At 40.1% G+C, this 90483-nt stretch carries 78 protein-coding genes and 2 pseudogenes; 40 read left to right on the top strand and 40 right to left on the bottom strand.

Features of this window, described 5'->3' with window-relative positions; genetic code table 11:
- Nucleotides 1-163: 163 nt before the first annotated feature.
- From BIZ38_RS12710 to BIZ38_RS12700, 3 genes are all read right to left on the bottom strand, one after another.
- The gene (locus tag BIZ38_RS12710) at nucleotides 164-685 is read right to left on the bottom strand and encodes a hypothetical protein (RefSeq protein WP_187490415.1); all 522 of its coding nucleotides are present in this window, start codon (nucleotides 683-685) and stop codon (nucleotides 164-166) included.
- Between the two features lie 111 nt (nucleotides 686-796).
- On the bottom strand, nucleotides 797-1378 hold the full coding sequence (locus BIZ38_RS12705) for a hypothetical protein (RefSeq protein WP_187490414.1): 582 nt from the start codon (nucleotides 1376-1378) through the stop codon (nucleotides 797-799).
- A gap of 115 nt (nucleotides 1379-1493) precedes the next feature.
- Nucleotides 1494-2099 carry a DUF998 domain-containing protein gene (locus BIZ38_RS12700; protein WP_138617360.1) on the bottom strand — a complete coding sequence of 202 codons (606 nt, stop codon included), beginning with the start codon at nucleotides 2097-2099 and terminating at the stop codon, nucleotides 1494-1496.
- A 694-nt stretch (nucleotides 2100-2793) separates the two neighbouring features.
- Between BIZ38_RS12700 and BIZ38_RS21965 the strand changes: the two are divergent.
- From BIZ38_RS21965 to BIZ38_RS12685, 3 genes and pseudogenes are all read left to right on the top strand, one after another.
- Nucleotides 2794-3436: pseudogene (locus BIZ38_RS21965) on the top strand (tyrosine-type recombinase/integrase).
- 356 nt (nucleotides 3437-3792) lie between these two features.
- A pseudogene (locus tag BIZ38_RS21820) lies at nucleotides 3793-4030 on the top strand (type II toxin-antitoxin system RelE/ParE family toxin); the annotation flags it as partial.
- A gap of 10 nt (nucleotides 4031-4040) precedes the next feature.
- Nucleotides 4041-4370, top strand: coding sequence for a HigA family addiction module antitoxin (locus BIZ38_RS12685; protein WP_138617358.1), 330 nt, complete (start codon nucleotides 4041-4043; stop codon nucleotides 4368-4370).
- A gap of 222 nt (nucleotides 4371-4592) precedes the next feature.
- On the opposite strand, the gene BIZ38_RS12680 is transcribed toward BIZ38_RS12685, so the two are convergent.
- Together BIZ38_RS12680 and BIZ38_RS12675 are read right to left on the bottom strand one after the other, a co-directional pair.
- Entirely contained in the window at nucleotides 4593-5999 is a 1407-nt protein-coding gene (locus BIZ38_RS12680) for a YfcC family protein (RefSeq protein ID WP_166340931.1), read from the bottom strand.
- Between the two features lie 152 nt (nucleotides 6000-6151).
- Nucleotides 6152-7372, bottom strand: coding sequence for a M24 family metallopeptidase (locus BIZ38_RS12675; protein WP_187490413.1), 1221 nt, complete (start codon nucleotides 7370-7372; stop codon nucleotides 6152-6154).
- A gap of 129 nt (nucleotides 7373-7501) precedes the next feature.
- Between BIZ38_RS12675 and BIZ38_RS12670 the strand changes: the two genes are divergently transcribed.
- Nucleotides 7502-8581, top strand: a complete 1080-nt coding sequence (locus tag BIZ38_RS12670) for a M24 family metallopeptidase (protein ID WP_187490412.1) — start codon at nucleotides 7502-7504, stop codon at nucleotides 8579-8581.
- 14 nt (nucleotides 8582-8595) lie between these two features.
- Here BIZ38_RS12670 and BIZ38_RS12665 read toward each other — a convergent pair whose 3' ends face one another.
- Together BIZ38_RS12665 and BIZ38_RS12660 are read right to left on the bottom strand one after the other, a co-directional pair.
- Nucleotides 8596-9204, bottom strand: coding sequence for a flavin reductase family protein (locus BIZ38_RS12665; protein WP_187490411.1), 609 nt, complete (start codon nucleotides 9202-9204; stop codon nucleotides 8596-8598).
- 10 nt (nucleotides 9205-9214) lie between these two features.
- On the bottom strand, nucleotides 9215-9961 hold the full coding sequence (locus BIZ38_RS12660; protein ID WP_187490410.1) for an SDR family NAD(P)-dependent oxidoreductase: 747 nt from the start codon (nucleotides 9959-9961) through the stop codon (nucleotides 9215-9217).
- Between the two features lie 423 nt (nucleotides 9962-10384).
- On the opposite strand from BIZ38_RS12660, the gene ppc reads away from it, so the two are divergent.
- Nucleotides 10385-13030: a phosphoenolpyruvate carboxylase gene (ppc, locus tag BIZ38_RS12655; protein WP_187490409.1), complete on the top strand. Its 2646-nt coding sequence runs from the start codon at nucleotides 10385-10387 to the stop codon at nucleotides 13028-13030.
- Here ppc and BIZ38_RS12650 read toward each other — a convergent pair.
- A complete protein-coding gene (locus BIZ38_RS12650) occupies nucleotides 13027-15057 on the bottom strand; it encodes an ATP-binding protein (RefSeq protein WP_187490408.1) in 2031 nt (676 codons plus the stop codon). The genes ppc and BIZ38_RS12650 overlap by 4 nt on opposite strands.
- 342 nt (nucleotides 15058-15399) lie before the next feature.
- On the opposite strand from BIZ38_RS12650, the gene BIZ38_RS12645 reads away from it, so the two are divergent.
- Nucleotides 15400-15768: a hypothetical protein gene (locus BIZ38_RS12645; RefSeq protein ID WP_054552162.1), complete on the top strand. Its 369-nt coding sequence runs from the start codon at nucleotides 15400-15402 to the stop codon at nucleotides 15766-15768.
- 165 nt (nucleotides 15769-15933) lie between these two features.
- Nucleotides 15934-16866 (top strand): cytidine deaminase, encoded by a 933-nt coding sequence (gene cdd, locus BIZ38_RS12640; RefSeq protein ID WP_187490407.1) that lies wholly within the window; start codon nucleotides 15934-15936, stop codon nucleotides 16864-16866.
- Here cdd and udp read toward each other — a convergent pair.
- Entirely contained in the window at nucleotides 16863-17618 is a 756-nt protein-coding gene (gene udp, locus BIZ38_RS12635) for a uridine phosphorylase (protein WP_187490406.1), read from the bottom strand. The genes cdd and udp overlap by 4 nt on opposite strands.
- Before the next feature lie 145 nt (nucleotides 17619-17763).
- On the opposite strand from udp, the gene BIZ38_RS12630 reads away from it, so the two are divergent.
- The 4 genes from BIZ38_RS12630 to BIZ38_RS12615 all read left to right on the top strand — a co-directional run bounded on the left by BIZ38_RS12630 (nucleotide 17764) and on the right by BIZ38_RS12615 (nucleotide 22185).
- On the top strand, nucleotides 17764-18543 hold the full coding sequence (locus BIZ38_RS12630) for a DUF2189 domain-containing protein (RefSeq protein ID WP_054552165.1): 780 nt from the start codon (nucleotides 17764-17766) through the stop codon (nucleotides 18541-18543).
- Nucleotides 18544-18832: 289 nt separating this feature from the next.
- Entirely contained in the window at nucleotides 18833-19942 is a 1110-nt protein-coding gene (locus BIZ38_RS12625; RefSeq protein WP_187490405.1) for an arginase family protein, read from the top strand.
- A 125-nt stretch (nucleotides 19943-20067) separates the two neighbouring features.
- Nucleotides 20068-20760 carry a substrate-binding periplasmic protein gene (locus BIZ38_RS12620; protein WP_166340939.1) on the top strand — a complete coding sequence of 231 codons (693 nt, stop codon included), beginning with the start codon at nucleotides 20068-20070 and terminating at the stop codon, nucleotides 20758-20760.
- 138 nt (nucleotides 20761-20898) lie between these two features.
- Entirely contained in the window at nucleotides 20899-22185 is a 1287-nt protein-coding gene (locus BIZ38_RS12615; protein WP_054552168.1) for a hemolysin family protein, read from the top strand.
- Between the two features lie 15 nt (nucleotides 22186-22200).
- Here BIZ38_RS12615 and iadA read toward each other — a convergent pair whose 3' ends face one another.
- The 3 genes from iadA to BIZ38_RS12600 all read right to left on the bottom strand — a co-directional run bounded on the left by iadA (nucleotide 22201) and on the right by BIZ38_RS12600 (nucleotide 27858).
- Nucleotides 22201-23367 (bottom strand): beta-aspartyl-peptidase, encoded by a 1167-nt coding sequence (iadA, locus tag BIZ38_RS12610; protein ID WP_187490404.1) that lies wholly within the window; start codon nucleotides 23365-23367, stop codon nucleotides 22201-22203.
- A gap of 11 nt (nucleotides 23368-23378) precedes the next feature.
- Nucleotides 23379-24788 (bottom strand): putative basic amino acid antiporter YfcC, encoded by a 1410-nt coding sequence (gene yfcC, locus BIZ38_RS12605; RefSeq protein WP_187490403.1) that lies wholly within the window; start codon nucleotides 24786-24788, stop codon nucleotides 23379-23381.
- Nucleotides 24789-24930: 142 nt separating this feature from the next.
- Nucleotides 24931-27858: a TonB-dependent receptor domain-containing protein gene (locus BIZ38_RS12600; RefSeq protein WP_187490402.1), complete on the bottom strand. Its 2928-nt coding sequence runs from the start codon at nucleotides 27856-27858 to the stop codon at nucleotides 24931-24933.
- Nucleotides 27859-28201: 343 nt separating this feature from the next.
- Between BIZ38_RS12600 and BIZ38_RS12595 the strand changes: the two genes are divergently transcribed.
- From BIZ38_RS12595 to BIZ38_RS12565, 7 genes are all read left to right on the top strand, one after another.
- A complete protein-coding gene (locus tag BIZ38_RS12595) occupies nucleotides 28202-29896 on the top strand; it encodes a cyanophycinase (protein WP_187490401.1) in 1695 nt (564 codons plus the stop codon).
- A gap of 87 nt (nucleotides 29897-29983) precedes the next feature.
- Nucleotides 29984-30397, top strand: a complete 414-nt coding sequence (locus BIZ38_RS12590; protein WP_187490400.1) for a hypothetical protein — start codon at nucleotides 29984-29986, stop codon at nucleotides 30395-30397.
- Nucleotides 30398-30468: 71 nt separating this feature from the next.
- Complete coding sequence (locus BIZ38_RS12585; RefSeq protein ID WP_187490399.1) at nucleotides 30469-31557, top strand: 6-phosphofructokinase; 1089 nt, start codon at nucleotides 30469-30471, stop codon at nucleotides 31555-31557.
- A 213-nt stretch (nucleotides 31558-31770) separates the two neighbouring features.
- Entirely contained in the window at nucleotides 31771-32934 is a 1164-nt protein-coding gene (locus tag BIZ38_RS12580; RefSeq protein ID WP_138599815.1) for an efflux RND transporter periplasmic adaptor subunit, read from the top strand.
- A gap of 12 nt (nucleotides 32935-32946) precedes the next feature.
- Nucleotides 32947-36078: an efflux RND transporter permease subunit gene (locus BIZ38_RS12575; RefSeq protein ID WP_054552175.1), complete on the top strand. Its 3132-nt coding sequence runs from the start codon at nucleotides 32947-32949 to the stop codon at nucleotides 36076-36078.
- Complete coding sequence (locus tag BIZ38_RS12570) at nucleotides 36078-37481, top strand: efflux transporter outer membrane subunit (protein ID WP_166340955.1); 1404 nt, start codon at nucleotides 36078-36080, stop codon at nucleotides 37479-37481. Before BIZ38_RS12575 ends, BIZ38_RS12570 begins: the two co-directional genes overlap by 1 nt.
- Nucleotides 37482-37609: 128 nt before the next feature.
- Nucleotides 37610-38227, top strand: coding sequence for a TetR/AcrR family transcriptional regulator (locus BIZ38_RS12565; RefSeq protein ID WP_166340957.1), 618 nt, complete (start codon nucleotides 37610-37612; stop codon nucleotides 38225-38227).
- Nucleotides 38228-38353: 126 nt separating this feature from the next.
- Here BIZ38_RS12565 and BIZ38_RS12560 read toward each other — a convergent pair whose 3' ends face one another.
- The 6 genes from BIZ38_RS12560 to BIZ38_RS12535 all read right to left on the bottom strand — a co-directional run bounded on the left by BIZ38_RS12560 (nucleotide 38354) and on the right by BIZ38_RS12535 (nucleotide 43363).
- Nucleotides 38354-38863: a hypothetical protein gene (locus tag BIZ38_RS12560; RefSeq protein WP_166340959.1), complete on the bottom strand. Its 510-nt coding sequence runs from the start codon at nucleotides 38861-38863 to the stop codon at nucleotides 38354-38356.
- Nucleotides 38864-38872: 9 nt separating this feature from the next.
- A complete protein-coding gene (locus BIZ38_RS12555; RefSeq protein ID WP_187490398.1) occupies nucleotides 38873-39886 on the bottom strand; it encodes a tetratricopeptide repeat protein in 1014 nt (337 codons plus the stop codon).
- Between the two features lie 18 nt (nucleotides 39887-39904).
- A complete protein-coding gene (locus BIZ38_RS12550; RefSeq protein WP_138617319.1) occupies nucleotides 39905-40417 on the bottom strand; it encodes an Ig-like domain-containing protein in 513 nt (170 codons plus the stop codon).
- Between the two features lie 14 nt (nucleotides 40418-40431).
- Nucleotides 40432-42024 (bottom strand): DUF4331 domain-containing protein, encoded by a 1593-nt coding sequence (locus BIZ38_RS12545; protein ID WP_187490397.1) that lies wholly within the window; start codon nucleotides 42022-42024, stop codon nucleotides 40432-40434.
- A 122-nt stretch (nucleotides 42025-42146) separates the two neighbouring features.
- Nucleotides 42147-42836, bottom strand: coding sequence for an anti-sigma factor domain-containing protein (locus tag BIZ38_RS12540; protein WP_054552182.1), 690 nt, complete (start codon nucleotides 42834-42836; stop codon nucleotides 42147-42149).
- Entirely contained in the window at nucleotides 42833-43363 is a 531-nt protein-coding gene (locus BIZ38_RS12535; protein ID WP_138599809.1) for a sigma-70 family RNA polymerase sigma factor, read from the bottom strand. The genes BIZ38_RS12540 and BIZ38_RS12535 overlap by 4 nt, the downstream gene beginning before the upstream one ends.
- A gap of 335 nt (nucleotides 43364-43698) precedes the next feature.
- Here BIZ38_RS12535 and BIZ38_RS12530 point away from each other — a divergent pair, with 335 nt between their 5' ends.
- Nucleotides 43699-45321, top strand: coding sequence for a diacylglycerol kinase family protein (locus tag BIZ38_RS12530; RefSeq protein ID WP_187490396.1), 1623 nt, complete (start codon nucleotides 43699-43701; stop codon nucleotides 45319-45321).
- 4 nt (nucleotides 45322-45325) lie between these two features.
- On the opposite strand, the gene BIZ38_RS12525 is transcribed toward BIZ38_RS12530, so the two are convergent.
- Complete coding sequence (locus BIZ38_RS12525; protein ID WP_054552185.1) at nucleotides 45326-45592, bottom strand: VF530 family DNA-binding protein; 267 nt, start codon at nucleotides 45590-45592, stop codon at nucleotides 45326-45328.
- Nucleotides 45593-45648: 56 nt separating this feature from the next.
- Nucleotides 45649-45948: a DUF1496 domain-containing protein gene (locus BIZ38_RS12520; protein ID WP_054552186.1), complete on the bottom strand. Its 300-nt coding sequence runs from the start codon at nucleotides 45946-45948 to the stop codon at nucleotides 45649-45651.
- A 77-nt stretch (nucleotides 45949-46025) separates the two neighbouring features.
- Here BIZ38_RS12520 and BIZ38_RS12515 point away from each other — a divergent pair, with 77 nt between their 5' ends.
- Nucleotides 46026-46256: a TIGR02647 family protein gene (locus BIZ38_RS12515; protein WP_054552187.1), complete on the top strand. Its 231-nt coding sequence runs from the start codon at nucleotides 46026-46028 to the stop codon at nucleotides 46254-46256.
- Between the two features lie 53 nt (nucleotides 46257-46309).
- Here BIZ38_RS12515 and maiA read toward each other — a convergent pair whose 3' ends face one another.
- Nucleotides 46310-46939 (bottom strand): maleylacetoacetate isomerase, encoded by a 630-nt coding sequence (gene maiA / locus BIZ38_RS12510; RefSeq protein WP_138617312.1) that lies wholly within the window; start codon nucleotides 46937-46939, stop codon nucleotides 46310-46312.
- Nucleotides 46939-48243, bottom strand: a complete 1305-nt coding sequence (gene hmgA, locus BIZ38_RS12505; RefSeq protein WP_187490395.1) for a homogentisate 1,2-dioxygenase — start codon at nucleotides 48241-48243, stop codon at nucleotides 46939-46941. Before hmgA ends, maiA begins: the two co-directional genes overlap by 1 nt.
- A gap of 103 nt (nucleotides 48244-48346) precedes the next feature.
- Between hmgA and BIZ38_RS12500 the strand changes: the two genes are divergently transcribed.
- The 5 genes from BIZ38_RS12500 to BIZ38_RS12480 all read left to right on the top strand — a co-directional run bounded on the left by BIZ38_RS12500 (nucleotide 48347) and on the right by BIZ38_RS12480 (nucleotide 53271).
- Nucleotides 48347-48802: a MarR family winged helix-turn-helix transcriptional regulator gene (locus BIZ38_RS12500; protein WP_138617308.1), complete on the top strand. Its 456-nt coding sequence runs from the start codon at nucleotides 48347-48349 to the stop codon at nucleotides 48800-48802.
- A gap of 95 nt (nucleotides 48803-48897) precedes the next feature.
- Nucleotides 48898-49710, top strand: a complete 813-nt coding sequence (locus BIZ38_RS12495; protein WP_054552191.1) for a hypothetical protein — start codon at nucleotides 48898-48900, stop codon at nucleotides 49708-49710.
- Complete coding sequence (locus BIZ38_RS12490) at nucleotides 49710-50750, top strand: extracellular solute-binding protein (protein ID WP_138617304.1); 1041 nt, start codon at nucleotides 49710-49712, stop codon at nucleotides 50748-50750. The genes BIZ38_RS12495 and BIZ38_RS12490 overlap by 1 nt, the downstream gene beginning before the upstream one ends.
- Nucleotides 50750-52249 carry an ABC transporter permease gene (locus tag BIZ38_RS12485; protein WP_187490394.1) on the top strand — a complete coding sequence of 500 codons (1500 nt, stop codon included), beginning with the start codon at nucleotides 50750-50752 and terminating at the stop codon, nucleotides 52247-52249. The genes BIZ38_RS12490 and BIZ38_RS12485 overlap by 1 nt, the downstream gene beginning before the upstream one ends.
- Nucleotides 52250-52260: 11 nt before the next feature.
- Nucleotides 52261-53271 carry an ABC transporter ATP-binding protein gene (locus BIZ38_RS12480; RefSeq protein WP_187490393.1) on the top strand — a complete coding sequence of 337 codons (1011 nt, stop codon included), beginning with the start codon at nucleotides 52261-52263 and terminating at the stop codon, nucleotides 53269-53271.
- A 476-nt stretch (nucleotides 53272-53747) separates the two neighbouring features.
- Here BIZ38_RS12480 and BIZ38_RS12475 read toward each other — a convergent pair whose 3' ends face one another.
- Together BIZ38_RS12475 and BIZ38_RS12470 are read right to left on the bottom strand one after the other, a co-directional pair.
- On the bottom strand, nucleotides 53748-56918 hold the full coding sequence (locus tag BIZ38_RS12475) for a TonB-dependent receptor (protein ID WP_187490392.1): 3171 nt from the start codon (nucleotides 56916-56918) through the stop codon (nucleotides 53748-53750).
- Nucleotides 56919-56952: 34 nt separating this feature from the next.
- Nucleotides 56953-57816, bottom strand: coding sequence for a S1/P1 nuclease (locus BIZ38_RS12470; protein WP_187490416.1), 864 nt, complete (start codon nucleotides 57814-57816; stop codon nucleotides 56953-56955).
- Between the two features lie 218 nt (nucleotides 57817-58034).
- Between BIZ38_RS12470 and BIZ38_RS12465 the strand changes: the two genes are divergently transcribed.
- Both BIZ38_RS12465 and BIZ38_RS12460 read left to right on the top strand, forming a co-directional pair.
- Nucleotides 58035-58937: a hypothetical protein gene (locus BIZ38_RS12465; protein WP_187490391.1), complete on the top strand. Its 903-nt coding sequence runs from the start codon at nucleotides 58035-58037 to the stop codon at nucleotides 58935-58937.
- Nucleotides 58924-59871: a hypothetical protein gene (locus tag BIZ38_RS12460; protein WP_187490390.1), complete on the top strand. Its 948-nt coding sequence runs from the start codon at nucleotides 58924-58926 to the stop codon at nucleotides 59869-59871. The genes BIZ38_RS12465 and BIZ38_RS12460 overlap by 14 nt, the downstream gene beginning before the upstream one ends.
- Nucleotides 59872-59940: 69 nt before the next feature.
- Here BIZ38_RS12460 and ushA read toward each other — a convergent pair whose 3' ends face one another.
- The 3 genes from ushA to BIZ38_RS22020 all read right to left on the bottom strand — a co-directional run bounded on the left by ushA (nucleotide 59941) and on the right by BIZ38_RS22020 (nucleotide 62166).
- A complete protein-coding gene (ushA, locus tag BIZ38_RS12455; protein WP_138599801.1) occupies nucleotides 59941-61554 on the bottom strand; it encodes a bifunctional UDP-sugar hydrolase/5'-nucleotidase UshA in 1614 nt (537 codons plus the stop codon).
- A 75-nt stretch (nucleotides 61555-61629) separates the two neighbouring features.
- Nucleotides 61630-61827, bottom strand: coding sequence for a hypothetical protein (locus BIZ38_RS12450; RefSeq protein ID WP_054552199.1), 198 nt, complete (start codon nucleotides 61825-61827; stop codon nucleotides 61630-61632).
- Between the two features lie 231 nt (nucleotides 61828-62058).
- Nucleotides 62059-62166: an AgrD family cyclic lactone autoinducer peptide gene (locus BIZ38_RS22020; RefSeq protein ID WP_365995968.1), complete on the bottom strand. Its 108-nt coding sequence runs from the start codon at nucleotides 62164-62166 to the stop codon at nucleotides 62059-62061.
- On the opposite strand from BIZ38_RS22020, the gene BIZ38_RS12445 reads away from it, so the two are divergent.
- Nucleotides 62135-62812 (top strand): peptidylprolyl isomerase, encoded by a 678-nt coding sequence (locus tag BIZ38_RS12445; RefSeq protein WP_366035299.1) that lies wholly within the window; start codon nucleotides 62135-62137, stop codon nucleotides 62810-62812. The genes BIZ38_RS22020 and BIZ38_RS12445 overlap by 32 nt on opposite strands.
- Before the next feature lie 61 nt (nucleotides 62813-62873).
- On the opposite strand, the gene BIZ38_RS12440 is transcribed toward BIZ38_RS12445, so the two are convergent.
- A complete protein-coding gene (locus BIZ38_RS12440) occupies nucleotides 62874-63287 on the bottom strand; it encodes an MAPEG family protein (protein ID WP_054552201.1) in 414 nt (137 codons plus the stop codon).
- Between the two features lie 166 nt (nucleotides 63288-63453).
- On the opposite strand from BIZ38_RS12440, the gene BIZ38_RS12435 reads away from it, so the two are divergent.
- Nucleotides 63454-66339, top strand: a complete 2886-nt coding sequence (locus tag BIZ38_RS12435) for an insulinase family protein (RefSeq protein ID WP_187490389.1) — start codon at nucleotides 63454-63456, stop codon at nucleotides 66337-66339.
- A gap of 49 nt (nucleotides 66340-66388) precedes the next feature.
- Here BIZ38_RS12435 and BIZ38_RS12430 read toward each other — a convergent pair whose 3' ends face one another.
- The gene (locus tag BIZ38_RS12430; protein WP_138599797.1) at nucleotides 66389-67771 is read right to left on the bottom strand and encodes a Na+/H+ antiporter NhaC family protein; all 1383 of its coding nucleotides are present in this window, start codon (nucleotides 67769-67771) and stop codon (nucleotides 66389-66391) included.
- Between the two features lie 284 nt (nucleotides 67772-68055).
- Here BIZ38_RS12430 and BIZ38_RS12425 point away from each other — a divergent pair, with 284 nt between their 5' ends.
- Nucleotides 68056-68460: an NUDIX hydrolase gene (locus tag BIZ38_RS12425; RefSeq protein WP_187490388.1), complete on the top strand. Its 405-nt coding sequence runs from the start codon at nucleotides 68056-68058 to the stop codon at nucleotides 68458-68460.
- 3 nt (nucleotides 68461-68463) lie between these two features.
- Nucleotides 68464-68955, top strand: a complete 492-nt coding sequence (locus tag BIZ38_RS12420) for a GNAT family N-acetyltransferase (RefSeq protein WP_187490387.1) — start codon at nucleotides 68464-68466, stop codon at nucleotides 68953-68955.
- On the opposite strand, the gene BIZ38_RS12415 is transcribed toward BIZ38_RS12420, so the two are convergent.
- The 3 genes from BIZ38_RS12415 to BIZ38_RS12405 are packed head-to-tail and all read right to left on the bottom strand — an operon-like array spanning nucleotide 68938 to nucleotide 72439.
- Nucleotides 68938-69549 (bottom strand): membrane integrity-associated transporter subunit PqiC, encoded by a 612-nt coding sequence (locus BIZ38_RS12415; RefSeq protein ID WP_187490386.1) that lies wholly within the window; start codon nucleotides 69547-69549, stop codon nucleotides 68938-68940. The two genes, BIZ38_RS12420 and BIZ38_RS12415, sit on opposite strands and share 18 nt — an antisense overlap.
- Complete coding sequence (gene pqiB, locus BIZ38_RS12410; RefSeq protein ID WP_187490385.1) at nucleotides 69549-71204, bottom strand: intermembrane transport protein PqiB; 1656 nt, start codon at nucleotides 71202-71204, stop codon at nucleotides 69549-69551. Before pqiB ends, BIZ38_RS12415 begins: the two co-directional genes overlap by 1 nt.
- Nucleotides 71201-72439, bottom strand: a complete 1239-nt coding sequence (locus tag BIZ38_RS12405) for a PqiA/YebS family transporter subunit (protein ID WP_187490384.1) — start codon at nucleotides 72437-72439, stop codon at nucleotides 71201-71203. The genes pqiB and BIZ38_RS12405 overlap by 4 nt, the downstream gene beginning before the upstream one ends.
- Nucleotides 72440-72579: 140 nt before the next feature.
- Here BIZ38_RS12405 and BIZ38_RS12400 point away from each other — a divergent pair, with 140 nt between their 5' ends.
- Complete coding sequence (locus BIZ38_RS12400) at nucleotides 72580-73356, top strand: substrate-binding periplasmic protein (RefSeq protein WP_249364082.1); 777 nt, start codon at nucleotides 72580-72582, stop codon at nucleotides 73354-73356.
- Here the strand turns inward: BIZ38_RS12400 and BIZ38_RS12395 are convergent.
- Nucleotides 73345-74145, bottom strand: a complete 801-nt coding sequence (locus BIZ38_RS12395) for a thioesterase family protein (protein ID WP_187490383.1) — start codon at nucleotides 74143-74145, stop codon at nucleotides 73345-73347. The two genes, BIZ38_RS12400 and BIZ38_RS12395, sit on opposite strands and share 12 nt — an antisense overlap.
- A 239-nt stretch (nucleotides 74146-74384) precedes the next feature.
- Between BIZ38_RS12395 and dnaK the strand changes: the two genes are divergently transcribed.
- Both dnaK and dnaJ read left to right on the top strand, forming a co-directional pair.
- Nucleotides 74385-76307 carry a molecular chaperone DnaK gene (dnaK, locus tag BIZ38_RS12390; protein ID WP_138599790.1) on the top strand — a complete coding sequence of 641 codons (1923 nt, stop codon included), beginning with the start codon at nucleotides 74385-74387 and terminating at the stop codon, nucleotides 76305-76307.
- 183 nt (nucleotides 76308-76490) lie between these two features.
- Nucleotides 76491-77630, top strand: coding sequence for a molecular chaperone DnaJ (gene dnaJ / locus BIZ38_RS12385; protein ID WP_138599789.1), 1140 nt, complete (start codon nucleotides 76491-76493; stop codon nucleotides 77628-77630).
- 62 nt (nucleotides 77631-77692) lie between these two features.
- Here the strand turns inward: dnaJ and BIZ38_RS12380 are convergent, their stop codons facing one another.
- Together BIZ38_RS12380 and BIZ38_RS12375 are read right to left on the bottom strand one after the other, a co-directional pair.
- Nucleotides 77693-78823, bottom strand: a complete 1131-nt coding sequence (locus BIZ38_RS12380) for an HlyD family secretion protein (protein WP_187490382.1) — start codon at nucleotides 78821-78823, stop codon at nucleotides 77693-77695.
- A 3-nt stretch (nucleotides 78824-78826) separates the two neighbouring features.
- The gene (locus BIZ38_RS12375) at nucleotides 78827-79171 is read right to left on the bottom strand and encodes a DUF3302 domain-containing protein (protein WP_054552213.1); all 345 of its coding nucleotides are present in this window, start codon (nucleotides 79169-79171) and stop codon (nucleotides 78827-78829) included.
- Between the two features lie 457 nt (nucleotides 79172-79628).
- Here BIZ38_RS12375 and ybaK point away from each other — a divergent pair, with 457 nt between their 5' ends.
- Nucleotides 79629-80090, top strand: a complete 462-nt coding sequence (ybaK, locus tag BIZ38_RS12370) for a Cys-tRNA(Pro) deacylase (protein ID WP_187490381.1) — start codon at nucleotides 79629-79631, stop codon at nucleotides 80088-80090.
- Here the strand turns inward: ybaK and BIZ38_RS12365 are convergent.
- The 3 genes from BIZ38_RS12365 to BIZ38_RS12355 all read right to left on the bottom strand — a co-directional run bounded on the left by BIZ38_RS12365 (nucleotide 80087) and on the right by BIZ38_RS12355 (nucleotide 82242).
- On the bottom strand, nucleotides 80087-81343 hold the full coding sequence (locus BIZ38_RS12365; RefSeq protein WP_187490380.1) for a Y-family DNA polymerase: 1257 nt from the start codon (nucleotides 81341-81343) through the stop codon (nucleotides 80087-80089). The two genes, ybaK and BIZ38_RS12365, sit on opposite strands and share 4 nt — an antisense overlap.
- The gene (locus BIZ38_RS12360) at nucleotides 81331-81744 is read right to left on the bottom strand and encodes a LexA family protein (protein ID WP_054552219.1); all 414 of its coding nucleotides are present in this window, start codon (nucleotides 81742-81744) and stop codon (nucleotides 81331-81333) included. The genes BIZ38_RS12365 and BIZ38_RS12360 overlap by 13 nt, the downstream gene beginning before the upstream one ends.
- Before the next feature lie 63 nt (nucleotides 81745-81807).
- The gene (locus BIZ38_RS12355) at nucleotides 81808-82242 is read right to left on the bottom strand and encodes a MarR family winged helix-turn-helix transcriptional regulator (RefSeq protein WP_054552220.1); all 435 of its coding nucleotides are present in this window, start codon (nucleotides 82240-82242) and stop codon (nucleotides 81808-81810) included.
- Nucleotides 82243-82353: 111 nt separating this feature from the next.
- On the opposite strand from BIZ38_RS12355, the gene BIZ38_RS12350 reads away from it, so the two are divergent.
- The 5 genes from BIZ38_RS12350 to BIZ38_RS12330 all read left to right on the top strand — a co-directional run bounded on the left by BIZ38_RS12350 (nucleotide 82354) and on the right by BIZ38_RS12330 (nucleotide 87929).
- Nucleotides 82354-83127: a siderophore-interacting protein gene (locus tag BIZ38_RS12350; RefSeq protein WP_187490379.1), complete on the top strand. Its 774-nt coding sequence runs from the start codon at nucleotides 82354-82356 to the stop codon at nucleotides 83125-83127.
- Between the two features lie 67 nt (nucleotides 83128-83194).
- Complete coding sequence (locus BIZ38_RS12345; protein WP_054552222.1) at nucleotides 83195-84190, top strand: LLM class flavin-dependent oxidoreductase; 996 nt, start codon at nucleotides 83195-83197, stop codon at nucleotides 84188-84190.
- Nucleotides 84191-84365: 175 nt separating this feature from the next.
- Nucleotides 84366-85322, top strand: coding sequence for a patatin family protein (locus BIZ38_RS12340; RefSeq protein WP_138617266.1), 957 nt, complete (start codon nucleotides 84366-84368; stop codon nucleotides 85320-85322).
- A gap of 120 nt (nucleotides 85323-85442) precedes the next feature.
- Nucleotides 85443-86852 (top strand): alanine/glycine:cation symporter family protein, encoded by a 1410-nt coding sequence (locus tag BIZ38_RS12335; RefSeq protein WP_138617264.1) that lies wholly within the window; start codon nucleotides 85443-85445, stop codon nucleotides 86850-86852.
- A gap of 27 nt (nucleotides 86853-86879) precedes the next feature.
- On the top strand, nucleotides 86880-87929 hold the full coding sequence (locus BIZ38_RS12330; RefSeq protein WP_138617262.1) for a patatin-like phospholipase family protein: 1050 nt from the start codon (nucleotides 86880-86882) through the stop codon (nucleotides 87927-87929).
- A gap of 17 nt (nucleotides 87930-87946) precedes the next feature.
- On the opposite strand, the gene BIZ38_RS21960 is transcribed toward BIZ38_RS12330, so the two are convergent.
- The gene (locus BIZ38_RS21960) at nucleotides 87947-89506 is read right to left on the bottom strand and encodes a methyl-accepting chemotaxis protein (protein WP_187490378.1); all 1560 of its coding nucleotides are present in this window, start codon (nucleotides 89504-89506) and stop codon (nucleotides 87947-87949) included.
- 224 nt (nucleotides 89507-89730) lie between these two features.
- On the bottom strand, nucleotides 89731-90039 hold the full coding sequence (locus BIZ38_RS21955; RefSeq protein WP_054552227.1) for an excalibur calcium-binding domain-containing protein: 309 nt from the start codon (nucleotides 90037-90039) through the stop codon (nucleotides 89731-89733).
- Between the last annotated feature and the right edge of the window lie 444 nt (nucleotides 90040-90483).

Genomic DNA, 90483 nt, shown 5'->3' with positions numbered 1-90483 from the left:
GCTGAAGAAATTATGGCTTAAAAAGTTAGGCAAGGATCAGTGCGTTTAACTTGACTGTGGGAGTCATACCAACGCCTTACTAATGGGCGCATAAATGCTTGGCTAAAATTAGCGACGAAGGAGCGCAAGCCAAGTGTTTTGCGTCCCACACATAATTGCCTTGTTATAAGCCACCGATAACTAAATGATAGATATTTGTGACTAAGGGACTAAACCAATCAAGCCCTTTAAAACTAACTATTATCCAATAAGTTAATAGTAAAGTAACTAAAAGATACATGATTGCATAAAGTTGAGCTACTTTAAAATTACCGCCTGTTTTGAAGCCATCCTTGGGTACAAATGAAGCCGCGAATGAATATAAAAAACCGCCAGTGCACCAGAAAATAAAAAATACTATATCCAACGAAAGCTGATAGTTAATGGAATATGCCAAATAAATATACGTGTATGAAAGAAACGCTCGATATAATGCATATAAATATTGGTCAGAATACTCCCCTAAATCAATAGCATCCAAGAAATAACCACTTTCGCGTTTTTCAGGAAATAAGTAGCTTAAAAGAATAGCTAATAATATGAGTATTGGGCTGAATAATTGGGAATCAATTAACCCAATAACGAGGAAATACGCTAATAAAAGCCAAAAGTTAAAATATCGTTTCTCTAGTTTTAAAATACTCACAGGGTTCCAAAGTGACGGTGGCTATTGTGGCTTATAACGTCGCCAGCAGGGGCCGAAAAACCAGAGCGAAAGCGGCGGTTTTTTGGTCCCTCTGGCTGGCCTTGTTATAAATCACCTTGTGCCTCTATACACGACTTCTCCTTCATTTATCCCAAGATCGTTACGCATGGCATTTAGCATAGAGTCAGCTTTTTCTCTCATCTGCTCCCATGTCGCTTGCTTGCCCTCGTAAAGTAATGGAATAAAGAAATCGATCATCTCATTGTATTTATCCAGCACTTCTTGGCAGGAAACTAACGATATGTAGCCATAAGCTTTATTTCGATTTAGGGCGAAGGAATGCTCAACGTCTGCACTAATAGACTCTTGCGTTGATGTGGCAACTGCCTCTAGTTCTCTAAGAATTTCTGAAACTATATGAATCACATCCTTGTAGATAGCCAATTTATCAAAGTGACGATTCAACTCTTTTTGCTTCAAGGTATCTATTTGAGCTTTCAAGTCCTCTAGGTCTGCCTCATTCTTAGCCTTTAGTTTTTGGAGGCTCTCCTCATGCGTGGCTCTTTCATTTTGCAGCATGCGCTTTGCCCATAAGCTTCCAAGCCAATGGGAGAATGCGGCAAGCAACAATGCACCACCACCCAGTGATGCGATTATTGCAGCTGCTATTTTAAAGATTTCTTCGATGCTCATAGTGATTTATAACGCTTGCCTAACCGGCGAAAAATAGCAGGCTAAAATTAGCGACGAAGGAGCGCAAGCCTGCTGTTTTGCGTCCTTTGTGGTTAAAGCGCTTGTTAGTTTACAATTACACCAGCACTATTGAAAAGGTACTTAGCCACATTAGCTGGATACCATAAGAAATACGTTGATGTATGCCTGGGTTGCTTTGTGTTTTGACGGCTTTAGCCATAGTAAAGAGATAATAAATAGCAGCGACAACAGATATAACTGAAAATACACGAAAATATAGAGGGATAATATCAGTTGTTGGGCTTATAGCTATTAATATTGGTGCCGCAACGAGAGAAAGCAACATGATAAAACCAGCCCAAGAATGTACTTTACAATTAAAAGTAGGATTTTTAGTAAATGGATCGGCGTCCATTGGGAAGTAACCTGCGACCCATGTACCAACACCATGAGCTATAACTAACCAACCCGAAACATTCACTAAAGTTGAAACATTTGATAGTTGAGCCAGGTACCAGCCGAAAAAGCAAAATAGAAAGCCAAGAGGATAATTATTAATTAAAGGAGATAGTTTTTCAGTTGGGCTACCAGTCGCACCTAACTCACTACAAAATTGCTTAGAATGGCTGTAACCATCATAAAACCTACTTGCTACATAAACGCCAATGAAAATCCAGATTGTTGCAATTAATCCTGAATAAACCGCAATACTCTCAAACACCACCAAACTCCTTTTGTAAACTAACGCCGCAAATAAACGGCTAAAAATAGTTGGCTATAATTTGTGAGGCACGAACAAAGCCAACTGTTTTTTGTCCGCACTTTTAATTTGCTTTGTTATATGCCGCTATCTCGAGTAAAGGTGAGCTAGTGGTGTAACAAGCAAAATAGTTAAAAGTATTAGCCCAGACCACACTATGTAGCCCGTAACTTTGGATAGTGATAAAACAACCTTATCACCAGATTTGGTGAACAGAACTCTTGAAACAGCTATTAAACCAAATGAGACAAGGTAAGTAGTAAGTGTCACTGAGACACCAAGCGAAATCCCTTCTCCATTGCTCCCATAAAACTTATAGAGCATCCATAATGCACCTAAAAAGCGCTCACCTACACCATATAGCATGATAAAACTTATAAGAAGAAACACCAAAGCTGTAGAACGGCTCAAAAATGTCATAGGCATATAACATGTTTATAGCGAGCTAATCGCGCGTTTTTCTACCACAGCGTAGCTCGTTTTTCTTATTAGATTATTTCTAACAAACTTGTTAACTAATTACCAGTGTTATTAAAATTTAGGAGTTCTCGCTTTTACCTCAGGATAAAAACGAGCGATTGGGTCGTTTTCTTGACTATACGAGCAACTGATCTAAAACTGTATATATATACAGCTTCTTTTCAAAGGAATGAAAATGAAAACTCGCTCTCCTTATTTAAACTACATTGCAGACTATATGCTCACTCGTCAGTATTCATTAAGAACAATTAATGCTTATTTAGGTTGGATCGCAAAATTTATTCACTTTCACAACAAACGTCACCCAAGCTCAATGGGAGATGCAGAAGTCAAAGCGTTTTTAGACCATATTGTATTAAAACGTAATATGTCACCTAGAACACAAAGTGCAGCTTTAAATGCGCTCGTTTTTTTATATAAACATATTGTCAAAAATGAGCTTTCTTTAAACTTGAATTTTGCACGAAGTAATCGACAACCTAAGCTGCCTGTAGTGATGACGCCTGATGAAGTAAAGCAATTGATGAGTCATCTTTCCAAGCGATATTACTTAATCACGGGGTTAATGTATGGAAGTGGTTTGCGTGTGATGGAAGCGGTGCAATTGCGAGTAAAGGACATTGATTTTGATTACAAAGGTTATTACGCCTCATACCTTGCGCCATTCATTTGCAACGCACCTATTGCAAAGTGGCGCCGATATTCGCACCGTTCAAGCACAATTGGGCCATTCTGATGTCAAAACCACACAGATTTACACCCATGTTTTACAACAAGGAGCAAACGGTGTTGTAAGCCCATTAAGCAAAATTTTCTAGCTATTATTAAAGATGCGTTAACTTATCATTCAATGTATAGGGCTTGGACCGTTTCTTGATTGCTCAAAGCAGCAGTTAGAGCATTTAACCTAACTTATTTTGGGGCATAATCAAGGTATGGCTTATTTTCTGATTTTGGCACAAAACTGTCCTTCAGCACCAACCCATTTATATCCAAAAATGGTTTTCTACGAATAAGTTTATACGCGACAAAAGTGCCCAGAGTGATTTTTAAACGTATATGTTGTGCACATTATGACTGTGCGCTATTATTTCTATACTGATGCACAATAGGACAGTGCAAGGATATGGCTGTAGATTTTAAGGATGAGTGGCTCTAAGCATTCTATGAAGAGGATAAGCGTCATCGATTAATCCCTAAGGTTATCGAGAATGCTTTATATCGTAAGCTAGAAATATTAGATGCAGTAAAGGCTGAATCTGACTTAAGAGTACCACCAGATAACCGGTTTAAACATCTTGAAGGTAACTTGAAAGATTGGTGTTCAATACGTGAACAAACAGTATCGATTGATTTTTAAGTGGGTTGATGGTGTAGCAGAAAACACTTATTTAGACCCTAATAAGTATTGAGGTAAGGTTTATGCGTATTACAAAGCGTCGTCCAGTGAGTGTAGGTGAAATGCTGAAGCTAGAGTTTTTGGAGCCTATGGGCATTACATCAAAAATTTTAGCTGAAGCAATGGGTGTGCATAGAAATACAGTTAGTAATTTGATTAATGGCGGTAGCTTAACGGCGCCACTTGCAATTAAGCTAGCTGCTGCGTTAGGGAATACCCCAGAGTTTTGGCTTAATATCCAGCACTCCGTAGATTTATGGGATACGAGAAACCGTTATCAAGAAGAGGCTAAATCTGTAAAACCCTTACTTTCTGCTAAAGAAACTTCACTACGTACATCACAAACTATTTAAAGAACTCATAACGTATATTGTTAATCCACAATCTTGATCATTACGGCACATTGATTTGCTAGTGAAGCTGAGAAAGACGAGTTAAAAGCTTTCGTACAGAAGTTTTTATAATTAGCTTTTCATCTGACAATTATTTGTGGCAAGTAATGCTAAGAGCCACGCTAACACATAGGTGTTAGCGTGCATCATTAATTTAGGAGCCAATTAGCTCACTCAACTAACTTAATTTAGTATGGGCTGCACATCTAAGCCATAGCCAAACATTACAGCTAATACTAATACAACCGATGCTGCGACCATTAGTTTAATTAGTAGTGGTAAACAGAATCTAAACCAATGGCCGTAAGGCACACCTGCCATCCCTAAAATGCCCATAAGTACAGCATTGGTCGGAATGATCATATTTGAAAAGCCATCACCAAATTGATAAGCAAGTACGGCAACTTGTCTTGGTACACCGACTAAATCACCGAGTGGGGCCATGAGTGGCATGGTGACATAAGCTTGCCCTGAACCAGAAGGAATAAAGGTATTGAGTAGGGTTTGAATAACCAGCATGCCAATTGCAGATATTTCAGCAGATACATAAGAAAGCGGTAACGACATGCCATGGACAAGGCTATGCAGGATTTGGCCGTCTTCTAAAATAAGCGCAATACCACGTGCAACACCAATTAACACTGCGGTGGTAACAAGATCAGATACGCCTTCTATAAATTTGTTTGCTGCTTCATCAGCAGATAGTTTGCCTAAAATGGCTACAACCACACCCCAAGCAATAAAAACACCACCTAGCTCGTATAAGTACCAGCCCTTAGTTGCGATGCCCCATACTGCAATTGCTAGGGTAATAATAAAGCTACCTAAAACTAGTTTATGGCGCAGGGCAAGTGCTGGGTAACTTGTTGCTGTTTGATTTTCGAGTGGGCAAGGCACGCCAATCATCATTGATTTAGACGGATCGTGCGCTACCTTTTTGGTGTATTGCCAAACATGATGAAAACCAATGAGCACAAATGGAATAAATATAGCTAAACGTAACCACAGGCCAGAGTAAACAGGAATACCAGCAATTTGCTGTGCGATTAATACCGTAAATGGGTTAAATGCCGAAACACCATAACCAATACCATAACCTGCGACTATCATACCTACGGCAGTCATTGCATCTAAGCGCATTGCCTTACAAAGCGCTACAAGAATAATAACAAAAGGAATATATTCGCCGGCGGTACCAATACTGCTTGATGCTAAGGCAAAGCAAAACACCACCATAAAGATTAATCGTTGCGGTTTTTTACCGTGTCGCTCTAAAAGCCTACCAATGAGCGCATCAACAGTGCCTGTGGCACGTGCAACAGCTAATACACCGCCCACAATTAACACAAAGAAAATAACATCTTGAGCAGCAGCAAAAGCGCGAGGTATGGCTTGTAATAAATCCCATGGAGTTAAGTAATGGCGCTCAGCAACCGTTTGATAGGTGCCCGCAACAACCATTTCTCGGCCTGATTCACTTAATGTAGTAGTGAAAAAACCTTGTGGTACTAACCAAGTAGCAATAAGCGCAACAACCATCATGCCCAGCAGCAGTATCAGGGTATGTGGAACTTTAAAACGTAAACCCATTTATTCTCCGTAATTATGTTAGGTTAAATTCTTGAAATCATAACATGATAAAAGCGGATAGGTTGTCTCTAAAATGTCCACACTGTTAATGATTGTAATAATTCAGATACAAAAAAGGCCAGAAAACTGGCCTTATAAAGTTTATTTGAATTTTATTTAGCTAACCCAAATGGGTCATCAATGCTATGAGCAGGCTCGGTAAACCAACGCGGACCTTCGTCTGTCATATAAAAGTGATCTTCTAAGCGAATACCAAACTCATCAGGTACGACAATCATAGGTTCATTACTAAAACACATACCTGTTGCGAGTGGGGTAGGGTTACCACCCACGAGGTATGGCCATTCATGAATATCTAAACCAATACCATGGCCGGTTCTGTGTGGGCAGCCTGGTGTTTGATATTCTGGCCCCATGCCATTTTCGGCAAGATACTTCCTTGCAGCATCGTCTACTTTGCAACATGGCTCACCATTTTTTGCGGCAGCAAAAGCAGCAAGTTGGGCATTTTTCTCGTGTTGCCAAAACGTACGTTGGCGATCGGTTGCTTCACCAAATACATAAGTACGGGTAATGTCAGAGAGGTAATCATGTACTTTACAGCCAGTATCAATCAGTACCACATCACCTTTTTTAAGGGTTTGCGGGTTTTTAACGCCATGCGGGAAAGACGACGCAACACCAAATAACACAATACAAAAATAGTTACCCGGCGCACCGACTTTTTGGTGCGCTTTTTTAATAAAGGCTTCAACCTCAGTTGTGGTGATACCTTCATAAAGCATACTTGCCGTTGCTTTATGTACTTCTAAAGTCATGTCCATAGCACGTTGCATTAAGGCAAGTTCGCTTGCTGATTTATGCATGCGGCAGTGAGCTGTCACGCACTGTGCGTTAACAATGTTGTAATTGCCGTTAGCTTTATTAATGCCGTCGTAGATGAAAAACTGTGCGCTTTCATCAATACCAAGGGTGCCTGTTTTGCTAATGCCCATTTCTGTAAGAACATCTACACATAGTTGATAAGGCTTTTCGTGTTCTTGCCAACCACGAATTGGGCCATCAATCACCATAAAATCGTTTAAGCTGCCGATTTCAAAAAACGGCGCTATGTATTGCACATCACCTTTTGCAGGTAAAATAGCGCCAACTAAACGCTCACTTGCGTACCAACGCATCCCTGTAAAATAGGCTAGGTTAGTGCCTGCATTTAAATAAATTGCATCAATATTGTTTGCTTGCATATACGCTTGTGCTTTTGCGATACGCGCATGAAATTCGTCATTTTGAATAGGGGTTAAATCTGTTGTCATATCTGACAAAGAGTCAAGCGCCTGCTCTGGCGTTTGTGTGCCAATACCATATGTTGTCATTGTGTACTCCTTGGTTTTTTCTGCATTGTGGCTTGAGTAAACAGTTGATGCAAACTCACTGCGACTAATCGCATAATATTCGTATTTATTGACATAACTGTTAGCATGCGCAAAAAATAAGGAGCGACAATGCAAGTTAATTACTTAAAAAGACAAGCTGAATTTAAAGCCTTGCTAGAGCAACAAGGTTACAACGCCATGTTAGTACTTGGTCATGAAAATATTCGTTACTTAAGTGGTTTTAGCGGTAATGCTGCTTATGCATTAATTACTCAAGATGCGTGTGTGTTGATCACTGATTACCGATACCACCAACGTGCAGTTGCAGAAACAACAGGGTTTGAGGTTGTTTGTCGAGACAGAGACAACGAAACCCTTGGCCATTGTATAAACAGGCATCTTAATCCAAACAGCCATGTCGCATTTGATGCAAGCTATGTCACGGTAGCAATTTGGCAAGGTGTGGCAGATGAGCTAAGCGGCCACACATTAACAGCGGTAAACGGTTTAATTGAAAAACTTAGACGTGTTAAAGACAACTGGGAAGTTGCACAAATCAAAGCTGCTGCGGCCATCGCTGATGAAGCATTAGCACAAACGTTACCTTATTTTAAACCGGGTGTAACTGAGCGAGACCTTGCCTTAGAGCTTGAATTTAGAATGCAAAAGCTTGGTTCAGAAGGAATGTCGTTTGCCACCATCATGCTGTTTGCAGAGCGCTCAGCCTTGCCGCATGGTAACCCGTCAGATCAGGTTTTAAAGAAAGGTGACTTTGTAACCCTTGATTTTGGTGCAGTTGTAAATGGCTATCGCTCTGATATGACCCGTAGTTACATTATTGGAGAAGCATCAGAAAAACAAACCCGTATTTATAATACCGTACTCGATGCACAAAATGCGGCACTTGAAATGGTTAAACCGGGTATTAACTGTTTAGATTTAAATGCTATATCAAACAAGGTGATTACTGAGGCGGGCTTTGGCGAATACGCCGGTAAAGGGCTTGGCCATGGTTTAGGGCTGTTTTTACATGAAGTGCCATTCATCAACACTCTGACAGACTCCAACCTTGAAGTTGGTAATGTGATCACCATTGAGCCCGGCATTTATATACCAGGCTATGGTGGTGTGCGCTTAGAAGATGACATAGTTATCACCGAATCTGGTTTTGAGGTGTTAACCCATGCGCCTAAGCCATTTATAATTTAGTGCTAAATTAAAGGTTACTTTTTAGCATACGCTAAGCGGGCTAATCGTTCAGTTACATGGTAACTATCAAGCCCGCTCACTGCGACTGTGTCAATCGCTTCAATATCGACAAAGCCATCTTCTTGCAAGCAAGCCTCATCTAAGTAAATATCGGTTATTTCACCTATGATCAGCTCAGTGCCATTGATGGCAAGGTGATGGTGTTCTTTCAGCTCAAGCGCATATTTAAGCTTACTTTCTTTAACAAAAGGTGCTGTAAAGTCATTTAGGTATTCAGTACTGAGCCCTGTTGCATCAAATTCAGACTCGTCTTTGTCGTAGCGTGCCGATGTTTGATGTGCTTTGTTATAAATGTCTTTGTTCACGTGGTTAATCGTGTACTGCTTAGTGGCTAATAAGTTTTCTAGGGTATGGCGAGGCACTGAATGGGGCCTAATTATCATACCCACTAAAGGGGGATGTGCGCCAAGATGAAATACTGAACTGACAATCGCCAAATTGGTTTGGCCGTTGCTATCTTGAGTGCCGATTAAGTTGGCACTTTTAAACCCCGACAAACTATTAATTAAATGAGCGCGGTAGCGGTTTTCTAAATCAGCAATGGCTTGTTTTGTAAAATGCATAAATTTCCTGTTACCAGTCTATGGGTTTTCCTTGCCAGTCAAAGTAGGCAGGGTTTTGTGATTGTTGTAAATAGTCAGCATCACTTATCAATGAATACAGCTGCTCGGCTACAAACTCAGGGGTAAATAACTTTCCTTTGGGTACATTTGCCTGAAAGGGTTTTGATAAAGGCGTATCAGTGGTACCTGGGTGAAATAACACGCAGTGGCACTTTTTATAGCGTCTGCTAAGTTCAATCGCTGCAGATTTAAATAACATATTTAATGCCGCCTTCGATGCCCGATAGCTATACCAACCGCCTAACTTGTTATCACTAATGCTACCAACACGTGCACTAAGAGCACACACCACAGTTGAAGCTTGTGGCTTTAAAAGTATTGAGAATAAAGTCACACAGCGAATTGGCAGTAGAGCATTAGTTGTCATGCTATTTATAAAGTGCTGCTCAGATATTTGCTCAAGTTTACGTTCAGGCGCATTATTTGGATCATGCAATAGGCCGTTAAATATCATCAACTGGGCTAAATCATAGTGGCCACCGGCAAGTTCTTTAGCAATGCCACTTAAGTTTTGCTCTGAATAATCAGTAATAAAATGCTGGTGACTTATCTCATTGCTTGATGACTCATTGAAACTTGCCTTAAATTCATCTCGACTGATGGTGACGATATGACCCGTGTTGATTTGTTTATGAAGAGTAGTGAAATAGGCATTTGCAATTTCACTGCGTGCACCACACAAAATATAGAGTTGCATTTTTGACCTGTTATAAAAATATTTGAAAAAATTTCGCTCAAACTATCACCAACTAATAAAATGATAGTAGCTCTGTTTGTCTTGAGCTAACCCTACAAACATATAAAAAAAGGCGGGTAAAGATTTGACCATGCAAACATAAAGGATGCCTTAATTTACGGGGATTTTACCTTTTAAATTGGTAAGTCCATTTTACCAATTGAGCTAGCTTTAACGCTTTGTAGCTGACTAAGCTGCGTATTTATTACACTTTTATGTTTATAGATTGGTTATTCTTTTTTACGAGTATGTTAGAAAATTCGATCTATTAAATTAACGCTGACAATGATATTAATAAAAGGGATCAGTATTTAGCTGCGCTCGTGCTTGGCTAAATACTGTGCAGTAAGTACTTTCAACTTAGTTAAAGAAAGGAGTATGAGAATGAGTGAACAATACGCTGCACTTCGCGGTAATGTTAGTATGCTTGGACAAATGCTGGGTCAAACCATTAAAGATGCACAAGGACAAGCCATTTTAGATAAGGTAGAAGAGATTCGCGCTTTATCTAAATCGTCACGTAGTGGTAACGAAGCCGACAGACAGGCGCTTATCGAAGTACTACACGCTCTCACAGATGAAGAACTATTACCGGTTGCACGCTCATTTAATCATTTTTTGAATCTTGCTAATGTTGCTGAACAATTTCATACCGTATCGCGCTTTAATGATGTTGGTTTTTGCCAACTAAACCCTCTCACTCAAACATTAAAAGCGTTAGCAACAGCATCAAAGCAAGGTCAAGTTGATCCTAATCACTTGGCACAAACACTCTCAAAACTCCACATCAATTTAGTACTGACGGCTCACCCAACTGAGGTGACACGCCGTACAATGATTAATAAACACGTTGAATTAAGTGATTGTCTTGCCTCTTTAGAGCGTAAAGATAACCTACCTAGTGAACGTGCAGATTTATTAAATCGTATTGCCCAACTTATCAGCCAAGCGTGGCATACCGACGACATTCGTCGCTCACGCCCAACGCCAATTGACGAAGCTAAATGGGGTTTTGCGGTTATTGAAAATAGCTTATGGCATGCCGTACCACGTTTCTTACGGGAGTTTGGCGAAGACGTAAAATCAGAGCTTGATCTTGAGCTGCCTATTGATTTCAGCCCAATAGAATTTACTTCTTGGATGGGCGGTGACCGTGATGGTAACCCGTTCGTCACCGCTGAAGTCACACAGCAAGTACTTGATCATGGCCGCTGGATGGCACTCGATTTGTATTCCCGTGATATCGAAACGCTAAGCAATGAGCTATCAATGTCGGATGCAAGCGATGAGCTTATTGAGCTTGCAGGTCAAGACTTTGAACCTTACCGTGCGGTACTTAAAAAATTAAAGAATCAAATTGCTGAAACGGTGACGCATTTGGGCGCAAAAATTAAGAAAAAGCGCACAGATTCTGAAGATTTAATTACTGATATCGCGCAAATTAAACATCCAATCGAAGTGTGCTATCGCTCGCTTATTAAGACCAACATGAAAGTAGTTGCCGATGGCTTGTTGCTTGATGTACTACGCCGTATTAACAGCTTTGGTCTGCGTCTTGCTAAACTCGATGTCCGTCAGGATTCATCGCGTCATGGTGATGTTTTCTCTGAACTAACACGTTATTTAGGGTTAGGTGATTACCATCAATGGCAAGAAGAAGACAAACAAGCGTTCTTACTTGCTGAGCTAAACTCTCGACGTCCGCTTATTCCAAAGCATTGGCAACCAAGCCCAGAAGTACAAGAGGTGCTAGATACATTTGATGTAATTGCAGCGCAAGATGCTCAAACATTTGGTTTGTATATTATTTCGATGGCACGCACTGCATCTGATGTGCTGGCAGTACAGTTACTGCTTAAAGAAAGTGGTTGTAAGTTTAACTTACCGGTTGCGCCATTATTTGAAACGTTAGATGACTTAAATAATGGTAAAGAGGTTATCGAATGTTTACTTGATAACACTTGGTACCGTGGTCATATTCAAAACCAACAAAATGTCATGATTGGCTACTCAGACTCAGCAAAAGATGCAGGTATGATGGCTGCTGGTTGGGCACAATATGAAGCTATGGATAAACTTGTTCAATTAGCCGAAAATCGCGGTATTGAACTTATTTTATTCCACGGCCGTGGTGGTACGGTTGGTCGTGGTGGCGCGCCAGCTGCGCAAGCACTACGTTCACAGCCTCCAGGTTCATTAAAAGGTGGCTTGCGAGTAACAGAGCAAGGTGAAATGATCCGCTTTAAGTTTGGTTTGCCTGCTGTTGCCCTGCAAAGCTTAAATATTTATGCTGGTGCTGTACTCGAGAGTAACTTGCTACCGCCGCCAGAGCCGAAGAGCGAATGGCGTGATGTTATGGAACTGATCAGTGCTGATTCGTGTGAGCATTACCGCCAGGTTGTGCGCCATGATGAAAATTTTGTTCCTTACTTTAGAATGGCAACGCCAGAGCAAGAGCTATCTAAATTACCACTTGGTTCTCGCCCTGCGAAGCGCAACCCGAACGGTGGGGTAGAAAGTCTTCGTGCTATTCCATGGATCTTTGCATGGAGCCAAAACCGTTTAATGCTGCCAGCTTGGTTAGGTGCATTAACAGGCCTTAAAGCTGCTTTAGATAAGTATGGCATCGAGACACTTCACGAAATGAGCTTAAAATGGCCATTCTTCCGTGCTCGTTTAGAGATGCTAGAAATGGTATTTAGTAAAGCCGATTCATGGTTAAGTGCGCATTACGATGATGCATTAGTAACTGAGCAATATAAGCCATTAGGCGTAAAACTTCGTCAGGAGTTGAGTGAGGCTATTGAGCTTGTGCAATCGCTTAGCCCACAAAAGAGCCTGCTTGCAGACCAACCTTGGATCAAAGAGTCAATCGCGCTTCGCAACCCGTACACAGATCCACTTAACTTATTACAAGTTGAGTTACTGCGTCGTTCACGCGAAGCTGACGAGGGCTCTGAAGGCGATATTGATAATGCCTTGATGATCACTATGACAGGTATTGCTGCAGGTATGCGTAATACCGGTTAATAGCTAGTATCATCAACCAATCGAGCATCGATTGGTAGGCTAATAACAAATCGTGCGCCGTGTTCATAAGGCTCGGCGCATATTTCTCCTTTCAAATTAAATTTAACTGCATTAAAAACAACATTTAACCCAAGTCCTAGGTGTTTATCGCCCATATTAGTGGTATAGAAAGGAGTAAAGATATCATGCAAGATAGCTTCCTTAATACCGACCCCGTTGTCTTGATAAATAATTTCGACATGCTTAGGAAAAGCTCTAATCTCGATCTCAATTAAACCGTGTAGCTTTATTGCAAAACCATGTTCGCAGGAATTAATGATTAAGGTTTTTAATATGTCACCAATAATTGCAGGGTAAGAAGTTATTACAACATTATCACCCTGAATATCGAATTTAATACACTTTCCTAAATAACTTGAGAAAGGCAGAACTCTGCGTGATATTTCTTCTGTTAGGTTAAACTGGACTAGCGGTTTATCTAAATCAATAGACACATTGAGTGCCTTAAATTCTTCGACAATACTGGCAAGTCGAGCGATGCTAGCCTGTATTAAATCTTTTGCATCGTTTGTATCGTTTAAAAAGCTATGAAGGTGCTTGCTAGACAGCTCTTGAGATTTAAACTTTTGGCAAATAAGTGTTAGTTGATCATCAATTAAAGAGCTGGCAGTTACAATGGTGCCAATGGGCGTATTTAATTGATGCGCCATACCTGATACTAATGCGGTTAACGATGCTATTTTTTCGATTTCAATAAGTTGTGCTTGTGTGTTATGAAGTTTTGTTAATGTTTTAGATAGAACATTCTTTTGTTGCTTCGTCCTCACTGTCATCAACGTTAATACGATTAAAATTGAGCATAACGTAAAAGCAATCGCCATAAAGATCACTTTATTTGCTTTATTGTTTGAAGCCTGAACTTGATTTGATTTAGTTAAAAGTTCAATTTCTGCTTCTTTAGTCGTTATATCTAATTCTGCCAACGCTTTGGCAAGATTAGTACTGGTTTGTCTTCTCAGAATTTTTTCTTTAGTTTCATAGAGCTGTTTGTATGCATCAATTGCTGCATGGTAGTTTTTTTGTTGTAAATGCAAAGAGGCCGATAGTTCTTGTGTAGCTAGCAATAATTCATAGTCAGAGATTTTTTTATTTTTTAAATCAATTGACTGAATTTGTGCTAGAGCCTGAGCAGGTTTGCTTTGGGCTTCATATGTTTTTGCAAGTTCTAATACTACAGCAAGTTTATCGCTTTTAAGATTATCCTCATTTAGTAAATTGAGTGCTTTTTTCAATATTGTTTCTGCTTTTTTAAATTGTGCTTGAGAGTTATAAATTTTTCCCTGAGTGGTTAGGTTAACTACCTGATGCAAAACAAAGTTGTTGTCTTTTTGAAAGTCATATATGTCAGTAAGTAGCTCTAATGCTTGCTCATATTCTTTTAAACCGAGCAAAGCTATTGCCTGATGATTGGTCGTAATTGATTCATTAAAGGTGTCTTTGTTTGTTTTACTATATTGTTTAAATCTTTTAAATATGTCTGCCGCATTATTATAGAAGTGTAATTTTAAGTAGATAACAGCGATGTTGTTTTCAGTTTGCATTACAAGGTTATTATGTCTCATCTTTGCAAAAGGGAGGGCTAATTTGTATTGATTAAGTGCTTCTTGATATAACCCTAAATGAGAATAGATATTTCCCGAAATATTAAAGTAGCCATACATCAAGCTCTTATCTTTCGATTTGGCAACCATATTCTCGAACTCTACAAGCGTCGTCATCGCTTCATCTAGTTTATTATTACCAGATAAAAACCACGCTTTATAGTTGGTCATAATGATCTTCTGTTCAAGATTCAACTCAGTATTAGCTAGTATCTTACTCACTTCTTCTAAACCTAGTTGTCTTGAGTTTGCGTAAGTGTTTTTAACTTGGCTGCGGATTTTTTCAAATTCTATTGCTGTAATTGCAGTTGCTTGCAAAGGAATTGACAATAACATGCCTGCGATAATTTGAACCATGAATCTCATGATTTTTCCCTATCCTTGAAACATGTATCAACAGATAATACGTGTTTACACTACTGCTTTAAGATGATGTTCATTGTAAGTTTTCATTCATTTTAAGGGCATCTGAAAAGGCTTAAATTAAAGGCAGAATTCTCGTGCATGTTTAAAAAAAGCATTAAAGGTTAATTTAAGGTAACGCCAAAAATGTATTTTTCTAGTTATAAATTCTTATATTTAATGCTGGTCATACCTATTTAATTGCTAGCTATTGACTAGGTTAGGGTTATAAATAAAATATGCTGGCTTTCAACTCTGAGAGCTAGAGTTAACCCCTAACCACTCACGCAGTTTAAGAGTATTTTTATGTCAAACGTGTCTACTTGCATTACCTATGATGCATCTACGTCGTTAGTTATGATGACGTTAAGAGGGACGGCAAGCGCACAGGATGTGATTAACTTTTACCAAATCGCCCAACAATACTCAGTATTATATGGGTCAGATAAAATACTCGTTGACGTGTCTGAGTTGACGCACAATTTCGCACCTGCTGATTTATTCACAATTATGCCGGCAGTGGCAAACTCTTTGAAAGAAGCTGTTGTGGCAATTGTCGTAAGTTTTGATGGTTTTATGCACGACTTATTTATGCAAAAAGCAAAGCGCTATAACTTACAAGCTGAAAACTTTGAATGTTTTAACAAAGCAAAAAATTGGCTGGTTCGTCAATAATTGGTCGAGCTAGTCATCGCTATTTTGTTGTGTATATCTGGGCTTACAAATACCGCTAATTTTTAGCTTTTATTGTGCGATTTACCTTGATGTTTACCGCCAAAACCTAGCAATTCATTACGTAACCTTTTAAACTGTTTAGCCAATTAATAATTATAATTTGTTATGACAGCAACTAGGATAGATGCAAGCAAACTAGCTCAAAATTCAGAGCCGTTTAGCTTCAATGATCAACAAAAAAATTCTCTTTTTGCCCAGCTTAAACAGCAACGTGGCATCTTATCTCAAACAGATATTTCTTCTCTTTGTCAGCAGTTTCAAGTTAGCCAACTTGAGTTACTAAAAGCCTGTGTACCCGTCGCAAGTTTGTTTTCTGTGGCACCAATTTCAAAGTTTTATGTGGGCGCGATTGCAGTAGGATTAAACAAGCAAGGCGAAACAAATTTCTATTTTGGTGCGAATGTTGAGTTTTCTCATCAAGCATTAAGTTTAGTCGTTCATGCTGAGCAATCAGCGATTAATAATGCGTGGCTTAATGGTGCGCAAGCAGTGCAAAGGATCGCAATCAGTGATGCACCCTGTGGTTACTGCCGCCAATTTATGAATGAATTGAGTACCGCAGATTCATTGGAAATTTTATTACCAGAGCGTGATTTTAATTTGCATGAGTTACTCCCTTATTCATTTGGACCAAAAGATTTAGGTAATGAAGCGTGTTTATTCTCGCATAAGCAAAGTGATAAACAATTTACTGATCTTACGATTGATGACCCTAAACTTGTTGCATTGGCACTCAATGCATATGTGCCATACACAGGTAATTTTAGTGCTGTTAAATTAAGTACATTTACCGAAGGGGATTTTTACGGAAGCTATGCCGAAAATGCTGCCTATAGTCCAAGCCTTTCGCCATTACAAAGTGCATTGAGTCAGTTTTATCTTGCGGGTTTAAGCTTTGATGATAAAACAGTTAAGTCGATAACCTTGTTAGAAACACAAGGGGCAGAAAATCAATATGAGGTGGCTAAATCTGTGCTGGCAAGCTTTGCAAACCCACCAGCATTTGAGCACTATATTGCGAAATTAAGTAACGCTTAATTAAGCAATAGTTTTGCAGCTTCAATGACGACGGCGACTGATTTTTTCTCAATCTCGCCGTGGTCAACATTCGGAATCTCTTGTTTAGTACGATTTACTAAAACACCTGCAACACATGCTGCGCGTAAGCCAAGGGCAGCACACATAGTAAATAGTGTTGCTGATTCCATCTCGTAGTTCATCACACCTAGTTTTTGCCACTCTTCACAGCTGCCTTGGAATGAGCGCGGAACATAACCTGAATAAGTATCGTAACGCTCTTGACCTGGGTAGAATGTGTCACTTGATGCAGTAATACCAATGTGGAAATTAATTCCTAATTTATCACATGCATTGACCATTGCTTGTGTAGCAAAAAAGTCAGACACAGCAGGGTAGCTTAGTGGTGCAAAATGCTGGCTTGCGCCATCTAATCGAACAGATGCTTGGCTAATTAAAATGTCGCCTTCATTGATGTGCGGCTGAATAGCACCGGTCGTGCCAATTCGCAAAAAGGTATCAATACCAAGTTGGGCAAGCTCTTCAACAGCAATTGAAGTAGATGGGCCGCCAATACCGGTTGAACAAACGACAATGCTGTGGCCGTTTAGCTCACCACGGTAAACATGAAATTCACGAGTCTTCGCTAAGCATTCAGGGTTATCAAGAAGCGTAGAAATGCGTGCTGAGCGGTCAGGATCGCCAGGTACGATAGCAAGAGTTGCCCCTTTTAAGTCGTCACGTGTGATCCCTAAGTGAAATACCTTTTCCATTATTAAACCTTATTTTTGTCTAAAGCGTAATACTTTAATCATATGTGTTTAAAGTACAGGACAGATGTCCGATTAACTTAACAATGTTGCAAGAATTGCACAGTTAACCTAAACCTAAAGATGTCACCTTTAATGAGGATACATTATGCCAGCATCATCTTCTATGAACAAAAATCACGAATTTGCTCGTTGTTTAGAGAGCTCTCAAATATCTGCATCTGCACCGTTTCATTGGTTAGCACTTGCATTTAAGGACATCGCTAATGCGCCAATACTGAGCCTTGTCTACGGATTAGTATTTACCTTGATACCAGCGACAATTATGTATTTTGTATATCAGTTTGATACGCACTTAGTTATTTTGCCTGCTGTGGTTGGCTTTGCATTAATAGGCCCTGCCTTTGCTGCTGGCCTTTATGATGTAGCGTGGGAGCTTGAAAAAGGCCATAAACCTACTCTAATGCATAGCCTTAAATCTATGTTTAGAAACCCAGCAGGTGAATGGGGCTTTGCTGTGTTATTAATGGTGATTATGATTGTTTGGATGCGTTTAGCTGCGCTCATCCACGCCCTATATCCGAATGTTGTTAACCCGAGTTTTGAGCAGTTATCTGCGTTTTTAACGCTCGGTAGTATTGTCGGTGGTATCTTACTGGTCACTGTATTTGCTATCTCAGCGTTTACCCCGCAAATTATGATGGAACGCCGAGTTGATATCATGACTGCGGTAATTTCTTCAATGAATGCGGTTAAAACCAATTTTGCTGCCATGGTTGTTTGGGCTGGGATAATACTCTGTTTAGTGTTTGTTGGTTTTATTACAGGCACTGCTGGGTTTATTGTGATTATGCCTTTATTAAGCTACGCCAGTTGGCATGCATACATTGCTGTTATCAAAACCAAGAAGCCAAGAGGCTACGAATAATGAGTATTCACTTCGTTTGAATATAAATCTATAGCGGCAATCGACTCGGTTGCCGCAAAATTTGACTTTCTTTTCGCGCATGTTATACCTGCCAAAATACAGCGCTCTTATTTGACTAGAGCAGTTTAAATTCATCTGCATTAAAAATATAACCTTTCAATATCAGTGAGTTATAGATTCGGTTGAGCAAGTGATTGTTGAGTCTTAAAAATCTTAACTATACACAAAACTGATTGCGTAACTTTTTTGTTTACGCATGAATATGCAGACAATGATCAGCGGAGTAGAGATGAGTAACACACAAAAAGCATTCCACGAAAAACTAAGTCAGTGTCTTTGTCCTCCTGGCGATGGTGTATTTACAGTAAATACAGCAAAAGAGCGTAAAGATGCGCTGCGTACTAAATTATACGGTCAAACAGACAATGTTGATGTGCTTTGGAAAGAGTCACTTGAAACATTGGCAGAGTCTGAGCACAAAGCCGTTATTTTAGGTATTAGCTCTGACTGCGGCGGTGGTATATTACGTGGTGCTAACTGGGGACCTCTTTTTTTACGCTCTACCTTGATTGATCAACAACCGCAAGCACGCGCTTTTGATTTAGGTGATGTGCGTGTGATCCCACATTTACTGCATGATAAATACCTTAACGATGCGACCATCACAAACTGCCAAAAAGCGTTATATGCTGATGAAAACAGTGAATACCATGTATCACCTTTGTCTATCACTGAAGATGTCTGTGACGGCTTTTATGCGAACTACCCTGATAAGGGTATTTTTGGTATTGGTGGCGATCACTCAATTAGCTACCCGCTAACTAAAGCTTACTTAAAAGCAAAACGTGATGCTGGCAAACGCACTGCAATCATTCACTTTGATGCTCATACAGATTTATTAGTAGAGCGTCTTGGTATTGATTTATGCTTTGGTTCTTGGTGTACACATATTCTTGAGTACTTACCAGCGCCACGTAACCTAATTCAATTTGGCATCCGCTCTAGTGGTAAGCCTAAGCAACATTGGGAAGACACGTTTGGTGTTAAACAACATTGGGCACACGAAATAATCGAACGTGGCGCTAAAGCAGTTGTTGACGAAGTGATTGCACAACTTAAAGCAGATAATGTTGATGAGCTTTATGTGAGCTTTGATATTGATGCGCTTGATGAAAGCTTTGCTTCAGCGACAGGAACACCAGAAGCCGGTGGCTTAACACCTCAGCATGCATTAGACATTCTTGTTGCATTGGCTGACGAGTTCCCAATTACAGGTGCTGATATGATGGAAATCGCGCCATTCACCGACAGCTCACTAATCGGCCAAACAAGTTCTGAAACGACACTCAGAGAAGGTGCTAAAATCTCTGCATTTTTGATTGGTGCAATGAATAAGTAATTCATTTTGCAAGATTAGCGGAAACTTAGTTTCCGCTAATTGTTTATTTCTGTTTTACATTTCAAATTTCATCACCTCGCGCTATATTTGTATAAAAAATAATTATAATTTCCGGTATAGCGATTATGCATAAGCTCTTTATCTTACTTTGTTTACTAGTGTCTTTACCTGTATTCTCTGCAATTACAGTGGTCACTGAAAATTTACCGCAGTTACAGTATCAAGATGAGAATGGTGAGTTAGTGGGGACTGTAGTTGATAAAGTACTAACATCGCTCAAGCAAAGTAACATCAACTATGAAATTTCTGTGAACCCTTGGTCTGTTTCTTACAATGCGGCTCTTAGAGATGAAAATACATGTATATTCTCAATAGCTAGATTACCTGCTAGGGAGCGTGATTTTATCTGGTTGTCAAAACTTGGACGTTTCTCTGCTTCATTTTATTCGTTTAATTTTCAGCAAATTTCAATTAGTCATTTACAACAAGCTAAGCAATACCGTATTGCGGTGCTAAAAGATAATTACTCTCATATTTTCTTAAAAGAACATGGCTTTGATGAAACAAATCAGCTGATATTACTTGATAGTTTTGACAATATTTATGATGTGTTAAAAAGTCGTCGAACGAGCATAGATTTAGTCGTTTTAAGTGATCAACAATTTAATTTTGAATTACAAAAAGACTCTACACTCAACTCACTAAAACCAGTGTTTAGTATTCCTGTTGTTAATCCTGACTTATATTTTGCTTGTAATAAAAATATGAACACTGCATGGCTTGAGAAGTTAAGTAAAGCCTTTGCTGATTACGATTAAAAATAGCACTTGTTGATTGTAATAAAGCGGCTATAATCAGCTGCTTTTTGTCCATTCTCGCCAAACTCTAGCTAGCAAAACGAGCAAAAAGTTGTTTGCATTCAACACCCTGAATGCGTTTAAATGTTAGGAGTTACAATGAGTGACTTACTCATTATTATTATTTTAATTCTGATCAGTGCGTTGTTTGCTATGAGCGAAATTGCAATAGCAGCATCACGCAAGATTAAATTACGAGTAATGGTGGACGAGGGGAGTTCTAAAGCCCAAGCGGTGCTGGCGTTGCAAGAGCAACCTGGTGCTTTCTTTGCCATGATACAAATTGCCCTAAATGCAATTGCCATTTTGGGTGGTATTGTTGGTGAGCAAGCATTATCGCCTTATATCGAACAAATCTTAGGTATGATTTACCAAGGACCTTTACTAAGCCAAATCAGCTTTTTGATTTCGTTTTTGAGTATTACCTCTTTGTTTATTCTATTTGCTGACTTATTACCTAAACGGTTAGCGATGATTATGCCGGAAGCCGTTGCAGTTAATGTGGTTTCTATAATGCGCTGGGTAACTTTTGCGTTAACACCCTTTGTCGTTTTCTTTAATGGAATTACCAACCTGATTTTGCGCGCGTTTAAAGTACCCGCTGAACGAGAAGACATTGTTACGACAGAAGACATTGTGGCGATGATGGATGCAGGGGCAGAGTACGGTAGCTTACAGCAACAAGAATATGAGTTAATTGGCAATGTATTCGATTTAGAAGCGCGTTTTTTATCGAGTGTAATGACTCCTCGTGATCAAATTGTCTATTTTGATGTTAAAGCTGATGCTCAAGAAGTGGCGACCAAAATTATCGAACATCCACATAACCACTTTTTAGTCTGTGATGGTAATTTAGATAAATTAATAGGTTCAGTTGAATCAAAAGATATTTTGCGCAAAGTGCTTAAAGGGCAAAGCGCCGAAATTGATAATGAATTGATAAGCCAAGATATTTTTTATCTTCCAGAAACATTGAGTTTGTCTGAAGCTTTAAACACATTCAAAAAAGCGGCTGAACCATTTGCCGTTGTGGTTAACGAGTATGCACTCATGGTAGGTATTGTCACTGTCAAAGATTTAATGAAAGGCTTTATGGGGGATTTAATTAGCCATCAAGGCGAAGAGTTAATTATTCAACGTGATAATTCATCTTGGCTGGTCGATGGTTTAACACCTGTGGTTGAGCTTGCTAAGGTACTTGAAATTGAAGAGTTCCCTGAGCAATCTCATTACGAAACAGTCGCAGGGTTTTTGATCTACACCATGAAACGCCTGCCTAAACGCGCTGAGTTTATCAATTTTGGTGGCTATAAGTTTGAAGTTGTCGATGTTGAAGGAGTGAAAGTCGAGCAACTACTCGTTACTCGCATTTCGGATACTGTTTAGGCCGCCGATGCGGCCTTACTCAAAGGCGCCTTTCACAAGGGCGTTACCTTTGCTTACCATATGAACACCCTTTGACCAGCATTCTGTTGGCGCAAGCGTTGTTTTATTAAGTAGCACAAGATCGGCATCTGCATTTTGTTTAATGACACCTTTATTGATACCCAGTATCTGTGCAGGGTTTGATGTAATCGCCATTAAAGCGTGTTCAATCGAAACATTATATTTTTGCACTGCTTCTACAAACGAACCATGCAATGTAGACTCTTTACCGACTTCAAGGCCAAGCAGATTATAGCTTTTGTCAAAAATAGGGAGACTTGCATGGCCATCAGAGCTCATAGTGAGCTTTGTTGGGTCGACCTTATTCTCTAGGCAATAAGCGAGTGCGTGTGCGGCAGAGTATTCACCATGAGCAAGGTCATACTCGGTTGTACTTGTTGTAAAATCGATAGTGCCACCGGCTTTACAAAACTCTACCCCAGCATTAAGTAAGTCGATATTTCGATTCATGTGAGTTGGGTAAAATTGTGCCAGTGAAATATCGGTTAGCTTATCAACCTCATGTAATAACGATAAATGTGTATCAACAGGGCCAACATGAATGCTGACTGTGCCTTTTTTACCACTTAACATGCCTGCCACTTTTGCCTCTGCGGCAAGCTCTGCCAGCTGTTGTACCGTGGGTTGGCTACTACGATGATCAGATATAGCAACTTCACCCACACCAATAAACTCATCAATGTACATTAAATCGCTGGTGACTGAGCCAGTCAGTGTTTTCGCAGGTAAATGATATGAGCCCGAATGACAAAACACGTTGAGCCCAAGCTCTTTCAGCTCTTTTGCTTTAGCAATCAGGTTACTATGAGTTCGGCTACTTGAGTCAGTGCCAAGGGCTGCAATAACGGTTGTTGTGCCATGCAATGTTGCATCAGTCAGGTTCATTTCTGGTGTTCTGCTTGCAAAGCCAGCTTCGCCGCCTCCGCCAGTTATATGAACGAGTGAATCTACAAACCCTGGGGCTAAAATACAATGAGTGCCATCGACTGTGGTAATCCTCTGATAAGTATCGATGGTGATTTCAGGCTGTATATCAACTATTTTTCCGCCAGCAATAAGAACATCTTGAGTGCCTAAAGGTGAGGGGGCGAAAACGTCTGCGCCTTTTATAAGTGTTAACATAATTAAATCTTTTACTGATAGTTAATAAAGTGTGCGAGAAAAATAAAGCAGCTAGCAAGGCCAAACAAAGCTAAAGTGAAGCGCCAAATAAAACGTGCCCATTCACTCCAATCTAATTTAACAATACCTAAACAGCCAATGAGACTAGCAGAAGTCGGAATAAAAATATTGGTTAAACCATCACCCAACTGAAATGCTAACACCACAATTTGACGTGAGATATTTAATAAATCACCGAGCGGTGACATTAGCGGCATCGTTATGGCAGCTTGTCCAGAGCCTGACGAAACAAAGAAGTTAAATACACTTTGAAATAATAGCATGCCCCAAGCCGCAATATAGTCGGGTACAACTGAAATGCTGGTGGCACTGTAGTACAGCAAGGTATTTAGAGTTGAAGGCGAGGTTAAGTCACTACCGCCAAGTATTAAAATAACGCCTTTTGCCAGAGCAACTAAAAGCGCTGCAGGTAGGAGCTCTTGAGCACCTTCTTTAAATGCGTTTGCGCTTTCATTGGCAGTTTGTTTTTTAAATAGGCTGGCGATTACAGCACAAGCAATCCCTAGGCAAAAGAATTGCGCTGCTAATTCAGGAATATAATACTGCCTAGCCATCACGCCCCAAATAACCCAAACAATGCCAGCAATAAAAGTAAGTAAGATTAGTTTATCTGCGTTATCTAAATTTATTGCACTGTCTTGGTGTTGGTTAGATTGTTGTTTAGTGGCTCTGATAGAGTTGGCATAGCGAATAGTGAATACAAGGCCAAATGAAGTAAAAACAAGCCAAGCAACCATTCTGAACCCTGCGCCAGAAAAAACGGGAATTTCAGCTATAGACTGAGCTATGGCAATGCTAAACGGGTTCATCCATGAGGTGGCAAAGCCAATTTGTGTAGCAACATAGGTTGTTAATACCGTTACTTTTGCGTCATAGCCAAGTTGTTTCATAATCGGGAATAACACAATACAAAAGGCGATGGCTTCTTCACCCATGCCGAAAACTGCACCGCCTAAAGAGAAAAGCACGAACAAGAGAGGAATGAATACCCACTCAATATGTTGTGTTTTGTTGATCAGTGCCATTATGCCGTTATTTATCGCACCGGTTTTTAAGATAATCCCAAACGCACCGCCAGTGATTAAAATAAACGCCATTACACCAATCGCTGCGCCATACTTATCACCTGACACTAACCCTTCAAATAAGACATTAGCGAGGCCAATTTCACCACCTTCTGCAAAAAATGCTGGCGGGGTATGATCTGAGGCTGTTTGATATTGTGATAATTCAACGCTATGGCTATCTTTTTCGGCATTAAACACACCGGGGGTTATAAATAGGCTGGCAAAATAGGCGATAACTGCGACGCACAACAAAATGATGCTCGCATCTGGCATCGCAAACTGTTTGTTTTTCATAAAGTCACTTAAATGTCATTCGACGTTTATAAGATAAGCAAGGTATTATAGCCCTTGCTAAGGAAGATTAATACTGAGAGTCGTTAGTTTAAGATAACGTAAGCTCAAAAGTGAGGGCGACTATTAAGCCGCCCATACCTCGCTAAAAGCGGTAGCTCAAACTTAACGTATAGCGACTGCCATAAGCATTATGGTTTATAGAATCAAAACCTCGACTTGAACCATATAGTTTAGGCGGTTCTTTATTGAAGATATTATCGATACGAGCACGGATTGATAAAGCATCATTGATAAAATATCCGGCTGATAAATCCCATACTAGCCAGTCATCAACATCACGCTTTAACTCATCATTAAGCTCGCCAAGTTCTGTTAGCTCATGTATTTCACGGCCACGCAGCCCTTCAATATCATCCTCATAGCTACTGGTATAATTGGCGCCTAGGTTTAAATAATAACTCTCGGCATCCCAATCGATAGAGAATCTGCCAACATTTTCAGGGTAGCGATAAGTGCCGATTAGCTTTTCGATTGTATCTGAACCGGGTTTGTTTCGCTCAAACTCTAAATAGTGTGTACCATCAAAAGCGAGTGTTAAATTACCTTTTGCAAAAAGAAAACGATGATCGAACTTAAAGTCAATTCCCGCTAAGGTTTGTGTGCCGGTATTTTCCAGTGGAATAACATGATCTCTAAAAAGTGGCAGGAATAGCTCATCTTCGCGCGGATTAAACTCACTTATATAGTTTGCTAGGATCTCTGAAAGATTAGCGCCATCACTTTCGATATTAAGGCCTGCATTATCGGTTACTTCACACAGCTGCTGCTCGTAGGAAATACCTTGTTGTCCTTGTGGTACTAAGCCACAGTGACGCAGTGAAGCATCCGTGATTGCTCTATCAAGCACGGCAGTCATATTGGTATCGATGACTTGTTCATGATCAAAATGCCAATAATCGACAGTTAGGTTGGTATTTACAGATGGACTCCATGCAAAGCCAATGCTGAGCGCTTCAGATTCCTCGGCTTTGAGTGCTTGATTCCCAAGTTCTAGGCTGTTAACACTGACTTCTGTACCATCACCCATACAGTATAAGTCTGCAACTGCCTGATTTGCGCCGCAATCAAAGCTTGATTGTGTGGTACGTAATTTTACGCCAGCTTGAGTTAATGAAGGTGCTCTAAACGACGTTGACCAAGAGCTCCTAATAATTAGAGAATCTGAAGGGCGGTAGCTTAACCCCACTTTAGGGTTAAATGTTCCACCAAAGTCATCGTAATGATCATAACGACCAGCAACTTGCAATTCTAGCTGCTCAGTAACTGGCATATTCAACTCTACAAATGCAGCGTATTGCGTACGGTCTGCTTCTGATAAGCTCGAGCCAAAACCAAAAACATCAACTAAATAACCATTTTCAGCACGCGCTTGAGAGTCTAAAGACGGAATATCTTTTAACTCTTCTCGGCGAGCCTCAATACCAAATGCAGCATAAATGGGTAACTCATTAAATGTAAATAAGTCGCCATTAAAGTTTAAATCCCATCCGTAAACTGTACTTTCACCACTTCTACTAGGGTTTGCTTTTGCAAGCTCAAGCACCGCATCATTATTAGCATCACCCTGTAAAAAAGGGTTGTAGAATGGCATTAACTGACCTTGCGAACAATTGAGCTGAGTTCCATCAAATGTAGCTAATGAACCGTCGGAGCATAATTCACCAGTGATTGCAGCATGAAATTGGTAGCGGTTGTAAATACCATCAATCGCTTCTTGCTCTGACTTAGAACGAGAAAATGTTACACCTGACTCCCAACTCCAGTCACCAATGTAACCGGCTAGGCTACTGACTAAGCGAAAGTTTTTAGTTTCAACTTCAACAGTTCGTGGTGAATTAAAACGTGCATCAAATGCAAAGCCATACACATCTCGACCCGCTTGAGTGGTAAATGGATCAATATAAAGCTGGTCCATTAAGTCGTTACTGCCATCAGCGTTATCATAAATGAATAGCGCATCTTCTATGATAAACGGACCATCATCGTCGTTTATTTGATTGATTGGTGCAGGTGATGAATAGGCTTTTGATTTAGTTTGGCTATAGAAGAAATCGGTATGCCAATCTAAATCACCTAAGGTGCTGTTAAACATAAAGCCAGTTGAAAGGCTTTCAAATGGGGTTTCTAGGTAATCATCTTGGTTTGCATAGTAAGCACAAATTTGCTCACCATGCTCAGTCGTGACAAGCTCTGTTTTACAGTTTGGCGCTGGTAGTTCATTGCTATCTCGGCTGCTGTAATAATAAATGTTTGGTGAGTTCTCAAGTTTCGGTAAATATGAGTAACCATTCACTAGATTAGGTGTTGCGGTATAACTTCTGTCGGTCGCTTTAAAGGCATTGCGGTCGTAAATATCAGCAAATACCGTTAAGTTACTTTCACCGATATTGGTTCCGTAGACTAAGTTAAGTTGCTTCTTAGCTTCATCATGACTGTCAAAACTATTGGTGTAAGAAGTGTTTACTTCAGCTCCTTGATAGTCATCTTTAAGAATATAGTTAATAACACCGGCTACCGCATCAGCACCATAAATTGCTGATGCGCCAGTGGCTAAAATATCAATGCGCTCGATTGCAGCAAGCGGAATTGAGTTTACATCGACAAAGTTCTCAGTGCCTGCTGCGAACGAGCTTGGTGCAACACGGCGGCCATTAATGAGTGTTAATGTGGCTGAGGGACCCATACCTCTTAAGCTTGCAGCGGATTGACCCGCTGGCGTTGAGGTTGATGTACCACCACTTTCAGATGTTGAAAAGGTACCGGAACCGCCTTTAAAAACCGATAAATCTTTTAATAATTCATGAATAGTGTTCGCTCCTGAGCGCTTGATTGCATCTTGGTCAAGCACTGTAAGCGGGATGGTTCCTTCTAAATCAACCCCTTTAATTCGTGATCCTGTTACTTCTACTCGTTCAATTTTTTCTGATTGTTGGTCGTTTTGAGCATACACAGTTTGTACTGGGCACAGCACAGCACTGATTGCTACAGCAATTGATAACTGACGAAACATATTGATTTACCTTTGTCTTAAAAAACACACGGCAAAACCGTGACGTTTTGAATAATTGTTATAATTTTTTAGACAGGGCAGTGGGTTATAGACACAACTAGCCCCTCACAGGAAGTGAGGTGTGGCTACTCGTCAAACCACTCCGAAAGGTAGTGTGGAGAGTAGAAATATGTGCACAGCGATAATGCGTTTTTCAACATAATTCCAATCCGTAAGGTCTTTTGACAAAGCTAGCGATACAGTGCTAGCTTACTCGCGTTTTTAAATGTTCCTTTTTTTTATAGCAAGCAACAAAAAGCTGCGCAAGCAATTTTCTAATATTTTTTTACAAGAGTGTAACAATATGAACATCCTTAAGGAGCAAAAGACTAAATATCAAACTTCAGCTTTTTCTTTGGTATTTAGTTTGTTTTTCGCATCATTTGGCAGCAAAGTCTATGCAAATGATCAACAGCAAACGTTGGTTTTAATTGGCGGATCTTTGACCACCTGCTCAAGTATGAGCCCTAAAAATTGTCTTTCGAATAAACAGATTAGTGGTAAACAGAATAATCAATATCGATTAAATAATGATGCTTTATCTGCAATAAAGACAAATTGGCCAACCAAGAACAAAAAAAATCGTCAGCAAACGCTTAAGGTATTAGCACAGATTGCACGTCAAAAGTCAGGTGTGATCACCAAAAGTGATATTTTATGGGCTTGGCGCGATTTAGATAACAAGTTACTAAACGAGCTTACTGATTCAGAATACAACTTTGTCATAGACTCACTTGAAGTGGCTGTATCAAATACAGATTCGACCCGCCAAAAAGAGTTGGTAAGTACAAGCGATAATAACGAACGTGCAGCCAATGATATTTTAGACTTTGTTGCTGCTTCATTAAAAACAACCACCGAATCACCAACAATTTTAGCGGTTACTGCATCAAGCAGAGATCCATATGAATCAGCTGACTTTTATGAAGGGTTATTAAACTTTACTGGTGTTGAATCAAGCTGGTTACCTCTAACACCCGCCTTAGCAATTGCGATTACTAGTAAGCAATGTGAGAGTTTGGAATCTTTACGTATAGAGTCTATGGGCGTTTTTAATCGTGAGACTATTTACCCTGATAGAACTAAGGCCGAAAAAGCGCTTTGTGATAAAGGGGTCGATCATTTAGTTAAGCTGATTAAAAACGCGACGGGTATTATGTTTAACGGTGGCGATCAGAGTTTAACCAGAAAAGTACTGTTTGATGATAACGGTAAGCAATATCCTTGGACTCAGGCAATTTTACAAAGACCATTACTTGTTGGCACAAGCGCAGGTACAGCGGTGCAAAGTGGTGGTAAAAATGCCTATGGCACAGTGCCGATGATTTCAAATGGTACAAGTTTAGCGGCAATGAGAGAAGGCTCGTTTGCGGTATCACCGCCAAGTGAGCGCTGTGAAAATGAATGCGGTGATAAGCTTTCGGCTGATAGTCTTACCTATGAAAAACAAGGTGGGCTTGGCAGCTTTACTTATGGTGTTCTTGATACACACTTTAGCGAGCGCAACAGAACAATGCGTTTGGCAAGATTACTGGCAGATACCGGGCAACAGCATGGTTTTGGCATTGATGAGACCACCGCCCTTGTATCAATTCGAGCTGGTGAAACCGCACTAATGACGGTGATTGGTAAAAGCGGTGTCGTGCATGTTAAATCTAACGCTAAAAATAACGGAGCAATCAGTTATTGGCCTGCTGGTGCAGTTATTGATGTAACAAAGGATGGTTTTACTCTAGCTAAACGAACTGTTGATAATGCACTCCCTAGTATTAAAATTCCGCCACTGCCGATGCAGCGTTTTGGCACTATATTTTCAGATGCTAAATTACGTTCGCTTGTACAAGCTATGTGCTTAACACAAGAGCAACAAGCAGTCGCTCAGCATGATGAGTTTTTATTGGATTTAAATGCCACTGACAATACTCATTTTTACCGTGTAAACACCAGTAGTACAGGCTGTGCGGTAGAAAACCTAGCCTTTAAAGTTAAGACATTTTAACGATGTAAGGTACTGAAAAAGTAGTGGATTATTTGTTCATTATTAGTTAGCGTAAGGCTAATAATGAACAAACCATGGAATGGGGTTATGAAATATAACGTACTACTTTTATTTATTTTTGGCTGTTTATTTGCCTATTTATCTATACCAGTCATAGGTTATGGTTCAGCTATTGCGATTCCAACCGAAGTACTTTCAGCCCTTTATGACTTGTCACCTAACTTTGCTTTATCAATGGTTGATATCGTTACTTTAGGCCTTCCTTTGTTAGCGTTACTTTTAGTATTTTTACTCATTAGTAAGTCTCTTTACCTTAAAGATAAAGCGTATTCATACTTTATATTGCTGACACCATTTTTAGCGCTGCATTTATATTTTGCTGTTAACAGCTTTTCTGCAAATATTGATAACACCACTTTACTGACTAGTCTGCCTAAGTATCTATTACTAGTGCTTTTTGTTGCGCTTTTTTCTACTCATAAGAAACCGAACTTTAGTTGATGTAAGTCATACGCGAAAGTTCAACATATAAGCTAATCTGTAATTAATCAGTGAACGAAGTTGATAACACAATGAAAAAATTACTGCTATTAACAAGTGGGGGTGATTGCCCTGGGCTTAATGGGGTGATCAGAGCGGTGGTTAAAGCAGCCGAGCATGATGGCAATTGGCAGGTGTATGGTAGCCGAAGAGCTTACTGTGGTGTGCTTGAAAAACCAAATGATATTATACACTTAACTAGTGAAGTGGTGGCGGGTATTCATGTTCGTGGTGGAACAATTCTCGAAACTGTTAATAAAGGGAATCCAACCGCTTTTCCTGCTGAAATAGCAGGCGAACAAGTGTTTATTGACCGCTCTGATGAGTTAATCACTATTATTAAGCAACTTGGGTTTGATGCCGTTATAAATATTGGTGGTGATGGTTCGCATAGGGTATCTCAGCATTTATTTGAGCATGGCTTAAATATCGTAGGCGTACCAAAAACCATTGATAATGATTTATATGGCACTGATTACACAATTGGTTTTCAGACTGCTGTCGACACCGCCACCGAAGCAATTGATCGATTAATACCAACAGCGCAAAGTCATAACCGAGTGATTGTGACTGAGGTAATGGGACGCGATGCCGGTTGGATTTGTTTGCACTCTGCTATTGCAGCTGGCGCAGAAGTCGCGCTTATTCCAGAAATTCCTTACGATATTGAAGCGATTAAAGCCAAACTAACATCACGTTTTGATAAAGGCCACGGATTTGCCAATATTGTCATTTCAGAAGGAGCTAAACCTGTTGCTGGTGGTGTTGTTAGTAAACAATCAAATGAACTCGGTTACGAAAACCCTGTACTAGGTGGTATTGCTGAGCAGCTTGCTTCACAAATACGTGTAGCGCTTGACCTTGATGTAAGAGTAACCGTATTAGGGCATATTCAACGTGGTGGCACACCTAATGCGTTTGATAGGGTGCTTGCAGCAGAGTTTGGGGTGCAAGCATTTGAGCTAGTAAAGCAAGGCCAATTTGGTTTTATCCCTGTCAGTAAAGACGGTGAAATTAAACCAATCAGTTTAAAAGAAGCTACTTCTGAATATCGCGTCATTCCTCTAGAACATCCTTTAATAACAAGTGCCCGCGCAATGGGCATGTGTTTAGGCGAATAATCTGCGAATTGATATAACTTCAATTCGCATAACTAATAGTTTTAAAACAACTTTCTCAGTTACGTTCGTAATAATTCAATGCGCAATTTATGTATTGCACAAAATTCATGCGTTAAAGCAAGCATTTTATTTAATGTAAAGTTCTTTAAAGATGGTTGATCTGTGCCTTTTTTGCTTTAGAATGATCGTTCACTCTAAACTAAGGAACTACACATGCAGCGCTCTCGCATTCCATTTTTTGCAGTGTCAGCTTTGGCTGGTGCTGTTTTATTATCAGGCTGCGGCCAATCAGAATCGGCTCAAGGGCAAACGCAGGCAGCTCAAGCTGTTCCTGTTGGCGTTATTGAGATGCAAAGTAAACCACTTACACTAACTAAAGAATTGCCAGGTCGTGTGGCTGCTTCACGTATTGCGCAAATTCGTCCGCAGGTTAACGGTATTATTCAGTCTCGTATGTTTGTTGAAGGTGCTGAGGTTGAAAAAGGCCAAGCTTTATATCAGATTGACCCATCTACATTTGAAGCTGAAGTAGCGACTAGTAAAGCCGCTATTACTAAAGCTCAAGCCAGTATTGCTAATGCCAAGGCAAAAGCAGAACGCTACAAAGAGCTATTGAGCATCAAAGCTGTAAGCCAACAAGATTACGACGAAGCTGATGCAGCATACAAAGGTGCAAAAGCTGATTTACTAACGGCTCAAGCGCAGCTTAAAACCGCTGAAATCAATTTAAACTACAGCAAAGTATTAGCGCCAATTAGTGGCCAAATTGGTAAATCAGATGTCACAGCCGGTGCCCTTGTGAGTGCTAATCAAGCAACAGCATTAGCAACCATTACTCAATTAGACCCAATCTATGTTGATTTAACTCAGTCAAGCAGTGAACTAACACGTTTGAAAAAAGCCATTGCTGCGGGTGAGCTTGATAAAGATGCCGCTTTACATTCAAAAGTTGAATTAAAGATGGAAGACGGCAGTACTTATCAACATAAAGGTACATTGCAATTCTCTGAAGTGACTGTTGATCCAAGCACAGGCTCAGTAACCTTGCGTGCTGAATTTCCTAACCCTGAAAAATTACTGTTGCCAGGTATGTATGTTCGTGCAGTGATTGTTGAAGGTGTGAAAAGTGATGCGATTTTAGCACCACAGCGTGGCGTAAGCAGAAACACCAAAGGTGAGCCTACTGCCATGGTAGTAAGCAAAGGCAATACCGTAGAAGCACGCGTGCTTAAAACTGATCGTACTGTTGGTTCAAATTGGTTAGTGACAGACGGCCTAAACAGTGGCGATAAGTTAATTGTTGAAGGTTTACAGAAAATCCGCCCAGGTGCACCAGTCAATGCAATGCCTGCAGAATCAGCAGCTAACAGCCAGTAACGGAGAAACTTAATGTCACGATTTTTTATTGATCGGCCCATATTTGCATGGGTGCTTGCTATCGTTGTGATGCTGGCAGGTATCTTAGCAATTAGAAGTTTGCCGGTTGCGCAGTATCCATCCATTGCACCACCTGCAATTAGTATTCAAGCCACATACCCTGGTGCGTCGGCCCGTACTCTAGAAGATACGGTTACACAGGTTATTGAACAAAAAATGAAAGGGCTAGATGGCTTGCTCTACATGTCTTCAACCTCTGAGTCTAACGGCTCAGCGACGTTAACCTTAACCTTTAGTGCAGATACAGACCCTGATATCGCACAGGTTCAAGTACAAAACAAATTGTCGCTTGCAACACCGTTATTACCAGAAGAAGTACAGCGTCAAGGTGTATCGGTTGCAAAATCGGCTCGTAACTTCTTAATGGTTGTAGGCTTTGTATCTGAAGACGGTAGTATGAACAACATCGATATCGGTGATTATGTTTCATCAAACGTGCTTGATATTATTTCGCGTGTAAACGGTGTCGGTGAAGTACAGCTGTTTGGTTCTCAATATGCAATGCGTATTTGGTTAGACCCAGCTAAATTACTGAAGTACTCATTAACTCCTGCTGATATTAGTGCTGCAATCAGTGCTCAAAATGCGCAGGTTTCAGCAGGTCAACTAGGTGCATTGCCAGCGGTGAGTGGCCAGCAATTAAATGCAACGGTGACTGCACAAAGCCGCTTACAAACGCCTGAGCAATTTAGAAATATTTTTGTAAAAACCAATGCTGATGGTTCAGTTGTTCGTTTAAGTGACGTTGCTGATGTTGAATTAGGTGGTGAAAACTACGGTGTTGTTGCGCGTTTTAACGGCAAACCGGCATCAGGTTTAGGTGTTAAGCTTGCCAGTGGTGCTAATGCACTTGATACAGCAGATGGCGTTAAAGCGGCGCTTGCTGAACTTGAGCCTTTCTTCCCTGAAGGTTTAACAACGGTTGTGCCTTATGATACGACGCCATTCGTATCACTTTCAATTGAGAAAGTAGTAAGCACTCTAATCGAAGCTGTTGTGCTGGTGTTCTTGGTCATGTACTTATTCTTACAGAACTTCAGAGCAACACTTATTCCGACTATTGCAGTACCTGTTGTATTGCTTGGTACGTTTGCTATCTTGCAAGTGTTTGGCTTCTCAATTAATACCCTAACCATGTTTGCGATGGTACTTGCCATCGGTCTACTGGTAGATGATGCCATCGTCGTGGTTGAAAACGTTGAACGTGTTATGACTGAAGAGAACTTATCTCCTCTTGAAGCAACACGTAAATCAATGGATGAAATTAAAGGTGCCCTTGTTGGTATTGCGATGGTGCTTTCGGCAGTATTCGTGCCTATGGCGTTCTTCCCTGGCTCAACAGGGGTTATTTATCGCCAGTTCTCAATTACCTTGGTAACTGCGATGAGTTTATCAGTGTTGGTTGCATTGATTTTAACGCCAGCTTTGTGTGCGACCATGCTAAAACCTAGTCATGTACATAACGATAAATCTTTATTTGGTCGTTTCTTCCTTGGCTTTAACCGTGGTTTTGACAGAACGAACTCGGGTACACAAGGTTTTGTGTCTCGCATGATCAAGCACAGTAAACGCTACTTACTTATTTATGGTTTAATCGTGGGTGGCATGGTGTTTATTTTCTCACAATTACCATCGGCATTCTTACCAGATGAAGACCAAGGTATTTTGTTTAACCAAGTCAGCTTACCTGCCGGTGCGACAACAGAGCAAACGTTAAAAGTTGTTGAAAAGATGGAACATCACTTCTTAGAAGAACAATCAGAAGCGGTAAAATCTATCTTTACGGTAACAGGCTTTAGCTTTGCAGGTTCTGGTCAAAACGCGGCAATCGGCTTTGTGGGTTTAAAACACTGGGATGAGCGTCAACGCCCTGATCTAACCGTCGGTGCGGTTGCAGGTAAAGCCATGGGGTACTTCTCAACCATTAAAGAAGCATTCGTGTTTGCTTTCCCACCTCCTGCGGTTGTTGAGCTTGGTACTGCAAACGGTTTCACCTTGTTCTTACAAGATAGGGTTGGTCTAGGTCACGAAAAACTACTTGAAGCACGCAACATGTTTTTAGGTATGGCTGCACAAAACCCGGTGTTATCAGGTGTGCGCCCGAATGGTCAAGAAGATAAGCCAGAGCTTGAGCTTGATATTGATTTAGCAAAAGCCGAAGCATTAGGCCTAACGCAAGCAGATATCAATAATACGTTATCAACGGCTTGGGGTAGTAGCTATGTAAATGACTTTATTGACCGTGGTCGTGTGAAAAAAGTGTACTTACAAGGTACGCCAGAATCACGCATGGTGCCAGAAGACCTAGATGAGTGGTATGTACGTAACAATAATGGTGACATGGTGCCATTTACTGCCTTTGCTCATTCTTATTGGACTTATGGCTCACCGCGTCTTGAGCGTTATAACGGCTTCTCAGCGATGGAAATCCAAGGTGCTGCTGCTCCAGGCTACAGTACGGGTCAAGCGATGGCTGAAGTTGAGAAAATAGTTAAGAAGTTACCACCGGGTGTATCGTTCGAATGGACAGGTATTTCATATGAAGAACGTTTAAGTGGTGGTCAAGCGCCATTACTGTATGCACTTTCATTGTTGGTTGTATTCCTATGTTTAGCGGCGTTATATGAGAGCTGGTCAGTTCCTGCAGCGGTAATGCTTATTGTACCGCTTGGAGTCTTTGGTGCGTCGATTGCGTCATTTGTATTTAATTTATCTAACGATATTTATCTCCAAGTGGGTCTATTAACCACCATAGGTCTGGCATCAAAAAATGCCATCTTAATTGTAGAGTTTGCAATTCATAAAATGGATGAAGGTATGAAACTTGTCGATGCCGCGGTAGCAGCTATTCGCCTTCGTTTACGTCCAATCTTTATGACATCAATGGCATTTGTGTGTGGTGTACTACCACTGGCAATTGCATCAAGTGCAGGCTCAGGTGCACAAAACGCACTCGGTATTGCTGTTATTGGCGGTACGCTTGCGTCATCGACTATTGTGGTAATCTTTGTGCCGCTGTTCTTTGTACTGGTGCGCCGAGTATTCCCCGGCAAAACAAAATCAACTAATGAGGAGCAGGCATAATGAAAGCTAAACTTATCTCAGTGTCTGTTGCTGCACTTATGTTATCTGCCTGTAATATGGCGCCAGATATGGAGCAACGTGAATTACCTGTTGCTCAAAACTATGATATCCAAGGTACAGCGGGCGATATAAATGCGCTCAATTGGCAGTCATTTTTCAGTAATGCGCAACTTCAACAGTTGATTGCGCTAACGCTTGAAAACAACAAAGATATTAAAACTGCTGCACTGAATGTGCAGCAGGTTAGAGCAATGTATCAGATTGAAGATTCTGCACTTTACCCAAGCATTGATCTCAATGCATCGGGTACTCGTCAGCGTCTTCCAGCAGATTTATCTGGTACTGGTCAAGCTACTATCTCTGAAAACTATTCAGCAACTGTTGGCTTAACCGCTTATGAGATTGATCTTTGGGGCAAAGTCCGCAACCAATCAGAGCAAGCTTTGCAAAACCTGTATTCTGCAGAATACAGTTTAACCAGTGTACGCATTAGTTTGATTTCTGAATTAGTGAATGCATGGCTTAACTATGCGACTGACAAAGAGCTATTGGCTTTAGCAAACGAGACTTTAAAGTCTCAGCAGGAGTCTTTAGAGCTAACCCGTAAAACATTTGCTCTAGGTGCTGCCTCTCAGTTAACGCTATCGCAACTTGAAAGCACAGTAGCAACCGCGAAAGTTGATATCGCAAACTATCAGCGTTTATTAAAGCGCGATAAAAATGCCCTCGACTTTTTAGTGGGTAAAACCGTGACTGCGGATTTATTACCATCACAAAATATTGATGATGTACTGAGTTTACCGGATGTGCCAGTAGGGTTACCGTCAGAGCTTCTTACTCAGCGACCTGATATCAAAGCTGCAGAGCATGATTTATTGGCAGCCAATGCAAATATTGGTGTGGCAAAAGCGGCATTCTATCCAAGCATCAGTTTAACCGCGAATGCGGGTACAGCTTCTGCTGACTTGAGTAATCTTTTTGATTCAGGTTCAGGTACTTGGAGTTTTGTACCTTCAGTAAACTTGCCTATTTTTAATATGGGTCGCAATCAAGCTAATCTCGATGTTGCAAAAGCACAGCAAGAAATGGCAATAACCAGTTACGAGCAAACCATTCAACAGGCATTTAAAGAAGTCTCTGATGCCCTTGCTGACCGTGAAGGTTATATGCACCAGCTAGATGCCCTGAATGATTTGTACCAAAGTAATGAGCTATCTTTTACTTTATCGGATGCGCGTTTTCAAAAAGGCGCAGACAGCTACTTGCAAGTATTGGATGCACAACGAAATTGGTACAGTGCAGGACAACAGTTAATTTTGGGTAAGCAAGCGTATTTGGCGAGCCAAATTAATTTGTATAAAGCACTGGGCGGCGGCTGGAATGCACAAAATACTGTGCAATAAATCAGCAAAAGCATAATTTATTTAAGGTTTTGCAGGATCTTAGTTGTTTTGACTCTCCTCTAAGATTAAGATCCTGTAAACCTTATTTAAATTAAAGTTAACCATAGTCAGTAAAGCTTGGAGAAACCATGACGCAAAAAACAAAAAGACACAATGACCCTGCGCTTGCCGAGGCAAGACGTAATCAAGTGCTTTGTGCCGCGGCAGATTGTTTTCGACGTAAAGGCTATCATGGCGCGGGAATGGCGGAAATCTCGAAGACTGCGGGTATGAGTGCTGGCCATATCTATAATTACTTCGCCAGTAAAGAAGCAATTATAGAATCGATTGTTGAACGTGATATGGAAGAAATGTTCTCAATCTTTAAGGAGTTTGCTGATAAACCCGGCGATCGTGTCACTGTTCTGCTAGATGGTCTTGACCGAGGCGTTGAACGCCATACCGATTTAAATCAAGGTGCGCTTGATTTAGAAATGCTTGCCGAGGCAGCACGTAATGAAAAAGTCGCTAACTTACTGCGTGAGTCAGATAGCCACGCCCGTGATTCAATGCGCGAATTATTAGTGGGTGAAAGAGGGCCGTTACAAGGAACGGCACTTGAAGAAGTGAATGCTCGTATTGAAGTGATGTTTTCTGTGATGGGGGGGCTTTTACTACGCAAAATGCTGAACCCAGATCTAGATATTAATGAATTACTTAAAGCACTTCGCCCAACAATGAAAACCTTGTTACTACCTTTTGAATAAAGCGCATCTACTAGCGCTTACTAAAGCTTTAGATAGTTACGAACTAAATTTCATGGCAATAAATCGATTTACAAAACGAAATTTTGCCTTAGTAGCATAGGGTTTTCATACCTATCAATCGACGTACTAATTAGGTAAATTGGTATCAAATGATTGATTATTTTCACTTAACGTGAACACTCTACTAAAGTTTGCAATGTCAGCAATTGCCTTGTGATTAGCATCAACTTCAAACAACGCACTGTAGTTTATGGTGAATGCTTGTGTTGTAGGGCATGTTATTTGAACAGGCACGACAATATATGATTCATTAAAATGTGAGTCGATTTTTAAATCCCCCTCATTATGCAGCTTACAGCCTATGTCATTCTGATTCACAACCAAATGTTTAGCTAAGTATTTTAAAATACTCTCTTTTTGGCTCTTGATCTCTTGCCATGTAATTACATCATTTGTGTTAATGTCAAAAGGTATAACATGTTCTAAGTCAATAACAGCAACTTGCCATTGCCCTTTTAACACTAACTGCTCGTTTTCGGTTTTTGTTAAGTTAAGATACGCTGTACTTAATTGATGGGCGTTTGTTTTAAAGCTACATGCTATTAAAAATAAAAGAGCCGCTGCTAAGATTTTCATGATAATTCCTTAATTGCTAGTGTTAGTGAGTGCTAAAAGTTTTTTATCACTGTCTAATTTAGCTTGTTGCCAGTTCATTTCTGCCCAGTATTTAGCTTTTACATTATTTTTATCTAATGTTAAGTAATACAAAGCTAAATCACTGGCATGATAGGTGTCTTGACGCCGTTCTCTTAGTATCACTCGCTTTCTCATTTTTTCTTGCCATTTATCTGATTGCTTCTCAATTTTTTCAGCTTGCGCTAGGCGTAATAATATAGCGTCTTCCAAGTTAGTATTTTCAGCAGTTAAACTTGCTAACGTTGATAATACTATCTGGTGGTTTTTCTTTGCCATTTGAGCGTCAGCCCATAGAACAACTAAACTGACAGGGGCTGTTTTTAGGTCAAGGTTACTGAGGTAAGTTATCGTTTGTTCTGGATAGCCTAACCTATAGGCCATCTCGGCGAGCACATGACGCGTGTTTCTAGTCATTGACGATTCTTTTACAATGGTTTGTAAAGCTTGATAACTTTGCTCAAGTTCACCTGTTTGACTCTTAACATCGAGAGAGCAGGTAGAAATAGTTTCCAGTCCAACTAAACCAAATAATGATAAACACTGTGCAAGTGCTTGTTCAAATCGACCTTTAACCATCAGTAAATTTGCTTTTAATAAAATAGCATTCGTATGATCAGGTTTGCGTGAGATAACTTCTGAAAGAATATTAATTGCTGCTTCAAACTCATGTTCTCTTTGTAGTAAGCGAGCATAAAAATAATGTATATCGGGATCTTCGGTTAGAGTAATTTGTTTTTCTAAATAGCTTTTTAACATACCTTGATTTGTTTCTGTTTGACCAACAAATTGGCTTTTATTAAATAAGGCGGTTAGTTGTTCTTTAGTGAATTCAGTTTCTTTCGGTTTGCTTGATAAGGCTATAACATCTTTATCATTTGGTATATATGGGTCCGCATGAGTGTAAGTGCTAAAAACGAAAGCTATGTATAAAAGATATTTCATGATTGCTCCAGAAATAGCCATCCGTGGCCAAGCTAAAAACTAATTCCCGTTTAATAGATCATCAAAATTTGCCTCAGAACCTGTATTAATAAATTCTCGACCATTCAATCGAAGAGGTTCATCATTTACATCTTGAATAAATGCGGCCCGACCAAGCGTTGCAAAGTCAACTTGTAAGGTCTCTATCGTGATACTTACTGTTGCTGTTACCTGACTATTCACACCATCACTGACTGCAAATTGAAAACTATCAGAACCGACAGTCTCTAGGTTTGGCGTATAAATATAGCTACCATCCGTATTTACATTTACAGTACCTAAACTTGGCTCACTCACTAAACTAAACGTTAACGTATCGCCATCAGGGTCTGAGCCTTCGAGCATGTCGTTAATAACGGTTTCAGTCTGAGTGGTTACCATTGCATCTTCTGCGCTAGGTGCTGAATTAACGACTTCAGTATCCATATTTTTCTTACTATCACTATCGTTACAAGCGACTAGTAAGCTAGACAATACAATGAGTGTGATACTTGAGAGTTGTAATTTACACATAATGACTCTCCTGTTTATTTAGAACCAGCAATTGGGGTAGCAAGGTATGGGAAACTGCTATCCATCATGCTTGCATCAAGAGGCGCACCATCTGTGAAAGGTACATTACCAACACTTGCATCATCTGATGTACATAAACCAAGATCAGTGTCTGTGCCATTAACAGGGATCGGATAACATAAACGGCCCATTACAACACGTAATGCGATATCAACTACATCATCACCAGGGCGACGGCCATTCGGAAAGCCAGCTAAATCATCACCTGCGACACCAAATGCTGATTGCTCATTTTGAGGTGTTGCGGCAATTGCTGTGTTTAAGCGAAGCATTTCAGATGGCGTTACTGTAGCAAGTTGATTTACACCAGGGAAACCCGTTAAAAATGCGGTGACTAAATCATTTCGTGGGAAGTTAGTCGGTGCCAATGTTTCAATATCTGTGCCCAACGTCGTATTAACAGCGTCTTTAAAGAGAATATTTAATAATTCAGGTAAAGAAGGGTGGGTAACATAGTCGGCAAATTGACCATCATCGGCAGGTGCTGAAGTAGAAAATGTGTCTTTATCTTTAAGGCCAATTACTAATTCGTTCACTAATGGGTTACCAAGACGCGAAACCTGCGTTAAAGCACCGCCATTTACCGAAGTTTTTGCAAATGCGGCATTAGGATTTAAAATGCGTGCTTGGGGCAAACTTGCCGTTGTCCAGCTACCAATTGTGCCATTCCCTTCACCTACTACACAGGCTTTTGGTACTTCTACAGCAATTGCAGTGACATTCTTCATAGCTAAGTCATCATTATCAGCTGTTTGTGTAATCCCGCCTGGGAATCCACCACCATCGCCTGCACCTGGCGCACTATCACCTTCAACAGGGACGTAATTAACTAAATCAAATGTTTTGCCTAGATTCACAACAAATGGGTCTTTTCTTTGACCTACAAACACTTTGCCCATGCCATCACACCCAGGCAGTGCGACACTATAAACAAATTGATTTGCGTACTCTTGGTATGAAGCCATTGAAGAGAATGTCTTATTACCAATGTAATCGAGAGGTTTATAAAAATCGTTGCTGCTATTGGTGGTGTTTGTCAGCATGCTTTTTGTGCCGGAACGTTGTGAGCCAGAAATTACACTCACAGTATATGACTCACTGAAATTAACGGCAGCATTATTGCCTGCTGAAATGCCACCAACATTTTTTAGAGGAACTGCGACTGTTCTTTGATTACCTTCGGGGCCGACGGTAAGAGCAACTCCCATATTGTTGTTCGGTAACATACTTTTAAAATTAAATGCGAATGTCATATCTTCAACAGCATCACCATCGTTATCAATATGGATGCTATAAGTCGCGTCTGGATCCATCGCAAAGTAGTTTGGTCCGCCATAGGCATCTTGCAAAGGAATATAGTTGGCAATAAAGGTTACGTAGTCACCTCGACCTTCTTCGTAACTATTAAAAGCATAAAAGTCAGTCGAATCTAACGTTGGAAAGCGCGTAATATTAGGTGCTTCTCGGTGGCTAGATGCTTCAGAAATAGAAGTGAATAAGGTACTACATACTGCAATAGTGATTAGAGATGGTATTACTTTGTTCATGACTTTTTCCTTAGTTGTAAAATAAGTCATTGCTAGTAACGAATTGGTAATCTTATTGGATGCAAAAAAGTTAAAGTTTTTTAGAAAAAAGTAAAAAGCCGTGTTTAAACACGGCTTTTAATTTACAAAATAATGAGTTCTGTAGTGAAAAGTACCTCGGTTGGGGAGCCATTTGGCGAGCCTCCTAGAGGCTCTAAACTGATAGCGAGTAGTGAAATTTCTGTCGCATCAAACTCTATGTGTTTTGGTAATTCAAGTGTTCCCGATTTTGGAAGTAAACCTAAAGAAACCGGCGCATCTTTACCTTTTAAGATCATCCATAGCTCATAATCTTTATCAGTGCGCGGAACAAGTGCTGTTGCAGCTCGAATCGATAAGTTTTCATCTTTTACATCAATAAACCAAAGGGGTTGTTCAGCCTCATTTTTAAAAAGGGCTATTTGTTCTGATTTAACTTTCGTTATTTCCTGAGGTTGCCAAATAATTAAAGCTAACACTATACATGCAGCCGTAGCGATGAGTGACCAAGCTTGTAATATTGATGATTTAGATTTATTTGGCTTGCTTGTTATAGGTATTACCTGAGGATCGATCCTGCTAACAATTTTCTGCCAAACATGTTCATCTGGAGGCACAGATTCTATTGAACTTGCAAGGTTGTTCAAGTGTTGTTCCCACATCCAAGTTGCTTCACGTGCCCGCGTTGAAGTTAGCATTAACCGAGTGAATCTATCTCTTGCTGAACCACGTAATGTCCCCAGTACATATTCAGCCGCTAACATATCAATGAGTGTTTGATTTTCATAATTCATAGCGTTAAGCACCTTTGTAGTTGCTGTAAACCACGTCGGATCCAGCTTTTGACTGTTCCAAGCGGTGTCGCGATGTGGTCAACTAATTCGTGATGAGTCAAACCTCTATAGTATGCTAAATGAATAGCCTGTCTTTGCTGAGGATCAAGCTGTTCGATACAATCTACCAATTTGCTGTTGTCTTCATAATTAACATCAATAGGTAAATCATCTAAATGATCATTTTCATCAACAAGAGTTTGTTCCTTACGGACTTTGTGATGGCGAATCATATCTAGGCTTCGATATCTAACTATGCTGATCATCCAAGACATAACAGCGCCTTTAGATGATTGATATTCACTTGCGTTATGCCAAACTTTAACAAAAGCATCTTGTAAAGCTTCCTCGGCGTGCGCTCGATTGCCAAGCATCTTAAGACTTATTGCGAAAAGTGTTGCGCTGGTCTTCTGATATAAGTGACCAAAAGCAATTTTATCGCCTTTAGCTGTAGCACTTAATAGGGTTAATAATTCATCGTTTTCCATAGATTTCCTTTGTTATTATTAATAACGATTAGCTGACAGTTTTAGATGCAATTCATTTATGTTTTTACAAAAAGAATGGTTTAATTTTGTAAAAGTAATTCTTTTCCATTAGTTAGCGTAGCAGGGTTGCAAGACAAGGCAAACTTACATGTGAATATTATGTAAACTTGTGTAAGTTATTCATAAAGTAGTGAAAAAATGTCCTAAACTAAATTGGTAAGCTTTTTAATAATTGCTAAGTTGCTGATTTTTCATAGTCTATAAAGCTATTTAAATGGCTTTATATGGAGTGAAATTTGCAAGGTATTGTGCAATTAGAATAACAAGGAGTGATTATGTGGGCAGCATTTAGTTACTTAGCATTAGCGATTGTATTTATAATTGCGGCTATTCGCGTAGAAACTGTGTACTTTGCACTGTTTTTTTATTGGACTGCACTGTCGTTACTATTAGTCAGTGGCGCATATTTTTTTAATATCGCGCGTATTTTTAGAAAACGCGAAAATGGCGTTATTCCTATTTATATTCGTTGGGCTTTTATCCCCTTTTTATTGGGTGCACAGCTTTACAATGCTTGGTCGCGTAAAAACGATAAAGTACCGCCATTACAACAAATTAATGAGCATTTATTTTTAGCCTGTCGTTTATTTCCTTCCGATATAGACACTATGAAAGAAATGGGTATTACGGCTATTTTAGATGTAACTTGCGAGTTTGATGGCCTTGAATGGTCTTCTACGCAAGAGAATATTCGTTATTTAAATATCCCTGTTCTTGATCATAGCGTGCCAACACGCGCGCAGCTACACCAAGCGATTAATTGGATTGACCATCAAGTAAAAGCTGATAGACGTGTGGTAGTGCATTGCGCTTTAGGGCGTGGCCGTTCTGTATTTGTGATGGCTGCTTACTTACTTAGCCAAAATAAAGATGCCGATGTACACCAAGTACTCGCACAAATTAAAGAAACTAGAGAAACTGCGAATTTAAACAAGCGCCAGCTGCGTCATCTAGTGCGCCGCCACCGCAGAGGTGACTTATTAATCAAAAATAAAGCTGTGCTCATTGCTAATCCTGTTTCTGGCACAAAACTGTGGGAAGCAAAACGTAAGCAAATTACCGCCCGTTTGTCTGAGTATTACGATTTAACTGTTTATACAACATCGGAACAGGTAAATGGTACTGAGTTAGCCAAAGAAGCACTTGAATTGAACCCAGATGTAGTCATCGCCTGTGGTGGCGATGGTACAGTAACAGAGGTGGCAAGTGTACTTGTTAATACAGAGTGTAAACTGGGGATTATTCCTTTAGGTACTGCAAATGCCCTCGCTCATGTGTTGATGGGTATACAATCGAAGCTTATTCCGGTAGAGCAGGCGTGTGAGCTTATTATTGAAGGGCAGGCGAGTCGGATAGATACCGCTGTGTGTAATGGCGAGCGTATGTTATTACTTGCAGGAATTGGTTTTGAACAAAAGATGATTGAAAAAGCCCATCGTGATGCAAAAAATGAGTCTGGGCAATTAGCTTATTTACAAGGATTTTGGCAAGCATTAGGTGAGCATGAAGCGCAAGACTATGTTGTTACGCTTGATAATAACGATGAGCAAACAATCAATACCACCAGTTTAATCATCGCCAACGCCGCGCCATTTACTACCTTACTTGCGCAATCCGCAGGGCAGCCAGATCACCAAGATGGTTTACTTGATGTTAACTGGCTAACACCTAGTGCCGATTCTAAAGCGAGTACTTTAAGTATTGCGGAATTAGTGTTCTCGAGTATTACGCAAACTAGTTTTGCTATTAACAGTCACCACACAAATGCTAAACGAGTAACAGTAAGCGCAGCAAAAGGGTTGAGCTATGTTATTGATGGTGAGGTGAAAACCGCAGATAAACTAGAGGTGGAGATATCACCGAAATCGCTTTCGGTGATTGTAGCAGCTGAAGATTAAGTGGTTACTTTTTGATGCTTTTCCATTGGAAAGTGCCATCATCAGCTAGGTCATTATTGATAAAGGTATCAATATATAACTGCTCTACTTTTTCTCGTGCCCAAGGGGTCTTTCGTAAAAATTTAAGACTCGACTTTACACTTGGGTCATTTTGAAAGCAGCGTACATCGACGTGCGCTGCCATACCTTCCCAACCAAGTTTTTCTTCAAGTTTAGTAACGATGTCGGCTAATTTAACGCCATGTAACGGATTATTTGGTTGATTGTCCATGATAAATCTTAGGTTATTTGCAACCGCGCAATAGTACCCTATTTGTGCGTTTTAATCTAATTGACGTGAATCGTTTTCGTTTGTTTAGGGTAAATAATCTCGCCATTAGCATTTAGTCTGAGCCACGCCAAATCACTGTTTGAAAAATTAGGCTGTTTGGCGCTGCAAATTAAGGTCATCTCGCCAACGACAATATAGGCACCTTCGGTATAGCGTTTATTTTCATACCAACACACTTTTTCATTGTTTAACGCCTCTTGACCATCAAGCACGATTAATGGTTTTTCCTTAGCGTGCGCTTGATTTAGAAACCCTAAAGTAAACAAAGTACTTAACAGTAAAATTTTCTTTAACAAAATACGCCTCCCGTTGGGCAGATTTGTATAACTACACTAAGCTTATGACAAGGAATAAATAATAAAAAGGTGAACACATGCAATTTGATAAAAATATGATCGATGAACTAACTCTGCTTGCAAAATTTCCTCGTAACTCTCAAATGCAGGGAATTAAAATACACTCCGATGCAGAAAACTCAATTAAAGATGCAGCAAAACGGCTTTATGATAAAGGTATTACTGATAGTCCTGATGGGGGCTACTTAACGGACTTAGGGCTCGATTTAATCAACCATGTGAGTGTGATTAACTCAGCGCTTAGATAACAAATATAAAAGGCCCGAATTGTTCGGGCCTTTTACATTAATCATACTAACGCTTAAATCGCATCTGGCTGATTTTGTGGTGCAGCATCTATAAAGGCATCAAGCTTATTACATTGCTCATAAACAGCTGCAATTTTAGGGTAATTGGTCATATCAACCTTAAAGCGCAAGGCATTAAATACTTGCGGCACTAAGCACACATCTGCAAGCGTTGGTTTGTTGCCCACACAAAACGTGTTCGCTTCATCAAGTAGCTTTTCGATACTCTCAAAGCCAACTTCTACCCAATGCTTATACCAGGTTGTTTTTGCTTCTTCATCAACACCCAGATCGTTAGCCAAGTATTTTAATACGCGCAAATTATCGATAGGGTGGATATCGCACGCTACGGCATAACATAAATTACGGATCTGAGCTTTTTGCCATGCATCACCCGTTAAAAGAGGCGTTTCTGGATGAGTTTCTTCTAGCCACTCTAAAATAGCCAGCGATTGCGCAAGTACACCTTGCTCAGTTTCTAATGCAGGCAATAACCCTTGAGGGTTCTTAGCTAGGTACTCGTCGCTTTGCTGTTCGGATTTTAATAAATTAACTGTCACCAACTCGTGATCAATGTTCTTTAAATTAAGCGCAATGCGTACTCGATATGCAGCTGATGAACGAAAATAGCTATAAAGTTTCATTATACGTCCTGTTTACCTGTGAAATGTTTTTTAATAGTGCGCCAACAGTCAGTGTAATTAGGCTGACGCTCTTTACCTTCAAGGGCATATTTAGTTGGTGAAATAACGTAACGCGATTCGAACATAAATGCCAAGGTGTTTTCGTAGCGTTGTGGTTCAAGTTTAGCATTTGATGCTTTTTCGAATACATCGGCTTCTGGACCATGTGGCGACATACAATTATGTAAGCTAGAACCACCTGGTACAAAGCCATGCTCTTTGGCATCGTAGACACCTTCGATTAGGCCCATAAACTCGCTCATGATATTACGGTGGTAATAAGGTGGACGGAATGTGTTTTCAGCCACCATCCAGCGTGGAGGGAAGATAGCAAAATCGATATTAGCGACACCTTCTGTACCCGATGGTGATGTTAATACAGTAAAGATTGATGGGTCTGGGTGATCGTAACTTACTGTATTCATAACATTGAATCTAGCAAGGTCATACTTGTAAGGTGCACTGTTACCCGTCCAAGCAACCACATCTAATGGCGAGTGGCCAATATCACAACGGAACATATTGCCGTTGAATTTAGCAACGAGTTCAAAATCACCTTCAATATCTTCGAAAGCCGCTACAGGGTAGTGGAAGTCACGGTCATTAGCATAGCCGTTGGCACCGACAGGACCGCGCTCTGGTAAAATATAGGCATGGCCATAGTTTTCACAGATATAGCCACGGGCTGTATCTGTAAGCAAATCAACTGCGAACTTAATGCCACGAGGAATTACTGCAATTTCGCCTGCACGAACGGTGAGTATCCCGCACTCGGTTCTAAGTAATAGCTCACCTTGTTGCGGCACGAATAACATTTCACCGTCAGCATTATAAAAGTAACGGTGTTGCATTGATTTATTAGCGACATAAATATGAATACCAATACCTGTTTGTGCATTGGCACTGCCGTTTGCAGCCATAGTGACTAAACCATCTATAAAATCGGTTGGCTTCGTAGGAATGTCGATTGGATCCCAACGCAGCATCGTCGGTGGTGTTGGCACTTCGGTGATAGGAGCGGTGCGAATAAGGCCATTATCAATTGGTGTATAATCACCTTGTACTACTGATGGGCGAATGCGGTAAAACCAAGTGCGGCGATTATCAGCACGGGGCGCTGTAAATGCGGTTGTGCTGAACTGCTCAGCATATAAATCGTATTTAACTTTTTGTGGGCTGAATTGACCGATAGGTAATGCACCGGGTAATGCTTCGGTTTCAAATTCATTACCAAAGCCAGTCATATATTGTAATTCGTTATTCATCACTAGACTCCTGAAAGGTTTTAGGTAAGATACTCTCATGTGAGACTAAATTCAAACTACACTGAATTTACTTGTGTAAATATTCTTTGACAGTAGTGCAGCCATGACGACAGATAATCAAACAACGCTCGATTTAAAACAGTTCTTACCTTATTCACTAACTAATATTGCAATGCAAATGAGTGAGCAGTTTAGTGAGCTATATCAACAGCAGTTCGATTTAACCGTGCCACAATGGCGGATAATTGCGAATTTAGCGCAATATGGTGAGCGCACTGCCAAAGAATTATGTGATATGGCACGAATGGATAAATCAACGGTGTCTCGTGCAGTAAAGTCGCTATTGACCAGAAACCTTATAATAGCCAAAGAAAACCCTAAGGATAAACGCGCAAGTTTGTTATCGCTTTCCGTTGAGGGGAACCGTCTTCATGAACAAATTGTGCCATTAGCAAATGAGTGGCAAGCAGGTTTAGTGAGTGACTTAGATAGCCAAGAACTTAAACAATTTATAAGCACTCTTAGTAAGCTTTCCAATCACTTAAATAAAAATGTTTAAATCTGTAATCAAGGCTTTATAGCAATTGATTTAGACAATCGATACATATATGATAATGGCTATCATTTACAATTAGAAACTTGGATGTCCCCCCTATGAAATTAGCGTTAAACACCGTTAAAACACTAGGTCTTAGCCTAGTATTAGCATCTACTTTTATTGCCCAACCTGTATTGGCAAATGGCCCAATTGGTGAGCACGTTAATCATCTAAAAGAAAATTTAAAAGATTACTCAGAAGACGTTGAGTGGATGGTCGGTAAAGTTGACACCATGGTTACCGATTATGAAACAAAAGGCGCAAAAGCAGTTAAAAGCGATGATTTAATTGAATACTGGGAATCAGTAAAGTTTCACAGTGCGATTGAAACGAATTATGTGCCGGTTTATGCATCAATCTGGCAAGGCATTTATGGTATCAAAATGGCTATTGATGACAAAAAACCAGCAAGCGAAGTACGTAAGCACCAAAAGGCCTTAAATGCTGCCTTGTGGCAGGGTCTTGGAGCTGTTAAACTTGCTGCTGACTTCCAGCAAAAAGGCTTATTAAAAGCTGTAAAAGCAACTGCTTCTGAAACAATGACGCAAAGCGCTACTATCGATGAGATCAAACATAAATTAGACCGTGTTGTTGCAAAATACGCAGAACGTTTAAGCGATGAAGCAACGCAAATTGTACACGATACTTACCTTCACTTATTTGAAGGTGTTGAAGGTACACTTATCGAAAAAGATGCGAAGTTAGTAGAAGTACTCGAAAAAGATTTTAACGTAACCCTGCCTAAAGCTATTTCTGATAAAGGGTCTGTTGACCAAGTCCGTGCAGTGGTTGTTGATATGCAAGAAAAACTAGATCGCGCTAAGGTGTTACTAGAAGAAGCCGAAAAAGCACGTAAGGATGTATTTTAGTGAAGCGTAGGACCTTTATTCAAGGCCTGGCTGCGTTTGGGGTAGTAGGCGCAATGCCGCTACCTCTTTCTCGTGCCTTTGCAGCCTCTGCTGCAAGCCCAATTTCAGTGAAAGACTTACCAGCCCTAGAGGGTGACCTAACTTTATATTTAGGCCGTGGTGAAGGTGGTTTGTACGAAAACGTACTGCAATCAATCCAAAAGAAAAACCCAAAACTTAATTTATCTATTCGCCGTGGCCCAACTGCTGCACTTGCCAACATGATTGTGGCAGAAGCGAAAGCGGGTGTTAAACGTGCTGATCTATTTTGGGCGGTTGACTCTGGTGCGATTGGCTTAGTCACAGATGCAGGTTTAGCTAAACCGCTACCAAGTGACTTAGAAGCGCAGTTACAACCGCAGTTTCGTTATCCGGGCTGGGCACCAGTGACAGGTCGTATTCGTACATTGCCTTATAACACTAAGCGCCTAAGTAAAGATCAGATCCCAGATAGCATAATGGCCATTGCTGATAGCGATTTATCTATTGGTTGGGCACCGGCTTATGCTTCTTTCCAATCATTTGTCACGGCAATGCGTATTCTTGAAGGTGAAGATAAAACCGCTAAATGGCTTAAGAAAGTTCAAAAACGTTCGAAAACCTATGCAGGCGAGCTTGGCGTAGTGATGGCTGTTGAGCGTGGTGAAGTGGATATTGGTTTTGCAAACCATTATTACACGTTACGTCTTAAGTCAGGTAAACCTGATGCTAATCTTGATCTAGCATTCACCAATCAAGATGCCGGTTGTTTAGTTAATGCATCAGGTGTGTTATCACTGACAGACAACCCAAATGCAATGAACTTTATGCGCTACTTACTAAGTTCTGAAGTACAAAGTTACTTAGCACGTGAAGCCTACGAAATTCCATTGATCCAGGGCATTGAACAGCCTGCTGGGTTACCAGCATTAACGGATGTGTCACCACCGAAAATCGATTTAACTCAATTGGCAGATTTAAGGCCAACACTCGACCTTATGCGCAGTAGCGGTATTTTATAATGCGCATACCTGCTTCTTATCCCATGGCGCTGCTTGCAGCGCTTTTGGCGTTAGTGCCAGTTTATATTCTGATCACCTTAGCCAGTGATGCGACGGCTGTTTTTGATAGTCACAATTTAAAAATTCTAGGTAACACCTTATCACTTATGGTGTTAACTGTTTTAGGCTCTATTTTAATTGGCGTGCCTCTGGCGTTTATCAGTGCCTATGTTCAACTTCCTTTTAAAAAGCTTTGGCTTGTTTTGTTTGCAGCGCCACTTGCTATTCCAAGTTATATTGGCGCGTTTACTTTATATGCAGCATTTGGCCCCGGTGGTGAGATAAATCAGCTGCTAGGCTTTGAAACCCCGCCTATGTATGGCTTAACGGGGGCTGCCATTGTAATGACGCTATACACATTTCCATTTGTGATGCTAACTACGCGTTCGTCTTTACTTAGTCTCGATGCTAGCATGGTAAACGCGGCTCGCACTTTAGGCATGTCGATGCCGATGAGTGTGTTTAAAGTCATATTACCGCGTGTAATAAACGGTATTGCGGCGGGCTCATTACTGGTTGCACTTTATACCCTATCAGATTTTGGTACACCGGCGATGATGCGCTTAGATACCTTTACTCGGGTAATCTATGTTGAATATAACGCCTTTGGCTTAAGTCGTGCAGCGATGTTGTCGCTTCAATTAATGGTAATAGTAGGCTTTTTACTGTTCATCGAATCACAAATTAAAACAGCTTCAGAGCGCCACGGTAGACCGCTAATGTTATTTCCATCAAGCGGGCAAAATTTAGCCATGCTGGTGACTTTTCTACCTGTTTTATTATTGGCTATTTGTTTGCCGTTAGCCATTTTTACCCTTTGGCTTGCCCGTGATGGTGTTGCTGATTTTGATTTCAGCATTGCGTGGAACTCAGCTTATGCATCTGGCATTGCGGCTATTGTCGCTGTTGTGGTTGCTGTGCCTGTAGCGCATGCTGCCTTAAGCGGTAAAGTAGGGCGCATTATGGAACGGGTTACTTATTTCGGATTTGGTATTCCAGGTATCGTAATGGGTACTGCACTTGTTTATGGTGGCCTGCAATTACCGCTTTTATACCAAACTCTGGCATTATTAGTGATTGCCTATGTGCTGCGCTTCTTACCGTTGGCAGTTGGCTCTGTGCGAACCAGCACAGAACACTTAGATTCGAGTTTAATTAAATCAGCACGCGTATTAGGCGCAAGCCCTCGTGAAGCATTTATGCGTATTACCTTGCCTTTAACACTGCGCGGTATCATTGCTGGTGCAGCCTTGGTATTTTTAGAATCAATGCGAGAGCTTGAAGCAACATTGTTACTCGGCCCAACAGGATTTGAAACCCTATCAACCTATTTGTGGCGAGTTTATGAAGCCGGTTATTTCGGTCGCGCTGCCATTCCTGGGCTCTTATTAGTAGTGATATCAGCATGTGGCTTAGCTATAATGCTCTCAGGTGAAAAGCGCAGTCAATTAGAACATTAAGGATCAGTTTAATGCTATCAGTTAGTAAGCTGTCTATCGATTATGGTAGCAATCGTGTGGTAAGTGAACTTAACTTATCACTTGGGGAAAGTGAGATCCTCATGCTAGTTGGTCCAACTGGCTGTGGTAAAAGTACAATTTTACAAGCGTTAGCAGGGCTTATTCCTATCAGCGAAGGCGAAATTAACTTAGGCTCATGGCGGGCAACACCCAAATTAAAAGTGCCACCAGAAAAGCGTAAAGTAGGGATGGTATTTCAAGACTTTGCGTTATTCCCGCATTTAACAGTACAGCAAAATATTTGCTTTAGATTAACCGATACTTCAAAAGCAGATCACTGGATTAAGTTACTGGGTCTTGAAGCTTTTCGTGATAAAAAGCCCGCTACTTTATCGGGTGGTCAAAAGCAGCGTGTAGCACTTGCCCGTACATTGGCTCACGAACCTGACTTTGTATTGCTTGACGAACCGTTATCAAACCTTGATGCAGCTTTAAAAGATACCCTTCGTTGGGATATTCGTAATGCATTAAAAGATGCGGGTGTACCTGCAATTTGGGTAACCCATGACCAAGAGGAAGCCTTATCTGTCGGTGACCGAGTTGGCGTACTTAAAGAAGGGATTATTCAGCAAATAGATACCCCTGAACGCTGCTTTAGCTTACCAAGCAATCGCTTTGTTGCACGTTTCTTAGGTGAAGCAAGTTTCATTGCCGGTAATTGTGAAGGTGATATCGCCACTACTGATTTAGGTAATGCCCCAGCTATTAAGGTTGATCATGATACAGCGAAGGTTGATGTATTACTTCGCCCTGATGATATTAATCTTATTCAAAATGCTGATACCAGTAATGGTAAAGTGACATGGGTCCGTTACGAAGGTGGCAGCCGCTTATGCGCTGTTAAACTGGCATGTGATACTGTGGTGACAAGCCGTGTTAGCCATGAAGTGATGGTACGCCCAGGTGATCCAGTGCATGTTTCTATCAATACAACACATCCACTTGCGGTTTACGCAGCTTAAATAGACATAACTGTGCAGGTCTCATTGGCCTGCATTTACATATCAGTGTAGGTCGGGCTTTAGCCCGTCATCATTCAGTGTTTAAACATTTGTCGCCATAAATGACGACCTACATAACAATCTTAGATCGAGTTAAACATCAGCCCTCAGACGCGATATAAAATCTGCTACATATAAATGCATTAATTTGTTACTTCAAGCTTTAATCTTGGTACTGGCTTATTTTGCTCTTGTATCTCGTATCTCATTTCTACAACCATTCCCGGCTAAAGCCAGTCCTACGAAAGGATTTATCAGGTATTAGGTTCTAGGTTTTATGTAGAAGGGCGCGATGTAAAGTCGCTGATACCTAGCAAATCGCTAACTTTCCCCTAGTAGCTTTACTCTCGTAACTAGCAACTCCCTAACTTTCTCCAAAACATAAAAAGCCCGCCAGTAGGGGCGGGCTTTTGCTTTATAACAAGGTTAACTTGTTATTAGAATGTGTAACGTACACCTACACGCATTTCCCAAACTGATGCGCTGCTTTGTGTTGCAGTTTTACCATTGTTAGGGTTGAAGTCTGAGTATACGTAACGACCTTGGTCATCAGTTGTTACTGTAACCATGCTGTTGCCTACAAAGCTACCTTTCTTAAGTACGCCCCAGTCATCGTTTAACATGTTTGTTAAGTTATCGATAACGAAGAACACTTCACCTTTGTGACCAGGCATGAAACCAGGTAACTCTTGAGTCATCTTGAAGTTAACTTTAGTGAACCAATCAGCATTTTGACGGTTACGACCAGAGATTTCACCGCGAGCTAAGCCTTGAGCAGAAATCCACTGGTTAAACTCAGTCACTTCTTCAGGAGTCATATCGTAAACAACGTTAGGGTCATTTACTTCAGGGATATACATTAACTGACGACCGCCATTTGAGTTGCTATCACCCCAAACGTCGTCTGAATCATCAAACGTATAGCTGTAAGGAAGACCTTTGTACGTTTCGCTGAATAGGTTGAAACGAGTGTTGTAACCATCAAACAACTCAGTTGTATAACCTAATGTCATAGTAAAGCGATGTGGGATCTCGTAATCAGATGTGTGTGCGCCTGGATTAGTCGGATCGTATGTCGCCATGTTACCGTAGTTTGAGCTCGCTACTGAGCTAGTCATAGGGTTAACATCTGTTGAATCAGTGTAAGCATATGCTAGTTGTAAGCTAATACCGTTATCAAAACGCTTGCTCATTGCAGCAGAAATGATGTGAGACTCACCGCTATCGCCACTTACGTTTGTAAGCAATAAGTCACCACTACGACCTTCAACCTCAGTTAAAATTGGACGTCCGTCTACTTGTGAATATACTAAATTACCATCTGAATCTACTTTTTGTGTCAATGCAATATCTTGTAAAATTGCAGCATCTTTACGCTTAGTGAATAAGTAATCCAGCGAGAATACGTACTCATCTTCAGTTGTGTATGTTGCACCAACTGAGTATTTCCACTCTGATGGCATTTCAAAGTCTGGGTCAACAGCATTTACTGATGAATCACCTGCACCAATTTCAGTATTAGCCACCTTATCGTACAAGCTTTGTGGTACTTCGTAACCTGGAATACCGCCATTTACTGTTGGTGTATTAAATAAGTCAATTCCGTCTCTTAATTGAGTTGAAATATTGGTAATACCATCGTTAGAGTAAGAATTAGATAACCAAACATTCGGGTTACCACCAGAGAATAGACCAACACCTGCACGTACTTCTAATGCATCAGTTGCATACCATTCAAAGCCAACACGAGGTTGAATAAGGTCAATACCGTCGAATGTACCTTGATTATCAAAATTAGGTCCAAAATCATATAATTCTTCATTTTGGTAACGATCAGCAAAATTCTTGTTATAATTTGGTTTGTCGTCACTTGTGTATTTGTCGTAACGTAGACCAAACGTTAGTGTCGCATCTAAATCTGTGAAGCTGTACTCATCTTGCACATAGAATGTATGTTGTGCATATGAGAAGCTTGCAGCAGCATCAGTTGGATCGTTCGTACCAGCAGCGTTGTTGTAGTAAACACGGTCTGCAAAACCATTCTCAAAATCGTCTACAGAATTAAAACGCCACTCACCTTGAGTGTGTTGTACGAATTGGTTAAATACGTCTAGCTTTTCGTATTCGTAACCACCAGTGATCGTATGTTGATCAAGATAGTATGTACCCGCAAATTTAAAAGTTGTTGTTTCATAGTCTAGGTCATTTGATTGACGAGAGTCATCTGGACCAATGTAGATAGTACCACCGTCTTCTGTGCGAATTTGCATTTCACCAAAGCTGCTCGCTGCATCTAAAGAAGCAACTGTTGCATCTAGCTCTGACTTACCAATACGAACTTCAGTTGAGAAGTTGTCTGACCAATCTGAGTATAGTGAACCAATGATTGATGTAAATTCTGCACCTTGCTTATAGAAGTGGTTGTCTAAGGTTACAGTGTTGCTGTATGCATCTGATTGAGACAGCGTGAAAGCATCATTGTAGTTATAGATTAAGTTTGCACGGTGATCGTCGTTGATGTTCCAGTCTAACTTAACTAAGATTTTTTCATCTTCAACAGGTGCGCTTGATGGCATGCCACCGGCGTCATAACTGTAAACGTCTTGAGCGATTTGTTGTACACGTGCAACGTCTGCAGCAGAAACACTACCTGTGTCTAGGCCGCCGTAGTTGTATTGTTTAACGCCTTCAACTTTTTCATAAGATGTGAATAAGAAAAGGTTATCTTTGATTAGCGGTAGACCAACGTTGAAGCCGTAACGTTTTTCAGTGTAATCACCGTTATCGTAGTCTTCACCTTCGATTTTATCGCCTTTCATTGAATCATTTGTGTAATCGAAGAAAACACCACCGTGTACTTCGTTACCACCAGATTTAGTAACTGCGTTGATGTTACATGATGTGAAACCGCCATATTGAACATCAAATGGTGCTAGCTCAACTGCAACTTGCTCGATTGAATCGAAAGAGAAAGGAGCACCGATAGTTGGGTAACCATTTGAGCTTAAACCGAAGTTATCGTTCATACGAACGCCGTCAAGCGTTAAACTGTTAAAACGTGGGTTACCACCACCACAGTTGATTGAACCGCGGCTATCATCGATAGTTACACGTGGGTCGATACGGATGATATCTTTTAAATCACGGTTGATAGCTGGTTGGTTTTCTAAATCTTCAAGAGTGAACGTTGCAGCAGGACCTGTACCACCAGACATACGGCTGATAGGGCGACCAGTAACTACGATTTGTTCTACATCAGATTGTCTCTCTAACGTAACATTAACTGGGTAGTCAGCACCCACTTGTAGGTTAATGTTGTTGAATGTTTGATCTGCGAATACGTCAGAATCTACAACAACGCGGTAAGGACCACCTACACGTAGGCCTTTTGCTGTGAAGTAACCCGCATCGTTCGTTTCAGTTTCTTTAGTTGAACCTGAAGGTAAGTGAACGATAGTGATCTTAGTGCCAGCAGCAGGGTTGCCGCTAGGACCTTTGATTTGACCCTTGATAGCAGATGTTGTTTCATTTGCTAACGCTGCACCACTCACACCAACACATGCTGCAATAGCAAGTGATAGAGCTGTTTTGCGGAGTTGGATTTTCATTATGTTATTTCCCGTGTTAGAGGTTATGTTTCATTTATAGTTTGCTGTCAGTTGGCATCTTAAGTGCCTTTACTAACGGTTTTGCTGATTTATCAAATAACGTATTTAATAAACCAGCCAATCTTATACCGCCTTGCTGTAGGCGAGTTTTCACAATTGGTAAGTTTTTGTAGATATAAGTATAACTTACGTTTGTTTCATTTTCGTTATACAGTGAATTTGCAATATTATTTGATTCGACTAACCAATCGCTAGGTGAACTGGCAAGATAGTCCGTGATTAACGCTTGATTTGTTGTATTTATAAATTGCGCAAACTCAGTATAGGACAAATTTTCATTTTCAATGAGTTTTGTGTCCCATAGGCTATGTAAATTGGTATCTTGACCGAAGAATGTGACAGAAATATTGTTGCCACCACGATCTTCACCGCGTCCGGCATGAAAAGGTTGGTGGCTGTCACCAACTAGATGAACTAAAAAACGCAGTGCGAACTGTTTTTCAGCTAGTGAGGCTTTCTGGTTTTGTAAAACTGAGGTTGAGTATTCCATGCCTTCAAGGATATCTGACACGGTTTCTTTATTATGATGGGCATCTGAATCGTAATGGGGTTTAGCATCGCCTTCTTTAAAGTTAATGTAATGCCAGCGCGAAGATTTCTTTTGCCAGAAATTTTCTGGAGCAGAACGCATTTCATCAGCCCACGTTGCAACTTGTGGTAGTGAGTCACCATCGAGTAGAGGAACTAATGCTAGTTTAGTGGTGTCTGTAATATGCTTAGATGCAATTTCACCAACAATACGATGACCATTTTGACCCCATGCATTTGCAGGGGTGCTTAACACTGCTGAAATAACTGGTGTTGATAACAGCAACATTTTTATTGTTTTTTGTAACATTGACTCAGTGTCCAAAATGAATGTGCAATGAAGCACGATTTCTTGTGACATATTTTCCTGAATTTAAAATCAAATAGAAAGGACTCAATAAGATTCATAATTTCTTGTTCATATATGTTATTTATCAATAGTTTAAATTATTCAGGTAAAATTACTTGTTGTAATAAGTAAGAATAATTGTTCAAATAGAGACAACGGAGCGTTGTTGGCTATTAAAATTGAATTTAAGAACAATACTAATAAAAAAATCGTCGATTGTTACATTTTTGTTTCTATCAGTTATTTTGTTTTTTTATATCGGAATTTTGCAGGGTAAACCGGCTGTTTCTGATATCGATGCATTTATTGAAACGTCTTTTCAATGTGATACCAAATCAGAGGTTAACCTTAACGAGTTAGTGGTGTATTCATCGGGCAAAGTGTTGGCTGAGGATGTGGCTAAAACCTTATGCGATGATGACATCATAAGTAAACAATATGGCAAGGTAACCTCTTATTGGGGTTATAAAACCTCAGACACGATTGAGTTTTTAGGCAAAGGGATTGCTGATTTAATCCTTGCTAAAGAAAATTTAATTAACGCTTTTATGGCGGAGTCAACTTACAACTATCAAGCTGTTGTTGGATTTCCTGATTACACTGCCTATTTAATTTCGAGTAAAGAAAAACCTAGAATTGATAAGAGCTACTTTTTAGATAAACGCATTGGTTTACTTGATTACCCAACCAGTCGCTCAGGACATATTTTACCAAAGCAGCTATTTAAAAAATTAGATATCAACCTAGAAAACCTAGATATAACTTACGCTAGTTCCCATACTGAGTTAAGAGAGCTGCTTGCCAGTGGAAAGGTTGATTTAATTTCTTCTTATTGGCAAGACAGTGATCAGCAACGTTTTTCTAAAAATTATATTACGCCTATACGCGACAATATAAGTGGCAGTCGTTGGTATTTAAAAATGCAGGACGAAAACACCGACCTTTTATGTGCAGTTCAAGCGCAATTAACCCTTTTGGCACACAATCAGAATTCTCATTACTTTAATCATGTTGAGTCTTTTTGGGAATGTGACTCGACTCAGCAAACAATGAAAGTAGGGGATAGCAATGTTGCCAATTAGAATTAAGCTTATTTATGGCGCAATATTTTTAAGCTGCTGCTTGGTATTATTTGCTACCTTCATTACTGCAAAAGCTTATAAGACAACAACTAATGATGCACTGACTTTAGCAAAAGTTGAAAACCGTATTGCTCTTGATTTAAACCATTTAAATTTACCAGATGGTTTTTTGAAGCACTCCGGTAGTAGAGACATGGTACTCAATTATATCAAGCGTCTTAATGCTCAATTAGCAGACTCAGGCGTTATGGTTTACTCTATTGAAGGTATTTCGGAATATCCTGCTCGTGCTGATTTAATTACTAAGCAATTACATGCACCTCAAAAATCATTAACGGTTAGCTTTGTTATCGCATCTTCTTTATTAGATAAAAACGATATAGCTGTGTTCATTCTGGTCTGCTTATTTGCATCTACATTTACCTACTTATTATTTATCAGTGAACGAACCAAGATTCAAATAGCTAAAAACGAACCTGAAGTCGCAGTTCAGATAGAAGAAAAACCTAAATTGATAGTCGATCTTCAAAATAAAACCTTGGCTGCTAGTTGCGATGTCGATAAAACAGTGGCCCTTGCGAATAAACCATTGTGTTTTTATCTCGCTTTAGTTGAGTTTTGTATTGAGCAACCAGACGTAGTGCTTAATCAAAATAAAGATGTACCAGAAGAATTACTGACTTTAGCGAACAAGTATTTTTACCGGTTAGTTGAGCTTGGTCACACAATACGTAAACGACCAAACTTTACCAATAGCTTAGAAAAAACTTTAAGCGAAATTCGGGCAGCCCTTGATGAAGTTTGGCAAGACCAGCTTGAGATAAAAGAAACCTATTATCCGCCTAAAGCCCATGGTGAAGGTTCACGCTCTCGATTACATCATTACGGATTGAAGTCGATTGAGATCACCGATATTGAAGTCATAGGGAAATAATCTAGTTTTAAAGTAAAAAGGGAAGTCACTGACTTCCCTTTATCTATTTAGATATTGATGATTAGGTATCTAAAACTGCTTAGGAGTGTAATCAGCCGCTTTAACAGGGCTATTTTGCTCAAAGAAACGTTTTAATGCCTGTGCATCGGTATCATCTGTACTTACAAAGCCTTTTTTATTGGTAAGCGTAGGGTAGCCATCACCACCAGAGGCGTTGTAGCTATTAATACTCATTCGATATGTTTTAGTCATATCAAGTGGTTTACCAGCAATTTTAACATCAGATAAAGTGTCGTTATCGCGTTTGAAGCTTAGCTTATAGTATTGTAAGTAGGCACCTGAATCAGGTGGGAAAGAAGTAACAACCTGCAAGTAGTCATATAGCTCTTGGCCTGTCATATCAATATAGGTGATACGGTTTTTAAAAGGATGAACTTTTAAAATATCTTTATAACTAACATCGCCAACTTGAATGCTATCACGAATACCGCCACCGCTTATCAAACCAAAATCAGCACCCACTGACTGCATTTGTGCAGCAATAATAACGCGTGCTAAGTTTACTTGCTCATAGCGTACTTTATTGCGGTCACCTTCAAGTTTTGCATCCACGTTACCTATTTTACCAGCAATTTGTGCTGCACCTTTTTTCTGATAAACCGCGAGCATGTCTTGTAAGTTTTTGTTTGGCTCGATGTACTCAGCCGCTAGCTGTTTATTGCCATTTTCATCATCGATATAAAGATTGACAGGAATAAGTGAGTAATTGAGCAGAGTTAATTCATCGTTTTCTAATTTGAATTCAGCTTTTCCCACATATTTACCCCACTCATGGGCTTGCATGATCCAAGTACCGTTTTGTTGATCAGGCTTACACGCTTTACCTGGCATAAAGCTTTCGTCAGCAACATTGGCTTCTTTCATACACACCGGCTCTTGTGAATGACCGCCGACAATAATATCTAGCATTCCTTTTGGTAAGTTACGCGCCATAGTCACATCACCGGGTGCATTAATACCAAAGTTAGCATCAACATAGTGACCCATGTGCGTTACAGCAATAGTGATATCAGGCTTGTACTGCTTTTCAATTTTTGGGGCTAACTTTGCAGTCACTTCTGTAGGGTCTTTAAATTCTAGGCCACCGATATACTGCGGGTTACCTATTTTTGCTGTATCTGTTGTGGTTAAACCAATGACAGCAATTTTGAGTCCGTTTTTTTCAAAGATTTTGTATGCTTGATAACGAGTTTCACCGGTCGTTTTATCTATAATATTGGCTGATAAAAAAGGGAAGTTAGACCATTTTTGCTGTTTATCGAGTACAGCCAGCGGGTTATCAAACTCATGGTTACCAATTGCCATGGCATCGTAACCAATTACAGACATACCTTTAAAATCCGGTTCTGCGTGTTGTAGATCTGATTCAGGAATACCTGTATTGATATCGCCACCAGACAGCAGTAAAACTGCATGTCCTTGTGCTTTAGCATCGGCTCTTAATTGATCAATTAAAGTCTTGCGAGCAGCCATACCATATTCACCATGTTCGTTATGCCAAAAACGACCGTGATTATCATTAGTATGGAGCAGAGTGAAATATTGGGCTGAATCTGTATTGTTAGAAGAGGAGCTACACGCGGTTAGGGTAACCAGTAGCGATGTTAGTAAAAAAAAACGCATAATTGTTTGCCTGAATAGAGCAGTAGGTTAATTATGCGCTTAGTTTAAACGACTTAAGTTTAAATTAAATGTCTTTTATAAACTTTTGTCGCTATTTTCTGTATTTAGTTGTCCTGTTGCGGCAAGTTGTCTTCGTTGTAGTTCTTGTTCTGCATAATGAGACTTAAGATGATTATTGCCGACCATCCAATTTAAAAAACTAGCGGGTAACTTACTATAAGGCTCACCTTGGTGTAGGCCAAAATCGCATATTGCGTTCTCTTCATTCGCCATGGTTCATTCCTGTGTGTTCATTGTTGTCGTGCAGATACTAACAAACTGAGCCTATTTGATAAGACGATTTTGATTTAATCTTTAAACTTTTTATAACCATAATGAATACATAGTGTAAATTAATGTAACTGAGATGTAATTGATTTGACGCGTTTTGTGTAACTGTTTTGTTTGCTATTTAAGCACCTGCCTATTTTGTTTAAGCTTCTTGCAGTTTTATAATAGAAATTATCAGGAAAGATAAACAATGAAAAAACATCTACTTGCAACAGCTTTATTGGCTAGCAGTTTTACAGCGAATGCAACTATTGTCGAAATGCAAACGGACCTGGGCAGCATTACGATTCATCTTTATGATCAACAGACACCTGTTACAGTTGAGAACTTTTTAAATTATGTTGCAGATGGTAGCTACGATGGCACCGTTATCCATCGTTCTGTTGATAACTTTATTTTACAAGGTGGGGGTTTTAAATTTGGTACTGACTTTGATGCGATAGACACCGCAGACGCTATTACTAATGAACCAGAGTTGTCTAATGTGAAAGGTACCATTGCAATGGCTAAGCTTGGTGGCAATGCTAACAGTGCAACCAGTCAGTGGTTTTTTAATTTAAAAGATAACAGCGCAAATCTTGACTTACAAAATGGTGGCTTTACCGTTTTTGGCGAGGTAACTGTCCAGAGTATGGCTGTGATAGAGCAAATCACAGAATTAGTACATTGTGGAGAGATCCCAGTAGTAAACTTAAATGAAGAGCAGTGCCCAGATACAACATCAGGTTTTAGTGGTGAAAACTTATTTTACATTAACAGTGTAACTGTGATTGACGATGACCCTAATTCATCTGCTTCTTTATCACCAAAAGAAAACACGCTGATTGATGAAGATGACGCTTCAGACAACGGCGGTAGTAGTTCAGGTGGTAGTCTTGCATGGATGCTATCTTTATTAGCCCTAGCAGGCTTTGCTCGTCGTAAATAGTTCCAACCCAAAAAGTTAATAAGGCGCTAAAAAGCGCCTTATTTCTTTGTATTGATGATTATTAAAAGATTCTAACTAAAATCAGCACCCACATTATTAGCATTATAAAGCTACTGACAACGAAACTATAATAGCGCGCCTTCAAGGTGTTTGAAGTTAAGTGTATTACGCTATGAATAATTCTCAATGCAACATAAACCCAAGCAAGGGCAACAAAAACAGTACCTACAGCATTTACTTGCAGAGCTGTTAAACAGGCAATAAAAAACAGCACAGGCATTTCGAATTGATTGATAAAGTTACGGTCTGCTACGCGAACATTATCCCCAGCCTTTTCAAGTTCCATTGTTAAGAAGTCTTTCATCTCAATGGTTTTTTGTTTTGCCGCACGAAAGCGGCGTTTACCCATAATGTACATCACAATGAATGTCAGAAAGACTTGAGTGAACATTGCTACAATTAGCCACTTTTCCATAGCTCATCCTTTGTTATAGTTATTGCTATTAATTTTAACCGTAAGTACTGCATTTTCACAATGTGTTACAAAGTTTTGCTGTAACTTAACTGAAAAGCATTGAATTGCGGCGCTCGAAAACACATGATAAATAAAAATTTATTCAATTCCTAATGGATACAAAATAATGAAAAAAATAATGGGACTCAGTGCAATCGCTTTTGCAGTGTTAGCAGGTTGCTCTTCTACTTCTACCACAACGCCTCCTGCTGCTAATACTAACCTTATTCCAGACTCGTTAGTTATCAGCCCAAACGACACCCGTGAGTACAAAACATTAAAACTTGATAATGAAATTGATGTAATTTTAATTTCAGATCCAAGTGCTGAAAAATCAGCTGCTGCATTGAGTGTTGGTGTTGGTTTATTGCACGACCCTATGTCGCAACAAGGTATGGCGCACTATTTAGAGCATATGCTGTTCCTTGGTACCGATCGTTACCCAGACACCAAAGGTTACAGTGATTTTATGACTAAAAATGGCGGTGCTCATAACGCTTACACTTGGTTAGATATCACAAACTACATGTTCAAAGTGAACAATGATGCCTACGATGAAGCACTTGACCGTTTTGCGGATTTCTTTAAATCACCAAAGCTTTACCCTGAGTACACAGACAAAGAAAAAAATGCCGTAAATGCCGAATGGTCAATGCGCCGTGAGATGGACTTTTTTGGCCAATTTAAACTGGCACGTCAAATGATGGGCTCACACCCTGCTAATCGTTTCCTGATTGGTAACCTAGAAACACTAGGTGATAAAGAAGGCAGCAATCTTCATAAAGAAACCGTTGCTTTTTATAACAAGTACTATTCATCGAACATTATGAAAGTGGCGATGATTTCTAATCGTCCACTTGCTGAGATGGAAGCAAAAGCAAAACAGTACTTTGCTGATATTGAAAATAAAAATATTGAAAAGCCAACGGTCACTGATAAGTTAGATTTCTCTGAAGCTGGCGGTAAACGTGTTTATTACGCACCGAATGAAGACGTAAAGCAACTGCAATTAGAATTCACAATTGCTGATAACAGTTCACAGTTTGCAGTAAAACCAAACCGTTTTGTTTCTTACCTTTTAAGTAACGAAATGCAAGGCAGCCCAGCACAAATACTACGTGATAAAGGTTGGGTATCAGGTTTATCGTCTTCTGCTTCACCAACGCAATATGGGAACTACGGAAGCTTAACAGTTGATATTGAATTGACTGATGCCGGCATGCAAAACCGTGAAGAAATTGTTGCTATGGTTATGCAATATATTGCACTTATCAAAGAGCAGGGTGTTGATAGCAAATACTTTAATGAAATTCGTACATCGTTAAACAATTCGTTTCAATTCCTAGAAAAAGGGGATGAGTTTGGTTATGTAAGTAACTTAACTGATAGCATGCAAAAGTTCCCTGTGAACAACGCAATTAACGCACCTTATTATTATGCCAAGTTTGATGCAGATGCGGTGCAAAATGTCCTTTCGCAATTAAACGAAGATACTTTACGTATTTGGTATATTTCAAAACAAGAAGAGACAGATTCACAGCTGCATTTTTACGATGGTAAATATCGTATTGAAGATATCAGCGAGTCAGAAGTTGCAAGCTGGAATAAACCAAGTGAATACGCGTTAGCATTACCAACAGTAAACCGCTTATTACCTGAAAGCTTTGCAATTAAAACAGCTGAGTTTAAACAACAAGCGCATCCTGAACTCGTATTTGATCAGCAAGGCGTTAAAGTTTGGCGTCAAGCAAGTCAGCAGTTTGCTGAGCAGCCTAAAGGTCTTGTTGAAGTTTATATTAATACGCCAGATGCCCTTGTGAATGTAAAATCACAGGTTCTTTACTCAATTTGGGCTGATCTTTATAACTTACAACAAAGTAAATTAAGCACAGAAGCCGCTGTTGCAGGTATGAGTTTAGGGTTACAGCCAAGTAATGGCCTTGTGTTATCGCTTAGTGGTTTCACTGATAAACAAGATGTCCTTTTAGCTCAGGCGCTTGAAAATCTAATCTTAGAGGTGTCTGAAGAAGGTTTTGCCCAAGCAATCGATCGTTTTAAGCGTGATTTACTAAATCAGCAAAAACAGTTCCCGTTCTATCAAGCATTCGGTGAGTACTCTAAGCTTACTCGTAGTGGTAAATTTGATACCGAAACCTTGATTGCTGCGGCAGATGCACTAACCCTTGCCGATTTTACGGCTATTAAGCAATCGACACTTGCTGCCAATGACTTACGCGTATTCACGTTTGGTAACTATAACCAAAATGATGTTGACGCTATTGCGAGTAAACTAACCGCTATTTTACCAAAAGGTCATAAAGCGACCGAGTTTGCTAGAAGTAAAGCCTGGTTGCCTCAGCCTGGTGAGCGTATCGTTTTACAAAAAGATATTGATGTAGCTGATGTAGCAATCATTGACATGGTTGTTCACCCAACCCCTGGCTATAAACAACAAGCACAGGCACAAATTTTACAAAGCCACTTTAGAACCGTAGCGTTTGATAAGTTACGTACTGAAGAGCAACTTGCTTATGCGGTTGGTGCGTTAGCGCGTCCAATCGAAGATTATTCTGCATTAGGTCTTTACATTCAAACACCGGTTAAAGGTCCTAAAGAGATGCAGGCGCGCTTTGATGAGTTTAAAAAGCAATACGCAGTTGAGCTTGATAACATGACAGAAGAAACATTTGCACAACTTAAAAATGCAACGCTTGTGTCTTTAAAAGAGCAACCTAAGAATTTAAGTGATGAAATGTCGCCACTTATTACAGACTGGTATCGTGAGAACTTTAAGTTTGACTCTAAAGAAAAGCTTATCGCTGAAGTTGAAAAAGTAACCTTGGCTGATCTGAAAGATTATTACAAGAAAACGATGCTCAATAGTGAAGCTGCGCGTTTAAACATTCAAATGCGTGGTAGTAAGTTTGCAGACAAGCCATTTGCAGATCTGAAAAGCCAAACAAAAGTTGAAAACTTAGAAAGTTTTTACAAAGGCATTAAATTCCAAAACTAATTTAATAGTTGATAAACAAAAGCCCAAGCTATTGCTTGGGCTTTTTGATTTATGCGATAAGCAAAAATCCTATAAATGCAGCCGTTGCAGCAAGTAAGGTATAAGGCAGTTGCGTGATAGCATGGCTGACTAAATCACACCCTGAGCCTTGTGCAGCAAGTACGGTGGAATCTGAATAGAAGCACGCTTGACTACCAAATGACGACGCCGATAACAAAGCACCAATCACTAAAGGAATATTGGCATCAATTGCGTAAGCCAGTGGCATTACAATAGGAATAGTTACTGCGAAAATCCCCCAGCTTGAACCCGTTGCAAAAGCAAGGACTGCCATTGCTAAAAACACCACGGCTGGTAAGTACTGTGCTGTCATATAAGGGCTCAAGGTATTTATGACATATTGCGGTAGCATTAATTGGTCACACACATCTTTAAATATAAATGCTGCAACCACAGTTCCTATAGCGGGTATCATGCTTTTAAAACCATCGAGCATACGCTCAACGAGTTCTGACAATGTCATCAACTTTTGTAACATATAAAAAGGCAAAACAACGGTAAAGGTTGCCAGCAGCCCTTTATAGACGTCAATGTCAAAGTAAACAGTAAACGTAACAAGTAAAACTATAGGTACTAAAAAGTTATAGAGTTTGCCGTTTGAAGCGGCTGTTTCAAAGTTTTCTTCTGCTGCTTTTACTGCGTATTCATCCGCTGTTTGAACATCTGTGTACTGGCTATTTGATATTTCGATTTGATTATTCATGGCACGTAGTTGTGCTTTTTTCATCGGACCAAAAGCAGGAATGACATTTAAGCTAACTAGTAATACCACAATGACTGCAAACCAAGCATATAACATGTAAGGTATTGCTTGGATATATACAGCAATACCTTGACCTTCTGGTGCAACATTATTATCAACTAACAAGCCACCAAAAAAAACGGCCCATGTAGAGAGTGGTACAAGCACACAAATAGGCGCAGCCGTTGAGTCAACAACATAAGCGAGCATTTCGCGGCTAATTTTAAACTTATCGGTGATACGCTTCATAGTTTCACCGACGGTTAATGCATTTAGGTAATCATCGATAAAAATAATTACACCTAGCACAAAGGTCATTACTAACGATGAACGCTGGCCTTTGGCAAATTTTAACGCTAATTCGGCGAATGCACTTGCACCCCCGGTTCTCACTAATAAAGCGATTAATGCACCAAATCCACCACAGACTAGAATTAGCCAGGCAATGGTTTCGTCTTGCATTACTTTTAATGAAATATCAGCAAAATTGGCTAACACAGCGGTCGGACCTAGCATGGCTAAACCAAATAAAGCACCAATCAGTAAAGATAAAATAGGGCGGCGTAAAAATACGGCCAAAACCACCACCAATACTGGCGGCAGTAAACTTAACGCAGAAGGTTCTTGCATTATAATTTTCACACAGTTAAGCAATCGAGATTGCTTAGAGAAATCAAAAGTCTATTGACTCAATTAACTGCTTTACGCGAACACACTTTTATGGACCCTTTAGGGAAAGTGCCTGCGTTGGCTGGCGCCAGACAGTATAGAGGGTATACTGCTTTTGTTTTGCCCAAAACATCGCAAGAAAAATAATCCTGAATATTAATTTAGTCAATAACAATTTTAATTGCGATGATAATTATTTTACACTCATCTATAACGTCACTTTTTATTAATTGAGCAAAGGGATTATGGCATTTTCAGATACTTACAGACTCAGTAGCCATGCGGTTATCACCAACAACCAAGGTCAGGTGTTATTACTAAAAGCTGATTACGGTCAAAAAAGTTGGGGGCTACCTGGCGGCGCTTTAGATAAAGGTGAAACCATTCATCAAGCGTTACTTCGCGAATGCCAAGAAGAACTTAATTGTGATGTAGATATCGCTTATTTAAGTGGCGTTTATTATCACACCGCGTTTAACTCTCATGCGTTTATTTTCCGTGCTCATATGGCTGAGGACGCTGAGATAATGTTGAGCGATGAGCACACAGAGTATGACTATTTCGATATTGATGAGTTATCTAAAGTACAAAAAGAGCGGGTTCTTGATTGCCTTAATTTTACCAATGATGTCGTGAGTAAGGTGTTTTAATAAATGTTAGATATATATTTGCGCGCTGGGCAGCCAGATGATTCGAGCTTTATCGTTGAGCTTTTAAACCAAGCAACATTTTTAGAGCACATAGGTAATAAAAACATTAATACGCCCGCACAAGCTGAGCATTATATTCAACAAACGTTTATAAATAGCCACCAGCAATTTGGCTTTGGCAGTTATATTGTTTGTTTAGCTGATGATACACCGGTTGGAATGGTGGGGCTCTTTCAGCGCGATGCGTTAGCTATCCCCGATTTAGGATTTGCCTTGTTAGCTAACTATGAAGGTAAGGGTATTATTACATCTGCTGCTAGGTTATTGATGGTAAAAAAACACGTATTAGAGCTTGGTGTACTTGCAGCAATAACCTCACCAACAAATATTGGCTCACAAAAGGTGTTACAGAAACTTGGCTTTGAGTTCATAGGCGATGTCATCATTAACGATGACAATCAGCCTCTAAAACTCTTTTTAAAGAGTAAGCTTTGATACTTCGTTTGCAACTTGTTTGTTTACCTTTAACCATGTTGACTCAAGTGTCGCGACAAGCCCTTCGTAATCACTTGCTTGTAATGGTGTAAGCTCATTGAAGTAATTAACCGCTTTTAACTTTCGGCCCGATTTAGGGCTTGTATAGTACAAACGCCAAAGCCCTGCAATGTTGGCATTGCCTTGCTCATCGCCATTAAAGTGATGTAGCTCATATTCTAATTCATAATAGCTTTGTTGATCTAAATCGGTGATCACCGGTAAACCTTTTATTACCATCCAATTATCTAGTTCGGTGTATAACTGTTGATGGGCACTCGCTGTTAACATTAAATCGGGTGATTCACTCCATAAATGGTAGTTAGCAGCATTGACTCGGTTGTTTTCGAGTACCATAGCAATGCCACGATTATTAAGCGCACCACGTAATTGTACTGTGTTGATCCTTAGCTGAGCTTGCGTATTTTCAGCTAACCGCTGCATATTCACGATTGGCTGTGAGAATTGATAATACTCAATAGTTGAGAATGACGTCTGACTGCAGGCCGAAAGTAACAGCACTGCTGCGATTGAAACACAGCGTTTATAGTTCATTATTGTTTCCTCGGCGTTGGATCTGCGGGTAGTTCTTTATCAAATATCAACATATTAGGTTGCTGGTTTAAGCCACGTGTAAGTGGTTGTAGCTCTTCACTTAAACGTTTAAATTCGGACAAGGTGGTTTGTAACTGCTGATGGAAAGCCGAACCCTGTTCGTAACTTGCCATGGTTTTTTCAAATTGTTTCATGGTTTTATCGAACTGTTGCATGCTTTTAGTCATTTCAGCAAAGTTGCGATTTATATCACCGGGTAAATCTTGGGTATCTTGTTTATTGATCAATTCTCGCATGTCATGAGCAAGTTCTTGGTACTCAGAAAACGTAGTTTGCATTTGTGCCAAGCTGTCTTCTATCTTAAGGTTGTTCACTTTATTTAACACATCGGATACTTGGTCAGCTATGACCGTAATACCACTCGATACACTTGGGAATACGGTATAATCGGCTATAGTCTTTAATTCGGCAGGTTCCGCGTTATCATAAATGTCTAAGTCAACGTATACGGCGCCGGTAAGTAAGTTTCCTGGCTTTAAAGAGGCTCTAAGGCCATTTTTAATCCAGTTATCTAAGCTTGAATGCCAAAACTCGCGTGCAGCTGTACTGTCGTGGTAAAGACGACCATATTCAATTTTAATAAGGGCAGGTACTGCGGTATTGTCAGTTCTAAAGTGTGCAGGCTTGCCGTCGATCATGACACTTGCTGGTGCTTCAACCACACTACCAATACGCATACCACGGTATTCAACAGGTGCCCCAGCTCTTAACCCACGAATTGATTGCTCAAAATCGATTAAGTAATAATCAAAGTCATAAAAGCGCTCTTCTAACGCGGCTTTATAACTATTACTTAATGAAAAACTGTGTCCATTAGTTGCGACTTCACCAGGAGATTGCTGCTCAGGTATACCTACAGAAATTCCACCTTTGAGTAACTTACTTAATGAACCTGTATTTACATTAATTCCATCAGCTGATAGGTCTATTTCGATACCTGAGTTCACCCAAAATATAGAATTTAAGGTAATTAAATTTTGATAAGGCTCATTAATGAAAATGCCATATTTCATGGCCTGATTTTTCCAGTCAAAGGTTGCAGTTTCTATTTGGCCAATTTTGTAATCTTTGAAATAAATACCCGTACTTACATCAAGTACTTCAGCGTTATAGCTAAGCAGTGTGAAACGACCACCTTTAACATCATTGCCAATTAATGCGGGTTCATCCTGAAGTTCAAACTTATCCGCTAGCTTCTTGCTTTCACCCGGTGCAAATTCTAAGTATACGCCTGAGAGCAGAGTGCTCATTCCAGTAATACCTGTATCATCAATTCGTGGTTTAACGACCCAAATTTTTGCATCGTCAGTTAATAGGTCATCATAGTGTTTATCGATTTGAGCTCTTGCAATTACACTATTTTGCTGATCTGACAGACGTACATGATTAATTTGGCCGATTTTTACACTACGTACTTTTATTTCAGTTTTGCCAGCAACGATACCTTCCGCATGAGGCATTTTTATAAAGATAGTGGTGCCTTTATTTGCCTGATACTGGTATAACATCCATGCGCCTATTAGTAGGGCTATTAACGGAATTATCCAAATAGCCGAAATATTTGGCGCTGATTTTATTTTAGCGTTTTCGCTCATGCCAGAGTCTCTTGTTTTACTTTCTTTAAATTAGCAGGGCTGTCCCACAGTAAGCGTGGATCAAATGCATGGGCTGCCAACATTTGGCAAATTACCATAGTGGTAAAAAATATTGTGCCGATGCCTGGTGTCACAGACATTAAATTTCCTAGTTGTACTAAGGCTACTAGAATCGCGACAACAAATACATCAATCATTGACCATTTACCTATAAATTCAGTTAATAGGTAGATACGTGTATAGCCTTTTGTTTGTCTATTTGCAGGCTTCATCACCATATAGCATAAAAAACTTAAGATTAGCGCTTTGGCAAGGGGAACAACTACACTGGCCAAAAATATGATCATGGCTATTGGATAAGAACCACTATTCCACAAAATCATCACACCACCAATAATCGTAGAAGGCATTTCATCACCTAGGCTGGTGGTATACATAATTGGGTAGATGTTGGCTGGGATGTAGCAAGCGACAGATGTGATCAACCAAGCAAACGCTTTTTGTACACTATAAGGATTGCGGGTAAAGGTTTTTGTGTCACATCGCGAGCAAATTTCAGTATTACATAATTGGCCACAAACATGACAAGCACGCAGTCCTTGATCGATAGCTCGTGTGTTTGCAATTGTTTGATCTATATATGCGGGCTCTCTTAATTGCTTCCAAAGATAGTGTTTATTTAACTTCGCCATGGTTGCTACATATAGAACCACAAATGCCACATAGGACCAAAAGCTTACACCAAATTCAATGTCTGCCATTGACATTATTTTGACCATGCTGACCATCACCCCGATTAAGAAAATCTCGGACATGATCCAAGGCTCTAAAGCAAAGGTGGTTTTTAACAATCTTTTGCCCCACAAATAAGGTAGTACTTTTAATACACCTAAATGTAGCGGAATAATCAATAGTAATAACAACATAGGTAAGCCTATGATGCTTATGTCAATAAATAGACCCAAAAAATCGTTATCGTAATTGAATAAAATACGCGCAGCATCAGGAAGCGTAATGGTTTGTGTAATACCGCTACTCGTGAAAGATAAAAAAGGATAAAACATACTGCTTAAAAGCATGACTATTGCGCTTAAGCTCAATGCGACCACTGTACTGTCTTGGCAGGCTTGTGATGTTGATAACTTAGTATTGCAATGTGGGCAAAGCGCTACTTGTTTTGCATTTAAATGTGGGATCTCAACGACCAGATCACAACTAGGGCAGGCTGTTTGCAAACTTAGGGTCTCATAAACAAGAACTTAGTTAAGTTTGCACCAAATACTGCATAAATACAAATGCAGCATTGTTTAATATAAGCTAATATTTGTACAAAGCGATTACGCTTTTTAATACATTTAATTCATTATGGTGATTAGTGAAGCAATTATTTACCCTTTTAATGTTGTTTATTAGTGTTAAAGGTGAGTGTTTATCTGAGCCAAATATACAACAACCTATTGTTGTTGCTGCAAGCGCCTCTTTACCTCCTTATGTTATCGAAGATACCAATAGCGGTATTCAACTTGAAATTTTAAAAGCAGCTTTTAAGTCACAAGGCATCTCTAATATTCATATTCATTACATGTCTAATAAACGTGCAGAGCAACAGCTTATGCAGGGAGAGGTTGATATTGCATTAAACTTTCCTCCAGTTCTCACTCCACATGTTTATAAAAGTGATGAACTACTGCGCTATCAAAATGTCGCGGTCAGCCTTGCTAACAGAGATTTAAAAATTAGCACTATCTATGATTTAGCAGGTAAAAGTGTACTTGCCTTTCAGAACGCAACTAATTTTATTGAAGCACCTTTTAAATCGGTTACCAATATTTTACGCTCTTACGAAGAAGTGGTTAACCAAAAAGCGCAAGTTGATCACCTTATGAAGGGCTGGGTTGATGTTATTATTTTAGAGCGCCGGGTGTTTTTATATTATTTAGAAAAATATAAACAAAGCGCTGAGGTAAAACCTTTTATTGTGCATGCAATCTTTAAAGAAGCACCAAGACCTGCGTTTTTTTACAGTAAAACGTTAAAAAACACGTTTAATTTGGGTCTTGGTGAGATCATAGAATCAGGCGAATACCAAGCAATTATTCGCCTTGATGGTACTGAGTACGCGCAGCTTTCAGAGCCAGAGTTACGCGAATAACGCAACAGTTTGGCGGCTCAATGCAATTAGCTTACCGTCTTCACTCCAAATACAGCCATCTTCAAGACCATAGCCATCTTTACTATGATGGGTAACAGCCTCGTAGCCAATCCAAGCATCATGGGCAATTGCAGGTTCTTCTACAAATTCTATGTACCATGACATACTACTTGCTGGTGCAGGTTGCTTGTACATTTGTAATAGAGTCGGTGGCCATGCATCTGTTAAAGCAATGATATGCGCTTCACTCATTTGCTCTGGTACATGTTTGAATTTCATCCAACCACCTAAATGTGAGGTGTCTGCTCCAGAGAAAGGCATATTGCCGTCTTGCAAACACAGTGCAACGTGCTGGAAAAATGCCGGCATCACGCCTTCTTTATAAGGTAGGGTAAAACGTTCATCAACGGGTTTTAGCTGCATGGTTTTAGTGACATCTACTTGTACACTTGATTGACGCTCAGCCCCAAAACAGGCTTGTGTAATAACACAAACATCGCCATTTTGAATCACTTTTGCCAGTACCTGCGCACTGTTTTTTCCTTCACGTAAGACTTCAACGTCGATTGAAAAATCATTGTCAGCGATTAACGGGCCAACAAAGTTAGTACTTAAAGATAATAAACGGCGAGAGTTATCGATATGCTGCCGTATAGCTTGATATAATAAAGCTGCAGATAAACCACCAAATGCAGTGCGGCCTTGGCACCAGTTTTCTGGAAACTGCATTACTTTTGTTTTGTCTTTACCAAGTTCAGCTGCCATGGCGAGTAATTGATCAAAATGCATAATTTTCCTTAACGTTTATTGTTATGGTTTAGGTTATAGCACAGCCAAAGTCATCAGACCAGTTTGTTTATTCCGCAATAGGCGTACAAATACAGTGCTTTTTGAGGAAAAAACATGCATTTCAAAAAAAATTTCAAAAAAAAGTAAAATTTTTCATTTTTATAGTTGAATTCAGTTTCCTGCATCCCTATTTACTAGTCATCGAACGTATTAACGAATTTTGAAGTTGGAGAAGATTCATGGGTAGAATTATTGGAATCGATTTAGGTACTACTAACTCTTGTGTAGCAGTACTAGACGGTGATAAAGCACGCGTTATCGAAAACGCGGAAGGCGATCGCACAACACCATCGATCATTGCATACACGCAAGACGGTGAAACATTAGTTGGTCAACCTGCAAAACGCCAAGCAGTAACTAACCCAACTAACACATTATTTGCAATCAAGCGTTTAATTGGTCGTCGTTTTGAAGACGAAGAAGTACAACGTGATATCGGTATCATGCCTTTTAAAATTGTAAAAGCTGATAACGGTGATGCATGGGTTGAAGCGCGTGGCGAGAAACGTGCTGCACCACAAATTTCAGCAGAAGTGCTGAAAAAAATGAAGAAAACAGCAGAAGACTTCCTAGGTGAAGCGGTTACTGAAGCAGTAATTACAGTACCTGCATACTTCAATGACTCACAACGTCAAGCGACTAAAGATGCTGGTCGTATTGCTGGTCTTGAAGTTAAACGTATTATCAATGAGCCAACTGCCGCTGCACTTGCATACGGCATGGACAAAAATAAAGGTGAAAACGTTGTTGCAGTATACGACTTAGGTGGTGGTACTTTCGATATCTCTATCATCGAAATCGACGAAGTTGAAGGCGAGCACACGTTTGAAGTGTTAGCAACTAACGGTGACACTCACTTAGGTGGTGAAGATTTCGATAACCGTGTTATCAACTACTTAGTTGAAGAGTTTAAGAAAGATCAAGGTATCGACCTTAAAAACGACCCGCTTGCAATGCAACGAGTTAAAGAAGCTGCTGAAAAAGCGAAAATTGAACTTTCTTCTGCACAACAAACAGAAGTTAACTTACCGTACGTGACTGCTGACGCAACAGGTCCTAAGCACATGAACGTGAAAGTTACTCGTGCAAAACTTGAGTCACTTGTTGAAGACTTAGTAACTAAGTCAATTGAGCCACTTAAGCGTGCACTAGCTGATGCTGATTTATCAGTAAGCGACGTAAATGACATCATCCTTGTTGGTGGTCAAACACGTATGCCTCTAGTTCAAAAAACAGTTGCAGAGTTCTTTGGTAAAGAGCCACGTAAAGATGTTAACCCTGATGAAGCAGTTGCAGTAGGTGCAGCGATTCAAGGTGGTGTATTAGCTGGTGACGTTAAAGACGTACTTCTACTTGATGTATCTCCGTTATCACTAGGTATCGAGACTATGGGTCAAGTAATGACTGCGCTAATCGAGAAAAACACGACGATTCCTACTAAGAAATCACAAGTTTTCTCAACAGCTGAAGACAACCAATCAGCGGTAACGATTCACGTACTACAAGGTGAGCGTAAGCGTGCAAGCGATAACAAATCACTAGGTCAATTTAACCTAGAAGGTATTCGCCCAGCACAACGTGGTACGCCACAAATCGAAGTAACATTTGACGTAGATGCGGACGGTATCTTACATGTATCTGCTAAAGATAAAGATACAGGTAAAGAGCAGAAGATCACAATCCAAGCTTCTTCAGGTCTAAGCGACGATGAAGTTGAAAAAATGGTTCGTGATGCTGAAGCGCACGCTGAAGAAGATAAGAAATTCGAAGAGCTAGTAGCAACTCGTAACCAAGCTGATGCAATGGTTCACGGTACACGTAAGCAAATCGAAGAAGCGGGTGATGCATTACCTGCAGAAGATAAAGAAGCAATCGAAGCTGCGCTTACTGAGTTAGAAGCGGCGATTAAAGGTGATAACAAAGAAGAGATTGAAGCGAAAACTCAAGCTCTTGCTGAGAAGTCACAAAAGCTAATGGAAATTGCACAAGCTAAAGCACAGCAACAACAAGGTGGTGCGGATGCAGGTGCACAACAATCTTCTGCAAAACAAGACGACGATGTTGTTGATGCAGAGTTCGAAGAAGTGAAAGACGACAAGTAATTGCTTGTTTCGCTTCTGCCTAACGCATTAATGGCTGCTTTGTTTAGCCAATTAAGTTAGGATGAAATGATTGAGGCGCGCCAGCGATTTCGCTTGACGCGCCTTTTGCATGTATATAAACGGTAAAGTCGTTCGACTTACCTTACGCAGTGTAACTGCAGTAAAAAGAGTAGTGTGATAGATATGTCAAAAAGCGATTATTATGAAGTTCTCGGCGTGAGCAAAGATGCCAGCGAACGAGACATAAAAAAAGCGTATAAGCGCTTAGCGATGAAATATCATCCAGACCGTACCGCAGGCGATAAAGAACTTGAGTCTAAATTCAAGGAAGTAAAAGAAGCCTACGAAGTACTCACTGATGACCAAAAACGTCAGATGTATGATCAATATGGTCACGCAGCCTTTGAACAAGGTGGTGGCGGTCATGGCGGTGGCTTCGGCGGCGGTCATGGTGATTTTGGTGATATTTTCGGTGATGTGTTTGGAGATATCTTTGGTGGTGGCGGTGGTCGTCGTCAATCGCGTCAACAACGTGGTTCGGACTTACGTTACAACATGGATTTAAGCCTTGAAGAGGCCGTTCGTGGTAAAGATGTCGAAATTAAAGTACCAACTTGGGTTAGCTGTAAGCCATGTGATGGTAGCGGTGCAAAAGCGGGTTCTAAACCAAAAACATGTACTACCTGTCATGGTGCTGGTCAAGTACAAATGCGCCAAGGTTTCTTCGCGGTTCAGCAAACTTGTCCTACGTGTCAGGGCACAGGTCAAATTATTTCTGATCCATGTGACAGCTGTCATGGTCAAGGTCGCGTAGAAAAAACTAAGACCTTATCAGTGAAGATCCCAGCGGGTGTTGATACAGGTGACCGTATTCGTCTATCAGGCGAAGGTGAAGCGGGCATGCATGGTGCACCAGCAGGTGATTTATACGTTCAGGTTTCTGTTCGTGAACACCCGATTTTCCAACGTGATGGTAATAATCTGTATTGTGAAGTTCCAATTAGCTTTACGACAGCAGCACTGGGTGGCGAAATTGAAGTGCCGACACTGGATGGTCGTGCAAAACTGAAGATCCCATCAGAAAGCCAAACGGGCAAGATGTTCCGTATGCGTGGTAAAGGTGTTAAGTCTGTACGTAGTGGCGCTCAAGGTGACTTGATCTGTAAAGTGGTTATTGAAACGCCAGTGAATCTAAATGACCGTCAACGTGAATTGCTTGAAGAGCTTGAGCAAAGCATGGGTAAAGATGGCTCTAAAAACCGTCCAAAAGAAAAAGGTTTCTTTGATGGTGTGAAGAAATTCTTCGATGACCTAACTAAGTAACTTCTAGTTAAGTAACTTGAGTTCGAGAATAAAAAGGCGCTGATAAGCGCCTTTTTTATGCCTTAATGATCTAAGAATAGGTAGTTTTGCCAACTTTTCATTCTGATCAATACTTTACGCATCACTGATACGTGTTCGAAGTGTTCTGAATAAACTGCAACTTCTGTGCTTGTTCCTTGTGGCAGGTGATATTCACTCATGTCATCGGTGATCTTTAAGGTGACAATTGCGCGCCCTTGACGAGCAAAAAACTCAGTGCCCATCAGTGTGCCTTGTGCTTGTACTTGCCCTTCACCAATCGCAGGTAATACATCGATTACTTCGCCTGCAAAGGTTTTGCCAGGAATAGCTTTAAAGATAAAGTCTGCTTTGTAGCCTGGTTCGAGTCTTAATAGTGAATTTTGTCTAAATGCAGCGACGTAAACGGTATCTTCTTTGTGCACAAAGGTCATTACTGGGCGTAATGGCATTGGTACTGCAATCATCCCAGGGCGTAATGTTAGTTGTGTTACATAGCCATCGGTAGGTGCATAAACGCTTGTGCTGTCTAAGTTAAATTGAGCTTGCTCTAAATTAGCGCGAGCTGCGGCAATTTTAGTTTGCTCACCGTTTATTTCAGACTCAAATGCAAGTTTTTGACGTAACTCTTCGGCCTGTGCTGCTTCGTAACTTGCCTTTGCTGCTAAATAGACACCTAATTTATTATCAACTTGGCCTTTTGAGTAAGCACCGCTTTTTGCGCCTTTTTCATAACGTTCGTATTCTTTCTTGCTACGATCATATTCAGCTTTAGCCATTAGGGCACTGGCTTGTGCTGATTTATAGCTCGCTTCTAAACCGAGCACTGACTGTTTTGCATCCTGCAAAGCGGCAATCGCTTGATTTAGTTTGGCTCGATATAAGGTATCGTCTATGCGAAACAATAAGTCACCTTTTTTAACCGGCTGATTTGGCTTTACTGCAACCTCTTCAACGGTACCACGTACATTTGGCACAATGGGTGTTGTGACATAGGCACTGCTGGCCATATTTGAATGTGGATGATTGTAGTTCATTAATAGGATTAAAGCGCCTATCAGTACCACACCACCGAGTACCGCGGTGGGTACTGTCCATTTATTAAGTGGGATTTTAAACACTTTAAAGATACCAATGCACAATGCGGTATAAGTGAGTATTAATAACAAATCCATAGTCTATTTCTCTTTATTATTCGATTGAGCATTTATTTGTGCTTGTAGTGCTGCAACCGTGGCTGTCAGGCTAGCTACTTTTTCTGCTAAGTCTTCTTGTTCCTTTTGAATTTGGTTAAACCCCCAGCCGCGGTCATCACGCCATAATGTCGCCCAAACCCATAAAAATGGCCACAGCACATGTAGGGTAAACAGGCTAACCCAGCCTGCATAATGGATGGCATCTTGGTGAGGGTGATTACGTTTTTTGGCAATTTCGTAGGGAATATCGTGAATGGCAATAACACCATAAAATATTACTACCGTTACAAACACTAGCATGACCAGTGCAAAGTAGTCTAAAAACATCTATCTTCCTTTGTTAAATTAATACCTAATTTATAATACGTTAAATTGACCCTATTCCTAATCGGCATTTTCAGATTTAATCTAATACAACATAATAGGCAGAATCATCAAGACATCTGCACAATGTTACATCATCAGAGAATACCGTTTTTTGAATCTTCCCTTTATTTAGACCAAGTGTTTGACATTTATTTTGGCAATCAATAGAGGAGTTCCACGCTAAGTATTCGTTGCAGATAAAATTAATCGTATACAACAGGGTGAGTATGATAAGTAACTGCTTAACCAGATATAGGCTATTAGCTCTAGACATGTTCTTTACCTTGCGTAGTGTCTATCACTTAAGTGTAGTTCATTTTACTTAAATTAGTACGATTGTAGGTTTTGATTAATTGCTTTTAGACTACCGTTCACGTTATGTTTTTTATCGTTCAGCATTCAGTATTTGGAAGAAGTAATGACACCGGCTATTAATTTATTACAAAAGAAAGGTATTAATTTTGATGTGCTCAGCTATCAACATGATCCTTCAAAGCAACAGTTTGGCCTTGAAGCGGTTGAGAAGCTAAAACTCCCTGCTGAGCAAGTATTTAAAACTTTAGTACTTGAAGATACTGAGCATCAGCTTTTGGTTGCTATTGTGCCAGTGAGCCAGCAAGTTAACTTGAAAATGCTAGCAAAGGCGGCAAAGGTTAAAAAAGTGCAGATGGCTCCACAACAAAAAGTCGAAAACACGACAGGTTATATTTTAGGGGGGGTGAGTCCGCTAGGTCAGAAAAAGCGCCTTAATACCTATGTGCATCAATCTGCTGATAACTTTGACGTGATGTATGTTTCAGCTGGTAAGCGAGGTCTTGAGATTGCATTGGCCCCTAAGGATTTATGTAGTTTATTAAATGCTAAGCAGGCAGACTTTTAACAATGTATTTTCGGTAGGTTATGCCAGCGGGTTGTGTAATGAGGCGATAAGTACGCGCGTTTCATATGCCAACGGCTCGTAGGAGTTTCGCTGGCTATGGCAAGGGTACCCACGCCATAACGGGTGTTAATGCTATCAAGACACTGCATCAGTTTAGGGTTATCGATAGGTGCTTGAAATAAATCAGGTTGCTGAAATATGTGGCTCGATAACTCTAGGGCACCTACACCACATTTATAAAATCGTATCCCGGGTTTATAGAGATGATCAAATACCTCGCTGATAGCATTGGCAAACACGCAACTATCGGCGGTGGCGACACTAAACTCATAAATATAGGACTTTTTATAATAGCCATCTTGATGAGGAGAGCTGGCCACAAACATTAATAAGCGTTGAGTGTGTGAACCTTGCGCACGTAGTTTTCTTGCTACAATGACACAATGATTGATCAGTGCCGTTTTCAGCGCGGTGGCGTCAGTGATACGCTCTCCAAAACTGCGGGTCGAAAAAATTTCTTTTTTGTCTTGGCGTACTTCATCCCAGGCTAAGCAGCTTTTTCCGCGTAACTCGTTCACTGTGCGCTCTAATACAATACTAAACAGGCGTTTCATTTTTCGTGGATCTTGCTCGGCTAAATCAAAAGCCGTATTGATATTCATTGCTTTGAGTTTTTTAGCTAAGCGTCGACCAACGCCCCAAATATCTTGTACGTCCATGGCTTTTAAAATGGTTATCCGTGAAGCTTCTGAGTCAATCACTGCAACGCCATCAAAGCCGGGGAGTTTTTTAGCTGCATGATTGGCGGCTTTGGCAAGGGTGGCTGTTGGGCCAAATCCAACCCCAACAGGTAGCTTTGTTTCGCGCCATACGGTACGGCGAATATCATGGCCATAACGATGCCAGTCGTGAATAAGCTTATTGAAACCAGTAAAGTTTAAAAATGATTCATCAATAGAATATATGTGCTGATTATCGCAAAAGCGGCCAATCACGTTCATCATTCGCTCGCTTAAATCCGCATACAGCTCATAGTTAGATGAGCGGATCACCACTTGGTTATCTTCGAGTATTTTCTTTACTTGAAAATAAGGCTGAAATTTTGGAATAGCCAGCTTTCGTGCAATAGGGCACACGGCACAAATACAGCCATCGTTGTTGGTGAGCACCACAACAGGTTTACTACGAATAGCCGGATCAAATACTTTTTCGGCGCTGGCATAAAAGGCCACAGCATCGACTAAGGCGTACATGCTAATAGCTCTTTACTACTGCGATGTAAGCGAATTGAGCGAGTAACCACGCCTTCTAACTGAAATTCATCCGATTGGCGTAGTTGCACCGCGGGGTATTTAGGCGAGGCTGATAATAACTGAGCATTGTGTTTATCTAATAGCTTACAAACAAATAAACCATTTAGATTCGCGACAATGACATCGCCATTTTTAACATCTTCGGCGCGGTCAACCAGTAATAAGTCACCATCAAAAATCCCCACACCTTGCATTGATTCGCCAGAGGCAATACCAATAAATGTTGCATCAGGGTGTTTAATTAATAGCTGATCTAATGATAGACCTAGTTCTTTGTATTGTGCTGCCGGTGATTCAAAACCACATACGCCAGCTTCGATATAAATAGGAATAACACGCATAACAAAACCACTATACTGTACATTCATACAGTATAGTGGTTTGTGGTTATCTTGCCAATAAGATCACGGCGTGTTGTGATTGATATTTTCGATCATAGTTGTGGCAATAGCAATGAAATCACGTACTTGCTGATCAGTTAAACCGTGGCAAAGTTTGGCATCAACCTCTTGCTCTGCAACTTCTAAGCGCGAGAACAGGGCGTTACCTTGATCAGTAAAGGATAAAATTAAACAGCGTTTGTCATTTTCGTCGGCACATTTAGAAACCAGTTCAAGCTTTATAAGCTCTTTTACTAAGCGTGCTATTTGTGCTTTATCACGCCCTGTTTTGGTAACAATATCATTGGCGGTACAGTGCTGTGTTTCGGCAATGATATGTAAACAGCGTACATGCAGCGCATTAAGGCCAAGCTCGTTGGCGTTAATGGCTTCGCGTACAGTGACACGGTAACTTTGTGCCAGTGTAAATAAAGCAGAAGAAAGCGAGGTTTGTGGCATGGTTCACCTAAGTTCAGTTGGTGGATTTAGTTGACAAAGTCAATCAAAAGCGTATAGTTGACTATATCAACTATCGGGGCGTTGTGCAATTTAACCAGCTAGGAGAGAAAGATGGCTAGAAAAGTTCGTCGTGCAAACGTATTAAGTACTACACGTATTTCCCCGCATCTACAAAGAATTGTTGTTGGCTCAGACGAGTTTGCTGACTTCCCGCAAGATGCAAAAGGTGCGTACGTAAAGGTATTACTCCCGCATGCCGGTGAATCTAAGGTTGAACTTGATTTACACGCTGAGCATCCTGCATTAATGCGCTCTTACACTATTCGTGATATCAACCCTGCTAACGGTGCAATTACCCTCGATTTTGTGGTTAACCAACATCAAGGCGTGGCAACCAACTGGGCACAAAATGCGTGTGTAGGCGACGAGGTAGGTATAGCAGGCCCTGGCCCTAAAAAACTCACTGATTTTACACAAACACATTATTTAATGCTGGCAGATTTAACTTCAGTAAATGCAATCAATGGCTACTTACAAGCCCTGCCACAAGATGCCACTGTTGATGTCATTATTCATGTTGCTGATAAAGCCGACATCATTGAGCTTGAGCAAATTAAGGCACACAGCCAACATAGTGTTGAATGGTTAGTTACAGATGAGCCAGAAACAGATCTTCTCGACCAAGTAACACGCTTATGTGCTGGCTATAACACGCAACCTATGGTGTTTATGGCACTAGAAGCAAACTTGGTAAAAGCAATTCGCCGTTTAGTAACAAGCAGTTTTGAAATTGATCGTGAACACATTGTTGCATCAGCCTATTGGAAGCGTGGTATTGACGCCGATGGCCTAAAGGTGGAAAAACAGCAACAAAGCCGTGCCTAATTAGCATTTGAAAAATAGCCATTCGCTCTCATTAACTAATTATAAAGAGTTAAATTTTGGAGAGCGAATGTCAGACCTTAGCAATACACCTTTTTCATTGCTTGAATTGAGCCCAATGAAAGAGCACGAAACCGTTTCGCAAACACTAGCTAACAGTGTTACCTATGCACAAACAGCCGACAAACTGGGTTTTAATCGGTTTTGGATGGCAGAGCATCATAATATGCGCGGTATCGTGTGCGCCGCAACTTCAGTACTGATAGGTCATATCGCAGGTAAAACTCAGAATATCCGCGTAGGTGCAGGTGGGGTGATGTTACCTAACCATCCACCGCTGGTGGTTGCTGAGCAATTTGGCACCCTAGAGAGTTTATACCCCGGTCGCATTGATTTAGGTTTAGGCCGAGCACCAGGCAGTGACCCAATTACCAGCCGAGCTTTGCGCCGTGACGAACAACGCGCTGAGCGCTTCAATGATGAAGTAACGGAGCTGCAAGCTTTACTTGGTCCATATAAAGGTGACTCTCCAGTACGCGCAATCCCAGGTGAAGATACAAATGTACCAATCTGGTTACTGGGCTCAAGCCTTTATAGTGCGGGGCTTGCGGCAAAAAAAGGTTTGCCATATGCATTTGCGGGTCATTTTGCCCCACGCTTTGTTGAAGATGCCATTGCATTGTATCGCAGAGAATTTCAGCCATCCGAGGTATTAGATAAGCCATACGTCATGCTTGGTTTACCCGTTGTTGCCGCTGACACCGACGAACAAGCACAGTTTTTAGCAACCACAGCGAAACAACGTATCTTAGCACTTATGCGCGGCAAGCCACTTTGGCTTAAAGAGCCTGTATCAACAATGGAAGGCTTGTGGACAGCGCAAGAAAAAATGCAAGTAGAAAACTTTTTAGGACTTTCTGTTGTGGGCGGTCAAGCGAGCGTTAAGCATAAGCTGAGTATGATTAAACAAACGCTACAGGTTGATGAGTTTATTTTTACAAATGACCTGTATGAATTGAGTGACAGACAACATGCGCTGGAAATATTAGCAAGCATCATGCACTAATACGGTTTGGCAAATAGTGAATGCGTGTAATGAGTTTTTTATGCGCATTGCTTAAGCCCTGACACTCATTTATTAAACGGTTTTATAGATTAAATCAATTTATATAATCCGTTTTAAGGATTGAAATTAACTTAATACAATACATTTATTAACCATAACCCTAGGAAGGTGCACCGTGAAATCTCAAACAATTGCCGCAGTAGAACCACAAACAAAAACAGCATTAATCGCTGAGGGTGGTGGGCAACGAGGGATTTTTACCGCAGGTGTGCTCGATGCGTGGTTAGAAAATAATTACGATCCATTCGATTTATTCATTGGCACGTCGGCAGGCTCACAAAACTTAACAAGTTATTTAGCGCGTCAAAAAGGCTATGCAAAACGTCTGATCAGAGGCCTTTCGCGGCATAAACGTTTTTTTCAACTTGGCCGCGGGCTGTTTGGTAAAAGCATTGTCGATCTTGATTGGTATTTTGATAAAACCAAAGAAGTAAATCGCGCTTTAGATTTTAAAACAGCAACACAAAGCCTAGGTAATCGCGAACTGTTGATCACAACCACTAACGCGGCTGACCGTAAACCCTATTACTTGAGCCCAAATGGTGAAGATACGCAATGGTTGGCTCTGTTAAAAGCATCAAGTGCATTACCCTTTTTATATAAAGATGGCGTTAACTTAACTCCTTGGTTAACAACCAAGGCCGCAAACGATGCCATTATTCAAAGCTCTAATACTGATTTAGTCCATGATATGTATTTAGATGGTGGCCTAGCTGCACCTTTACCCGTGAAAGAAGCCTATAATCGTGGTGCCCGCGATATTGTGGTTATTCGTACTGTTGATGAAAACTTCCAAGTACAATCTGAATGGGTAAATAAATTGAAGTCACTGGTTTGCGTATCGGGTTATTGCCCTAAAACAATTGATTACTTGGTTCAACACGAACAAGCTTATCAAGATGAACTCGATTTCATTGCAAACCCGCCAAGTGATGCCCGTATCACACAAATTTTTGCAGGTGATAAATTACGCAGTAAACTGCTGGGTAGTACAGATTCAGATCTTCGCTATGATCACAAATTAGGCTTAGCGGCAGGTCGTGCCTTTTTAGAGCAACAACTGCTAAATTAGTTGGGAGCAGGCTCAGGTAATTAATCCCATTGCCTACTTGAGATATTTGTAAATAGAGTTAAAGTGGTTAGCTATTCACTTTTTGTGATTTTTTATCTACAAGAACAATAAAGGCTTGCCATGTTTAACAGTGCTGTATCGACAATCAATGGTCTTCTTTGGGGAGAAGGCCAAATTCTTATCTATATTCTTCTGTTTGCTGGTATCTGGTTTTCGGTAAGGCTAAAAGCGATTCAATTGGTTAAGTTTCGCCATATGTTTAGCCTGTTAAAGTCGAGTAGCAGCACCGATAAAAACTCAATTAGTTCGTTTCAAGCTTTATGTACTGGTCTTTCAGCTCGCGTGGGCACAGGTAACCTTGCGGGGGTTGCCGTTGCTATTTCGTTAGGGGGCAGTGGCGCAATATTTTGGATGTGGGTGATTGCCATTTTGGGCATGGCCACTGGTTTTGCCGAAAGCGTACTTGGGCAAGTCTATAAAGTTAGGGATGCCAATGGCGAGTTTAGAGGCGGTCCTGCTTATTATATTCAGCAAGGGTTAGGCAGTCGAGCGCTTGCAGTGTGTTTTGCTTTTTGCTTATTCCTTGGTTATGGCTTTACGTTTAGTGCCATGCAAACGAATACCATTACCGATGCCCTCAATTACGCATTTGAAATTCCAACACTGTATTCAGGTATTGTGATCACGATACTGGCAGGCTCTATTATTTTAGGTGGCTTTAAAGCTATTGCCCGCTTTGCTGAACGCATTGTGCCAGTTATGGGAATTTTATTTGTACTCGCCGCCATTATTATTACTTTATTGAATATCGGTAAAGTGCCTGCGATGATTGAAGATATTTTACTTTCTGCCTTTGGCTTACAAGAAGCAGGCGCAGGGGCTATGGGCGCCGCAATTAAAAACGGTATTCAGCGAGGGCTTTATTCAAATGAAGCCGGAGCGGGGAGTGTGCCACATGCATCTGGCTGTGCATCGCCAGTACCAAACCACCCAGTCACTCAAGGTTACATTCAAATGCTTGGGGTGTTTTTTGACACTATTGTGCTGTGTAGTTGTACGGCGGTGATTATTTTATTGGCTGATATTGATATTAGCGGCGAAATGGAAGGAATACGCTTAACTCAATCTGCGATGACAGCGCATATGGCCGCTGGTGGCATTTACTTTGTAGCGGCTGCAATTTGCTTATTTGCGTTTACTTCTGTGGTTGCAAACTATGCCTACGCAGAAAGTAACCTACATTTATTTAAACTAGATAATAAACTCGGCCGAGGTATTTATACCTGTTTATATTTATCCATGATGATTTGGGGCGCATCTGCCACCATTAAACAAGTGTGGGATCTTGCAGACATTGCTTTAGGTTTAATGACAGTGGTGAACGTTATCGCTATCATACGCTTAACGCCAACCATCTTATCTGTGACAAAAGACTACCATAGTCAACGTGAAGTAGGGCTAGAGCCAAGTTTTGATTCTGAAAAAGTACAGGTTCAAGGTCAAACAGAGCAAGGGATTTGGCGCAAATAAGCTAAAACAATAACGAGAAAAGTAACCATGATAGATATTTATGCAGGGCCTAGTGCTGCAAAAGTAATTCAAGAGCAAGGCCTGTCTGCCGATTTGTTTAATACCTTTTTAGGAGCAAGCGGCGGGCCCAAGTGGTTTACATTATTTGGTTTGGATAAATATCTATTTGGTGAATTTTTTAAAGACCGTACCACACCTTTAAACTTATTAGGGTCAAGTGCTGGCGCATTTAGATCTGCTTGTTTTGCACAAAATGACCCTGTTGCTGCAATATCTCGATTAGCAAAGTCTTACTCTGAAACACGCTATTCATCGAATAAAGCAAAACCAGAAGAAATAACAACAAAAGCACGAGAGTTATTAACCACTGTATTTGCTGAAAATGGTATTCACGAAATCATTAACAACCCGATTTTTAAAGCCCACTTTATAGTTGCAAAATCGAATGGCTTTACAGCATCAGAAAACAAAGTGATGCAGTTAATGGGGTTATCTAAAAGCTACTTAGTCAATCGAATGAGTAGACGTTTGTTAAGTAAGCAATATGAACGTTATGTATTTCAGCCTGCGGATAGTCAGTTATCTTTTTCCGATAATAATACTTTCAATACCCATACTATAGAGTTAAACGAACATAATTTAGCGGATGCTTTGCTTGCTTCAGGCTCTATTCCATTAGTGATGCAGGGTATTAAAAATATAACAGGAACACCGCCTGGTATGTATCGTGATGGCGGTATTATCGATTATCACTTTGACTTAAGTATTCATAATGACGGGCTCATATTATATCCGCATTTTAATAATAGCCCAAAGGCAGGTTGGTTTGATAAGAGCCTAAAGCGTGGAATTACCCCGAGTAACTATGATAACGTAGTGATGATCACTCCATCAGCTGACTTTGTTGCTTCATTACCTTATGGCAAAATCCCTGATCGTAAAGACTTTACTGAACTTGATGCTGATACACGAATTATATATTGGCAGCAGGTATTCAAAGAAACAGAACGGCTAGCAGAAGCATTCGATGCGGTGTGTACTAATAAGCACACACCGAAAATAAACCTTATCAAATAATCGTGGTTTTGCTTTAACTACTTAAACTGGCTAATCAAGGATGTTTGTTCTGTCACTTTACTGAGTAATGCTTCACAAAGTTGCTGCGAAGTTTGGCCAAGCTCTTTACAGTCATGAGCAAAATCTTGAGCTGCTGTTATATTTCTTGCGATCGATTGACTTGCCGTTAGCTGTTCTTTTATCGCTTGGGCTACAACACTATTAAGCTCACTTAGCTTGATTGATTGCGCTTTAATATGGTCTAAACTATCGCCACTTTGATGGGCAAGCTTAACACTATCGGCCGACAAATCTAGTCCGTCATTCATGGCAATTTGTGCTTGTTTCGAAGCGTGGGTGAGTTGATTTAATACATTGCTAATTTCTTCTGTTGATTGCTGAGTTCTAGACGCTAGAGCTCGTACTTCTCCTGCAACAACCGCAAACCCTCTGCCATGCTCACCTGCGCGGGCTGCTTCAATTGCCGCATTTAAAGCAAGTAAATTAGTTTGATCTGCGATGGCATTAATCTCAGAAAGAATTGCCACAATATCTTGATTTCCTTGGATTAAGTTTTCTACATAATTGCTTGCGGCATTGAGTTTTTCGTCAAGTTCACTAATTGAATTTATAGTTTGTCTAACAGCAAGTGAACCGTCTTCTGTTGCTTGATTCGTTAACTCAGCAGTTTGGCTTGATTTCATCGTGCTAGACGAAAGTTCATCAATAGAAGCGGTCATTTGTTCTGTTGCTACAACAATTTGCGAAACTTCGTCAGTTTGTTTATTTAAAAGCTCCGTAACATTATGGCCAGACTCGGCACAATGTTGGGCATTGTAATTAACACCCACACTAACATCATTCACACGGCCAACAACGGCTTTTAGTTTTGCTTTTTGCATCTCAAGTGCAAGATATGCAAAGCCAGATTGATCATTGGTACCAGAATACAGGTAAGCCATTAAGGGGTTATCGTATACTTGTTTTGCTTTACTAATAAGTGCTAAATATTTTTGGCGCCAAAAATACATAAGCCCATTAGCTGATGCTAAAAATAGTACAAGTACACAATTAAAAATATTAAATCCAGCACTGAATAGGGCAGCCAGCGAGCCTAAAAAGCTAATTAGCAACAGGGCACTTATGTAAAGAGTGGCATCATACTTTACTGCTGTAGCATGAGACTTTTGGTTGTTGTTTATTTTTGCATATTCAGCAGTTGCTCTTTGTACAACTTCATCACTCTGTTTGGTTCTGACTGATTGGAATTCAATGATATTACCAGTTTTATCTTTAATAGGTGTTACAAAGGCATTCACCCAGTAGTAATCACCATTTTTACATCGATTTTTAACAGGTCCCATCCAAGATTGACCATTTTTAAGATGGTGCCATAAATCAGCAAAAGCAAGCTTTGGCATATCAGAATGACGAACGAGATTGTGAGGTTTATGCACCATTTCGTCGAGGGAATATCCGGCTATTTTACAAAATTCATCATTGGCATAAGTAATATTGCTATTTAAATCTGTAGTTGATAATAGGATAGATGATTCAGGAAATTTAACTTCATTGCTATTTATTAGTTGGCTATTCACAGTGCTGGTCACTTTTTTAGAATAATTATAATAGTAAAGTATTGTTTATTGTCGATGTTATTATTGTGAAATAAACAAGGAAAGTCTTATTTAAATAAGTTTTGTTCTATATCAAGTTACACCTAAGTAATTGATATGGAATTAAGAAAATTCATATTTTTCGTAAATGCGGAGGAAAACTTTAATTCTAAATAGAATTTAGAATTAAAGTTAAACTATAGAAATTAAAACCTAGGATCACCTTCACATAACTCACCATCATAATCACTATCTAAATCAGTATTTGGACAATGCCTATTGAAAAAATAGGCTTCTTCAATGGATGTCATTTGCTTACAGTATTGTCTGCCATCACATTCGAAATAACTTTCATTAGTAGAGAAGCGTTTTTGTTGTCTCTTATTAAAGCGTGCTTTTAAAGGTGCTATAACACGGCTATTGACTACCTCAGTAATAGATGTACCACCATTATTTGTAACGTAATATTCCCATCCCAAATACAAAAAAATTGTCAGCAAAATAAACTTTCTCATAGGACCTGCTAATAATTATAGTTATAAAATATGAAGAAAATGCATAAAATGTTAAAAGAGCAACTCTTCTAGTATTAAAGTATGGATATGCTACTAAGATGAAAATGAAAAGTTAAGTTTAATTAATGGTTTATCCATGAAATCTGAATTTTCCTAGGAGGTGTAAGAAGAGATAACTTAAAAAACCCCGAACTACTTCTGATGTGGAACATCAAATGAAAAGATATAAAGTTATCAAAATTAGGTCGTTTATTTTGAATGGGCATTGTGCAAGCAAAGCCAGAGCAGATATACGAGATAGGTTTTAAATGCTAAAAATATAAAAAGCTTTAACATCTAAACTGTTAGAGTAATACATTAAAAATAATTACGCATAACAAACTAATCTCTTGAGAACTATAAAAAACAACTAGCTATTTGTTCAAAGAACTTATTAATTGAAAG

Source organism: Pseudoalteromonas sp. BZK2 (assembly GCF_014349195.1).
GTDB classification, from domain to species: domain Bacteria; phylum Pseudomonadota; class Gammaproteobacteria; order Enterobacterales; family Alteromonadaceae; genus Pseudoalteromonas; species Pseudoalteromonas simplex.
The sequence above is the reverse complement of the archived record's forward strand: the minus strand, read 5'-3'. Positions and strand labels throughout refer to the sequence as shown.

Bases quoted from the DNA above. Each gene is read 5' to 3' on its own strand.
- BIZ38_RS12705 (WP_187490414.1), bottom strand. From the start codon at position 1,378: ATGAGCATCGAAGAAATCTTTAAAATAGCAGCTGCAATAATCGCATCA.
- BIZ38_RS12685 (WP_138617358.1), top strand. From the start codon at position 4,041: ATGCGTATTACAAAGCGTCGTCCAGTGAGTGTAGGTGAAATGCTGAAG.
- BIZ38_RS12680 (WP_166340931.1), bottom strand. From the start codon at position 5,999: ATGGGTTTACGTTTTAAAGTTCCACATACCCTGATACTGCTGCTGGGC.
- BIZ38_RS12675 (WP_187490413.1), bottom strand. From the start codon at position 7,372: ATGACAACATATGGTATTGGCACACAAACGCCAGAGCAGGCGCTTGAC.
- BIZ38_RS12670 (WP_187490412.1), top strand. From the start codon at position 7,502: ATGCAAGTTAATTACTTAAAAAGACAAGCTGAATTTAAAGCCTTGCTA.
- BIZ38_RS12665 (WP_187490411.1), bottom strand. From the start codon at position 9,204: ATGCATTTTACAAAACAAGCCATTGCTGATTTAGAAAACCGCTACCGC.
- BIZ38_RS12660 (WP_187490410.1), bottom strand. From the start codon at position 9,961: ATGCAACTCTATATTTTGTGTGGTGCACGCAGTGAAATTGCAAATGCC.
- ppc (WP_187490409.1), top strand. From the start codon at position 10,385: ATGAGTGAACAATACGCTGCACTTCGCGGTAATGTTAGTATGCTTGGA.
- BIZ38_RS12650 (WP_187490408.1), bottom strand. From the start codon at position 15,057: ATGAGATTCATGGTTCAAATTATCGCAGGCATGTTATTGTCAATTCCT.
- BIZ38_RS12645 (WP_054552162.1), top strand. From the start codon at position 15,400: ATGTCAAACGTGTCTACTTGCATTACCTATGATGCATCTACGTCGTTA.
- cdd (WP_187490407.1), top strand. From the start codon at position 15,934: ATGACAGCAACTAGGATAGATGCAAGCAAACTAGCTCAAAATTCAGAG.
- udp (WP_187490406.1), bottom strand. From the start codon at position 17,618: ATGGAAAAGGTATTTCACTTAGGGATCACACGTGACGACTTAAAAGGG.
- BIZ38_RS12630 (WP_054552165.1), top strand. From the start codon at position 17,764: ATGCCAGCATCATCTTCTATGAACAAAAATCACGAATTTGCTCGTTGT.
- BIZ38_RS12625 (WP_187490405.1), top strand. From the start codon at position 18,833: ATGAGTAACACACAAAAAGCATTCCACGAAAAACTAAGTCAGTGTCTT.
- BIZ38_RS12620 (WP_166340939.1), top strand. From the start codon at position 20,068: ATGCATAAGCTCTTTATCTTACTTTGTTTACTAGTGTCTTTACCTGTA.
- BIZ38_RS12615 (WP_054552168.1), top strand. From the start codon at position 20,899: ATGAGTGACTTACTCATTATTATTATTTTAATTCTGATCAGTGCGTTG.
- iadA (WP_187490404.1), bottom strand. From the start codon at position 23,367: ATGTTAACACTTATAAAAGGCGCAGACGTTTTCGCCCCCTCACCTTTA.
- yfcC (WP_187490403.1), bottom strand. From the start codon at position 24,788: ATGAAAAACAAACAGTTTGCGATGCCAGATGCGAGCATCATTTTGTTG.
- BIZ38_RS12600 (WP_187490402.1), bottom strand. From the start codon at position 27,858: ATGTTTCGTCAGTTATCAATTGCTGTAGCAATCAGTGCTGTGCTGTGC.
- BIZ38_RS12595 (WP_187490401.1), top strand. From the start codon at position 28,202: ATGAACATCCTTAAGGAGCAAAAGACTAAATATCAAACTTCAGCTTTT.
- BIZ38_RS12590 (WP_187490400.1), top strand. From the start codon at position 29,984: ATGAAATATAACGTACTACTTTTATTTATTTTTGGCTGTTTATTTGCC.
- BIZ38_RS12585 (WP_187490399.1), top strand. From the start codon at position 30,469: ATGAAAAAATTACTGCTATTAACAAGTGGGGGTGATTGCCCTGGGCTT.
- BIZ38_RS12580 (WP_138599815.1), top strand. From the start codon at position 31,771: ATGCAGCGCTCTCGCATTCCATTTTTTGCAGTGTCAGCTTTGGCTGGT.
- BIZ38_RS12575 (WP_054552175.1), top strand. From the start codon at position 32,947: ATGTCACGATTTTTTATTGATCGGCCCATATTTGCATGGGTGCTTGCT.
- BIZ38_RS12570 (WP_166340955.1), top strand. From the start codon at position 36,078: ATGAAAGCTAAACTTATCTCAGTGTCTGTTGCTGCACTTATGTTATCT.
- BIZ38_RS12565 (WP_166340957.1), top strand. From the start codon at position 37,610: ATGACGCAAAAAACAAAAAGACACAATGACCCTGCGCTTGCCGAGGCA.
- BIZ38_RS12560 (WP_166340959.1), bottom strand. From the start codon at position 38,863: ATGAAAATCTTAGCAGCGGCTCTTTTATTTTTAATAGCATGTAGCTTT.
- BIZ38_RS12555 (WP_187490398.1), bottom strand. From the start codon at position 39,886: ATGGCTATTTCTGGAGCAATCATGAAATATCTTTTATACATAGCTTTC.
- BIZ38_RS12550 (WP_138617319.1), bottom strand. From the start codon at position 40,417: ATGTGTAAATTACAACTCTCAAGTATCACACTCATTGTATTGTCTAGC.
- BIZ38_RS12545 (WP_187490397.1), bottom strand. From the start codon at position 42,024: ATGAACAAAGTAATACCATCTCTAATCACTATTGCAGTATGTAGTACC.
- BIZ38_RS12540 (WP_054552182.1), bottom strand. From the start codon at position 42,836: ATGAATTATGAAAATCAAACACTCATTGATATGTTAGCGGCTGAATAT.
- BIZ38_RS12535 (WP_138599809.1), bottom strand. From the start codon at position 43,363: ATGGAAAACGATGAATTATTAACCCTATTAAGTGCTACAGCTAAAGGC.
- BIZ38_RS12530 (WP_187490396.1), top strand. From the start codon at position 43,699: ATGTGGGCAGCATTTAGTTACTTAGCATTAGCGATTGTATTTATAATT.
- BIZ38_RS12525 (WP_054552185.1), bottom strand. From the start codon at position 45,592: ATGGACAATCAACCAAATAATCCGTTACATGGCGTTAAATTAGCCGAC.
- BIZ38_RS12515 (WP_054552187.1), top strand. From the start codon at position 46,026: ATGCAATTTGATAAAAATATGATCGATGAACTAACTCTGCTTGCAAAA.
- maiA (WP_138617312.1), bottom strand. From the start codon at position 46,939: ATGAAACTTTATAGCTATTTTCGTTCATCAGCTGCATATCGAGTACGC.
- hmgA (WP_187490395.1), bottom strand. From the start codon at position 48,243: ATGAATAACGAATTACAATATATGACTGGCTTTGGTAATGAATTTGAA.
- BIZ38_RS12500 (WP_138617308.1), top strand. From the start codon at position 48,347: ATGACGACAGATAATCAAACAACGCTCGATTTAAAACAGTTCTTACCT.
- BIZ38_RS12495 (WP_054552191.1), top strand. From the start codon at position 48,898: ATGAAATTAGCGTTAAACACCGTTAAAACACTAGGTCTTAGCCTAGTA.
- BIZ38_RS12485 (WP_187490394.1), top strand. From the start codon at position 50,750: ATGCGCATACCTGCTTCTTATCCCATGGCGCTGCTTGCAGCGCTTTTG.
- BIZ38_RS12480 (WP_187490393.1), top strand. From the start codon at position 52,261: ATGCTATCAGTTAGTAAGCTGTCTATCGATTATGGTAGCAATCGTGTG.
- BIZ38_RS12475 (WP_187490392.1), bottom strand. From the start codon at position 56,918: ATGAAAATCCAACTCCGCAAAACAGCTCTATCACTTGCTATTGCAGCA.
- BIZ38_RS12470 (WP_187490416.1), bottom strand. From the start codon at position 57,816: ATGTTACAAAAAACAATAAAAATGTTGCTGTTATCAACACCAGTTATT.
- BIZ38_RS12460 (WP_187490390.1), top strand. From the start codon at position 58,924: ATGTTGCCAATTAGAATTAAGCTTATTTATGGCGCAATATTTTTAAGC.
- ushA (WP_138599801.1), bottom strand. From the start codon at position 61,554: ATGCGTTTTTTTTTACTAACATCGCTACTGGTTACCCTAACCGCGTGT.
- BIZ38_RS12450 (WP_054552199.1), bottom strand. From the start codon at position 61,827: ATGGCGAATGAAGAGAACGCAATATGCGATTTTGGCCTACACCAAGGT.
- BIZ38_RS22020 (WP_365995968.1), bottom strand. From the start codon at position 62,166: ATGCTGCCCAGGTCCGTTTGCATTTCGACAATAGTTGCATTCGCTGTA.
- BIZ38_RS12440 (WP_054552201.1), bottom strand. From the start codon at position 63,287: ATGGAAAAGTGGCTAATTGTAGCAATGTTCACTCAAGTCTTTCTGACA.
- BIZ38_RS12435 (WP_187490389.1), top strand. From the start codon at position 63,454: ATGAAAAAAATAATGGGACTCAGTGCAATCGCTTTTGCAGTGTTAGCA.
- BIZ38_RS12430 (WP_138599797.1), bottom strand. From the start codon at position 67,771: ATGCAAGAACCTTCTGCGTTAAGTTTACTGCCGCCAGTATTGGTGGTG.
- BIZ38_RS12425 (WP_187490388.1), top strand. From the start codon at position 68,056: ATGGCATTTTCAGATACTTACAGACTCAGTAGCCATGCGGTTATCACC.
- BIZ38_RS12420 (WP_187490387.1), top strand. From the start codon at position 68,464: ATGTTAGATATATATTTGCGCGCTGGGCAGCCAGATGATTCGAGCTTT.
- BIZ38_RS12415 (WP_187490386.1), bottom strand. From the start codon at position 69,549: ATGAACTATAAACGCTGTGTTTCAATCGCAGCAGTGCTGTTACTTTCG.
- pqiB (WP_187490385.1), bottom strand. From the start codon at position 71,204: ATGAGCGAAAACGCTAAAATAAAATCAGCGCCAAATATTTCGGCTATT.
- BIZ38_RS12395 (WP_187490383.1), bottom strand. From the start codon at position 74,145: ATGCATTTTGATCAATTACTCGCCATGGCAGCTGAACTTGGTAAAGAC.
- dnaK (WP_138599790.1), top strand. From the start codon at position 74,385: ATGGGTAGAATTATTGGAATCGATTTAGGTACTACTAACTCTTGTGTA.
- dnaJ (WP_138599789.1), top strand. From the start codon at position 76,491: ATGTCAAAAAGCGATTATTATGAAGTTCTCGGCGTGAGCAAAGATGCC.
- BIZ38_RS12380 (WP_187490382.1), bottom strand. From the start codon at position 78,823: ATGGATTTGTTATTAATACTCACTTATACCGCATTGTGCATTGGTATC.
- BIZ38_RS12375 (WP_054552213.1), bottom strand. From the start codon at position 79,171: ATGTTTTTAGACTACTTTGCACTGGTCATGCTAGTGTTTGTAACGGTA.
- ybaK (WP_187490381.1), top strand. From the start codon at position 79,629: ATGACACCGGCTATTAATTTATTACAAAAGAAAGGTATTAATTTTGAT.
- BIZ38_RS12365 (WP_187490380.1), bottom strand. From the start codon at position 81,343: ATGTACGCCTTAGTCGATGCTGTGGCCTTTTATGCCAGCGCCGAAAAA.
- BIZ38_RS12360 (WP_054552219.1), bottom strand. From the start codon at position 81,744: ATGCGTGTTATTCCTATTTATATCGAAGCTGGCGTATGTGGTTTTGAA.
- BIZ38_RS12355 (WP_054552220.1), bottom strand. From the start codon at position 82,242: ATGCCACAAACCTCGCTTTCTTCTGCTTTATTTACACTGGCACAAAGT.
- BIZ38_RS12350 (WP_187490379.1), top strand. From the start codon at position 82,354: ATGGCTAGAAAAGTTCGTCGTGCAAACGTATTAAGTACTACACGTATT.
- BIZ38_RS12345 (WP_054552222.1), top strand. From the start codon at position 83,195: ATGTCAGACCTTAGCAATACACCTTTTTCATTGCTTGAATTGAGCCCA.
- BIZ38_RS12335 (WP_138617264.1), top strand. From the start codon at position 85,443: ATGTTTAACAGTGCTGTATCGACAATCAATGGTCTTCTTTGGGGAGAA.
- BIZ38_RS12330 (WP_138617262.1), top strand. From the start codon at position 86,880: ATGATAGATATTTATGCAGGGCCTAGTGCTGCAAAAGTAATTCAAGAG.
- BIZ38_RS21955 (WP_054552227.1), bottom strand. From the start codon at position 90,039: ATGAGAAAGTTTATTTTGCTGACAATTTTTTTGTATTTGGGATGGGAA.